Below are 89,550 nucleotides of genomic sequence, written 5' to 3'. Positions count from 1 at the left end.
TATACGTCATCCTTGACCGCTTAACGAAAACATCCATGTTTTCGATACCCTCAGCCGCATCTACACAGGGTTATTTTATCTCTCCGATTTAGCCTTGTTCGTATCACTTGGCAATCAAAAGTTAAATCGTTTTTGGACAAAAGTGAGTTAGCAAACTCACCAAAGTAGTTATCGATGGGTTACTTCAAGTATGGGTAAACTTATCTAAAGCACAAAAAGAAAAGGTTGTCCTTCGGTAATCCCCCCGAAAAACCACGGTGTTCATAAGTAGAATTTTCTCGTAATCTGTAACTAGGAGATTCTCAATGAAAAAATCAAGATTTAGCGACAGCCAAATACTATCAATTCTTAAACAAGCTGATGCAGGCTCACCTGTTCCAGAGCTTTGCCGTGAGCACGGTATGAGCAGCGCCTCTTTTTACAAATGGCGCTCCAAATATGGCGGTATGGACGCCTCGTTAATGGGACGACTTAAAGAGCTAGAAGATGAAAACCGTCGCCTTAAAAAGATGTATGCAGAAGAGCGACTCAAAGCCGAGCTGATCCAGGAAGCCATGGCAAAAAAGTGGTAAAGCCGTCTCTGCGGTGCGAGATGGCAAGGAACGCCGTAAGCTCTAGGGAAGTGAGTATCCGTTTGGCCTGTAGCACCTTCCACGTCAGCGAAAGTTGCTATCGCTACCAGCCTAAAAACTCAGACGAAAACGCTGTCATAGCTGACTGGCTAATTCGATTGACGAACAACCAACGTAACTGGGGTTTTGGCCTGTGCTTTCTTCATCTACGTAACGTCAAAGGCTTTGGTTGGAACCATAAACGTGTTTATCGAATTTATCGTGAGCTTGAGTTAAACCTTCGTATCAAACCTAAGAAGCGATTGGTTCGTGAAAAACCACAGCCACTAGCGGTACCTGAAAAAGCCAACGAATGTTGGTCAATGGACTTTATGCATGATCAACTTGCAGACGGCCGTTCAGTCAGATTATTTAATGTGATCGATGACTTTAATCGAGAAGGGTTAGCTATCGAAGTGGATTTTTCTTTGCCAGCAATCCGTGTGCAAAGAACACTTGAGCAGATCATTGAGTGGCGTGGAAAACCGAAGTCTATACGGTGTGATAATGGGCCTGAGTATATCAGCAGTTTACTTGTAGCTTGGGCTGAGAGGCATCAAATAGCGCTTTGCTATATCCAACCAGGCAACCCTCAGCAAAACGCCTATATCGAACGCTACAATAGAACTGTACGTTATGATTGGCTATCTCATTACCTGTTTGACTCTGTGACCGAGCTACAAAACTTTGCAACTGAATGGCTTTGGGTTTATAACAATGAACGACCAAACATGGCATTGGGAGGAATAACCCCCATGCAGCGTTTAGCCCAAATTAACAAGTCTACTTCTGAACTCCATTAAAAATGGGGGGATTACCCTTCCCATCCGCTTTTCAGGCTTTACCATGCATAAATCTAGACTTTAAAATACTTATCCTCTTGAGATAGCTCTAGAACAATATAGTCTTTGTATTTCTGATAATCGCCTTTTTCGAGTTGGCTCACCAACATCGATACGACGTGCTGACCAGACAATTGTATGGATTCATCAAATAATTGGCGTATATGCTTAATATCTACTTCGTCGATTGAGTCATGTACCACAAACGTAGGTCTTAATAGGTTTAGTGAATCCACTGACTTAATATACGACAAGTCAAATGTGATTGCTTCAAGACGCTTCAAACCCCCATCGTTATTTGACTGGATGTCATCTACAGAAGGTTGGCAATCACCGTTAGTAGTATCTAAGTTCAGATTAAAATTATATTCGATCCCGTAGAAGATCTTGGTATATGCTTTGAAGTTTTTCTTAAACTCTGTTTCGAAAGTGAGAACATTTTGAAGTTCACCAGACAGCTTTTCTGATAACTCTTCTAAATTTTTTGTTTCTTGTTCCAGTCTGGTTTCAATGCTGTCTTTTTTCTCGACTATAGCATTCAACTCGATCAGAGTTTTATTTAGCTTACCAATTCTTATAACCGAATCAGATATTTCATCGATTTTCTTCTTGGACTTCAGTTCAAGATAAAGCGATGACTTTTTCTTTTCTAATAACTTTAGGTTATCAGTAGCTTTATGTAGTTTTAATTGAAGTTTTTCTAAACCATCAGTAATGAACTCACTCTTTGTGTCAAGTAAATGGTTATGAAAGCGCAGTACGCTATCATAATCTCTAATGACTGAATCCATCTTAATAGCCGCATAGCCGTATATGGCTTCTAACTCACTCAGCAGTTGGTGGTTCTGGTTGGTCTCAAATAGTCTCTGAGTCTTGGTGATATTATTAACTTTAAGCTCTAATGACAAAATCTGATCTGATAGGTTATTTTGCTCATTATCAATGCTGTTGATTTCATCGATGATTGCTAGCTTATCAGTATTGTTCTCACTTAATAATAGAGATTTTTCTAACTTACCGAGTTCTTTTTTGATGCTCTCGATGGTACCAATAATTTTGTCATCTTTAATGATACCGTTAAATGAGGTCAATTTCTTTTTATAGTTATCGAGTAAGGTTTTAAACTTCTGAATTTTACTCAGAATTTCAGTGTCTTCGACGTTAAACAGGTACAAAAATAGTGTATTACGGTCTGCTTGAGAAATAGGGAACTTATCATCATTGAACTTGACTGTTTTTGTCATTCTATTCGTATCTGTTCTCAAAAACTTAGGGGCTAACTTTCTGAGAGTAGGCTTAGTAGAATGTACATTGAACATCGTCTTCAATATGTGGGTGTTGTATTCTTTCTTAGTTTTAACTTCACTATCGACGTAATAGCAAATGTCAGACGCTTCTATAGCTAGGGTTCGTTTGATTTCAGTGATGTTACTATCTAACCCAATGTATGAAAGGGATGAGGTGACGTTATGCTCTTCAAATAATTGCTGAATACTTGGTTCAGCAGTACCGAATTCTTCATCTACGTATATAGGGTTGATCGAGCCATCTAACAAGAAGTCTATAATACGGCCAGGAACAGATTTACCTATCTGGTTACCCGATAAATTCGAATCTCTTTTGTTAGTAATGATGTTTAGAGTATCCTTAAACTCGATCTCTCTAATTACATTTCCATCAACTTTTGTTATTAGTTTTAGTAGCTTCATTGATGAAAACCTCATCATTTTTATGTGTGATAGCGGAAATAGTGAATAGCCAGTCTAACGTTAGGATCATGTGGTCTATAGAAATAAACAGTTCTCTTTCCCCCAATTTCATCAGGCGAGCGACTTTCATCTTTCGGTTTTTTGTTTCATGAAGACATTTCAAAACAAAAGCGCCAATATAGACAATATTGATTTCTGGATTAGAACCTTTAATCGGTATCATTAGGGTTCTCCAGTACGTAGCATTCAACAAAAGCATGGGCAATCACAACGTTGATCCCAACAGACATCTGTTCTTTGGTGAAAGTGATATTAGAAGACTTGTAAAGGAAATTGTTTAGTTGCTTCTTAACATCGTCGATAATTTCATCGGCATGTTTTTTGACCTCATCCATGTTGGGTTCCCAAGCATCAATGTTGAACTTGCTCAATGCGGAACCGTACATGTCATTCAATATCAACATTGTCGTTTGTTTTCCATTGACGACGTTCTTTTCAATGATGTTGTACGCCGATTCAATGTGGGAAGAATAACTCTTGTACTGAAGAACTATTTTTCTATTTTTTTTGAGTTGGTTGTGTTCGATTTTGTCTGAAACTTTAGGTGGGAATGAGCGATCCCTGATGTCTATAGTGACGCCAACCTGAGATATCTTACTAATGATGTCATTGATGATAGAGTCAACCTTAGACTCCGGTGGCTCCGCACTATTGAAGTCGCCTTTCACCTCACCGATATTGACTAACGTTCCAGTCATACTCTTACTTTACCTATCTCATTGATTGAGATTGAAGTCACCATTTAATACACCTGTATTGATGTTGGTTTTACCTTCTTGCTTGACGTCTTGTTGATTGCCGTGGGTGCTGTTGTTTTGGATGCTGATGACCTTCTGCTCTAGCTTATAGTTGTTGGTTTCGAGCTTTTCGCACTTAATCTTGAACTTGTTCTTTGCGCTTTGCTGTACCAGCGCATAGATAAAACCAACGACAGAGCAAACCCAAGCAATTGCTACCCCAAGAGGGCTAGAAAACCAAGCTATAAACTCATTCATATAATTTAACACCATTAAATGGAATGAGTTTATAGAATTTTTAGTAGGTTTACTACAGATTAATTATAACCTTATGTTTTAAATCAAGCTTTTTTGTATTGAGTTTATAGGAAAGATGGGAGTAATTGCTCATAATCACTAACTCCCTCAGGCTATTTGCAATCATTAGCAAAAGTATAGATAAACGAAGTTCTACTAACCATATACAGCTAAAGCTCTAAGTGATTTTGGGGCAAAACCTTCTTAGATTTTAATTCTCAAGTCACACCAAATACCGTCAAATCGAAGAGAGAAAATAACCCAGTGTAAGCGCGGTTTTGGCCCTTGGTGGCAGGGATGCCACCGTGGAGCGTATAGGGACATATTCACAGCGTGCCAAAAGAGTGCTTGCACACAAGCTCACCGCAGGTGATTGATTGCTATGAAGGTACGATCTTCAAGCTCACTTAACCAATTCCCACCCAGCCAAACGCTACTTAAGCTAAATGAAAAAATGCCAGACCTTCACTCCAAGGCCAACCCATTTTGGGGCAAAATCAAGCCAGTTTTTTATTCCCCCTTCCGACATCCGCCAAATCGAAGAGACGTTGAGATACCGAGTGTAGATACGCCGGTGAGCTTCCGAAACAGGGATGTTTCGGCAGAGCCTAAAGGGACTTATTCACGGCGTGTCACAGGCGTATCTGCACATCCCTCGCCGGGCAGGCGTTAGATGGCGATAAAGGTATGACCTTCAGGCACACACCCCAATAACAATGAACCAAAAGAGAAAATGTAACCAGCCTTCATTCGAAGGCTAACAAGTTTTGGGACAAAAGCACGTTAGCTTTCTACTCGCCACTCACACCAAATGAAGCTAAATCGAAGAGATAAAATAACCTAGTGTAGATGCAGCTGCGGACGTTGATGGCAGGGATGCCATCGTCGAGCCTCCAAGGATGGATTCACGGCGTGGAGCAGAAGTATCTGCACATACCCTCGCAGGGAAGCGATAGATAACAATAAAGGAATAACCTTCATACAAACTAACCAATACCAACTCAGCCAGAAGCTAAACCAAAAAATGTAATCGGCCTTCATTCCAAGGCCAACCCTCTTTGGGACAAAAGCACGTTAGCTTTCTACTCGCCACTCACACCAAATGAAGCTAAATCGAAGAGAGAAAATAACCTAGTGTAAGCACGGTTTTGGCCTTCGAAATCATGGCCGAAAATGTTCCAGACATTTTTCTGCATTCCCAAGATCTCTGTAGATCAGATGATTTCGCAGAGCCCACATGGAAGTGCTCACAACAATATCCCTATCTAAAAGCCAGTTCGGCATCCCTGCCTCTCGTTCGTTAGCATGAAGCGATGCTTCACTCACCGTGCCAAAAGAGTGCTTGCACACAAGCTCACCGCAGGTGATTGATTACTATGAAGGTTCGACCTTCAGCTCACTTAACCCATTCCCACCCTGCCAAACGCTACATAAGCTAATCCAAAAAATGCCATCCCTTCATTCCAAGCCATATTAATAGCAATCTCAAGTGAAATTTTATCCGAGTTCCATCCTGATAGTGGCGGGGATCCGTACGAAAAGACAGATAAGTCATATTGCCATCGTTGTAATTGGCTAAACTTTGTTTATGTAGCTGCTTGATCATCTACTCATAACCTTTTTGCTAGCTTGTATTCCTTTATCTAGACTTAAGCTACTACCCTGAATTGAGGAGAAGGTTTGAAAATCATTATATGTCACTGTTATTTATTGCTCGCTTTATTACTTAGTCCCGTCTTTGCCGCAGATGCGCCGTTGCAGCCTAACTATCGATTTGCATCGATAGAGTACTTGCTTGAACAAGAGTTAGCACGAGAAGTGATACCACTGATTTATCGCGGCCTTGGATTTAGTGTCGAAGTATTGCCTTTGCCTGGTAATCGGGCTCAGTATGCCGCAGTGTCAGGGAAGCTGGACGGTGAAGTGATGCGTATATGGCGCTATGGTGAAGAACATCCTACTATGTTGCGCGTCCCAACGCCGTACTATTATCTTAAGACTATGCCTTTTGTTCGCGCTGACAGTGGCATTGTTATCCGCAAGCCTAAGGATCTGCAACCGTATAGGGTCGTGAAAGTAAGGGGCGTCAAACATACCAATAATATCACTGAGGGGTTGCCAAGAGTGCTAGATGTTGACAGTACAAAGATGATGTTTGAGTTACTGCGCAGTAATAAGGCTGACGTGGCGCTAACCAATCACCTGGATGGTCAGATTAATATCAAGCGCTACCATTTCGGTAATATTTCTGAGATGCCTGCTCATTTGGGGCACCGTGTGCTTTACCACTATTTACATCCTAAACATGCTAGTTTGCTACCAGTCATTGATGCCGAGTTTAAGCGCCTTGAAGACGCTGGCGAGCTCAGTGATATCATCGAGGCGGCTGAGACTCGAGTGATTGCACACCAGCTTTTACAGTAATAGGGGCTGCCCCACTGTATCAATATACATAGTGGTATCGTTTTTGGCCGAGTAGGGCAGCGTTATCGAGTTCAGTAAAATCACTTAACATCCCTAGCTCAAAAAGTGTTGTGCCCAATACGCCCGTTTTGCCATGAACGTTTTGCTAAGCGTGGCATTTATAATCTAGATAGTAGTATTGCTCTGCTTGTTATTTGCTAAGCTTTGTTTATGTCGTTGTAAGAGCATTGGCTTACAAGCCTTTGCTAGGTTGCACTGTTTTCTCTAAATTGAATCTTGGCCTTAAAGTAAGGGAAACGTTTGAAAATTATATTTGCTTGCTGCGCTTTATTGCTGGTGCTGATAACTCAGGCTGCCTGCGCTGCTGATAGTCCGCTACAGACAAGCTACCGGTTTGCGTCTATTGAGTATTTGATAGAGCAAGAAGTGGCGCATGAAGTGATCCCTCAGATTTATCGAGGCTTAGACATTAAGGTCGATATATTACCTTTGCCTGGCAATCGTGCTCAATACGCTGCAGTGTCGGGAAAAATGGATGGCGAAGTCATGCGAATATGGAGCTATGGGGAAGACAACCCCAGCATGTTACGCGTGCCAACCCCCTATTATTATCTTGAAACCATGCCTTTTGTGCGTGCTGATAGTGGTATTTTGATCCGTGAACCCAAGGATCTGCAACCATATCGCGTGGTGAAAGTGAGGGGGGTTAAGCATACCAATAATATTACTGAAGGCCTGCCATATGTGAGAGACGTTGACAGTACCAAGATGATGTTTGAGTTATTGCAGAATCATCAGGCTGATGTTGCATTGACGAATAATCTAGATGGGCAGATCATGATACAGCGCTACCATTTTGACGATATTGCCGTTATGCCAAATCATCTGGGTCGCCTTGCGCTTTACCATTATTTGCATCCTAAGCATGCTAGCTTGCTACCTGTGATTGATGCAGAGCTGAAACGTCTTAAAGCGTTGCCAACCCTTAATAATATCATTAAGGCGGCTGAGATCCGTGTTATAGAACGACAACTTTTATTTGAATAACCTTCCTTTGTGGATGCCAAGCCATCTCGTGAGTCAGATGCCCGAATAACGACTTTGGGGTCAATCAGTATTCATCGCCCTAACCTAACTCTTTTCTGCTGCCTCACTCTGATATAGCGCCACTATTAAGGTAATTTCGCAGCTAGGAAATCGACCATTAATCGTACTTTTGGTGATAAATGACGATTATGAGGGTAGAGCGCCCATACGCCTTCGTTGGGTTCTTGGTATGAATTTAACACAGGCACCAGTGCGCCAGTTTCAAGATCATGACTTATGTAGTAATTGGGCAACTGTGCTAAGCCTAATCCTTTCAACGCAGCATCTCGTAAGCCGTGACCAGTGTTGCATTGTAGTGTACCCGCCACTTTAATCTGCCGTTCACTCCCTTGGTCAATGAATCGCCAATAGTCATGATTACCCATTAAACAGTTGTGTTGACTCAGCTCTGATAGCGTATGAGGTTCGCCAAAACGTTTAAGGTAGGCTGGGGAGGCGCACACAAAGTTTATTCGCTGGCTAATGCGTTTTGCCATTAGGGTCGAATCTGCCAATTTTCCAATTCTAATAGCAAGGTCGATACCCGCATCAATCAAATTAACTTGCCGGTTTGTCAGCTCCACATTGATATCCACACTGGGGTAATTTAGCATGAAGTCATTGACGATAGGCAGTATATACTTTTCCCCGTAAGCCACTGGCGCGGTTATTTTTAGTAACCCTTGAGGCGTACCTTTTAAGCTGCTTAGGGCTCGTTCTGCTTCATCTAAGCCGTCGAGCACCTGCCGACAATGACGGTAGTATAGGGAACCTTCTTCGGTTAGCGATACTTTTCGTGTCGTGCGATACAAGAGCTTGGTATCTAGCCTGCGCTCCAATGCGCCGACTTGGCGGCTAACTTGCGCAGTGGAGATCCCAAGCCGTTTAGCCGCAGCAGTAAAGCTATCTGTTTCTGCGACCGCAACGAATTCACATACTCCTTCCCAACTTTGCATTATTACTGTCTCGTAAAAATCATTTGCAGATTGACTAGATTATCATTCATATAGAAACAAATACAATAGGTGTCATCGTAAGGCCAGAAATACTCAGTCAATTGCCACACCGGTTGCTCACAAAGCGACTAAATTGTAGGTGGCGCATCTGCATCATCGAGGGAGTTAGAACCATGTCAGATAAATTTATTAAGTCAAAAGCCGCTATTGCTTGGGGCCCAGGTCAGCCGCTATCGGTAGAAGAGGTGGATGTAATGTTGCCTCGTGCCGGTGAAGTGTTGGTGAAGATTGTGGCAACAGGTGTTTGTCATACCGATGCATTTACCCTCTCAGGTGATGATCCCGAAGGCGTTTTTCCTGCTATTTTAGGTCATGAGGGTGGTGGTATCGTTGAGATGGTGGGTGAAGGTGTCACTAGCGTAAAAGTGGGGGATCACGTCATTCCGCTTTACACCCCAGAATGTGGTGAGTGTAAGTTCTGTAAATCGGGTAAGACTAACCTGTGTCAGAAAATCCGTGAAACTCAAGGTAAGGGACTAATGCCCGATGGCACCACACGTTTCTATAAAGATGGTGAGCCTATTTTCCATTACATGGGCTGCTCTACGTTCTCTGAATACACGGTTTTACCTGAGATCTCATTGGCAAAAGTGAACCCTGAAGCCCCGCTTGAGGAGGTGTGTTTGCTAGGTTGTGGTGTAACAACCGGCATGGGGGCTGTACTGAATACTGCCAAGGTTGAGCCGGGTGCGAGCGTGGCGATATTTGGTATTGGCGGTATTGGTCTGTCTGCCATCATTGGAGCCACCATGGCAGGTGCTACGCGCATTATTGCCGTTGATATTAATGACAGTAAGTTTGAACTGGCACGCCAACTTGGTGCCACAGATTGCATCAACCCAAAAGACTATGACAAAGCTATTCAAGAGGTGATTGTTGAGTTAACCGATGGTGGCGTTGATTACTCTTTTGAATGTATTGGTAATGTCGATGTTATGCGCAGCGCGTTAGAGTGTTGTCATAAAGGCTGGGGCGAGTCGGTTGTTATTGGTGTGGCCGGTGCAGGGCAAGAGATCTCAACGCGTCCATTCCAGTTAGTGACAGGCCGCGTGTGGCGTGGTAGTGCCTTTGGTGGCGTAAAAGGGCGCTCAGAGCTGCCTGAGATTGTTGAAAAATACTTGCGTGGCGATTTCAAGTTGAGCGATTTCATTACCCACACTATGCCGCTTGAAGAGATTAACAGCGCTTTTGATCTGATGCATGAAGGCAAGAGTATTCGCTCTGTGGTGCACTTTGATAAATAACCGTTAAGCGTTAATCCCGAGCGCGACCGGTGAAATGTTGGTCGCGCAAGGTTAGGGACAGAAAATGACGATAGAAAATATTAGTAGTACTAAGAGTTTTGCCGGGTGGCATAAACAATATCATCACCAGTCGGGTGTGCTTAATTGTCAGATGCGCTTTGCGATTTACTTGCCACCTCAGGCGAGTGAGCGCAAGGTGCCTGTGCTGTATTGGTTATCAGGCTTAACCTGCACCGATGAGAACTTTATGCAAAAAGCTGGGGCTATGCGCATTGCCGCAGAGCTTGGCATCGCCATTGTGGCGCCAGATACCAGTCCGCGCGGACAAGGTGTTGCCGATGACCCTTCTGAGAGTTATGACTTGGGCTTAGGCGCAGGTTTTTACCTGAATGCCACACAAGCACCATGGCGTGAGCATTATCAGATGTATGACTATGTTGTGCAGGAGTTACCTGAACTAATTGAACAACATTTTCCTGTCAGTAATGTCAGAGCCATTGCTGGGCATTCGATGGGCGGCCATGGCGCGTTAGTTGCTGGTTTACGTAACCCTGAGCGTTATCAGTCGATATCGGCATTTAGCCCGATAGTTAATCCGATAAACTGTCCATGGGGTCACAAAGCGTTTTTAAACTACTTAGGTAAAAACCGCGATAGTTGGATGCAGTACGATGCTTGTGAGTTGATGAAAGCGTCAAGCAGCGATATACCAGTGTTGGTGGATCAGGGAACAAGTGACAATTTTCTTGAAGAACAGCTTAAGCCCCATGCGTTAATCGAGGCGGCAGCGATAAATGAATACCCGTTAATCTTGCGTATGCAGGAGGGCTATGATCATAGCTACTACTTTATCGCGAGTTTTATTGAAGAGCATTTACGCTTTCATGCTAAGCACATGGGATAAGGGTTATCTGGTCATTAAAAAGCCGAACTTTAGTTCGGCTTTTTTGTATCGGGTACACGATAAACGATAGGTTTTAGCGGTTAAATTTCCACTCTGTCCATCTCAAGTTGTTGTAGTGCTATCACAGCTTGGGTGCGGTTGCGTACGCCAAGCTTTCTAAAAATTGCCGTAGCATGGGCCTTAATGGTGGCTTCAGAGACGCCTAAATCGTAGGCTATCTGTTTGTTTAGCAGCCCTTCGGCAAACATCTGCAACACTTTATATTGCTGAGGCGTTAGGTCGGCAAGTTTGGCTGCCATCTGATCGGTGGCGTCTTCATCTATCTGCTGCAGTTCCACATTGGCAGGTAACCAGATATCTCCGTATAACACGGCCGTGAGTGCATCGGCCAAGGTTTCCATAGATGATGATTTGGGAATAAACCCAGCACTGCCGTAATGCACCGCTCGACTGATTGTCATGGCATCTTCATGGGCTGAAATGACCACTACGGGTAACTCAGGAAAATGTGTGCGCAGATGAATGAGGGTCGAGTAGCCGTGAGACCCTGGCATCTGCAGATCCAATAACACTAGATCGTATGGGGCGTCAGTTTGCTCTAACAAGGTTTGCAGTGCGTCAGCACTATCTGCTTCAAACCAGTTGGTTTGCGCAAATGATCCACTTAATGCTTGCCGCAGGGCGTTTCTAAAAAGTGGATGATCATCGGCGATGATGATATTTAAATTTTCTAGCTTCATTGCTTTTTGATTATCTTTGTTGCACGTGAAGGTGAACACAATGTAACAGATAACAGGCTTAATATTCTACGGATTTTGATTGCGCTGAGGATAAATTTTAAAACAACATCTCAACCATTAGACTTAAGTCTAATGGTTGAGATGTTAAATGGGGAGTGGTTTTGCTAAGAGTCGGTCACCGCGTGATTAGCTGGATGCTAATGTGTTTAAGCACCCGTCCAGACTTTAGTCGGTTTACGCTCCTCATCGACGGCAACAAAGGTAAATACACCGCGAATAGCGTGTTCACGCAAGTCTTGATACATATCTTCGACAAAAATATTAACTTCGACTTTTAGTGAGGTGTTACCCACATGGATAACTTTGGCGATGATCTCTGCTAAGGTGCCCGCAGGAATCGCCTTATTAAAATCAATTCGGTCAGAACTTACTGTGACTAGAGGTTTGCGGCAAAATCGAGTGGCAGCAATAAACGCCGTTTCATCCATCCAAGCTAAGGCTTCACCGCCAAATAAGGTGTTGTGGTGGTTAGTGATTGAGGGAAATATCGCTTTAATAACGCGAGCTTCTGATTGCTCAATACGAGCGCTAACCGCGTCAGAAAATTGAGGCGGTGTTTGAGTTAGGGGCATACGGCAACCTATAGGTTATGCATTAAATACAGTTCAAGGTTTAGACACTAAACACTTGCTGGGTATACAAGGACAAAAGGCTTCGATTAAGAAGCCTTATATTGGGATCACTAAGATTAAGCGAGCTTATTGATACGATGACGAGAGGCTTTGGCGAGTTTGCGCAGCAAAGTTTCAGACTCGCTCCAGTTTAAGCATGCATCAGTGATGCTTTTTCCATAAACCAGTGGTTCGCCTGCTACCACTTTTTGATTACCCTCTTCGATGAAGCTCTCAGCCATGATACCGGCAATGGCTGTTGAGCCATTTTCCATTTGGCGAATAATCTCATCAGCGACAACCAGTTGTTGTTGGTGCTGCTTTTGACTGTTGCCGTGGCTAAAGTCAACCACCATACGGTGAGAAACACCTACAGCGGTAAGCTGATCTGCAGCGGCTTCAATGTCGGCTTCATGGTAATTGGGTTGCTTGCCACCACGTAAAATAATGTGGCCATAGGGGTTACCACTGGTGCGGTACACTGCCATGGCACCATCTTTATCTGGCGAGTAGAAGATATGTGGCTCTTTAGCGGCGCGTACAGCATCGATAGCAATATTGATATTACCGTCAGTACCGTTTTTAAAGCCTACAGGGCAAGACAGCGCTGACGCCATCTCTCGGTGAATTTGGCTTTCAGTGGTGCGTGCACCCACTGCACCCCAAGTGATCAAGTCGGCTATATACTGGCCGTTTACCATGTCTAAGAATTCAGTCGCAATAGGCAGCTTAAGCTCGGTGATCTGCTGCAGCAGATGACGTGCTAGACGCAGACCCTTGTTGGCGTTAAAGCTGCCATCAAGATCAGGGTCGGATATCAAGCCTTTCCAACCGACTGTGGTGCGTGGCTTCTCAAAGTAGACGCGCATCAAGATACATAAATCATCTTTGAGCTCGTTATGTAGCACAGCTAAACGTTGAGCGTAATCAATCGCGGCATCAGTATCATGGATAGAGCAGGGGCCAATGATCACTAGAAGGCGCTTATCGTCGCCCGTAAGAATTGCTTCAACTTCTCGTCGTTGTTGTACTAAGTAGTCGGCGGCGTCTTGAGTAAGCGGGTATTCAGATGCGAGTTTTGCAGGTGAAATGGCCTTACATAGTAATGTGGTGCGTAGTTCGTCTGTTTTAATGGTCATTCAGTATACCGAGCATGTGTCTTGGCATTTCGCCTTATTGCCTCGGATTATAACCAATAGTTTGATGCTGCACAGTGCCTAAAACATGAAAATTACCAGTATTTGTAGACAACTGTGCAGTTGGGCGAAGATTTTTAGCTAATTTGGCTACCAAATTTGATGCCAATTTAAAACATGTGACGAGCCAACCCGGTTTTGTCGAGGATCTTGGTAGCGATCTCTTCAACTGAGTGATTGGTCGTATTAACAAAGGGAATTCGTTCCCGTTTGTACATCATTTCGACCTCTTTGACCTCAATACGACATTGGCGCAATGACGAGTAGCGGCTGTTTTCCATGCGGCTTTGACGGATCTCATGCAAGCGGACTGGATCGATCGTTAGACCAAATAGTTTGTGTTTATTCTTTTTTAACGCCTCTGGCAGTTTTAAGTTGTCCATATCATCTTCGATAAAAGGATAGTTTGCGGCTTTTATCCCAAACTGCATTGACAGATAGAGGCTACTTGGGGTCTTACCACAGCGTGAAACGCCCAATAACACTAGGTCTGCCTTGTCTATATGTTTGAGTGTTTGGCCATCATCATTTTCCATAGCGAAATTAATCGCATCGATACGAGCCTCATAACTATGATTGCCTTTACCGTGGGTACGATGCACCACAGGCGAGGCTTTGACACCGAGTTGATCCTCTAATGGGGCGACGAAAGTGTTCAAAAAATCATAATCTATGCATTCGCTACTATAGATGATGTCTCTGATCTCCGCTTTTACAATAGAATGGAATACAAGTGGTCGTTCACCTGTTGTAATAAAACAATCATTTATTTGGGCCTTCACGGATTCAGCTTTCTTAACTGTCTCTACAAATGGAATGGTAAGCGCTTCAAATTCAACTGGAAATTGAGATAGAACGGCGTGACCAAAAACCTCTGCTGTGATCGCCGTCCCATCTGAGATATAAAAGACTTTACGTAACATTCTGACCTCTTGTAGTAATAAAATTACAAATAAAATTATACATTTACGCGTGTTGTTAGGGAGTGTAAAATGCCGCTGCCCTCGTGTGAAGGGCCACACTGAAATAAACTTGCGGAGATAGAACTGTGCAGCAATATGTACTCTGGTATCAAGAATTAGGCATGGGTGACGTCAACAAGGTCGGCGGTAAAAACGCTTCTCTTGGGGAGATGATCAGCAATCTAGCTAATGCAGGTGTTCAAGTGCCTGGTGGCTTTGCGACCACCTCTTTTGCGTTCAATGAATTTCTTGAACAAAGCGGACTTAACCAGAAGATATACGACATTCTAGACGCTCTAGATGTAGATGACGTGAATGCACTCGCTACAGCCGGTGCACAGATCAGACAGTGGGTTATCGATACCCCATTCCATAGTGAATTCGAGCAGGTTGTACGTGAGTCGTATGACAAGCTTTCTTCAGAAACTCAAGATGCATCTTTCGCCGTGCGTTCATCAGCAACCGCTGAAGATATGCCAGATGCTTCTTTTGCCGGTCAACAAGAAACATTCCTGAACGTGAAAGGTTATGATTCTGTACTGGTCGCAATTAAACACGTATTTGCATCGTTATTTAATGACCGAGCGATCTCATACCGTGTACACCAAGGCTATGACCATAAAGGCGTAGCACTTTCTGCAGGTGTACAGCGTATGGTTCGCTCAGATACCGCAGCATCGGGTGTAATGTTTACCATGGATACTGAGTCGGGTAACAACGATGTGGTATTTATTACATCATCATTTGGCCTAGGTGAAATGGTAGTGCAGGGTGCGGTTAACCCTGATGAGTTTTATGTACACAAGCCAAGTCTAACTGCTGGTCACATGTCAGTGGTTCGTCGTAACATCGGTAGCAAGCTGATTCAGATGGTTTACTCAGATGACTTAAGTCATGGTAAGCAAGTTAAGATTGAAGATGTTGCTGCTGAAAAGCGTCGCCAATTCTCCATCAATGATGAAGAAGTCATGGAGCTTGCTAAACAAGCGATGGTCATCGAAAAGCACTACGGTCGTCCAATGGATATCGAGTGGGCAAAAGATGGCAATGACGGCAAACTTTATATCGTTCAGGCTCGCCCTGAAACTGTCCGTTCTCGCGAAGATGTGCAACTCATTGAACGCTACCACCTTAAAACTAAAGGTGATGTGATTGGTGAAGGTCGCTCAATTGGTCATAAAATTGGTAACGGTACTGCTAAGGTACTGGCTTCTATTGAAGATATGGACCAAATCCAAGAAGGCGATGTACTGGTTACCGACATGACTGACCCAGATTGGGAGCCAATCATGAAGCGTGCTAGTGCGATTGTCACGAATCGTGGCGGCCGTACTTGTCATGCCGCGATTATCGCGCGTGAACTAGGTGTACCTGCAGTTGTGGGTTGTGGCGACATCACTGACAAGATTAAACATGGTCAAGAAGTCACGGTATCTTGTGCTGAAGGCGACACTGGTTTTATCTACGAAGGTATTCAAGATTTCGAAGTGATGTCATCACGTGTCGATTCAATGCCTGAATTGCCAATGAAAATCATGATGAACGTGGGTAACCCTGACCGAGCGTTTGACTTTGCTCGTCTGCCTAATGAAGGTGTTGGTCTGGCGCGTCTTGAATTCATCATCAACCGTATGATCGGTATTCATCCGAAAGCCTTGCTAGAGTTCAACGACCAAACTGCTGAGCTACAACAAGAGATCCACGAGATGATCGCAGGTTATGAATCGCCTGTTGAATACTACGTAGCGCGTCTGGTTGAAGGTATTGCGACTATCGCATCGGCTTTCCATCCGAAGAAAGTGATTGTACGTATGTCAGACTTTAAGTCTAACGAGTACGCTAACTTAGTCGGTGGTGACCGTTACGAGCCAGAAGAAGAGAACCCAATGTTGGGCTTCCGCGGTGCGAGCCGTTATATCTCTGAGTCGTTCCGTGACTGTTTTGCTCTTGAGTGTGAAGCGATTAAGCGTGTACGTGGTGAGATGGGTCTGACGAACGTTGAGATCATGATCCCATTCGTACGTACCCTTGAAGAAGCGGCGCAAGTGATTGAGCTACTTAAAGAGGAAGGCCTTGAGCGTGGTAAAGATGGCCTACGCGTCATCATGATGTGTGAACTACCGTCAAACGCCTTGCTTGCTGATCAGTTCCTTGAGTATTTCGATGGTTTCTCTATCGGTTCTAACGATTTAACTCAGTTGACCCTTGGTCTTGACCGTGACTCAGGCATCATCAGCCACCTGTTTGATGAGCGTAACCCAGCGGTGAAAGCCCTATTAGCGATGGCAATTAAGTCGGCTAAAGCGAAAGGTGCTTATGTTGGGATCTGTGGTCAAGGGCCTTCAGATCACGCTGACTTTGCAGCATGGCTAGTTGAACAAGGTATCGATACTGTATCACTAAACCCTGATACCGTTATCGACACTTGGTTATACCTAGGTGAAGCTCACGGATAATTATTCTTGAAATAGAATAAGCTAATTCGATAAAAGCCGCTTTTTAGCGGCTTTTTTTTGTTTATAATGGCTGCACTATTTTAATAACGATAAAGACAGAAACCACCATGCTACCTAAGTTATCTCATCAACAAACGCTTGAGCCTGTGTATTTTGATTTTCTCGACGCATTGGCCGAGAGTGGCTTTACGGGCGATATCGATAAACGCTATAGCGCGCGTCTTGCTCAGGCAACGGATAACTCTGTCTATCAATTTTTACCTCAAGCGGTACTCTATCCAAGAAATCAAACCGATATACGCATAGCACTCAAGCTGGCGGCCTCTGCTGAATTTGAAAAAGTGGTCTTCAGTGCGCGTGGTGGCGGCACGGGAACCAATGGCCAGTCATTGACTCATGGGTTGATCTTGGACTTGTCGCGATACATGAACCGCGTGCTTGAAGTGAATGCCGATGAGGGCTGGGTGAGGGTAGAAGCGGGCGTCATTAAAGATGCGCTCAATGATGCGCTGCGTCCACACGGTTTTTTCTTTAGCCCTGACTTGTCGACCTCAAACCGCGCAACCTTGGGGGGCATGATCAATACCGATGCATCTGGGGCAGGTTCACTGGTATATGGTAAAACCTCGGATCATGTATTGGCGCTTTCAAGCGTGCTTTATGATGGCAGTGTATTGGAAACCGGACCGTTGAACCATGAGGGGTTACAACTGCTCGAGCAAAATGCCTCGCCATCGCTGGGTCAGCGTTTGCAAAGGGATATTGCTAACTTGACGCTGCAACATCGTGATGAAGTTGCGGCGCGATTTCCTAAGCTTAACCGTTTTTTAACCGGTTACGATTTAAAAAATGTGTGGAATGAGTCATATGATGAGTTCAATCTTTCACGCATTTTGACGGGGTCAGAAGGGACCCTTGCGGTGATCACCGAAGCTAGGTTAGATATCACGCCGCTGCCAACAACGCGCATGATGGTGAATATTAAGTATGACTCGTTTCAATCGGCGTTGCGCCATGCTCCCGATCTGGTGAAAGCCAAAGCGACCGTGGTTGAAACGGTTGACTCAAAAGTGCTTAATCTCGCCAAGCAAGACATTATTTGGCATTCAGTTTCGTCATTGATAGAAGAGGTGCCAGGCAAGTCTATCGACGGTTTAAACATGGTCGAATTTGCGGGGGAGACTCAAGAGGTCGAAGATAAGGTCAAGCGCTTGTGTGAGCGGCTTGATACACAGATTGAAGCCCAAACTACGGGGTTGCTGGGTTATCAGATCACCGCCGATAAAGGCTCTATCAATACTATTTATGCCATGCGTAAAAAGGCGGTAGGCTTGCTGGGCGCTACCAAAGGCAGCCGCAAGCCAATAGCTTTTGCAGAAGATACAGCGGTACCACCAGAAAAACTGGCAGATTTTATCATGGAGTTTAGGGCCCTGCTCGATAGCCACAACTTACAATATGGCATGTTCGGTCACGTCGATGCCGGTGTGTTGCATGTACGTCCCGCATTAGACATGTGTGATCCCGCTGATGAGCGGTTGCTTAAAACGGTATCGGATCAAGTGGCGGCCTTAACCCTTAAATACGGCGGCTTAATGTGGGGCGAGCATGGTAAAGGCGTTCGCGGTGAATACGGCCCTGCCGTGTTTGGTGACACGTTGTTTGGTGTGCTCGAAGAGGTCAAGGGCCTGTTCGATCCGCTCAATAAACTTAATCCTGGTAAGTTAGTTGCACCCAAAGAGAGTGGCGCACTGTATTACAACGTAGACAGCGCTAAGCGTGGTGCTTTTGATCGACAAATTCCAGTTAATACTCGCGAAGCCTTTCCTGATGTGATGAACTGTAATGGCAATGGATTGTGTTTTAATTACAGCGTCTACTCGCCTATGTGTCCTTCGTTTAAAGTCACTGGAGATCGAGTGCAATCGCCTAAAGGGCGTGCAGGGTTAATGCGCGAGTGGTTGCGCTTATTAGAGTCAGAAGGCGTGGATGTTGAGGCGTTGGCAAAAGCTAAGCCATTAGGCTGGCTACAACGCACTCAAAACACGTTAAAGATGGACAGAGAGTATGATTACTCTCATGAGGTGATGGAGTCATTAAAAGGTTGTTTAGCCTGTAAGGCTTGCTCTTCTCAGTGTCCCGTTAAGGTCGATGTACCAAAGTTCAGAGCGCAGTTCTTTAATATTTATTATCAGCGTTACCTGCGTCCAGCGAAAGATTACCTTGTTGCGGGGATTGAGGACTCTTTGCCTTTGATGGCGATGATGCCAAAGATCACCAATGCCGTGTCGCAAAATCCGCTTAGCCAATGGGTCATTAAAAAGTCTTTAGGCTATGTTGATGCACCTGCTTTATCAGTACCAACACTGAAACAGAAACTTGAAAACCATTCTTGTCGTGGTTATGACCTCGCGGCACTTAATCAGATCCCAAGCGGTGAGCGGGATAAATATGTGCTGGTGGTTCAAGATCCATTTAATAGCTTCTATGAAGCTGAGACGGTTTATCACTTTATTAAACTGATAGAGAAACTGGGCTATAACCCTGTGCTGTTGCCGTTTAAACCCAATGGTAAACCAATACATATCAAAGGGTTTTTATCAAAATTTGCCAAGACCGCCCAGTCGAGTGCCGATTTTCTTAATCAGGTGTTTTCTCTTGGTATGCCAATGGTTGGTGTCGATCCTGCGATGGTGCTTTGCTATCGCGACGAGTACCAAGAGGTGCTGGGTGATCACCGAGGAGAGTTCAATGTGCTACTGGCCAATGAGTGGTTACTTAAGGTGGTTAATGAGCGACCAAAGAGTAAGGAGATAACACGTAACTTTACCTGGTTCAGCCATTGTACTGAGTCCACTGCAAAACCCAATACTGGTAATGAGTGGAAAGTTATCTTTGAAAACTTGGGCGCAACACTTAGTACGGTCAATCTTGGTTGTTGCGGTATGGCGGGTACCTATGGCCATGAGAGTGATAACCAGACACGTTCTAAAGCATTGTTTGATATGTCCTGGGATAGCGCCATAAAACAGCTTCCGAGGGAGCAAATCTTGGTATCGGGCTATTCATGTCGTAGCCAAGTGAAACGGTTTGGTGGCTTTAAACCTCAGCATCCAGTACAGGCGCTCTTAGCACTACTAAATGATGAATGATAACAATTCGGCTCAGCATCAGTTGCAAACACTGATGTCGAGCCAAAACTTATGTCATGAGCAAGCGCTGTTTGAGATTGATGCACAAGGCAACTGCTTCTATCAGCAAGGCCCACTGCCTGACAAGTTCAGTCGGCTATTTTACTCTATTTTACACGGTATCGATGGGCAGTTTTTATTGATCACGCCAGTTGAGCGGGTAAGGGTAGAGGTGGCGGCATTTCCATTACTGATTGTCGATTACAATGTGGCTCAAGACGGGCGACTGTGTTTGACAACATCTATTGGCACTGAGTTTATCGTCGAAAATCATCATGCCTTTGAGATCCAAGCGCAAGATATCTTCGTATCATTACCAAGAGGATTGTCGGCAAAGCTTGGCCGTGCTTGTTACTATCGATTTGTAGATGAGTACCTGCTCGATAGCGATTAGCGCGACTGTTGACAATATTTATCTTGATTTAAGGTTAGGTAAGTTGCTCTTTGATAAGACTAATGGATTTCGTTACCAAATTTGTTGCCATCTTACCTAGTTTCTTGATCATCAAGTGGTAATATTAAATGAAATCTATGGATTTTAGGTGGGAGGTGCTGATTGAAACATTATGAAAGTTTGGGGTACTTAGTGTCTCACCTCAATATCGAGCTTCAAAAAGCGTTGGATGAGCGACTTAAGCGCTATGAATTAGACATCAAGTTATGGCCTGTGCTGTTTGCCCTATGGCAAGAGGAGGGGATAACGCAAACTGAACTGTCTAAGCGTTGTGATGTGGCAAACTACACAATGACGCGACTCTTGGATCAATTACAGGTGCAGGGGTTAGTGACACGTCATCAAGAAGCAGACAATCGTCGTGCTTTTCAAATTTTCCTGACAGACAGCGGTAAAGCATTAGAGCAAGATTTAGTCCGTGAAGCTGAACGCGTCAATGAGCTGTTTTTAGCCAATTTAACCTCAGAAGAGTCTGTCGATTTTATTCGTTTATTGAACAAGGTGAATCGACTTAAGGCTGATGACACTCAATAGTCTCTATGACGATTGAGTAAATGCAAGAGCGTTATGTATGCCGCTTTAATTGTTTTTGTCCTGTAGAAATGACAGAGTAGACAGTCATTTTTGATTGTACTAAAAGGAATGTTTGAGATGATGAAATGCTTTGGTGTGGCGCTACTGGCAGTATCTTTGTGTGGTTGCTCAGTGAATATTAATAAACCTGCTAAGCAAAAGTCCAGCAGTGAAGTCGTGCAAGCTGACACTGGTTACAGCCAAGCGCTGACGTTGGCCAATGGTTACAGCTTAGTGGTGTCAGAAGGCGCTCTTGAGCCACGCTCTATAGGTAGTGTTACTGTGGCGCTCTATCGAGATTTAAGTGTGGGTGACTTTGTGTCTGCGGTCTCCTTTATGCGAGATGGCAGTGTATTGAAATCAAGTTTGGTTGAAAATGGTTCAGATAGACAAAAGATTACAGTCACCATGGCGACTGCTGGCAGCGGAAATTATCAAAATAGCCAAAGTGTTTGTGTGGTGAATCAAGCGTTGTCGCTTTGCTAATGATATGGATGCTTGTCTGCGAGCAGGGTTAAGCTATTCGACTTTGCTTGCTTTTGCTGTTTAGCTGATGTCGTCTAGCTTAAGAGCAGAAATCCTAAGCTCGAAATTGCGCAAAACATAACCGCACCTTGAAGTAACTGCCTGCTTTGCAATAAACTCTCTTTTCCTTGCTTGATGCTGGCGATTAAATGATTTCGCTTATAGATGCGGCAGATCATCTGGTCACTGCTTGGGTCAATAAGTAATTGAAATTTACATGGGTTTCCATCGTGTAGCTGAACTTGGTGTTCACTATTTTGACCGAAATTAAGTTTACTAGACACGCGTTTTCCGTTGACATAGACCTGCTCTAATCCACTCCAGTTGCTGGCCTGTAATTCGACCAAATCTTGGTTGAAATCATATTTGAAACTGACCATTAGCGTTCCTTGGCGATGATGTCGAGCCTCTAAGTTAAGCAGAGGAATATGACATTTACCAGTACGGTTTTATGAAAAAAATGTGTCCAAAGTTTATCCCTTTGGCAGCAATAGGAAATATGCCGTTATCATTTTTTTACCCTTTTTTGGCATTACTTATTCCTTGTGGATTCAAAATAAACAGGTTTAATTGGGAGATGAAAGACTTATATCAATCAGTATGAGCTCTGATTGTTTAGCGAGAGTTTAGCGGGTTTGAAGCAAGGTCCTTAATGGCTCCTCGGATCTAGCATCCTCGGTAATCACTCCATGCGTTACCCTACCTTCTAAATCCTAAATCCTAAATCCCTTTAGTGGTGCTTCGCCCTATTACCTATATCCATATAGTCGTGTTTTAAAGGTATTTAGCAACGAGTGAGAAGATGGCATCGGGTGGGCTAAAATTTACCTTTTAGACGTATTTAGGGCTATCTATTTCTGCGTTGAATAGGCTCACAAGGGAGTAACCTGTCTATCATCAGTCGTTGCCACAAACACACACTGAGTCGATCACATTCTTGTTCTGATTGGTATTAGGTTGACTCGTCTCATTTTAAGCTTGGCTATCGCGTTATTAGAGATGAAAAAAGCCACAGCAATGATCGCTGTGGCTTCTACTGTTTTGTCCCAGCGGCTAATAGCTTAGCGTGTTAGCCGTTAATAATTGCTCGTGCAAGTTCATCTGCAACATCTGCAGTGGTGCGGTTCTGCGCATCAGACATTTCAAAAACTTTGAGCAGTGTGTTGTAGATCTCTTCCACTTTTTTAGTCGATTTCTGCTCGTCGTAGTCTTTTTCAAATGACACATTGATAATGCCACCAGCGTTGATCACATAATCTGGCGCATACAGAATACCAAGTTCTTTAAGTTTCTCACCGTGACGGCTTTCAGCTAGTTGATTATTGGCACAGCCAGCAACGATTTTAGCCTTAAGCAGCGGGATGGTGGTGTCATTAATGGTGGCACCTAATGCACAAGGCGCATAAATATCGACATCTTGATGGTAGATATCTTGTGGCGCAACAACTGTGGCCCCAAACTCGGTAGCAACCTTGTCTAGTGAAGACTGGTGAATGTCAGTCACGATTAACTCAGCGCCCTCTTCATGGAGATGACGGCAGAGGTAGTATCCAACATGACCTACGCCTTGTATCGCGATTTTTAGCCCTTTTAGACTATCGATACCACGTTGATGCTTAACAGCTGCTTTAATACCTAGATACGTACCTAGTGCAGTAAATGGAGATGGATCGCCACTCTTGCCTTCAAGACCCGCCATGTAAGGTGTTTCTTGGTGCGCAATCATAATGTCACTGGTGGAAACGCCAACATCTTCTGCTGAATAATATTTGCCGCCAAGTGTATGAATACAACGACCGAATGCACGGAAAAGGGCTTCTCTATTTTCGACTTTAGGATCGGCGATAATCACAGACTTGCCACCGCCCATCGCCAAGCCAGCCAAGGCATTTTTATAGGTCATGCCACGAGATAGGCGCAATACATCCGTCAATGCTTCGTCATCTGATTCGTAATTCCACATTCTACACCCGCCAACGGCTGGGCCTAGGTTGGTATTGTGGATAGCAATGATAGCGCGCAAGCCGCTTTCTTTGTCATGACAAAATACGACCTGTTCATGATCGTCAAATGAGATATGGTTGAATACTGCCACTGAGTGTTCTCCGCTTGGGAATTAAAACGCCGAGCAGCAAAAAATGCCTGTTCGACGGCTTGTTATATTTATTGCAGAACGATAGCATTTAGCGATACTCTCACAAAGTAAAGATTTGGATTAATTGTGATCTGCGTGGCAATTTAGGTTTCCACCTTACGTTAACGTAAAGTCGGTGGTTGTTTTCGTCTGAAAACTACTATAGCCATAGTCTCGATAGCCAGTTCACAACATAACTATAAAAACAGGAAGCAGTATGACGGAACAAGCAGTCGATCAAACTCAACCTTTGAGTGAAGAACAAAGAGAAGCCCTGACTCAGCAGTGGATTAAAGAGCATTTTCAAAAAGCGAATCGCTTTCTGGCTGAGCAAGGTGTGATCCCAAGCAAGGTGATTGCTGAAGATAGCCGTTATCTTGCGCCACTGCTTGCGGTGTGGAAGATGGAGTCTAAGCAACCTAAAGCACAGACGTTTTGGGTGATGTCTGGCGATTTACCTTCTGATTATGTGGATGTGAAAGTTGCCGCTACAGCCCGTGACGCGATTCGTCACTTTTCGATGATGTGGCAATTGAAAGCGGAAAATTTGACGAATTCTGGTGCGATTAAAGATAAAACTCAAGCACAGTTTGCACAACTGTTAGTGTCTCGTGCTGAAAGCTTGTACCAGATCCACAATGACGAAAAACTGTGGAAAGAATCTTAAGTTATAGGTTCTGTTTTAAACAGGGATTGACAGGTTTTAGTTGTTAGAATGAAAATGGAAAGGCCGCCGTCTAGTCGTTAGATGGCGGCCTTTTTTATTGATTGATATAACTATGCCAGATAGGCGTAACCTTGATTGACTAGCCATAAAAAGTAGTCGGTTAACGTTTTATTGCTGCATAACGCCAATGCTTGTTGATGATCAAAGCTAAATTGATTTGCCAGTGTATCAAGCATCTCGTCAGTGAGGCCTTCAAGCGGGTATATCTCGCCGTTAATAAACAGACGTTGAACACTATCACCTTCAAGGCGAATGACTTTCAGGCCACCAATCCGTTGTAACAGCGCCCCTTCTTCGAAGGCTTCTAGCAGCTCATCTTGGCTGTATGGACCCTCTTGTTCACAGATATCTAATTCAAAGCGGTTTTGGCTTAATAGCTGTCCTAGCACCTGTTGATAGTGTTGAGGTTGGCTAAGTAACTCACTTAATAAGTTAACCATGCCCGATTGCTGCGCTTGAGTGAGCAAGCCTGCAGTGCTTGGCTCTGACAGAGAGGTAAAACGTTTCAGCCCAGTATTATTGTCGATTAAGTGATCGGCAATGCTGCTCATGAGTTCTTGCTGACTAGGCGCTCGAAAGCCAATGGAGTAACTTAGTGCAGTTTCGATGGTTTCACCACGATGAGGGAAGCCTGGCGGGATATAGAGCATATCGCCTGGCTCAAGAACCACATCGATCATTGGCTCAAAATCATCGATAAGTGCAGTATGTGTGTCTCCTCCACGCGGCGAATATTGCCCCAAAGGACCCACTTTCCAACGACGTTGGCCTTCACCTTGTAGTAGAAACACATCATAGTTGTCGATATGAGGGCCGACTCCGCCGCCAGGGGTGGCAAAAGAGACCATCAAATCATCAAAGCGCCAGTCTGGAATAAAGCGAAAAGCCTCAACTAATGGGGCGCTATCTGGAAACCAATGGTTAACAGCTTGCACTAGCAGTTGCCAGTTATTTTCACCAAATGGTGTGTAGTCTTCGATAGGGCCTTGAATGATCTCCCAGTTATTGCCTTTGGTTAAGATGATCCGTGAGCTGATCTCCTCTTCACATGCTAGACCGGCCAGCTCTTCGGCTGTAATAGGATCGCTAAAGTTAGGAAACGCATTTTTGATCACTACAGGTTGCTTTTGCCAGTAGTGTTCAAGGAAGTCTGCATGGTCGAGATTGAGTGTGTACATGGTGTTTTTGGCTCACAGTAATAAGAGTGCACTGAGGGTAGTAGAGTATAAAACAATAAAGGCGGTAAGCATGTGCTCACCGCCTTTATTAACAAACGCCCAAAGGGTTTACTTTAACTCGTCGACAAACGCTTCAGCGCGGCCGATGTAGTTAGCTGGGGTCATTTTTTTCAGTTCAGCTTTAACCGCTTCAGGTAGTTCTAGGTTATCAATAAACTGGGCTAGTTGCTCACCATCGATACGTTTACCACGCGTAAGCTCTTTGAGCTTCTCATATGGCTTTTCTATGCCGTAGCGACGCATAACCGTTTGTACTGGCTCTGCTAAGACTTCCCAATTTTGATCAAGCTCATTGCGAAGTTGAGTTTCGTTCACTTCCAGCTTGCTGATCCCTTTAAGAGTGGCTTGGTAGGCGATAAGTGCATGAGCCATACCGACACCTAAGTTACGCAGAACGGTAGAATCGGTAAGGTCACGTTGCCATCTTGACACTGGTAGTTTGGCGGCAAGGTGCTGCATTAATGCGTTAGCAATGCCGAGGTTACCTTCAGAGTTTTCAAAGTCGATTGGGTTCACTTTATGCGGCATGGTTGAAGAACCAATTTCGCCAGCAATGGTTTTTTGCTTAAAGTGGCCAAGAGCAATATAACCCCAGATATCACGGTCAAAATCGATAAGCACTGTATTAAAGCGCGCGACAGCATCAAATAACTCGGCAATATAGTCATGAGGCTCGATTTGGGTCGTGTAGGGATTCCAGTTTAGACCTAGGCTGGTGACAAAACGCTGTGATAGCGCATGCCAATCGACTTCAGGGTAGGCTGAAAGGTGTGCGTTGTAGTTACCGACGGCACCGTTAATTTTACCCATTACTTCAACAGCTTGGATTTGCTTAAGTTGACGCTCTAAACGCACGGCTACGTTAGCCATCTCTTTACCTAACGTAGAAGGAGAGGCTGGCTGACCATGGGTACGAGACATGAGAGGGACTGAGCGGTACTCAGTTGCTAGATTTTTAATGGCATCAACAATCTGCTGGCAATATGGCACTAATACTTGCTCGCGCGCTTCAGACAACATTAAACCATGAGATAGGTTATTAATATCTTCTGAGGTGCAGGCAAAGTGGACGAATTCGTCAATGGCAACAAGTTCTGCATTGCCAGCAATTTTCTCTTTGATAAAGTACTCAACCGCTTTAACGTCATGGTTGGTCGTGGCTTCGATGGCTTTAACGCGCAGTGCGTCTTGCTCACTAAAGTTATCTTTGATTTGATCGAGAAGGGCTAATGCTGCTTCGCTAAATGGTGGAACTTCTTCAATTTCTGGGCAGCTAGAAAGCAGCTTTAACCAGTTGATTTCGACTTGAACACGGTATTTGGTCAGGCCGTACTCGCTGAAAATCCCTCGTAATGAGGCGGTTTTACTACCATAACGACCGTCTACCGGAGAGATAGCAGTTAGTGCGGAAAGTTCCATTAGAAGCTCCTTTAATGAACTTGACTTATTATTTATAGGGTGAGGCTTTTATTAGCTATGTCGACTATTGTTTTTCTTGAGAAGACAAGGTGTCTACGCTTGCCTCCTAATTGGCGCCATAATACGGCACTGCGCATGGCAGCAAGTAATAGAGCGCGTATTTTTTGTTGTACTAGCGGTTGTTTAAGAAATTCAGGGTTACCTGCTATCTGTATTTTGGGGCCCAAATTACTAATGATATCGCTGTATATTCCAGCAAAATTACCGACAACCTGATCATCAGTAATGGCAAAGTGATGCAGCTGACGATGTACCTGATTGATGCGCTCGCTGAGCATACCCATAGAGTTTGAAGCTCTAGATAGTTTACGCTCTAGGGCTAAAATGCCGATTAAATAGCGAGTGATCTCAACATCTTTTTGCTTATCATCACCAAGTTGATTAATGATTAGCTGATAGCCCTGCTTCAGTGACACCTTATCGGCATAAACATCGCTAGTATTGTCTGGGTTAGTGACTAATATGGTATTTAAACAGGCGGCGAGGGCTTCGCCATCGGCTTGACCGTGACGGGCAACGCGCTGCACCTGCGAGATGGCTTGCAGGATACCCGCAAAAGCCATGGTTCTGTCGAAAATTGGCTCGCTCACGTTTTACTCTCTTATCAACGAATCGATAATACTGCCACCAAGGCAGACTTCACCATCATAAAAGACCGCTGATTGGCCAGGTGTAACCGCGGCAACAGGCTCATCGAAAATGACTTTTATTCTATCATCGCTTTCATAGGTCAATGTGCAGGCAACATCTTGCTGACGGTAGCGGGTTTTAACGGTGATTTTAGCGCCATCAGCTGGCCCTTTTCTGTCGACCCAGTGCAGTTGGTCGGCATAAAAGCCGATCGACATTAGGCGCGGGTGTTGACCACCTTGCCCGACAACTAAGACATTACGCTGTAAATCTTTGTCGACGACATACCAAGGATCGTCGTTACTGTTCTTCATGCCACCAATGCCCAGACCTTTGCGTTGGCCTAAGGTGTGGTACATCAGTCCTTGGTGTTCGCCAATGACTTCACCTTCTGCGGTTTCGATTTTACCCGGTTGGGCTGGCAGGAAGGTTTGCAGAAAATCGGTAAATTTGCGCTCACCGATAAAACAGATGCCGGTACTGTCTTTCTTGTCGTGAGTGATAAGCCCCATCTCTTTGGCGATGTCGCGAACTTCACTTTTTTGCAACTCGCCGACAGGAAACAGCGAACGAGCGACTTGCTCATGGCTGAGTGTGTAAAGAAAATAACTTTGGTCTTTATTGCTATCAACCCCACGCAGCATCTGGCTTTGACCCGATGCGTCGCTACGTCGTACATAGTGCCCCATAGCGATATAATCGGCATCTAAGATTTCGTCAGCGAACTCAAGAAACGCTTTAAATTTGATCTCTTTGTTGCACATGATATCGGGATTAGGAGTACGTCCAGCTTTATATTCAGCTAAAAAGTACTCAAAAACATTGTCCCAATATTCGGCTGCAAAGTTAACGGTATGCAGGGTGATCCCCAATTTGTCACAGACAGCCTGAGCATCTTTTAAATCGTCAGCGGCAGCACAATACTCATCGGTATCGTCCTCTTCCCAGTTTTTCATAAACAGGCCTTCCACTTGGTAGCCCTGTTTCATCAGCAAATATGCTGAAACAGATGAATCAACACCACCAGACATGCCGACGATGACTTTTTTTCCGTTTGGATTGGGTTCGATTAATGCCATAGATCCTAAAAACCGTTTAAAAATAATGTTGCTACGGCACCCTTAGTAAGTGACTAACACTTACATTAAATGGCTAATCTCCTCGACTCAATTGTCTTGGATTTTAGCGACCTAAATTGCCGTAATATGCGGGGGCGTATTCTATCATGCATTATGCGTTGGAGCTAACTACAGAAACTGACAATTAACAATTTCTGCAGAAAATTGTTTTCCAGATAAGTGGTCATCGATGCAATGCAGTACCAATGGACTCCGTAGCTGTAGCGCTAAGACTTTTATTTCTGCATAACTTAACCATAGGGCCTGGTTAATCGCCTTGTCTTGTGGTTTAGGTATGGGGCAACTTTCAAGCTCACAAAAATAGGTGAATCTCAAAAATGCCTGTTCGCTAGATGCCTGAAACTGATAGATGCCTAGCAGGCTCTGCGGTGTCAGTTCAATGCCGGTTTCTTCCAGTACTTCGCGTTGACATGCATCAATCAGCGATTCGTTTGGCTCTAAATGACCGGCGGGTTGATTGTATTGCAGTTGGTCATCAATCAACTCTTCGACCATTAAATATTTATCCTGTGATTTAATCACACAGGCTACAGTAACGTTGGGTTTATAACGTTCCATTTAATCCCCTTTAAATCGGTCAGCAATCATTTGCGCTGAGCTAAGGCTCAATGACGCGATATTCGCCGTTGGCGATATCGTCTAGGCTCCATTGACCTATTTTATAACGAATCAATCTTAATGTTGGGTAGCCTACATGAGCGGTCATGCGTCGTACTTGTCGGTTACGCCCCTCACAAATCTCTATGGCTAGCCAAGTAGTTGGGATGTTGGCACGCTCTCGGATAGGGGGGTGTCTTGGCCAAACCGCGGGGGCATTCATAACATTGACCTTCGCAGGTAGGGTAGGCCCATCTTTAAGTTTGATACCTTGGCGTAAGGCGTTAAGCGCCTCAAGTGTCGGCTCACCTTCAACTTGTACCCAATAGGTTTTAAAGGTCTTCTTTTTAGGCTCAGTAATCCGCGACTGAAGCTGACCGTCGTTAGTTAACAGCAGTAATCCTTCGCTGTCTCGGTCTAATCTTCCGGCGGCGTAAACCTCTTTAATAGGGATAAAATCTTTTAATGTTTGGCGCCCTTGTTCATCGGTAAATTGGCACAGCACATCAAATGGTTTGTTAAACAGAACGATCAGCGGCTTTTCTGCACGCGGCTTTTGTGGATTTCTGCCACCCTTATGCCGTAAGGCTTGGCTGGCGGAAGACTTGGGCTTCTGCCTAGCGATAGGAGAAGCATGAGTAGACTTGGCTCGATGGGATGAATTCACGAATAAAACTTCTGGCTTAGTGTATTCCAATCATGACATTGTACGTGGCATTCGCCCTTAGTGGAATTTGAATATTACTGCGAATGATTTATGATGTCGGCCATCAAATGTGATCGATAGCAAAACCTTTGTGGGTTTTGAGATGTAAAACGCAGGTGCCGCAATGCAGTAAATTGGCGGTAATGCCATAAGGCAAGCCCTGCTACAAAGCTTGATGGCTTATGCCATTAGCGACAAAACTATTATAACAATTAAAATAATCTTTCGATTTATTAACGCTTTATTTTACAATTACGTAGGACACAAAATGAACGACAATCCAACGATTATCTATACCGAAACGGATGAAGCTCCGGCCCTAGCAACGCTCTCTTTACTGCCAATTATCGAAAGTTTTACTGCGGCAGCAGGCGTGGGTGTTGAAACTCGCGATATCTCTTTATCTGGTCGTGTAATCGCTAATTTCCCTGACTACCTAACGCCAGAGCAACAGCTCTCTGATGCATTAAGTGAGTTAGGTGAATTAGCAACAACGCCTGAAGCTAACATCATTAAGCTACCTAATATCAGTGCCTCAATTCCACAGCTAAAAGCGTGTATTAAAGAGTTACAAGCTAAAGGCTACGCACTACCTAATTATCCTGATGAACCACAGAATGACACAGAGCGTGATGTACAAGCACGTTACGACAAGATCAAAGGTAGTGCGGTAAACCCTGTATTACGTGAAGGTAACTCAGATCGTCGTGCCCCGGGTTCAGTTAAAAATTATGCCAAGAAAAATCCCCATTCAATGGGCGCGTGGGCAAGTGACTCTAAGTCACACGTTGCGCACATGGATGCAGATGACTTTTATGGTAGCGAGCAGTCGGTAACGCTAGAGAAAGCGACCTCTGTCGATATCATACTCGAAACTAGCACTGGTGAAACGCAGAGACTTAAAACAGGTTTAGCGCTGCAAGCGGGCGAAGTGATTGATGCGTCAACCATGAGCCAAAAAGCGTTAGTGGCTTACATGGAAAAAGAGATCCAAGCAGCTAAAGCCGAAGATGTTCTGCTCTCTTTGCACCTTAAAGCCACTATGATGAAGGTCTCAGATCCAATCTTGTTTGGTCATGCCGTAAAAGTCTACTATAAAGACCTTTTCGCCAAGTATGGCGAGTTGTTTGCTGAATTAGGTGTGGATGTTAACAATGGTTTTGGTGATGTTTATGCCAAAATCGCAACACTTCCAGCAACAAAGCAAGCCGAAATTGAAGCGGACATTGCAACTATTTATGCTGAGCGTCCTGCATTAGCTATGGTTGACTCAGACCGCGGTATTACCAACTTACATGTACCAAGTGATGTGATCATTGATGCCTCTATGCCAGCTGCGATTCGCTCTTCTGGTCAGATGTGGGGACCTGATGGCAAGCTGAAAGATACCAAGGCGCTGATTCCAGATCGCTGCTATGCCGGCGTTTATCAAGAAACCATTCAGTTCTGCAAAGAGCACGGTGCGTTCAACCCAACAACAATGGGCAGCGTGCCTAACGTTGGTTTGATGGCGCAAAAAGCTGAAGAGTACGGTAGTCACGACAAGACTTTTGAAATCGCTACAGATGGTGTTGTTTCTGTTAAAGACAGCGATGGCAACGTTTTGCTATCTCATGCGGTTGCTGCAGGTGATATTTGGAGAATGTGTCAGGTTAAAGACGCACCCATTCGCGACTGGGTTAAACTGGCCGTTAATCGTTCACGCCTTTCATCAACACCAGCTGTGTTCTGGTTAGACGCTGCACGTGCACACGATGCGCAACTTATTACCAAAGTGAATCAGTACTTGCTTGAGCATGACACTGATGGACTTGAACTGCATATCATGTCTCCAGTTGAAGCAACGCGTTTCACATTAAAACGTACCAAAGAGGGGCTAGATACCATCTCTGTGACGGGTAACGTTTTGCGTGATTATCTCACCGATCTGTTTCCAATTTTAGAGTTGGGCACCAGTGCTAAAATGCTGTCTATTGTACCGCTAATGAATGGTGGTGGATTATTTGAAACTGGTGCGGGTGGTAGTGCGCCAAAGCATGTGCAACAAGTCGAGAAAGAGGGGCACCTTCGTTGGGATTCACTCGGTGAGTTTTTAGCATTAGGGGCTTCGTTAGAGCATCTAAGCCAAAACTACAATAACCCTAAAGCACAGGTGTTGGCTGATACGCTAGACCTTGCTATTGGTCAGTTCCTTGATGAGAACCGTTCTCCATCACGCCGTGTGGGTGAACTGGATAATCGTGGCAGCCATTTCTATCTTGCTATGTTCTGGGCACAAGCACTTGCAGCGCAAGACAGTGATGCAGCATTAAAAGGACACTTCGCTCCAGTAGCAAAAGCTTTGAGCGACAATGAAGTACAAATTGTTGCAGAGCTTAATGATGCACAAGGTGAAGCAGTCGATTTAGGTGGCTATTACCGTTTAGATGCAGCTAAAGCCGTTGCAGCAATGCGTCCAAGCGCGACGCTTAATGCAATATTTTGCTAATTAGCGCTAATGTTTAAAAAGGAGCCTAGTGCTCCTTTTTTGTTGCTAAAATTTGCTGGTAAAGTCGCTGTATGACGATAGGTAACTTATAGGTACTCAGAGCCGATGGCTAAAAGGCCTAATATCTGATTGGTATAGTGATTTTCGGTTCTGAATTTATTGGCGTTAGAACAATAAAAAAGGCAGGGATAACCCTGCCTTTTTTTAACTTTCACCAACTATTTTGTTGGCGAAATCGCTGACGCGTGCATACCTTTTGGCCCCTGTTCGACCTCGAATTGGACTGGTTGGCCTGCTTTTAGAGTTCGATAGCCTTCCATTTCGATGGTAGAATAGTGTGCGAAAACGTCTTCACCACCAGCTTCAGGGCAGATAAACCCGAATCCTTTGGCGTTGTTGAACCATTTAACAGTTCCGTTTGCCATACTTCCACTTCCTTCTGTTGTTTACTGACCAGTAAGATAGTAAAACTAATGATGCGGGGATAATTCACCGCTCGACAAACAGAATGAAACCAGTGAAAGCGTATGTCAAGAGTAATTTAACAAAGAGGCAACATTTGGCTAAAAAACTAAGAACAATTGGTTTTATTGGTCCGATGACTGTTATGTTTAGTTGTAGTGAAGATCAACATTTGGTAGAAGCCAAAACTAGAGGCTAATATTTAAAGATGGGTAAAGCAGGAAATATTGAACATATTGAAGAACGCGTTGAATCAGAAATTGCTCCGCCTTCAATGTATAAAGTGATTCTCAACAATGATGATTATACCCCGATGGATTTTGTTATTGAGGTATTACAACTCTTTTTTAAAAAGAATGAGCAAGAAGCAACAGACATCATGTTGGCAATACATCATCAAGGTAAGGGAATATGCGGTGTTTTTCCTTTTGGTATTGCCGAGACTAAGGTGGCTCAGGTAAATCAGTTTGCAAGACAAAACCAACATCCGTTACTGTGTTCATTAGAGAAAGCCTGAATCTCGAAGTTGTGTGATTAATTTAGGGGGTGCTTATGCTAAATAAAGATCTTGAGGTCACTTTGAATCTGGCATTTCAACAAGCCAGAGACGCGCGCCATGAGTACATGACTGTAGAGCATCTGCTACTGGCTTTGATTGATAATCCCGCTGCACAAGAGGCGCTGGTCGCCTGTGGAGCGAATCTTGATAAACTTAGGGAAGAGGTTGCTAATTTTATTGAGCAAACCACGCCTATCATTGCAGATCCTGAAGATGAGCGAGAAACTCAGCCCACGTTAGGTTTCCAACGCGTTCTGCAGCGCGCTGTATTCCATGTTCAGTCATCGGGGCGGAATGAAGTAACTGGTGCAAATGTGCTGGTGGCAATCTTCAGTGAACAAGAGTCTCAAGCGGTTTACTTGCTGAGAAATGGTGAGATAACACGTTTAGATGTGGTTAATTTTATCTCGCACGGTGTGGGCAGAGATGAGATTGATAATCCTCAAGAGCAGGAGCAAATTGAGGATCAGAGTGAAACTGAAGAGCGCAGCAAATTATCTCAGTTCACCGCTAATTTGAACGAAGAAGCGCGCAAGGGGAATATCGATCCGCTGATCGGTCGCAGCGATGAAATTGAACGTTCTATTCAAATCTTGTGTCGCCGTCGCAAGAATAACCCATTACTTGTCGGTGAAGCTGGTGTTGGTAAGACAGCGATAGCGGAAGGTTTAGCCTATCGCATCGTAAATGAAGAAGTACCTGAAGTGATGCTGGCCGCGACGGTCTATTCTTTAGACTTGGGTGCATTATTGGCTGGTACCAAATATCGTGGTGATTTCGAAAAACGTTTTAAGAGCTTATTGCGTGAACTTGCCCAAGATGAACATGCCATTTTATTTATCGATGAAATCCACACCATTATTGGTGCAGGGGCTGCATCGGGGGGGGTCATGGATGCCTCTAATCTCCTGAAGCCACTATTATCGAGTGGTAACTTACGCTGCATGGGTTCTACCACATTCCAAGAGTATCAAAGTATTTTTGAAAAGGATCGTGCGTTAGCTCGTCGTTTCCAAAAGGTCGATATCAATGAGCCATCGGTGGCTGAAACCACCAAGATTCTTCAAGGGCTCAAGTCCAAGTATGAAGAGCATCATGGAGTGCGGTATACCTTGGCAGCACTGAGCGTCGCGGCACGTTTATCGGATAAACATATTAATGATAGACACTTACCCGATAAAGCCATTGATGTTATTGATGAAGCGGGGGCACGCATGGCGATGCAACCTGCAAGTAAGCGTAAGAAAACTATCGGTCAGGGTGAAATAGAAGCCATTATCGCTAAAATGGCTCGCATTCCTGAGAAATCCGTATCTGCTACTGATAAAGATATGCTTAAGAATTTAGAGCGTAATCTGAAGATGGTCGTCTTTGGTCAAGATAAAGCCATTGAAGCCTTGAGCTCGGCGATACGGCTATCTCGTAGTGGATTGAGCGGTGAAGGTAAGCCAGTGGGGAGTTTCTTATTTGCCGGACCTACTGGTGTTGGTAAAACAGAAGTGACTAGTCAGCTTGCCGTGTGCTTAGGGCTTAATTTGGTGCGCTTTGATATGTCTGAATACATGGAAAGCCATACGGTGTCACGTTTGATTGGCGCACCGCCAGGTTATGTGGGTTACGATCAAGGTGGATTGTTAACTGATGCAGTGATTAAGAATCCTCATTGTGTCGTGCTCCTCGATGAAATTGAGAAAGCGCATCCCGATGTCTATAACTTGCTGTTGCAGGTGATGGATCACGGTACCTTGACCGATAACAATGGCCGCAAAGCTGATTTCAGGCATGTGACCTTGGTGATGACGACCAATGCTGGCGTGCAGGAAACCGTGCGGAAATCAATTGGCTTTAAACAACAAGATCATAGCCAAGATGCGTTGTCTGAAATTAACCGTGTCTTCTCACCAGAATTCAGAAATCGCCTGGATGAGATTATCTGGTTTAATCACTTAGATATGACTGTTATTGCTAAGGTCGTAGATAAGTTCTTGGTTGAGTTACAGGCACAGCTTGATGACAAAGCCGTTGTATTAGAAGTCAGTGACGAAGCTAGAACTTTATTAGCAGAAAAAGGCTATGACAAGGCGATGGGGGCACGACCAATGTCTAGAGTGGTCACTGAATTAATTAAGCGACCATTGGCAGATGAGATATTGTTTGGCCGATTAGAGAAAGGTGGGGTGGCTCATGTCGATATCGATGGCCAAGAGATTGTCATCAATATTGAACAACCTGAAAAAGTCACTTAACCGGTTTTAAGTTGATAAAAAAGGCTGCAATTGCAGCCTTTTTTTATGGCAAATCTCATCTGTTCTTATCTTAAGCCTTGGATGATTTCACTTCATCACGCAAGACTTTAAGGCACTAGGTTTAGCCAATAAAAAAAACCGGCAATGCCGGTTTTTTATAATATCGTTAGCTAACTTTAGCGTGAACGGAAGACGATGCGCCCTTTGCTCAAATCATAAGGGGTCAGCTGAACTGTGACCTTGTCACCCGTAAGAATACGGATGTAGTTTTTACGCATTTTGCCTGAGATATGGGCGATTACTACATGTCCATTCTCTAGCTCTACTCGAAACATTGTATTTGGCAAGGTCTCAAGAATAGTGCCTTGCATCTCAATGTTGTCTTCTTTCGCCATTAATCAGTTATCCTGTTAGCCTTCAAATATTAAATCGGGCGTATCATGCCGTAAATTACGCCCGCTGTAAAGGGGAGCTTAGTTTTCCTCTTAAATAATTCCATGTGGATCATCGCTTTTACAATACACTTAGTTGCCATCCTTTGCTGGTAAGGATCTCATTGGGCTGGTACGACTTTTTGTAATTCATTTTCCGTGAATCATCAATTTGATAGCCCAAATAGAGATAGTTTTTTCCCATCAGCTTAGCTAAACGACATTGCAGTAGAATCATTAACGACCCTAAAGAGCGTTTGTCTTCACTGGGGGCAAAAAAACTGTAGATGGCCGAGAGACTGTTAGGCAGTTGATCTGTTACTGCAACGCCTATAAGCCGTCCTTGTACACGTAACTCAATTAAAAGCGGCTGATGCCAACTGCATTGAATAAATTGCTCGTACTGCTCTTTGGATGCGGGATACATAGGGCCATCATAGTGTCGCTCATTGATGTACTGTTCATACAATTGATATTGCTCTGGAGTGCTCTGAGCAACAATGGCGAAGGAGATATCTCGGTTATTCTTCAAATTACGCTTTTGTCTACGTGATGGTTGGAACTGTTTAACCGGAACACGTATTGGCAAGCACGCCTGACACGCAGGGCAGTGAGGTTTATATATCATCTGCCCGCTACGACGAAATCCCAGTGCTAATAAGCGCTCGAATAGATCTACGTCTAGAGTTTCTTCCTGTAAAACTAGTAACTGTTCCTGTTGGTTTGCAAGATAACTACAAGGGAAGGCATTGGTCATCCCGACTTGGATAGTGTCTGAATTAGAGCTCAAGATAAACCTCAGTGGGATGCCAAGTATCGCTAGCGACTTCAATATCTCTAAAGCGCTTTAATAGATTAATGAAGTCTGATCGTTTGAGCGACTTAGCACCTAAAGATGCGAGGTGGGGATTCATTACCTGGGCATCAATTAATCGAAAATTATGGGCCAGTAGGTGTTGATGTAGCATTACCATGGCCGCTTTTGATGCATTGGTTTGCCGGTGAAACATAGATTCACCACAAAAAACTTGGCCAATAGCAATGCCATATAACCCACCAATAAGCCGGTTTTGATCCCAGACCTCTATTGAATGGGCTCTTTTCTGTCGGTGCAGTACCTTGTAAGCTTGCTGAATTTCGCTTGTTATCCAAGTGCCTTCCTGTCCGTCTCGAGTGGTTGCACAGTGCTCTATGACACGATCGAAGGCCTGGTTAACACTAAAACGCCAATTTACTTTTTTTAGATGACGTTTCAGACTCCTGCTTATGTTCATTGAGCCCGGCACGAATACCGCACGAGGGTCTGGTGACCACCAAAGGATGGGGTCATTTTCATTGAACCATGGAAAAATGCCATCATAATAGGCGCTGAGTAAGCGTTTAGGGTGAAGGTCACCACCGATAGCCAATAAACCATTTGGATCGGTCAGTGCAAATTCTGGCGATGGAAACTGAGCCAGCTCATGATTTAAATAGGACAGTGAGTTCACAATTGAGTAAAATTAGTAAATGGCCTCTTTATAAGTTAGCGGAAAATGCCCCATGTTGAAACCTAGATTGTCTTTCTTTAGCTATGTTCGCTTAGTTTTTATCAGTTTCTTCTTAGCGGGGAGTAGCAACGTGTCATCGGCACCCTATGAGCGTGATCAGGCGGTACCCGTCGAAAAGGTTGTATATGGTCATGTTGTGTCTGTGCGCAACATCACACAGCAGCAGTTGGTAGAGGACCGTAATCGGGGGTGGAAGACATTTGGTGGAGCCCTCGTGGGTGGGGTGATTGGTCATCAGTTTGGTGGTGGTACAGGCCAAGATGTCGCAACAGTGCTGGGGGCACTGCTTGGTGCTGGTGCTGCTAACCGCTACAGCAGTGATTACTATGAGCAGCTCCTCTTAGTCGAGATGATGATTAAGTTCGAAGATGGCGAACAAGTGATGGTTATCCAAGATCGCGATCCTGGGATGATATTTAATGTTGATGATGAGGTGAGGGTGGTTTACCTGCCAGGAAGAGTCAGGGTCGACATCGCTATGTAATAAAAAAGGCGCTTTAAGCGCCTTTTTTATTTGAACTGTCATGCTTATTTAAAAACCGCGAGGTAACTGATCTTTACCTGCTAGCTTAGCACGCCATAGTTCTTTGGGTGTCATACCATTGCCTGATGAGGCGGTTGTTGCCTCCTTCTTATCAGCCTTTGGCTTTGCAGCTTTTTTAGGTGCAGCTTTAGGTTGCTCTGATTTGGCTGTTGCTGCTGGGGCGTCGCCACCTAATTCAGCAAGCATAGTTTCTAGATCGCTAAAACGAAGCGACTTACCACCATCGATTTTATACCAGCTTCCTTTCTGCTCGATCGTCACGCTTTTGCCTTGTGCCTGACTCAGGGCAGACTCTAGCGCGTTGATCACCTCTTCTTTGGTCAACTTAGACATAGTATTAACCTATTTCTTTTAATGTGTAATTGAAGGTTTCGGCTAATTTTATAGGTTAAACTGTCAAAAAGTCCAATTTTCACAGAAATTCAACGTATTTCTATGAACTGGAACCCATATATGGCTAGACTAAACACGTATATTTACTGTTAATATTGATAAAAATATTCTCATTTAGCCCGTTAATTGCCAATTTATAAGTGATTGGGACTAGGTGAATTTGGTTAGGAGCACCAATGACACGTTCAGAATTAACCCAATATCTAACGCAATTTTTACATCTTTCAGATTACAAAGACTATGCGCCGAATGGCTTACAGGTTGAGGGATGCAACGAGATTGCCACCATAGTGACAGGGGTAACAGCATGCCAAGCGTTAATCGATCGTGCGGTAGCGCTGAATGCCGATGCGTTATTGGTACATCACGGCTTTTTTTGGAAAGGTGAAAGTGAAGTGATCACTGGCATGAAGCATCGGCGAATCAAGGCGCTCATTAATCATGATATCAATTTGTATGGTTATCATTTGCCGCTCGATGGGCACCCTATGCTGGGCAATAATGCTGAGCTTGCCAGAGAGTTGGCTATTATTGATGCAGAGTCTGTCGAGGGCGTTGCGCAAGGTTTAGTGTGGCAAGGGCGTTTGGATGTGCCAATGTCCGTCACGGCTTTTCAAACTAAATTAAATCATGTGCTTGGGCGTGAAGCGTTACATCTGGGTGACACTAATAAGCCGATTCAGCATTTAGCTTGGTGTAGCGGCGGTGCGCAGGATTATATCGATATTGCAGTGGATCTCGGTGTCGATGCCTTTATCAGCGGTGAAGTGTCAGAAAGAACCTTCCACAGTGCAGTCGAGCAAGATATTCACTATTTTGCTGCGGGGCATCATGCGACAGAGCGGTTTGGTATTAAGGCGTTGGGAGAGCATTTGGCGCAGAAATTTGAGCTAACCCATCACTTTGTGGATATTGATAATCCAGTTTAAGCGGTGCATGGCTCAATATGAAAACATGAACCAACATTAAGTGCTGTTTATCGCCTTACTGTGGTCACAATTACGCCGTGTGAATATAAGTTAGTAATAAAAAAGGCCGCTAAGCGGCCTTTTTATGGGTTGCAGTTAATTGATGTTACTTAACACGCATACCTGGCTGAGCGCCTTCATGGGGCTCTAGAATCCACAAATCTTTCTTTCCGGGGCCAGCGGCAAGCACCATCCCTTCAGATAGGCCAAAACGCATCTTGCGTGGCGCAAGGTTAGCAACCATAACAGTGAGCTTACCTTCTAGATCTTCAGGTGCATAGGCTGACTTAATGCCAGCAAAGACCTGTTTGGTTTCGCCACCTAAATCCAGCTGAAGTTTAAGGAGCTTGTTGGCTTCTGGTACATGCTCAGCTTTAGCAATTCTTGCAATACGTAGATCAAGCTTCGCGAAATCATCGAAACTTATCTCTTCGCTGATTGGGTCAAGATCCAGTTGGCTTTTTGGTGCTTCTGTGACTTGTAAGTTTTCGGTTGAAGCGTCGATAATTGCTTCAATACTCTTCATTTCAACACGTTGCATCAAGGCCTTGAAGGTGGCTATTTCATGTCCTGCGAGGTCGCGACCTAAGTCTTCCCAAGTCAACGATAGCTGCAAGAAGGTTTCCACATCTTTGGCAAGCTGAGGTAGTACAGGCTTAAGGTAGGTCATCAGGATACGGAACAGGTTAATTGCATTGCTGCATACCTGATGGGCTTCACCTTGCTTGTCGTCTTGCTTAATTAGTTGCCATGGTGCTGCATCGGCAACATAAGCGTTGGCCAGATCGGCTAAGGCCATGATTTCACGCATCGCCTTACCAAACTCTCGAGTCTCATAAAATTCGGCAATCGCCGCTTCTTTAGCCAAGAAGGTGTCAGTCAGAGATGTATCTTCAATTTTGGCTAGCTTGCCGTCAAAACGCTTACCGATGAAACCTGCCGTGCGTGAGGCTAAATTAACCAGTTTACCCACAAGATCTGAATTAACACGTTGAGCAAAATCTTCAAGGTTAAGGTCAAGGTCATCAATGCGGCTGCTAAGTTTAGCGGCATAGTAATAACGCAGGTACTCAGGGTTTAAATTATCTAAGTAGGTGCGAGCCTTAATAAAGGTACCTTTAGACTTAGACATTTTCGCACCATTAACGGTGACATAACCGTGGGCATACACGCTATTGGGTTTACGGAATCCCGCACCTTCTAGCATCGCTGGCCAGAATAGGCTGTGGAAGTAGACGATATCTTTACCGATGAAGTGATACACCTCTGCGGTAGAGTCTTTTGCCCAGAAATCGTCGAAATTGAGATCGTCACGTCGGTCACAAAGGTTTTTAAATGACCCCATGTAGCCGATAGGTGCGTCTAGCCATACATAGAAGAACTTACCGGGAGCATCGGGGATCTCAAACCCAAAATAGGGGGCATCACGTGTTATGTCCCACTGCTGCAAGCCCTGTTCAAACCACTCACCAAGTTTGTTGGCCATCTCTTGCTGCAATGAACCGGAACGGGTCCACGCTTTAAGCATCTCTTCAAAGGCCGGAAGGTCAAAGAAAAAGTGCTCAGTGTCTTTCATGACCGGTGTCGCGCCAGATACCGCTGACTTAGGGTCGATAAGCTCCGTAGGGCTGTAGGTTGCACCACAGCTATCGCAGTTATCACCATATTGGTCGACAGATTTACACTTAGGGCAGGTGCCTTTGACAAAACGATCGGGCAGGAACATCGACTTTTCTGGATCGAAAAGCTGAGAGATCGTCTTTGATTTTATGTAGCCACCGTCACGTAATTTTAGGTAAATTTCGCTAGCTAACACACGGTTTTCTTCGCTGTGTGTGCTGTGAAAGTTATCAAACTCAATGTTAAAGTCGGCGAAATCCTGTTGATGCTCTTTTTGCACCTGAGCAATCATCTCTTCTGGCTCAATACCAAGTTGCTGTGCCTTCAACATGATTGGAGTGCCGTGGGCATCATCGGCACAGATATAGTGACATTCGTGGCCACGAAGCTTTTGGAAGCGAGCCCAAATATCAGTTTGAATATACTCTAGCATGTGACCTAAATGGATCGGTCCATTTGCGTATGGAAGTGCGCTGGTCACGAGAATTTTACGTTGTGAAGTTGCCATCTTGTCTCAAAATCAGTAAGTGCCCAAAAAGAATGGCATAGATACTAACCGATCATAGTGAAAGTTTCATCAAAAGCTGCGTTAACTGGACTAAAACTACCCGAATATTATGAGATTTTCTGATACACTTAGCCAAATTATTTATAGGGGGTAGTCGTTTTGTCTTCAGCTTCTTCGCAATATCATCTCAGTGATGAACTTCTTCAGCCAGTTTTGGCTATTTTGGATGCGTATCAAGATCCATATTTATTACAAGGTTTAGTGACCGCGGGTTGTGTCACTAAGCTCGATATTGAAGGCAAGCGCCTGCAACTCGGTCTGTGTTATCCCTACCCCTGCCAGAGCCTTTATCGCGACACAGTTATGGCTATTACCAATAAGCTGGCCGTTCTTGATGCTATTGATGAAGTTGAGTGTGAAATTGATTTTCAGCCTGCGGTGATCTCCGCAGGTGCCGTCGACCCCCTCCCAAATGTAAAGCAAGTGATAGCGGTTGCCTCGGGCAAAGGTGGCGTGGGTAAATCGACCACCTCGGTTAACCTTGCGTTAGCCCTTGCCGCAGAAGGTGCCAAAGTGGGTATTTTAGATGCTGACATATACGGCCCATCGATGCCGATTATGTTGGGTGTCCCCGATTTCAATCCAGTGTCGCCAGATGGCAAAATGATGACCGCTGCGACGGCTCATGGTATTGCGGCTCAATCAATAGGATTTATGTTGGGTGGCGATGAAGCGGCCGTATGGCGTGGCCCGATGGCAGCTGGGGCATTGGCTCAGCTGCTTAATGAAACCCTTTGGCCTGAACTCGATTACTTGGTGATTGATATGCCACCAGGAACCGGTGATATTCAGTTAACCTTGTCGCAAAAAGTGCCAGTCAGTGGCGCAGTGATTGTGACCACGCCTCAAGATATCGCATTGGCCGATGCGAAAAAAGGGGTAAGCATGTTCCAGAAAGTTAATATTCCGGTACTGGGAATTGTTGAGAACATGAGCTTCCATCTTTGCAGTGAATGCGGTCATAAAGAACATCTTTTTGGTGAAGATGGCGGCGTAAAAATGGCACAACGATATGGCGTACCGCTGCTTGGTCAGTTGCCGTTAAAGCTAAATATTCGTGAGGATGTAGATAAAGGTATTCCAACAGTCGTTGCCGACAGTGAAGGCGATGTGGCCAATATCTATAAAGAGATCGCTAGACGGGTTGGTGCGCAGCTAGCACTGACTCAGACACAGAGTGTCGTTTCAATTTCAATTTCAGATGATGAGTAAGGTTTAATCGATGAATTCACAATGTGTCATTATTGCCATTGCTGGTGCGTCAGCGTCAGGTAAAAGCTTAATAGCGAAAACTATTTTTGAAGAACTGTGTCGTGATTTAGGAACAGATCAAATTGGCGTTATCGCTGAAGATGCTTACTACAAGGATCAGAGCCATCTTTCGATGGATGAACGTGTACTGACGAATTACGATCACCCTAAAGCACTTGATCACCTTTTATTGAGCCAGCACCTTGAAGCGCTTAAAAATGGTGAGGCGGTCGATATTCCACAATACAGTTATACCGAGCACACCCGTATGGCTGAAACTGTCACAATGACACCGAAGAAAGTGATCATCCTAGAAGGGATTTTGTTGCTGACAGATCCGGTACTGAGAGAGAAGATGGATGCAAGCGTATTTATGGATACGCCATTGGATATCTGCTTTATGCGCCGATTGACGCGAGATGTTGCAGAGCGAGGTAGAACCATGGAGTCAGTGATGCAACAGTATACGCAAACGGTACGACCTATGTTTCTGCAATTTATTGATCCATCGAAGCAATATGCCGATATTATCGTTCCTCGCGGCGGTAAAAATCGTATTGCTACCGATATCCTCAAGGCCAGAATTCAACACCTGTTAGCAAAATAATAGGGCTGGGAGTTCAAAAGGGATGCGTTTGACTGAAGTTGAGGTGAAATCCAGTGTACATGGCACAATGGTTATAGAGCCGTGTTTTGATGCTGATGCCATTAACTGTGTCGGTGTAGATATCATATCAGGCGAACAATTCCCCGTATCTCAATACAATACCGTTTCTTCAGTCGATTTCAGTGGTCTGATTGAAGCGGTACATATGGCACTTGAGTATGTGATGAGTGATAAAATGGTTATCTCTGAACGCGATGCGTTATGTTGGTGTCCCGCTGAGGTGGCGTTAACTATACCCAATGCAAACGCCATCTTGTCACCTGATACCACATGTTTTGCTAGGACAAGTCATGTCTGATATGTGGATTAATGGCATTCGCCAGAATCTTATCAGTGGCAGTGATAGAGGCCTTGCTTATGGCGATGGGCTTTTTGCGACAATGCGTTGCGGCGAAACGGGGATCAAATTTCGGCAATTGCACCTTGAGCGTTTGTCCCAAAGTGCACAACGCCTTGGTTTTGTGTGGCAAGCATCGCCAGCACTGCTATTGCAACTTGATGAGATAAGCTCGCACAGTTTTGTCCAGTTTGGTCAAGACTTCTGCATCAAATTGCTGATATCACGCGGTTCAGGTGGGCGGGGATATCAAGCGCCACAGCAGCCAGATATCAGTGAAATCGTATCGGTCCACGCAATTCCCGCGCACTACAGCACTTTGCAACAGCAAGGTGTTGCACTGCAAACGAGTCCGATAAGGCTGGCCAAGCAACCTCGTTTAGCGGGCATGAAACACCTAAATCGTTTAGAACAGGTGTTAATAAAATCTCAAATGTTGGCCGCAGGCTTTGATGATTGGTTGGTACTCGACAGTGATGAAAAGGTCATAGAGTCCTCGATGGCTAATCTATTTTGCATCAAAGATGAACAAGTCGTTACCCCTGCGTTATCGGCGTCAGGTGTTGCTGGAGTGATGCGTGAGCAGCTTATCTATTGGTTGAACGACGCTGGTTACTGTGTGCAGATGCGAACTGTCGATGTCGCAGAACTTGAACAGTTTGATCATCTATTTATTAGTAATAGCCTGTTTGGCGTGATAAGCGTTAATCAGGTTAATCAGTTTCATTTTACGTCGAGTCCGATAGTGAGTCGAGCAAGGGAAGCGTTGTCATTATCACTATGAGAAAATTATTAATAGGGGCTTCGGCCTCACTGTTTACGTTATTAACGATTGCAGCTATCGGCTTGTATTGGGGCTATCAAAGTGTCGTGAGTTTCAGTCAGGCACCACTCAATATTGATGCCGAGCAAGAACTGGAGATTAAACGTGGTAGCTCATTCCATCAGGTTTCCGCCACACTAGTTGAACGTGGTGCGATCAACGATTTGTGGAAATTAAAGTTACTGGTTAAGTTACGTCCAGAACTGAGCCACATTCGCAGTGGCCTATATCAGATAGAGACCACCGATACGGTGTCGAGTTTACTTGATAAGTTAACCCAAGGTCGAGTGATGGTCTTTAATGCTACGCTGATTGAAGGTAAGACGATTAAAGAGTGGCAGGCCGAGCTAAAGCAGCTACCAAGAATAAACTGGCAAGATGATGTTTTTAACATAGTACTTAAAGCGAATGGCGACGACTCAGGACTGCCAGAAGGAAAATTCTTCCCAGATACTTATCACTACTCAGCGGGCGATGAACTGAGCGTGATTGTTGAGCAAAGCTATCAAAAAATGCAGCAGCAATTAAAGGTAGCATGGGAAGGGCGAGATAAAGATATCCCACTAGCGTCACCCTATGAGTTATTGATCATGGCGTCAATTATCGAAAAGGAGACGGGTAAGGCGAGCGAGCGCCCGTGGATATCGGCAGTATTTACTAATCGATTGCGTAAAGGGATGCGATTGCAGACAGATCCGACTGTTATTTACGGCATGGGCGACCGGTTTGACGGTAATATTCGTCGAAAAGATCTGCGTGAAATGACCCCTTTTAATACCTACCGCATCAATGGCTTGACTCCAACACCGATAGCCGCACCCAGTGGGGCATCATTGCTGGCCGCCGCGCATCCTGCCGACGTGGATTACCTTTATTTCGTATCAAAAAATGACGGCAGTCATATATTTTCTAAATCACTGGCTGAGCACAATCGCGCAGTCAACCAGTATCAGAGAAATCGATGAATAGACCTAATAACGCTAAATTTGTCGTCATTGAAGGGTTAGAGGGCGCAGGAAAATCCAGCGCTATCGCTTTAGTGAGAGACTTCATAGAAAAACATACCGCGCAAGCACCAGTATGTACGCGTGAGCCTGGTGGCACCCCACTGGCAGAGAAAATGCGTGATTTGGTGAAGATTGCCGACGACACAGACCCTTTATGTGACGAGTCTGAATGCTTACTGATTTATGCTGCACGTGCTCAATTAGTCGCCAACGTGATCAAGCCAGCCTTGAATCAAGGTCAATGGGTATTAGGGGATCGTCATAATCTATCTTCGCTCGCTTATCAAGGTGGTGGACGGGGGTTAATGTCATTGGTTGAGGCGGTCAGTGATGCAACACTAAAGGGGTTTAAACCTGACTTAACCATCTATTTGGATATCGAACCAGGCTTAGGCCTACAACGCGCTGCAGATCGTGGTGCACTTGACCGTATTGAGCAGCAGGCGCTTAGCTTTTTTGAGCGAGCTCGTACGACCTATTTAGCGCTTGCTGAAAGCGATGACACCATTGCGGTGATCGATGCAAGTCAAAGCATGGCGGACGTGCACAAAGATATCATCTCTTTGTTGCAAGCCCAGCGGTGGTAGGATGAGCGACATTCCTTGGTTGTCACCCGTTATCGATCAGTTTACGCAACAGGTTATGGCGGGGGCGAATGGTCATGCTTATTTAATCGGCATGCATCAAGGTTATGGCGCATGGTCGCTAACACTTGCACTGGCAAAAATAGCCTTATGTCTATCACCAACGCCTGACGGCGCATGTGGTCATTGTAAGGCATGCTTGTTGGTGGCCGCAGATAGCCACCCAGATCTTTACAGTGTTGAGGCCGATGGTAACCAGATTAAAGTCGATCAAATCCGAACACTGTGCAGCAGTTTGACCTCGACAGCACAACAGGGTGGCCGACGCGTAGCTATCATCAAAAGCAGCGAAAAGCTAAATACTGCAGCGGCAAATGCACTGCTTAAAACACTCGAAGAACCCGGCCGTGACACACTGATTTTTTTGCAAACGGACACACCCAGCAGGCTAATGGCAACAATTAGCAGCCGCTGTCAGCGGTTACATTTTCAATTGCCTTCGCCTGATACGCTTAGGCATTGGATCGCTGCACAAATAACGTGTGATCACGACGTAACTTGGTGTTTACCCGCGATGGGTGGACCCATTGAGTTACTTAGTGCTTTGCAGAGCGAACGTTACCAGCAGCTGCTTATGTATCGAAAAGGTTGGATACAAAGTTTGTCGTCTGGGCACCTGTGTGCTAGTTTAACTAATATAGATGAAAAGCAAGTTTCTGATGCGCTTAAGGTTTTATATCTGGTTTTACGATATAAATTGGTTAAACAGAAAAATGCTGATGCCCTAGTTAACGTGAAGTTAGTGACATTTGCAGGCCAAGTGATGGAGACCTATCATCGTCTTAACACTATGCCAAACGTGAATGTGATGGCGGTTTTTCAAGCGTTTATATTAGAGTATGAGTCGCTAACAACAAGATAAATTAATATGGTCGATCTCGTGATTAATTTTGATACCTTACATCAGCTTTATCGAGCCTACATGCCGTTTATTCAGCCTGCGGGCTTGTTTGTGGCGACGACTGAAAGTCACTATTTAGGCCAAGAGATTTCAATTGCCTATCAGCTACCGGGCTCAACAGTACGCCATGAGTTTCAAGGCGTGGTTGTGTGGATTAACCCGCTGGGCGCATCTGGTGGACGACCTGCTGGTATTGGGGTTAAGATCATCACTGACGCTCCCACCCATAAGCATCACATTGAGAACCTCCTTTCAAGAGAGCTTTCCTCTAGCGATTTGACCTGCACTATGTAGCTCTGTATTCTTTGCCTCCTTTTTACCGTTAACTTGGATACTCGCAGTGCTCATCGATTCACATTGCCACCTCGATAGGCTAAAAGCCGCGCCCGATCAACTCAGTTTACGTCAGCTCATTGAACAAGCTAAATCTCGCGGCGTCGATTACTTTTTATGTGTCAATGTTCGTCAGCAAGGGTTTCGCGCCATGCAGGCGAAAATGGCCGAGTTCGAGCAGATTTTTTTATCGGCAGGTGTTCATCCGTTGGATGTCCAAGATGGCTTAGATACCACGAAAATTCACGACTACCTTAACGATCCCAAAGTGGTCGCAATTGGTGAGACTGGGCTTGATTACTTCTATGCTAACGAAACTAAAGCACTGCAACAGCAATGTTTTGAGCAACAGATCGCCTTAGCCGTAGAGGTAAATAAGCCGCTTATTGTGCATACTCGTGATGCAAGAGAAGATACCATCGCTTTTTTAAAACAAGGGCATGCTGATAAAGTAGGCGGTGTACTGCACTGTTTTACTGAAAACTGGGAGATGGCCAAAGCCGCCATTGATCTCGGTTTCTATATTTCGGTTTCTGGTATCGTGACGTTTAAAAATGCCGGTGATTTACGCACCGTTATCCGCAAGGTGCCAAAAGATAGGTTGTTAGTTGAAACCGATGCGCCTTATTTGGCGCCCGTTCCCCATCGTGGGCAAGAGAATCAACCTGCATATGTTCGCGATGTGGCTGAATTTGTTGCGCAGCTACGTGGTGAGTCTTATGAAGAGCTAGCCGATTACACGTCTAGTAACTTTTTTAGTCTGTTTAAAGATGCGGCGAAGTTAGTCGGTCGATAAATACAGGCAAGAAAAGACACGCAAAAAAAGACCCAAAACTATTCCAATTGTTCTGGGTCTAGGGGAATGGCTCTTTTCAGAGCCGTGCGCTACTGTTTGAGATGTTACCTCGAATGACTCTCAGAACTTTAGTGTAGTCAAGGCAGGCAGTAGCGCATGAACTGTTTGGATTTTAATTACTTTCATTTGTAACAAGATGTTTCATTTGTTGGCGTCGTGTCTCTGCTGGCAAATTTACACGATGTTTGGCATCGAAGAACTTATCTTATCTTTAACGAGATCTCTGGGTAAGCTGTTTTTCAGCTTATTGCCCAAGTGTTTCACCACGCCTATTGGGACGTTGTGATAACAGACAATGGTTTCACCTTGCGGCGTAACTTTTTCGTCTAACATGATGTCTCGTCCCATCAGAAACTGTGTTGCTTGTTTTTCTGTTAATGGATAACCCAAATCAGCTCGTCCAAGTGCGACAATGGCTTCGTGGCGTACTTTAAATCCTTTTTTAATAGCATCAGCCAGCTTTAAACCAATCCGTTGAAAACGCATTTTGCCGATAAGTGATTCAACATTATATGGAAACAACCAATATTCATCGTCGCGACTCATGATGAGTCCCATACCATCGAGTTCAATATTAAAACTCTGTTTAAAGTATGCATGAATGGCGGCTAACTGCTTGGTGCTAGTCTGGTTAAATGGAAAATTTTTCTGTGGCTTAGGGGCAGGTTTGGCACGCTCGATATCCATCGTTTTTCGAATTTTGGCGATAAAGAAACCTTCACTGTCATAGATTTGTGGCCAAACATGTAAAAAGCCTTCTGAAGTCAATGCTTTATTTGCACCCGGAAACAAATCGGCTAATGATTCAAACTCAACAGCATCACCGTAGCGTTGTTTGAGATAGTTACAAACAGCTTGATTTTCGGTGGTGTTAAGTGTGCAGGTTGAGTAAACCAAGCTGCCACCCGTTTTGAGTGCTAAAAAGGCTGAGTCAATTAGATCACGTTGAGTGGCTGCAATCGCTTCAATTTCAGCATAGTCCCAATGTTTTAACGCATCAGGGTCTTTGCGTATAGTGCCTTCACCGCTACAAGGGGCATCTAGCAGCACGGCGTCAAAGGTATCATACAAGTACTCACCGAATACGCGGGCATCAAAATGGGTGAGGGCACAGTTTTTACTGCCCATTCGCAATACGTTGGCATGCAGCACTTTTACCCGGCTGGATGAGTATTCATTAGCAACTAACAGGCCGTTGTTGGTCATCATTGCCGAGAGTTGAGTCGTCTTTGAACCTGGTGCTGAAGCCATGTCTAGCACTGTTAACTGACTCGCATCGTCAATGGTTTTTGGAAATAACGCGTGGGGAGGCAGCATTGAGCTCGCCTCTTGGATATAAAACAGCCCTTGAATGTGCTCAATGGTATTGCCTAACTGGATTTGACTATCCGTTGTGATCCAAAATCCATCGTCGCTCCAAGGGATGGGTTCAAATTGCCACCCTTTGGCGGTCATCAGCGCAGTAAAATCTGCTGAGGATATTTTAAGGGTATTGACCCTTATAGAGGGTCGAAGTGGCAATGCACTGAATGCGATAAAATCTTCCATCGTAAGATGAGGTGGAAGATCTTTAGCGATACTGTCGATAAAATTTTGATTTAATTGGACCATAAGAATGAAAAACAAGATATTGTTATGGTGCAGTATATCACAATCGGTGATCGGCCTTTGATTAAAGGTTAAGTGAAGGAGTTTGCGTGTTAAATCGGATATGGGTGGCATTTTTTGTCACTGCATTAGCGGCCATTATGGTGCAGCTTTTCATGGGACATTGGTCTGTTTTAGCTGATGCTGTCAATGCACTATTTTCCAGCGCTAAGCTTGCCGCAGAGATTGCACTGGGTTTAATCGGGGTGTTGGCGTTGTGGATGGGCCTTATGCGAGTGGGTGAGAAAGCTGGGGTCGTCAGTGTATTTGCTAGGCTGTTTGAACCCTTGCTCAGCAGGCTAATGCCTGAAGTTCCTCGAGGCCACCGAGCTTACGGTAGTGTTACCATGAACCTTACTGCAAATGTACTGGGGCTCGACAATGCTGCTACACCATTAGGACTCAAGGCTATGCAAGATCTGCAGCAGCTTAACCCTAATAAGTCTGTTGCCACTAATGCACAAATTCTATTTTTAGTCCTCAATACGTCCTCAGTAACCTTAGTGCCCGTGACCGTTTTTTTGTACCGGGCACAGCAGGGCGCGGCGGCACCAGCAGATATCTTTCTGCCAATTTTGTTAGCGACAACCGCTTCTACATTAGTTGGCATACTTGTGGTCGCCTTGTTTCAGCGCATCTCGCTACTTAATAGCGTCATACTTGCATACGGTGGTCTATTTTTTGCGGGGATTTCTGCTTTAGTTTTTTATTTAGGCACACTATCGGTAGCCGCGATTGGTGAGCTATCTACGGCGCTCGGCAACGGCATACTCTTGTTGTTGGTATTTAGTTTTATTCTTGTGGCTGGGCTTCGTAAGGTCGCTGTTTACGATGAGTTTGTGGCAGGAGCCAAAGAGGGATTTGAACAAGCAATTAAGTTGATCCCCTATCTATTGGCCATGTTATTAGCCATTGCGCTCTTACGTGCCTCTGGTGCGTTAGATTATCTGTTGAGTGTTATCGCTGCACTAGTTCAGTTACTTGGTGGTGACACGCGTTTTATTGACGCTCTGCCGACAGCCATTATGAAACCTTTTAGCGGCTCTGGCGCACGAGCGATGATGTTAGAGACTATGCAGCATCATGGTGTTGACTCCTTTGCTGGTCGCTTGGCTGCAATTGTTCAAGGCAGTACCGAAACTACATTCTATGTATTAGCTGTCTATTTTGGAGCCGTAGGTATACGAAACGGACGTCATGCCCTTGCGTGTGGACTAACTGCTGATATTGCGGGGATTTGTGCCGCTATCTTTGTTTGCTATCAATTCTATGGCTAAAAATCTATTAGCATGAATTGTTGCCTAATGTCGGGGGCGAGTGATATGAGAGGGGATGATTGAGCTCTGTTGAGTGATGGAGAGTGCTACAGTCGATGGTTAAGTCATGGCGAGTGTGCCATAGCGTTTTATGGCACACCCAGGTTAATCATTAACAGACGTTAGAATTGATAGCTCACTGATAACATTGGGCCAATAAAGCTGTAGTAGAGATTATAATCGGCGATTTTTGTATCGATGCGATCAGCATTATGATGAAAATCTACATCAACTTTGTAGTAGTTAAAGGCGGCTGTCATATGCCAGTTTTCAGTTATCTCCGCCTCTACCCCCGCTCTTATATCGACAAGGCTGCCTTTAACGTCATCAAGCTCAATGTAAAAGTACTGTGCATGAGCATTAAAGACAAAACCAGGTACAAACTCATAGTTACCAAACAAGCCGATATCAGGTAGCGGTGCAGTGACCTCTTCTTCGACAAATTTAGGGGTTGAAGTTGAACCACATTGCTCAATATTCTCCCCTTCGATACATACACCTATGTCACCGTCAAAAGCGGTTTTGATGAACATGGTATGCAAGCCAATGCTCACGCCTAAGTCGTAATTGTTGCCCTGATAGAAGCGATAGTTGTATCCCAGGCGAGCGATATCGATATTTAAGGTAGTGTCTAAACGCGCTCCAGCTTGAATGTCATAAACTTTGTCATTGAGAGATACTTGAAAAGGGACGGTGAGCTTTTTTACTTCGGCACTACGATGTAACTGCTTCCAGTCTAGATAAACAGAGTGCTTGCTATTGAAGTGGTGAATAACCTCAAAGAAAGGTAAAAACTGTGACTCTTCTAATTTCAAATCTTTTTCAAAATCGATTTTGAAGTCTTCACCTCGTAATGGATCTGTAACATCCATGCTGGAATTTGAGTTGGAGTAGAAGCCACCAACGCGAATAATCGTTTTACTGGTGTCGGTGGTGTTTTGAATGACGGGTGCATTATCGCTTTCTGCTGCGGTGGCGGAAAAACTGAGTAATGCCAATGCGACTAATGTAAAATATTTGGCTGCCAAAGAGGACCTCATCAAACTTTAATTATTATAACTATCTGATTTTTATCTAAATGAATATTTAAGCGTTAATCATTCTATCAGGATATTTCTAATTGTGAATGATTTGTATCAATAAATGTCAATAAAGGCTGGGAATTTTGTAAAAGCAGGAGGGAGATCGCGGTAATTGGTGCGCAGTTAGGTTTACCCACTACGCACCGATAGAACGCTTAGAAGTAATGAGTAAAGAGAATGACAGCCCAAGTAACTCCGCATAACGCAAGGCTCATAAACACCGCAGCAGAAGCGATATCCTTAGCTTGACCACTTAGTGGGTGAATTTCATCGCCAATTCTATCTACCACAGCTTCGATGGCTGAGTTGAGTAGCTCGACAATGAGTACGATAAATAGCGTCATGATAAGCAGTAGGCGTTCAACGGTAGGAACATCGACTAAGAGTGCAATAGGTAGCATTACCGCTGCAAGCATTAACTCTTGTCTAAAGGCTGCCTCAAATTGCCAAGCTTGTTTTAACCCTTGCATAGAAAAACCAGTGGCTCTGAAAATGCGTTTAATTCCGTGGTTATTTTCCGGTTTCATAGTATTCCAGTGAAAAATGGCTAACAGTTTAGTAGCGCAAAAAGTGATTTTGGCAAAAGTATAACATCACTATAACGACCATGACATTGACCTTTAACCAATTGGTCTAAACTTACTTAGTTCATGTCAATGTTGCTCATGGAGGAGCCAATGAAAATCCTATCATCTATCTTTGTTGTTTTACTGACAAGCTGTTTAATGTTTTCGGCGAAAACCTTTTCTGAGTCACCAAGCGTTAAAAAGCCTTCACTTCAGCATGCTGCGGCATCTTCTCCTCAACTGCCAGTGTCACAATACTTAGCGAGCGAAAAACTCGATGGTGTTCGCGGGCGCTGGACTGGACGTCGTATGTTGACGCGAAGTGGGCGAGAGGTCGCCTTACCAAAGTGGTTTACCCAGGAGTTTCCCTCCAGTGCACTTGATGGTGAGCTATGGATAGCGCGAGGTAAGTTTGATGCTGTATCGGCATTAGTGCGTCATCACTCTCCTGACCAAGAGCGCTGGCGAGCCGTTAAATTCATGGTCTTTGATTTACCTCATTCGGCATTGCCCTTTGAAAGGCGCTATCAACTGTTGTTGCAAAAATATGCCAATCTATCGCCCTATTTGAAAATAGTTGAGCAACGAAGTTATGACTCGATGGCGCTACTTGACGAACAGCTTAGCGCTTTGGTCAAGCAAGGTGCAGAGGGGATGATGTTACATCGTAAAACAGCATACTATAGCGTGGGGCGAACCATGGATTTGGTTAAGTTAAAGCCCTATGAAGATGCTGAAGCCATTGTCGTTGCCCACCTGCCGGGAAAGGGAAAGTATTTTGGTATGTTAGGTGCATTACAGGTCAAAACCGATGACGGACGCATATTTAAACTTGGCAGTGGTTTGAGCGATGAGCAACGACTGCATCCACCCGAAATTGGCTCAACCGTGACCTACAAATACTATGGTTTGACTAAAACAGGCTTACCTAGGTTTGCTACGTTTCTTAGGGTAAGGTTAACGCAGTAAATACAATGGTAGATAGGGAATATGACTAGAATTACATCGGTACTTTTTATTTGTATGGGAAACATCTGCCGCTCGCCCAGTGCTGAAGCGGTATTTAGGACAAAGGCGCGGGAGCAGGGGGTAGAGATAAGCAGTGATTCAGCCGGCACGATCGCTTATCATCAAGGTGAAAGCCCTGATACCCGTGCTAGAGCTGCAGGTGAGCGCCGTGGATTTGATTTCAGTGGCATCACAGCAAGAGCTGTAACCAATGATGATTTTGAACAATTTGACCTTATTTTAGCGGCTGACGAAGCAAATTTAGCCGATTTGAAACAGCGATGCCCGGCGCATCTGCAATATAAACTTCGCTTGATCTTGTCTTATATTGATGGTGGCTATACAGAAGTGCCCGATCCCTATTATGGGGGAGATAAGGGGTTTGAATTGGTTTTGGATCTCTTGGAGCAGAGCTGTGATGCGCTGATAGCCAGCCTAAAATGAGACTGCGGGTACTTGGCCCCGCAGTCTCACATTAAATAGCTTAATCGTTATTGTTGTGACGCACGCCAGAGCGTTTTAGCCTTTCGGCTTCGAGCTTAGCCTGTTTAATGGCCTCTTTCTCTGTCAATATTCTCGCCACTTCAGCTTTTTCAATCTCAGCCATTTCGGGGGTCTCTAATGATAGTAACCCGATTTTCCCTGAGCGATATTCATGCAACAAAAGCTCAGAAGCTTTGTGCAGGTCGATGCGCCCACCTGGTCTTAACGCACCACGTTTACGGCCAATAGCTTCCAGTAGCCCAATGTCGTCTTTAGGTAACGCTTTAAGCTTGTAACGTTCAAGCATTGCATCTGGATAAGCCTTAAGGAAATATTCGGCGGCAAACATGGCTACGTCTTCATATTCCATCGCGGTATCTTTGATTGCGCCAGTTACTGCTAAGCGGTAGCTACTAGACTCATTGTCTACTTTTGGCCATAGAATTCCGGGTGTATCAGAGAGAACGATACCGTTTTTTAAGTTTATTCGCTGTTGTCTTTTGGTCACGGCGGGCTCGTTACCTGTTTTAGCGATAACGCGTCCTGCAAGGGTGTTGATGATGGTGGATTTCCCCACGTTGGGGATACCCATGATCATGGTGCGGATATCTTTTTCTGTTGTATCTCTACTCGGTACTAATTTACGGCATAAATCGGGGATTTTGCGCACTTGGCTTGCTTGTAAGGTGGTAATTGCCATCGCTTTTACACCTTGTTCAAGCTCCAAATATTCAACCCATTTTTGCGTGGTGACAGGATCGGCTAAATCTGATTTATTTAATAGCTTGATACAAGGCTTATCACCGCGAAGTGTTTTGACCATTGGGTTTTCACTGCTAAAGGGAATACGGGCATCGAGCACCTCAATCACGAGATCGATTTGAGGCATAACCTCTTCAATCTCTTTACGCGCTTTGTGCATGTGACCGGGATACCACTGAATAGCCATGTTATTACTCTACCTTTAGCTGAAGTTGGCGGGATTTTACCTTGATATGTCAGAAAAATCACAAATAAAAAGCGCCAAATGGCGCTTTTTATTAAGAGACTTAAGGCTAGATGACCCCAAGTTCTCTTAAACGTTCCATCAAGTAACTGTCTGCAGTATAGCGCTCAGACAGCACAACTTCTGGCTTTGGGTGTAAAAACAGCGGTAGCGAGATACGTGAGCGACTTGTATCTGTGCCTTTAGGGTTAACTACTCGATGGGTTGTAGAAGGGAAGTAGCCACCCGAAGCCTCTTGTAACATATCACCGATATTGATGATGATATTGCCAAAATCACTGGGTACGTCTAACCATTCACCAGATTTAGTTTTGACTTGTAAGCCAGGTTCATTGGCTGCTGGGAGTACGGTTAATAAGTTAATATCTTCATGTGCGGCAGCACGGATAGCACCCAATTCTTCGTCACCCGTCATTGGTGGATAGTGAAGGATGCGCAGTAGCGTCTTATTGCTGTCTTCAATCATTTTGGGTAGGGCGATGGAGTAATTGACTGCAACATCGGCTGGCGTATGGGCTTCGACCCAAGAGAGCAGTTCTGCGGCGAGCGCGTTGGCTTCTTGGTAATACTTGAGGATATTACTGCGTAAACTGTCAGGAATACGACCCCATGGGTAAACGTGATAGTACTCTTTAATATCTTTAACGCTATGGCCTTTGGCTGTTTCTGAAATTTCAGCAGGGAAAAAACCATCTTGAGTCTCTGGTTTAAACAGAAAATCGTGCTTATCTTCACCGTTGAAAAAAGCCTGCCATTCTTGGTAGATACTTTCTACTAGCTCTTTGTTAATTGGGTGGTTAGACAGTACACCAAACCCAGTTTCTCTTAGTGACTCCACGAAGCGCTGAGCACTATCGCTTGATTGGTAATCAATTGTTTCTAATTTCATTTTTTTAATTTCTTGTTATTAAACCCCAGAGCAAGTTTACCTATGGACTTAACCTAGAGCAAATAAGTGTGAGGTAAATCACGCTACGATTGTTTGTGTTAAAGATTGATGGTTAGGTCTGGGGGGGTTAATCATTGCTTATTCAATCATTAGCGTAAAAACAGGGGGTTAAAAATTAGTGATTTGAAATATCAGAGTTAATTACTCGGTCTTTAATCTGGTATCTTTAATCGTAATAGGTTGGCATGAATGTGGGCTTAGTCGTAAATCGTAACGTACTAGGTCAATAGAAAGTTCGCTGTAGAGGTTGAGAAATAATGCGTGAGTTAACTGAATTTGAACAATATGTCATTGAAGACAAGGGCACCGAACGCCCATTTAGTGGCGAATATGACAAACATGATGCTCAAGGTGTATATCACTGTAAGCGTTGTGACGCACCACTATATCGTTCGGAGCACAAGTTTAATGCTCATTGTGGCTGGCCAGCGTTTGATGATGAAATAGCGGGCGCCGTCACGCGACGGGCTGACGCTGATGGTCGACGTGTGGAGATTGTCTGTAGCCAGTGTCAGGGACATTTAGGCCATGTGTTTGAGGGCGAATACCTCACCGACAAAAATATTCGTCACTGTGTTAACTCAGTGTCCATGGTATTTAAAGGCATTGAAGCGAACACCGCGTCGACAAATGGTTTCGCGACATTAGGTGGTGGTTGTTTTTGGTGTTTAGAAGCCATTTTTTCACAACTAAAAGGCGTGATTGCGGTGCGGTCTGGTTATAGCGGTGGTGATGAAACGACTGCTAATTACAAAGCGGTTTGCAGTGGACAAACCCATCATGCCGAAGTGGTGCATATAGAGTTTGATGAAGCGGTGATTGGCTTTAAAGAGCTACTGGAAGTCTTTTGGCAGAGCCATGATCCCACCACATTGAATCGTCAAGGAAATGATGTCGGTCCACAGTATCGTTCGGTGATTTTTGCCCATAATGCCGAGCAGATTGATATTGCCAGTGAGATGATCGCCAGACTGACTGAGTCCAAGGTTTGGGATGCGCCCATTGTGACCGAGTTGGTGGCCTATAAAATCTTCTACCCGGCAGAAACCTATCATGATGATTATTATGCAAACAATGGCCAACAGCCCTATTGTCAGATGGTTGTACGCCCCAAAGTCGATAAGGTGAAAGCACTGTTTAAGGACAAGCTAAAGAGTGAGGGGGCTTAACAAAAAAAGGCGCTTAAAGCGCCTTTTTACTGGGTCATGACCCCTTGTTAATGGTTACGAATCTAATTTGTCGTCTGCCACTTTATAATGTGGATCTTCGATTAGGTTCACTTCAACCAGATCACCAGCCTTATGCAGAAGCTGTTTACAGTCATGACTCAAGTGACGTAGGTGCAGTTTTTTCCCCGCACTGACATAACGCTCGGCTAAGGTGTCGATAGCATCTAATGCAGAATGGTCACAAACTCTTGAGTTCTGGAAGTCTACAATCACATCTTCAGGATCAGTTTTAGCATGAAACAGCTCAAGGAAGTCTGCTACTGAACCAAAGAATAGTGGGCCATTAAGTTTATAGACTTTCCAGCCATTGTTATCTTCACTAATTTCAACATTAATGTGTTTAGCGTGTTCCCATGCAAACACCAGTGCCGATACAATTACACCAACGAAGACAGCAAAAGCAAGATCGGTAAATACGGTGACAACCGTGACTAATACGATGACAAATGCATCATGCTTAGGCACTTTTCTCATCACATTGAAACTAGCCCATTCAAATGTACCGAGTACGACCATAAACATTACGCCGACTAACGCTGCAAGGGGGATCATCTCAATAAAGGATGAGCCAAAGAGAATGAATGCAAGTAGGGCGAGCGCGGCAGTAATACCCGATAAACGGCCTCGTCCACCTGAGTTGATGTTGATCATGGACTGACCTATCATCGCACAACCACCCATAGCGCCAAAGAAACCACTCGTGATGTTACCGATACCTTGGCCAACACACTCTTTGTTGCCTTTACCACGAGTGCCCGTCATTTCATCAATAACCGTTAAAGTCAGTAGTGATTCAATAAGGCCTACAGCCGCTAGGATAAAAGAGTAAGGCAAAATGATGTAAAGTGTTTCTAGGTTAAAGGCGACCGATGGAATTGAGAACGTCGGCAAAGAACCAGCAATCGTGGCGTTGTCATCACCACTCATTGATTTAAGAAAGTCCAATACAGTACGGGTGTCTAAATCCAGCAACACAACAATTGCTGTAACCGTTAATATTGCTGCCAAAGAGGAAGGAAATGCGGTGGTCAGTTTAGGCAAGAAGTGAATGATTGCCATGGTTAATGCAACTAGTCCAAGCATTAGCATAAGCTGGTCTTGTGGTAACCAACTTAATATCCCATTTGCATCCGGAGCCTTAAACTGCCCAAGTTGTGCCAGGAAGATAACGATCGCTAGACCATTAACGAAACCTATCATCACAGGGTAGGGAACGATACGAATGAATTTACCTAGTTTGAGGAGTCCAAAGCTGACCTGGATCAGTCCAGCAAGGACAACAGCAGCGAAAAGGTACTGCACGCCATGTTCAGCGACCAAGGCTACCATGACGACAGCCATCGCACCTGTCGCACCAGAAATCATACCAGGGCGCCCGCCAATCAGTGCGGTAACTAATCCCATAATAAATGCGGCATATAGACCAACCATCGGCTCTACACCTGCGACAAATGCAAATGCAACTGCTTCAGGAACAAGTGCCAAGGCTACAGTTAACCCTGAAAGTAAATCAGCTCGGTGGCTGGCGGTTTTGTGACGAATAAGATCGAACATTTAGCCTCTGTTGTATATTTGTTATTTGATTGGTGTGCGGCCGCGCATACTAGCAAAATTTTGACCGCAATAAAATAAAAAGCCATGCATTAGAGCATGGCTTTTAGGGTTTATAACGCTAATTATAAACTAGGGACGAGCCATTTCCGAATCGGCACTATTGCCGCGAGTCGCAGAGGTTTTCACTTCTTTCGACTCTGTTTCATATTGGCGTCCAGCAGGGACTTCAACGTGTTCTCTGCTCTCAACTGTAGGCTTGGTCGTGGTCGATGTCACCATAGAACCAAAGCGACTGGTGGCAACCTTAGGGGTTGCAACGGTTTCAGGTGCTACCGCTACCTGAGCTACCACATTAGCCGTAACAGGAATCGCTGCCACAGGCTTGGCAATGGCCGCAGGTTTGGCCATCGGTGCAGATGCTGAGGTCGCTTCAGCTACGTCGACTGATTTTGCCTTGGTCTTGACCTCTGGCTGAGCTTTAGTGTCGACCGTCTCAGTGATAACCGCTGTTTCGGCAGGAGCGTTCACTTTAGCTTCAACAACTGGCGCAGGTTCAATCTCTTTGGCTGTGACCTCAACGATATCAGCATCAGCTTCAACAACTTCAACCTTTTCAGGTTTAGCTGCTGCAACGTCGGCAACGATTTCTGTTACTGGTTCAGCCGCAGGCGCTTCTACCGCGAGAGTTTCAACTTCAGCGACAGGTTGGTCAGCGACTTCGCTGCTTTGCGCTTTAGCGGGAGCGCTAGCAGTGGAAGCGGCAGAAGAGGAAGACGACACACGGCGCTTAGCTTTTGCTGGTGCTTGTGGCTTCTCTTCAACCTTAACCTCAACCTCGACGCTAGCATCGACGCTTACCGGCACTGCAGTGGTTTGCGTCTCTGCAACCGTTGTTGTGTCGACTGCGGCCGCATCGGCTGATGCTTGTTCAAAATCTTGATCAAGTACTGGTGCAGTTTCTACGTCATTGGGGATAAAAGCAGGTTGCGTTGGTTCACCGTTCGTTTCACCATTAGGCTCTTCGTCACGACGTCTACGTTGTCCAGCGGCTCTTAAGTGACGCGGACTACGACGGCTACGACGTTGGCCATCTCTAGGCTCGCGTTTACCTTCGCTATCTTGCTCGTCAGCCTCTGTTGCAACGGCATCAACAGTTTGCTCTGCAACGGCTTCAGTTTCAACCGTACTGGCTTTTGCTTCCGTATGAATAACGGGTTTTGGTTCGGTCGATTCAGTCGCTTCTGCTTCAACACTAACATCGGTGCTTTGCGTGTCAGACTCTGCAACTTTCTCCTGTTTTGGCTTTGCTTTACGTGGCTGACGGCGAGTGCGGGTAGATTTGCCTTCACTCTTAGGTGCAGACTCTTCAGCCGCTGTATCGGCAGGAGCGACTACTTCAGCTGTTTGCGCCTCTAGTGCTAGCTTTGCTTCTTCAGCTGCTTGCTGTTCAGTTTGAACTCGTACTTTTCTACGCATATTTCTGCGTTGACGACGTTCGCGTGCAGCTTCTTGCTTAGGTTGCAACTCTTGCGAATCATCCTGCGACTTTTGCGCTGGACGTGACTTTGCATCATCACGCTTAGGCCTTTTAGTCTCATTACGGCCCTTAGAGGCGTTGGTGTCATTCGCTTCATTTCTAGGGTTGCGAGTGCGCTTGTTGTCGTTTGACTTAGACTCATTGTCCTCACGCCCTTTACGGTTGTCATTGCGACTGTCGTTGCGGCGAGTGTTACGACGACCATTTCGGTTTTGTGTATTACGACGTGGTTGTTCTTGTGTCTTTTTCTCTTCTTGTTTTGGTTCGTCAGAACTGAAGAGTTTGCCGATAGCTGACAGCAGTTTGGAAACTAAACCAGGTTCAGCGGTTTTTGTTTCTGCTTTTGGTGCCGTTTTAGGCGCTGGTGTCGGCGTTGAATCTGCTTCTGTTTTAACTGGTGCTGCAAAACCTTTCAATGCTGGTTCTGGCGACGCTGCACGTTCTAGCTTACGTGGTTCGTAAAGTTTGCTTTCTGGCTGTTCGAGTAGTTTATAGCTCGATTCGCTGATCTGGTCATCTTTACGATGACGCGTCACACGGTAGTCTGGCGTGGTCATGTTTGGATCTGGGATCACATAGACCTCAACATCGTGACGCTGCTCGGTAATACGAATGGCTTTACGTTTTTCGTTAAGCAAGAAGGCTGCGACATCAACAGGTACTACCGCTTCGATTTGAGAAGTGTTCTCTTTAATCGCTTCCTCTTCCATTAGGCGAAGAATCGACAGTGCTAATGATTCAGTGCCGCGGATAGTGCCTTGGCCATGGCAGCGAGGACATAAGTGTGCAGCAGACTCTTCAAGCGAAGGACGTAGGCGCTGACGAGACATCTCCATTAGGCCAAAGCGTGAAATGCGTCCAAGTTGAACGCGTGCTCTGTCGTGATGTACTGCGTCACGCATTCTGTTCTCAACTTCACGTTGATGTCTGACTGGCGTCATATCGATGAAATCGATAACCACAAGACCACCTAAATCACGTAGGCGTAATTGACGCGCAATCTCGTCTGCGGCTTCTAAGTTGGTATTGAGTGCCGTTTCTTCGATATCGCCGCCTTTTGTCGCTCGGGCTGAGTTGATATCAATTGACGTTAACGCTTCTGTTGGATCGATAACAATTGAGCCACCAGATGGAAGTCGCACTTCGCGTTGGAAGGCCGATTCAATTTGAGTTTCGATTTGGAAATGAGTGAATAGTGGAACTTCGGCTTCATAACGCTTAATACGGTCGACAAAGTCTGGACGAACTAATGCAACATGTTGCTTAGCTTGCTCATAAATGCGCTCATGATCGATAAGAACTTCACCCACGTCGCGACGTAAATAGTCACGAATCGCACGCACTATGACGTTGCTTTCTTGGTGAATAAGAAAAGGAGCTGGACGGGTCTGTGCTGCTTCTTCAATAGCAGCCCAATGGTGCTGAAGTACCTTCAAATCCCACTTTAGTTCAGCCGCATCTTTACCTACACCAGCAGTACGCACGATGAGCCCCATTCCTTGAGGAACATCAAGCTCAGACATAGCCGCTTTAAGTTCAGTGCGCTCATCGCCTTCGATTCGACGAGAAATACCGCCTGCACGAGGGTTGTTTGGCATTAAGACAAGGTATGAACCTGCTAGGCTGATAAACGTAGTGAGTGCCGCGCCTTTGTTGCCGCGCTCCTCTTTATCAATCTGCACGATAACTTCTTGGCCTTCTTTGATCACCTCTTTGATGTTGGGGCGACCTTGGAAAGAATAACCTTTAGGGAAGTATTCGCGAGCAATCTCTTTTAATGGCAGGAAACCATGGCGTTCAGCGCCATAATCCACAAACGCTGCTTCAAGTGAAGGCTCTACTCGGGTGATTTTACCTTTGTAGATATTGGCTTTTTTCTGTTCGTGACCAGGACTTTCGATATCTAGATCATACAGTTGTTGCCCATCAACTAGGGCTACGCGCAACTCTTCAGATTGAGTCGCATTAATTAACATCCGTTTCATGATGACGTATTTCTTCTTAAAATAGGGTCATCAAACCAAGCTATTTCGTTGCATTACGGGCTCAGAGTTAGTCATTAAAGCCTCACGGCTTTAAGTCTGAGCAAGGTGCGCAATTTATGTAAGACGCATTCGCTGCGTGTCGCATCCTATTTATGGCTTATTTTTTAATGTTCTAAAAACAAGGAATTCGTTGTAAAACGTCAACCAACCCCATAAATTCTAATGTACTTTCCGGTAATGCCAAAATCGATAAGCGTTCGTCTGACGACAAGTTAAAATTAAACTTCGAATTTGGGGCGCTATTCTTGGAGAAACCACGTTGAAATGTGGCATTAATACTGTGTTTAGTTGTTCAAACTCGTTTTCTCGGTTTATTTTAATGCAACAACTTGCAAATCAATGGTTTGCTACTCAGTAAAAATGTCTTTTAGTCTCCGCTCTTCACGCATGCTGTGGGGGTTTTATGAACACTTTATTCATCTTTTATCCCCAATCGCGTGGCAAATATAGCAACAATCCATAAATTCAGCAAATGGAAAGGCACAAAAGTTATTAGATGTTGTACAATACGCAGCTTGAATGACACAAGGCGCAGTATGAATAATCCACAAACTCCTAGTAAGGTTGAACTGGTCACCATTGATGAAGACCATTTAGGCCAACGAATCGATAATTTTCTCGTGACGAAGCTAAAAGGCGTTCCTAAAAGCATGATTTATAGAATCGTGCGTAAGGGAGAAGTGCGGGTCAATAAAAAGCGAATTAAGCCAGAATATAAACTTCAGGACGGTGATGTTGTTCGCATTCCACCTGTTAGAGTTTCTGCCGGCGATGATAAGCCTGCGCCAAGTGCAAAGCTTACCAAGGTGTCACAACTAGAAGAACGTATCGTATTTGAAGACAATGCGTTAATTGTGCTGAACAAGCCGTCTGGTATTGCTGTACATGGTGGCAGTGGTGTGGATTTTGGTGTGATTGAAGCGATGCGCTCACTGCGTCCTCAGCAGAAGTTCTTAGAGCTTGTGCACCGCTTAGACAAAGAAACATCCGGTGTGTTGTTGATTGCTAAAAAACGCAGTGCGTTAAAACACTTGCATGACCAACTGCGTTATAAAAAGATGCAGAAGGATTATTTTGCACTAGTAAGAGGTGATTGGCAGTCTCATGACAAAGTTGTCAATGCGCCGTTACTTAAGCTCACGTTGAAATCTGGCGAACGTATAGTGCGGGTTAATCAAGAAGGTAAGCAGTCGGAAACGCGCTTTAAGATTAAACAGCGCTACAAAGGGGCCACGTTGGTGCAGGCAAGCCCTGTTACTGGAAGAACCCATCAAATTCGTGTGCATTGCCAATATACTGGCCATCCTATCGCTTGCGATGATAAATACAGTGAGCAGAAGTTTGATGATTCAATGCGGGCGCTTGGGCTTAATCGACTTTTCTTGCATGCGGCGCAACTTAAATTTACCCATCCTATTACCGAAGAGGTGATGCAGGTAAAAGCACCACTAGATAAGGCGTTAGAAAACCTGTTATTGAAATTGGAAAGAGTATGAATCGTTACGACTTAGTCATTTTTGATTGGGATGGCACCTTGATGGATTCGGTTGGAAAGATAGTTGCGTGTATGCAGCAGACCGCCAACCTACTTGATATGGCTATCCCTAGCGAAGCATCTATTCGAGATATCATAGGCCTATCAATGAACGAGGCGCTCAATGTGCTTCATCCTGCGGCGTGTGAGGTTACGCGTCAGCAGATGATAGATGTGTATAGAGAGCAGTATTTACAGCTTAATCAAACACCAAGCCCTCTGTTTGATGGTACAGAGCAGTTACTGCTGACATTAAAGAAGTCAGGCCATCACCTTGCGGTAGCAACTGGCAAGGCACGAGCGGGGTTAGATCGTGTGCTGAATGAAACTGGCTTTAGACAACATTTTAATGCCAGCCGCTGTGCAGACGAAGCACAAAGTAAGCCGCATCCACAGATGTTGTCTCAGCTACTTGATGAGTTAAAGGTAGCCCCTAATCGAGCGGTCATGATTGGAGATTCGATTCACGATCTCAATATGGCCAATAATGCGGGCATCGACGCGATTGGCGTAAGTTACGGGGCTCATAGTGCTGTAAAGCTAGCTGAGGCGTCACCCGTAGCTATTGTGACCAGTCCAATCGCATTACTTGACGTGATTTTGCCGGCTAAATAGACTTTGCGTAGACTCATTTAGCTGCTTTTTACGTTTGTTGCTGTACATGGATTTATCTGCCTGGCAAATGAGTGCTGAGATATCACGCTCATCAGGCGGTATCCAGTAGTAGCCCATACTGGCCGTTAAACGCAGCGAACTGCCATTTAGGCTAACTTGTTCATTTAGTTGGTGGTTCAGAGTGTCGCAAAACTGCACTAGCTCTTGGTCGCGTGACTCAATATCCTGATGAGCGAAGTTGTGTACGATGATAAACTCATCCCCGCCGATCCGCGCCACAATCTCACTAGTATCACACATTCGATTAAGCACATTAGCGACTTGCTGCAACACCTCATCGCCTGCCAAATGGTCATAACTATCATTGATTTCTTTAAAGTTATCTAAATCAAGATAGATGATGGCTAATGCTTTTGTTGTTTGCGGGGTATTGATAAGGCTTGAGATCCGCTGAAACAGTGCTAACCGGTTAGGTAATGATGTGAGCGCATCGTGAAAGGCAAGGTATTCGGTTTGTTGCTTTGCTTTTTGAATCTCGGTGATGTTGTGCGCCGATACGATACTGCCTAATACTAACCCTTGTTCATCAATATAGGGGTTGTGGTGGACATTTAAATGCAATGGCTCATCTAAGTGAGGAGGGTGGATGAGTGTTTGGGTGTGCACAGATTGCCCTGATAAGCTGGCATCTAATAAAGGTTTTAGATGGTGGGTAAAGACCTCTTCTCCATGAAGCTCTCGTACGTGTTTTCCTATGATGTCGTTAGCGGAGCAGTCAAAGAGCGTTTCATAGCCCTTTGAGACGACTTGATAGCGGTAGTTGCTATCAACGAAGGACATCAATTGTCGTGTTGAAGCGATCATTTGTTTATGTACGGCCAGCTCTCTAGCGATGAGTAAGCGCTTATATTCAATCCCAATTCGTTGGGCGAGTAACCTAAAAAACTCGCGAGATTTAGTGCTCTCACTTTGGGGCAGCGGATCCATGACAAGTATATGGCCAATGGGAAATCCATCGTTGTCGAGAATCAGTTCAGCCTGATAACTGACCGCGCCAAGATCCTTAATGAGCTGAAAGTTGGGAAATCGCTGTTGTAAATCATTCGGGTAGATAAGGTGCGTGTCAGGATAGCGCATCTGGTAGATGATTTCGCACGGAGAGCCTTCTAGATTGAACTCAAAACCTGGGATACTCTGCTTTAAGTCACAAAAGGCAATTACCTCAGCCATCCCTTCATTCGCTGAAGGGCGTCCGAATGCCGCCCAACGACACTGGGTGACCAGCGCTAGGGCTTTGAGGGCGCGTTGGAAAAATCGCTCATCGGTACAGGGGGCTGCCAGCAATGCTAAGGCTTCTTCTAAATCCGTCATCTAGATACTCATTGTTGTTTTCTATAGACCTCCATGTCATTACTGTTCTGTTTTCACCTCATCAAGGTACAGCAATTCTTTGTTAACGCGAGCCTGATAGCTGCTGTTTTACTCATAATGCGGTGGTTGTCAGCCGCCGTGACCCGTGCTCACTCATTTTTAGCGCTTGACTCTGCGAGTACGTCAACACCGAAGCTGGATAGCATCTCTACTAAGGTGATGAGTGGCAAGCCAATCAAGGTGTTTGGGTCGCGCCCTTCTAGTTGGGTAAATAGGCTGATACCCAAGCCCTCACATTTAAAGCTTCCTGCACAATAGAGGGGTTGTTCCTGTTTAATATAGTAGGTTATTTGCTCAAGGGTTAGTTCTCTAAAGTGGACCACAAAGGGTTCATAACGACTGTTCATCTGCTGGGTAGCAATATCATACAGGGCGATACCAGTATAAAAGGTCACCGTTTTTCCCGATACGCTTTGTAGCTGGGCGATAGCATTTTCTGTCGTTAATGGTTTGCCTACGATTAGGCCATCAACAACTGCAACTTGATCAGAACCAATAATCAAACCCGTTTGCCAATTCGCTGCACATGCCATGGCTTTTTGTTCGGCTAACCTTACGACTAATTGTGCTGCACTTTCATCGGAGAATGGCGTTTCATCGATATTTGGCGAGCAGGTTTCAAACGGGAGACAGAGCTTTTCTAATAATGCTTTTCGAAAAGGGGAGGTTGAAGCCAAGATAAGCGGTTTATTCATTTTAAAACCTTTTATGGAATGGAAGTTAAGTAGGCGTTTTGTGACTCAATAGGACCAGCCTAGTTGGTATTATTGTACCTTTCTCCCATAATGAGTACACAGGTGTTGGGTTCTATCGCAATTAGTCAGCCAATACTTGCATGAATGCTTCTATTTTAATCGTTGGGGGCTTGAGTATCCATCTGTGCTTGGGTAGAATTTTGCCTCCGACAAATTTTGATATTTCGATGAGTTTTTAGGGAATCGTTACCTTGATCGTGAAAGGGACTCATTTTTCCTTTGACTCGGAGTAATTCAAACTATAATATGCGCGCCTTATGCAAACAGTAAAGATACCGGTTTCAATTGATCCTAACCGCGCGGCGGCAAGTAAGCTTTCTTATGAAGGTTTAATTCCTGGTGTGCAGTTAAAACGATTAAATGAGTTATGTGCCGGCGACTGTTCCAATGTGGCAGTGTCGCTTGAATGTGGCGAAGATATACAGGGGATAGTCTACCTGAAAGGGAAGGCTGTGACGGAGCTCACTCTGAATTGTCAACGTTGTATGACACTATTTACCACTGAGGTTACGGTCGACTTTTGTTTTAGCCCTTGCGGGTCTGAGGCAGAAATCGATGAGCTCCCGGATGCGTATGACCCTATTGAGTGCGATGAAATAGGTGAAGTTCGTCTGCATCAATTGATTGAAGATGAATTAATTGTCGCTATGCCTTTGATTCCGATGCATACAGAAGAAAGTTGTAGCAAAGGCGATCAAGATATAGTTGTAGGCGAGATTGAACCCGCTCAAGAGGAGCGTCCAAATCCGTTTGCAGTGTTAGAAAAACTGAAGAGCAAGTAATCTAGGAGACAGGTCAAATGGCTGTACAACAGAATAAAAAATCTCGTTCAAAGCGCGGAATGCGTCGTTCACATGATTCATTGAGCACTGCTCAATTATCAGTGGATGCAACGAGTGGTGAGTTACACCGTCGTCACAACGTGACAGCAGACGGTTTCTACCGTGGTCAAAAGGTTATCAACAAGTAATTTGTTGGTATCCCTATGACTAATCTGACGCTTGCGTTAGATGCGATGGGGGGCGATTTTGGCCCCCGCATCACAGTGCCTGCAACCCTGCAGGCACTTCGCTTATACCCCTTTCTAAAAGTCATTATGGTTGGTGATCGCTCTGATATTGAGCCGTTGCTAAATCAATGCGAACCGAGTGTTCTTTCCCGAATAGAACTGCTTCACACCACTGAAGTAGTAAAAATGTCTGATAGGCCTGTACACGCGCTGCGTAATTGTAAGCAAAGCTCAATGCGCTTAGCGGTAGAGTTGGTGAGAGACAATAGGGCACAGGCTTGCTTAAGTGCCGGTAATACAGGCGCATTAATGGCAATCTCTAAGGTATTGCTTAAAACCCTGCCTGGAATCGATAGACCCGCATTGGTCAGTTGCCTGCCAGCGGTCAATCATAAACCGGTTTATTTACTCGATCTTGGCGCCAATGTCTCCTGCTGCAGTGAAACTCTGTTTCAGTTTGCCGTAATGGGGTCAGTGTTGTGTGAAGCCGTCGACAAGAATCCAGCTCCAAAGGTTGCGCTGCTGAATGTCGGTATCGAAGAGATTAAAGGTAACGATCAGGTACAGCAGGCCGGGCAATTACTGCAACAATCGCCACAACTCAATTATACTGGATTCATTGAAGGCGATGATATCTATTCTGGTAATGTTGATGTGATCGTTTGTGACGGTTTTGTCGGCAACATCACGCTTAAAACTTCAGAGGGCATCGCAAGGCTCCTCGTCCATCAGTTAAAGAAAGGATTAACTCAAGGCTTTTTTGTACGATTAATGGCCAAGTTAATCGCGCCGCGCATTAATAGTGTTTTAAATCAGATGAACCCCGACCACTATAACGGAGCAAGTCTGATAGGATTGCGCGGAATTGTAGTAAAAAGTCATGGAAGTGCTGATGAATCTGCCTATTTACAAGCAATTAGTTTGGCAGTGACCGAAGCGCAACGTCGACTCCCCAAGATGATCGAAGAGCGTCTTGAGTCGATTCTTTTAGACATAAAATAACTGATATCTCCTTATGCATACAAAAATTCTCGGAACTGGTAGTTATTTGCCAGCGCAAGTCCGTAGCAATCTCGATCTGGAAAAAATGGTGGAAACCAGTGACCAGTGGATTGTTGAACGCACCGGTATCTCAGAGCGCAGAATAGCGGCAAAAGACGAATCTGTGTCAACCATGGGTTATCAAGCCGCGTTGAAAGCGCTTGAGATGGCTGGGATCGACGCAAGTGAACTGGATATGATTGTTTGTGGTACCACTAGTGCCAGTAACGCATTTCCCGCTGCAGCCTGTGAAATCCAAGCGTTACTGGGTGTACATACTATTCCAGCCTTTGACATCGCAGCAGCTTGTTCAGGCTTCGTTTATGCATTGTCTGTCGCCGATCAGTTTGTGAAAACCGGTGCGGCCAAAAAGGTGTTGGTTATTGGGGCGGATGTGCTTTCACGTTTATGTGAGCCTGAAGATCGTTCAACCATTATTCTCTTTGGTGATGGTGCCGGTGCGGCCGTCATTGGCGTATCTGACACCCCCGGTATTCTATCGACGCATATTTATGCCGATGGTCGTCAGGGCGATCTGCTTAAGTGTTCTTTCCCACCCAGAGCGGGTGAAACCTCTGAGGCCGTTGGCTATATGACCATGAAAGGCAATGATGTGTTTAAAGTTGCCGTGACACAGCTTTCTCATGTCGTAACAGAGACATTGCGTATCAATCAGATTGATAAATCTGAAATTGATTGGTTAGTGCCACATCAAGCTAATTTCCGCATTATCAAAGCAACGGCTAAGAAGTTAGACATGAGCTTAGATAAGGTTGTTTTGACGTTAGCTAAGCATGGCAATACATCGGCCGCATCAGTGCCTATTGCACTGGATGAAGCGGTTCGTGATGGTCGCATCCAACGCGGTCAGCTCTTATTATTAGAAGCCTTTGGCGCAGGGTTTGCCTGGGGCAGTGCATTGGTTCGTTTTTAGTGTTGTTAATATAACAGCACAGTGATTTAGCAAAGGTATTAAAAATGGAAAAAGTCGCTTATGTTTTTCCTGGCCAAGGTTCTCAGGCCGTAGGAATGTTGGCCGATTTGGCTAACGATAATGAGATTGTGGCGCAAACATTTGCACAGGCAAGTGATGCCCTTGGATATGACTTGTGGGCGTTAGTGTCACAAGGACCGGCAGAGCAACTCAATCAGACTGATAAAACTCAACCTGCGTTGTTAACCGCAAGTGTCGCGATTTGGCGAGCGATTGAACAAACTGGCGCTGTAAAACCAACTATTTTGGCGGGTCATAGCTTAGGCGAGTATTCTGCATTGGTTTGTGCTGGTGTGATTGAGTTTGCCGATGCGGTTAAGCTAGTTGAACTACGAGGTCAACTGATGCAAGAGGCAGTACCGGCGGGTACCGGTGCAATGTACGCTATTATTGGCCTTGATAACGATGGGATTCAAAAAGCGTGCGATGATTCGGCGCAAGGGGCGGTAGTTAGCCCTGTTAACTACAATAGCCCTGGTCAAGTCGTTATTGCTGGTGAGAAAGAGGCGGTAGAGCGCGCAGCGCAGGCGTGTAAAGATGCAGGAGCCAAAATGGCTGTAGCCTTGCCTGTGAGTGTGCCATCACACTGTCAGTTAATGAAACCTGCTGCCGACAGATTGGCGGAAGCGTTAGCGACTATCGAGTTCTCGACACCAGCGATTAAGGTTATTAATAATGTTGACGTCGCATGTCCTGACAGTGCCGAGGCGATCAAAGACGCATTAGTGCGCCAACTTTATTGTCCGGTACGCTGGTCTGAAACCGTCGAGGCGATTGCGGCAGAGGGGATCACCCAGTTAGTTGAAGTCGGGCCAGGTAAAGTATTAACCGGACTTGCTAAAAGAATTAATCGATCGCTCAGTGCTAAAGTGGCAAATGATTCAGCCACTGTTGCAGCTTTGAGCGAATAAAGGAGTTATTGATGAGTTTCAATATTGATTTAACAGGTAAAGTTGCCTTAGTCACTGGTGCTAGCCGTGGTATTGGCCGTTCTGTAGCCGAAACGCTAGTTGCTGCTGGTGCGACGGTCATTGGTACTGCAACAAGTGAACGTGGTGCTGAGGCGATACAGGCTTATCTAGGTGATAAGGGACACGGTTTAGTGCTCAATGTCACAGATGCTGATTCTATTGCAGAATTATTTGCCTCGATCAAAGAAAAAGCTGGCGATGTTGATATTCTAGTCAACAATGCAGGTATCACCCGTGATAATCTGCTGATGCGCATGAAAGAAGATGAATGGGTTGATATCATCGATACTAACCTAACATCTCTTTATCGTACCTCAAAGCAGGTGATGCGCTCGATGATGAAGAAACGTAACGGTCGTATCATTAACATCGGCTCAGTTGTAGGTACAATGGGCAATGCAGGTCAAACAAACTACTGCGCGGCAAAGGCTGGTTTGATCGGATTTACAAAATCTCTTGCAAGAGAGGTTGCATCTCGTCAAATAACAGTGAATGCTATTGCTCCTGGATTTATCCAGACTGATATGACAGATGAGCTGACTGAAGAGCAGCAAAAAGGTATTATGTCTCAAGTTCCGATGGAACGATTAGGGCAGCCGCAAGAAATTGCGAATGCTGTACTATTTTTGGCCTCGGATTCAGCTGCTTACATTACAGGGGAAACTCTACATGTAAACGGCGGCATGTACATGGTTTAATCGTTAGTTAAAATAACTGACTGATTTTGATTGAATTTGGGCGTAAATTTACGTAGGTTTTGTGGTTAGACCACAAAAGTTAAGCTTGCATTGTGTGCCAAATTGAATAAACTACTCGCAATCTTACGCAAGTGCGTAATTTGAATAGGAAAGAAAACTAATGAGCAACATCGAAGAACGTGTAAAGAAAATCATTATCGAGCAACTGGGCGTTAAAGAAGAAGACGTAAAACCAGCAGCATCTTTCGTTGACGACCTAGGTGCAGATTCTCTGGACACCGTTGAGTTGGTAATGGCTCTAGAAGAAGAGTTTGACACTGAGATCCCTGATGAAGAAGCTGAAAAGATCACTACTGTTCAAGCAGCGATCGATTACGTTTCTAAGAATCAGTAATACTGAATTCTAGAAAACAGGCAGCATTTATGCTGCCTGTTTTTGTTTGTGGCTTAAGCTTTTGTTGTAACGTCTAGTGCGCATAGGCGACAGTTATCCTCTCCTCTGTGCTATAAATAATTTAAGCCTACCAATTTCTCATCTCATCACGAGATGCAACGTCAAAATAAACAGTCAAAAGGTGAAAACGTGTCTAAACGTCGTGTAGTCGTAACAGGTCTTGGTCTCGTCACTCCTGTAGGCAATACCGTCGATGCGTCCTGGAATGCTTTAGTTTCAGGACAGAGCGGTATTGCCCCTATAACAAAATTTGATGCTACTGAGTTTTCTACTCGCTTTAGTGGTTCAGTTAAAGACTTTGATGTAGAGCAGTACCTGCCGAAGAAAGAAGCGCGCAAGATGGATCTTTTTATTCAGTACGGTATGGCCGCAGGTATTCAAGCAATTGAAGACGCAGGTCTTAACATGGAGCTGGAAGATCCCTCACGTGTTGGTACCGCTATTGGTGCTGGAATGGGAGGCATGCCTCTTATCGAAGCGGCACACTCAGCATTGCTAAAAGGCGGCCCACGTAAAATCTCGCCATTTTTTGTACCAAGCACCATTATCAATATGATAGCGGGTCATTTATCGATTAAGTATGGCATGACCGGACCTAACTTTGCTGTCACGACCGCCTGTACTACTGGTGTGCATAACATTGGTTTTGCTGCTCGTACTATCGCCTATGGCGATGCAGATGTGATGGTCGCTGGTGGTGCAGAAGACGTTACTTGTCCACTCGCTGTCGGCGGTTTTGGTTCTGCAAAAGCGCTTTCTACTCGCAATGATGATCCCACTGCTGCCAGTCGTCCTTGGGACAAAGACAGAGATGGATTCGTTATCGGTGACGGCGCTGGTGTGATGGTGATGGAAGAGTACGAGCATGCGAAAGCGCGTGGAGCAACCATTTACGGAGAGCTCGTTGGTTTTGGGATGAGCGGTGATGCGTTCCATATGACTTCACCCCCAGCAGATGGCAGCGGTGCCGCGGCGGCGATGGAAAATGCGATTAAAGATGCTGGCATTGAGAAAACAGCGATTGGTTATATCAATGCACACGGTACATCGACTCCTGCAGGTGATAGAGCCGAAGCGGCAGCGGTTAAGTCAGTATTCGACAAACATGCCTATGACTTGCTTGTGAGCTCCACAAAATCAATGACAGGTCACCTTCTTGGTGCGGCGGGGTCAGTTGAAGCGATCTTTACTATTTTGGCGTTACGTGACCAAATAGTGCCGCCAACACTGAATCTCGATAATCCTGATGAAGGGTGCGATTTAGATTTTGTTCCCCATACAGCGCGTAAGCATCAATTTGACTATGCACTGTGCAACTCATTTGGGTTTGGCGGTACAAACGGCTCGTTGCTGTTCAAGCGCGGTGAGTAATATCGCCTGCATAGACGCAATGGTTATGTTGGCTGCCAACAGGGTTAATTGACATAATCAGGATAAGCGACAAATTATGAATAAAAAGCGCCTAACGGCGCTTTTTTTGTCCCAACAATTTTATGTTTTAAGACGAGAACTATGGAGGATGCAATATTTCAACCTGTTAGCTTATAAGCTGCAACATCTGTGCAGCAAGGTTTACTGCATAGATGGTGAATATATTAAGCTTGGTTAATGGTTGTGTTTTCTGCTTGGTTAACGACTTATGTAGGCGCGATAATAGCGCGAAGCTTTCATTAAGTTACCTTTGCATTATCTGAGGATTCGATATGTTAAACCTTGCAGTGTTACCATTTATGCCCATTGTTGGTGCAATGACGGCCAACCTTAGTCAGTTGATTAGGGGAGAGAATACTCGAAAAATCAGTGTGGGTTTAAAAACATTCATTACCGCATGTGCCGCATTTGCATCAGTCTGGTTTCTATTGCTGGTTACTGCCATCTACACTGGCGGGGATACCAATACCGCAGCAGGCGTTGAAGTGCTTGCGCTATTTGTCGCTGGTCTAGCCGTGTTTTCAATATTTAAATTGGACCGTTTTATTGGCGAACGCACCCAAGTGTGGTTATTCCGTCTTGCGTTACCCATTATGGTCATCTCCTGTTTGACAGTGAGCCTATTTGGCTAGCACTTTTTATAGAAGTAGTACTTTGAAGATGATTTAATGCGTTCCTTTAAGGTAGATATGATTGCAGTGTAAGCTTTTTACTTAATCAGCTAAGTCATCCTCTTCAGCATTAGACTAAATAGATTGAATTTGAGTAAATAATCAAGCTCATAAGGTCAACAGGCCGTAATCTTAGATACTCGCCTTCTTAAAATTGGAGTACACTTTAGCTATCTATCTTTATAGGGTGAGTACCGATGGCTGGAAAGGAAAGAGCGATCACGTTACGTTTTTTGGCAGAGCCTGCCGATGTGAACTTTGGTGGTAAGGTCCATGGTGGAGCGGTAATGAAATGGATCGATCTCGCGGCTTATGCTTGCTCTGCAGCGTGGAGTGGTAAGTATTGCATTACCGCCTATGCAGGGGGGATACGTTTTGTTAAGCCTATTCATGTAGGCAACATCGTAGAGGTCAGCGCTAAAGTCATTTATACCGGCCGATCCTCAATGCATTTAGGGATTGATGTTAAAGCTGGTGACCCTAAAAATCCCGAACGTCATTTAACTACCCATTGTATTGTGATTATGGTTGCTGTGGATGACTCTGGACAGCCGACAGAAGTCCCTGAATGGGTGCCTGAGTCGGAAAATGACATTCAGATGCGCGAATCGGCAATCCGCCTCATGGAAATGCGTAAGAAGATTGGTGCTGAGATGGAAGCCCATCTAAAACCCTAATACTGTAAAAAGGCGCATTTATGCGCCTTTTTTATTTAGTTGGCTGGACTGAGCAAGACTCATATCGATGACTGACAATCCCTACTTTTTAGCACTGGATTACGGCACTCAAAGCGTACGCGCGTTAGTGTTTGATCTGCATGGCTCTTTAATCGCTAAGGCACAAATAATCGTTGACCCCTATATTGACGATGAGGTAGGGGCGGCGATTCAGGAACCTGACTACTGTTATCGCCAATTGGTTGATGTGGTCGTGGATCTGTTTGCAAACAGTCAAGTAACACCCAATCAAATCAAGGCGGTGGCATTAACGACACAGCGAGCTTGCACCGTACTTTTTGATGATGCGGGTAACGCGAACTCCCCCATCTATATGTGGTCAGACAGAAGGCTCGCGTCGAGACCTTTACCTAAAATGTCGTGGTATTTTCGACTGGGTTTCGCCGTTAGCGGGCTTTCAAGGCGTATCAATTATCTTCGTAGCGCGGCGAAAGTTAACTTTATCCATCAAGTTGAGCCACAGAAGCTTACCCACGCCGCTAAAGTTGGTATGTTTAGTGGTTATTTACTGCAAAGAATGACCGGACACCTCATCGATAGCCGTGCAAGTCAGGTTGGATATTTGCCTTTTGACTATAAACGCCAAGCGTGGGCGTCGACACGCAGTTGGCGTTGGCAGGCATTGGCAGTTAGACCTAATCAAATGGTGTCATTAATCTCGCCCGCTGAGTGCGTAGGTGATGTCGCTGAGCACTTTGCGCAAGATTCAGGTTTACCGACTCATCTACCAATTTTTGCTGCCGGGGGAGACAAAGCGTGTGAGATGTTTGCCACCGGCTGCGGTGAGGCTGGCGTTGTGACAGTCAGCTTGGGAAGTGCAGCTGTGATCGCGTTAGGAACAAATCAATACCGCGAAGCGTATCGCTATTTGCCGGCATTTCCCTCCTTAAAACCACAAGCATTTATGACCGAGTTGCAATTGGAGCGTGGTTTTTGGTTACTAAGTTGGCTAATCAAAGAGTTTGGTCAAGCTGAGGTGATAGAATCTCAACGATTAGGCATCAGTGCAGAGCAATTAATTTCTCGTTTAATTGACGACGTACCTATTGGTGCTAAAGGCTTGATGTTGAGCCCAACTTGGGCGCAAGGGGTTATTTACCCAGGCCCCGAAGCACGAGGTAGCATTGTTGGTTTTACGCCAGAGCATAATAGGCTGTGTTTATATCGCGCTGCGATTGAGGGCATACTCTTGACCTTGAAATCAGCTCTAATACGCTTAAGCAAAATAAGCCAAGCGCCGATCAACTTGATTAGAGTCAGTGGCGGCGGCGCACAAAGTGATATCATCATGCAGATGTGCGCCGATGTGTTCGACTTGCCGGTTGAACGATTACATATTTATGAGGCATCGGGACTAGGGGCTGCGATGTGCTGTGCGGTGGGCGCTGGCTATTATGGCGATGTTGAAGCCGCTCGTCGTGAGATGACCCATATTGGCCAGCGGTTTGAGCCGATCGCCACCCATGTTGTGCAATATCAGCACATATTTAAGATTTATAAAACGCTGTACCCACAAATAAAGCCTTTTTATAAGGCACAATCATAAAATTTGGTTAATAAACAAATATAGGATTTGAGATGGCGAAAGTAGCATTTATTGGCTTAGGCGTGATGGGATACCCGATGGCGGGACATCTCGCTAAACATGGACATGAAGTCACTGTTTATAATCGTACCACTGAGAAAGCGGCTAAGTGGGCCCAAGAGTTTGGTGGACGTTACTGCGAAACGCCTTTCGAAGCGGCAAAAGCGCAACAATTTGTGTTTGTCTGCGTTGGTAATGATGATGATCTACGCTCTGTCGTTGTGGGTGAAAAAGGAGCGTTGGCGGCAATGAGCCAAGGTGCGGTGCTGGTTGACCATACAACCGCCTCCGCTGATGTGGCGCGTGAAATAGGGGCTGCTGCTATGGCTAAGGGCGTAGGTTTTCTTGATGCGCCAGTTTCCGGTGGTCAAGCAGGTGCTGAGAACGGTGTGTTAACCGTCATGCTTGGTGGTGAAATGTCGGTTTTTGAATCGGTTAAGCCTGTGATACAAGCTTATGCTCGTTGCGCTGAGTTACTCGGCCCAATAGGCAGTGGACAGCTGACAAAAATGGTTAATCAGATCTGTATTGCTGGCGTTGTTCAGGGCTTAGCGGAAGGGTTGCATTTTGCGCGTAGTGCAGGGCTTGACGGTGAGAAGGTTGTCGAAGTCATCAGCAAAGGCGCCGCACAATCTTGGCAGATGGAAAACCGCTATCAAACAATGTGGCAAGGCGAGTATAACCTAGGCTTTGCGGTGGATTGGATGCGTAAAGACTTAGGCATTGCCTTAGATGAAGCTCGTCGCAATGGCTCACAATTACCGCTCACAGCCCTTGTGGATCAATTCTACGCCGATGTACAACAGCAGGGCGGAAATCGCTGGGATACTTCCAGTTTACTGGCGAGATTAGAAAAAAATAGAAAATAGTGAGATATAAAAAGGACTGGTTACCAGTCCTTTTTATTAGCTGTGGTGCTTAAGCGGATTATCGTGAACCCATGTTAACAACACTTACACGGGATCGACGACGATATGTTCCAGTTCGACAACCGCAACGGCATGCAGTGCATCCATAGTGGCACCGACTAATGAAATTTTACCTTTACCAGACTCAATAAGCACAGCGCGATTGATTTCACTGAAATCGCGATTATGACGTGACATTGTCGACAGTGCCATTTGCATCGGTAGCATCGACGGGTTAAATGCTGCATTTTCGGCGTAACGCCCGCAGAAGGTTTGGCCATCTTTGGTTTCTAGTACGACAGCGGCATAACTACCGGTATACGGCGCATAACTCAAACTCGCTTGGTCGAGTGCTTCAATCACCATAGGGTCAGCACTTTCTAGTGCAAACTCCTGTTGCTGCTTAGACAGCAGTGGCGCAGTGATATCGAGATCACTTGGGCCAAACGCATACGGCAAGTAATGAGACAGTGGTTGTATCGCCTGATCGGGGAGATGGATCTTAATGCTCTGACCTGAGACCAACTCATTCATAAATTGACGGCAGTGTCCGCATGGTGAGAAGTTAACGATGACATCTTCGATAACTGTTTCACCACTTAACCAGGCATGACTAATAGCACTTTGCTCTGCATGAACACTGTGAAAGAGTGCTTCGCCATTGAGTTCCATATTGGCACCCATGTAGATATCACCGCTTTGACCTTTAGCGATAGCGCCGACATAAAACTCACTGATTGGTGGTTTTGCGAGTGCCGCGGCCACTGGCAACATGGCAAGCAAAAGCTGATCCGTGGTCATATTGGTGGCAGCACAGAGATCGGCAACTTGCTGGGCATCGATGTGGCCACAAAAATCTTGGTGTAATAGTGGTACCAAGTTATCTGCAAGTGCTTGAGGCAATTGAGCTATGCAGTTAACAAATCTATCTTGCATGAGCTTGATCCTTAATTGTTAAGCTATTGGAAAATCATTCTAGTAATTTAGTTACAATCTAAATGAGATCTCGCTCCCATTTTTTGGCGCTAAACCCCTAGAGATTGCGAAGATAATGACATAAAGCCGCTAATAACTTCTGCTTTTCTTCATCTGCAGCAGTATCGTTAAGCAGATTTTCAAGTTTGAGCATGTAATCGGGATCACTGAGTCTTGTTTGGCAAAACTCTCTCCAGCGATACTGTTCAGCGTCATCTAATGTTTGTGGATAGTTACGTGCTCGATAGCGAAACAGCATCTCTTTCAATCTAGGATCGTCAAAATGCAGGTCCAATGCAGCTAAGTTATGAGGTTGAGTATGACGGATAATTTCCATCTTATTTTTATCTGCACTGCTAAAGAAGCCGCCGCTATAGAGCTGCAAATCGGGATCGCTGATCTCATTACTGTGCTCAACATCAAACACTGCAACCAGTTTTTCTCGTAATTCTGGGTGTTGACGTAGGCGTTTGTATTGCTGACGGGCAAACGCTTTATCGATTGATAAACGCTCAGCATTTTCATCAGTTAAGGTTTTTGCCGGTGAGATAAAAGGACACTTGTTAATATGGATCTGCTTGAGGCCAATTGGCGGTTCATCGGGGGCCAGGTCCGAGCGAGGCGTATACATGCGGGTGCGAATTTGCTCTATGTCGAGTTCAATTAACGGCGAGATATCCATGGCCAAATTTACACAGATAATGGCGTTTTTATTAGTGCTGTGATGTGCCACTGGTGCAATAATCGTAGTGCAACCGTTGAGTGCACTAATTTTGGAGCTCACATGCACTAGCGGCTGCATGTTAAGCACATCTATCTGTTTGTTGACCTCATTTTTCTGGCGCAGGCTAAAGTAGTACTCGAAGAGTTTTGGCTGCACTGACTTTATCAATTTTGCCATTGCAATGGTTGCATAGACATCAGACATCGCGTCATGGGCTTTCTCATGGGCCAGCCCATTGGCTTGACTAAGGTGTTCCAATTTAAAGCTCGGGCTACCATCTTCCTTTGTCGGCCAATTAATGCCATCTGGGCGCAGTGCATAACAAGCTCTGACTAAGTCTATGATGTCCCAGCGTGAGTTTCCCTGTTGCCATTCGCGTGCGTAAGGGTCATAGAAGTTACGATAAAAACCGTAACGACTGACTTCATCATCAAAACGGATAGAGTTGTAACCCGCGACACAGGTGTGGGGCTGAGAAAACAGTTCATGGATTTTGCCCATAAACTCTGCTTCTGGAACCCCTTTAAGGTTAGCGAGTTGCGGTGTGATGCCAGTGATCAGTATCGCTTCTGGTGAGGGCAAATAGTCGTTTGCTACTTTACAATAAAAGGTCACTGGCTCAGAAATAATGTTGAGATCTAAATCGGTTCTTATCCCCGCAAATTGAGACGGTCTATCTTTGGCCGGATTGGCACCAAAGGTCTCATAATCGTGCCAGAAGATAGTAGCTTGTCTATTTGTGTTCATTAGTGTGCTCAGTTGTTCGTTTTTTAACAGTGTTACAGTGGTTTAGCATTTTAAAGTGTCCAGCAATGTTTGTTTCAAACTGATTATGATTGTTAATGTTCAGTGTTGTTGTGTACGCTTCTGCGTACAGAAAACTTATGGGTGTGTACATAATATATGGGATTAACAAGTTCACAATTACAAAAGCTTTTAAATAAAATACACGATAAGCCTTTTGAGCTTTCAGATAGAGACTCTTTAGGCGTAAGAGTTTCAGCTAAAGGCAAGGTTGCTTGGCAGTATCGGTTTAGAATTAATAAGAAATCAGATCGGGTAACCTTAGGCTATTACCCAGATATTACTATTGCTGATGCAAGATTGAAAGTACCACTGCTAAGGGGAAGTGTGCGACAGATAATGGCGGAAAATTAAGCCTCGGCACAGCAGGAGCTATCGTAGGTGCATCATTAGGTGGCGTAGGCATTGCTATGATGGGTACTGCATTTGGTGCACCTTTAGCTGCAATTCTTGGTCTAGGTGGAATAATTTCAGGAAGTTATCTGGATTCATTTAATCTACTTTCAACCGATAAATCACTTAAAACTAAAGTATCAAAAGAGCTGCATGAAAAAATAAAACATGATGCAGAGTATCTAGGAGTGGATGTTGAGCAATTGCTACTCATAATGATTCATAGTTTCTATGAGCGGGATAATACCAAAGTAACTCCAGTTACTATTAAAGCTTAACTTAATAACAACTTTGTGTATGGCCAAGCCCAATATCTTGTTGATGTTTGTTCTTAATCATTGATACGATTTCACTTTATGTACATACTTGCATTTTTTATAGTTCAAACAATAGCAGACCTGCCTGTCACTCATAGGGCTAACTATTGGCGTCATTAGAGCTTTCATAAATTTTAGTAAAGAGAACACTATGAGTAACTTGTCTTCAGCTGTTTTGAAAGCCTTAGAAGAAACCCCTAACCAGACTGCAAAAGGTTTAGCACAGAAGTTTGATACCAATAAAAAATCAATAAATCAGTGTTTATATTTCGACCTGAAAGACAAAGTGCAAATAAATGCGTACTATCAATGGTCTCTGATTAAAAGTAACAACAATACCCCAGAGAGAGACCCGTTAGAAGCAAATGACAAGGAACGTGACGCTACTATGGAAAATCAAGCCTCCGAAACCACAAATGACAACTTTGCCTTTGATTCATTACAGGCCATTAGAAATAGATTACTGGATCTTACAGGCAGAAACAGACTACTTAACTTTCGTCATGGTAAAAGTGGTTTTATTCGTGTTATCGACGAGATGCCAAACCAACTTGCAACTGAGCTTCTAGATAACCACCAATTCAAATTTACACCTGTTGATGAGCCAAAAAGAGAGGAGCTCATTGAACATGGTTACATTGCCATTGACGATAAGGGTCAAGAGATCCAAATCAAGTCTGATCCCACCGCAAAGGAGTGGGCTAAAATAAAAGGACTTAATACCAGCTATGAACTGCCAGTAAGCACTAAGTCAAAAGACAGTAAGCACAAAGATTCAAACATACAGTCAATCCTGTATCCAAGGGAGTTGGAGGCTCAGCTTCGAAATATTAGATCAAAAGCGAACACCGCCATAGAAGAAACGGGCGCAAATATTTTGTATCTTGCCTTTGGTTTTCTTGAGTGGTTTGAAGATGAAAATTCAGATGTCGCTAGGCAAGCTCCCTTATATTTGATTCCAGTAAAAGTCGATAGAGCCTCATTGGATAAAAAGATAGGAACCTATACCTATACCGTTGAGTATACGAGTGAAGATATCATTCCAAATCTCTCCTTAAGTCAGAAGCTTAAGCATGACTTTCACATACACCTGCCTGAAATTGAAGATGATCTTCTACCAGAAGAGTATTTTGATCTTGTGGAGCAAACTGTCTTACGCCAAAAGCCACAGTGGACATTGAAAAGATTTTCAACATTGGCGATGTTCGATTTTGGTAAGTTGCTCATGTATCTTGACCTTGATCCCGAGCGTTGGCCACAAGGTGAAAATAACATTCAAAACCATAGTATTTTGCAAAAATTCTTTGCTAAAGAGGGGATGGAGAATGGTGACTCTGGTTCAAGTTTTGGCAATGAGTACGCAATTGATCAACTTGCGGATGTGCATGAACGTTATCCTCTAATTGATGATGCCGATAGCTCGCAGCATAGCGCTCTGGTTGATTCTATTGAAGGTAAAAATGTTGTTATTGAGGGGCCTCCAGGATCAGGAAAATCACAAACGATCACCAACCTGATTGCAGCAGCAATATCACAGGGTAAAAAGGTCCTTTTTGTTGCTGAGAAGATGGCAGCACTTCAAGTCGTGAAAACACGGCTACAAAGAGCTGGACTCGGTGATTTTTGTTTAGAGTTACACAGTCATAAAACCCAAAAGAAACAGGTTTACGAGAACATTTCTCAAAGAATACATAAGCAAGGTGAATATCGGTACCCATCCTCGATAGACATCGATATTCAAATGTACGAAGAGAAAAAACAGTCGCTGAGTGACTATGCCGAACTTATCAATAGTCCATGGAAAAATACCGGACGAACCATTCATCAGGTATTCGCTACAGCAACACGCTACCGTGAAGAGTTTGCTTCTGTAAAAATAGAAGAGATCAAACCCTCTCATATTAACGGTGGCAGTTTCGATGAAGTGTCGCTAATCAGAACAACTGATGAGTTGAAGCGGTATGCTGACGTATATAATGAAGTTAAAACGCAACTTGGCTCCAATGCCGAATTGTCAGATCACCCCTGGTTTGGGGTTTATAATAAATCGATTCAGCTATTCGATTGTGATGATATCTGCGCGTTATTGATACCCGCCAATGATAGCCTAACGGCATTAGCACACGCTTCCATATCGCTATCAGAGCAAGTTGGGGGGGATGCTTTAGACAGCATTGACTCATTAGAAAAAATATTCAGTGACGAAGAGATATTACCTGAGCTTTCAGGGCGGGAAGACTTCACTGCTTTAACATCTATTTTTAAAGATGAAACTGTTAAAAAGCAATTGCTTGTTTACCTAAAAGAGTACAAATTAGCGAGAGATATACTCCTCCAGATAACCGCTGAATTTGAATCCAATGTATTAACCGATGCTAGTGCGTTAGATAGTATTGCCGCATCAAGTAAAATACTGAAAAGTTTATTTATTGAAGACAATAGTAAGCTGTCCGCTATTTTCAACACCGCACAGAAAACTAGCACTCTTCACCAATTATATCTCTCGTTGATGCAGGATGTGAGCACGCTAAAAGAGCAGCTTCCAAATTTATCTGAGTCATTAAAAAGTGATTTCAATAGCTTTGTAGAGCTGTATAAATATTTGTCCTATTTTTCTAAGCTAGAAAATACATACATTTCACGCAGGGATGAACTGTTCGACAATGATCTGCTCGATCAACACCTGCCAAAGTTACTACAGATCATTACTGAGCTAAAGGTCCTACGTGAGCGGCTTGAAGTGTATTTTGACTTAAACCAGCTCCCTACAGTTGCAGAACTGAAATCCGTCAAAGAGACCTTTGCCGAGGCAGGCTATTTTTGCTGGTTCGATAGTTCATGGCGCGATGCAAGGGGGACATTGCTAAGAATTTCTAATAACAAAAAGCAAAAAACGAAAAAGCTAGTAAAACATCTAAGCAACCTCATTAGTTATAGAAAGCTATTGGATCAATTAAATAGCGAGCCACTTTACCGCACATTGCTGCAAGGTGAGTACCAAGGAATCGATACTCCAATTGAGGAGATTGCCGAGATTAGAGGTTGGTATGCAGAGGTCAGAGCATCTTTTGGCATTGGCTTTGGCCGCAAAGTACAATATGCCGACTCATTGTTAGCATCAAATGATCAGCTGTTTAAAGGCATTAAGCATCTAGCAACGTCTAAAACGATACAAGAGTTGGCGGATTTTTCCCAGCTTCACCAAGATATTAGCGAATCGATAACACACGCCATATTCAACGATCATGACCTCGATTTTGGTGATGAGCTACACGGCATTGCTTCACTGTATGCAAAGCTCAATTCTTCAGTAAAATCATTACAAACAGCTTGCGCCAATGATCTAACATTAACGCAATTATCATTATGCTTAGAGCAGGCTGAGCAGTTAAAGCAACTAGATCTAAAATTAGCTGAAAGGCAGAGTTGCTGCGACATTTTTGTAGAGCTTGATCCATTGTCGGCATTAAAAAACTGTGATTCAAGTGTTGAAATAATTAACGATACTTTAGTGCTCAATGAAGCCATTCAAAAGCTACAATCCAGTCAATTACAAGGTTACTTCTTAACGCCAGTGACTAAAGACAATGTACAAGCACTGCGAGATACTATTAATGCTGTTAAGCAACAGTATCATCATTACATATCATCGTTTAGACACTTTGAAGAAAGGACCGAACTTGATGAGATGGCTTGGTATGATGTCGATGATTCTACCATTGCCTCAATGATCACACGCAACCAAACAGCGATAGATCAACCCCGATGGCTCAGCACCTGGATAGATTTTGTGCGTATAAGAACGTCACTGTCTGAAAAAGGGTTAGAAAACCTCCTTCGTTATACCGAAAAAGGCGAGCTTGAACTTAATGAGATTCAGCAGATCTATACCTATTCAGTGTTTGATATCCTTGCAAGAGAGATCATAACCGAGCGCCAAGCATTGGCACATTTCTCCGGTGCAGATCAAAACGCTATCCGTAAACAGTTTAGTGAGTATGACAATAAGCTTAAAAAACTACAGCAGGAGAAGATAGCTTTTCAGGTTGCAAGCCATGGCTTTAATAAAACTCAACCGGGTATTACTGGTGGTCGTGTAAGTTCCTACACAGAGATGGGCCTAATCAATCACCAAGTAAACCTAAAAACACGTCATGCCCCAGTTCGGCAGCTAGTAAATAGAGCAAGCCAGTCGCTTGTCGCCCTCAAACCTTGTTTTATGATGGGGCCTCACTCTGTTGCCCAGTATTTAACGCCTGGTTTGATAGAGTTCGATATTATCGTGATGGATGAAGCGTCGCAGATAAAACCCGAAGATGCCTTAGGCACTATTGCACGTGGTAAACAGCTAGTTGTAGTGGGCGATCCTAAACAGTTACCACCCACGAGCTTCTTTGATAAAGCCATTGAAGTCGAAGATGAAGATATTACCGCGATTGAGCAGTCAGAAAGTATACTCGATGTATCACTGCCAATGTTCAATGCTAGACGTTTGCGTTGGCACTATCGCTCACGCCATGAAAGCTTGATCGCATTTTCTAACCAAACATTTTATGACAGTAACCTTGTGGTGTTTCCTTCACCATCAAGTAAAAGTGATGAATTTGGTATCAAGTTTACCCATGTAAAGCATGGCCGTTTTGTCAATCAGCATAATATTGAAGAAGCAAAAGTCATAGCCGAAGCAGTTCGGAAGCATCTGCTTCATCGACCTGACGAATCACTCGGCGTGGTATCAATGAGTGCTAAGCAGCGTGAACAGATTGAGCGTTGTGTTGAAGAGCTTTCAAAAGACGATACTCAATTTAGAGATGCATTAGCAAGTAACGCCAATACCGACGAACCGCTGTTTCTTAAAAACCTTGAAAACGTACAGGGTGACGAGCGAGATGTTATCTATATCTCCTGCACCTATGGTCCACAAGATGCGGGGGCTGCGCAGATGCCCCAGCGTTTTGGCCCAATAAACTCAGCAGCGGGCGGTCGCCGCTTAAATGTACTCTTTACTCGCTCTAAAAAGCGTATGCATGTCTTTAGTTCAATGACCGAAGGTCATATCTTGGCTTCAGACACCTCAAGCCCAGGCGTTCACGCGCTTAAAAGCTTCTTAGCTTATGCCCAAACGGGTAAACTTGCACAGCAAACACATACAGGAAAACAGCCCGATAGTGACTTTGAGATTGCAGTAATGAATGCGCTGAAGCTTGAAGGGTTTAACTGTGTACCGCAAGTGGGTGTCGCAGGTTACTTTATCGACTTAGCGGTACAAGATCCTGGCCAGCCTGGGCGTTACTTAATGGGCGTTGAGTGCGATGGTGCCACCTACCACTCAGCCAAATCAGCGAGAGACCGTGACAGATTACGTCAATCGGTGCTAGAGGGCTTAGGCTGGAACATAAAACGTATCTGGTCTACTGACTGGTTTAAAAACCCACAAGCACAACTTAAGCCGATCATAGAGTTATTACATCAGCTGAAAACGGAGCCTACACAGCATACAGTAGATGAGGCAGAATTTGCTGAATCTGAGGTTAATGATATAGAGCAAGTTGTTGAGCAAGAGGAACTACAGCTTAAATCTGTAGAAAGCTTCTGTAAAAATGACGATTCTCTCGCCTCAAAACTTGAAAAGTTTGATCAGGCTGTAATTTCTCCTTCAAGTAATAACGTACCATTAGCGAATCGATTACTACGACCAGCAATGATCGCGGCATTGTGTGAATTTAAACCTATCTCAAAGAGTGAGTTTCTTGAAATGATTCCGGCATATTTAAGAAATGCGACGGGATCAGAGCAAGGTGAATACCTTGAGCAGGTACTTAATATTATTGCTGAAAGCGAACTAGAGATGGATGAATCTTGATATAATCGACATCAAACTAGAGGGCCGCTTGCAACACCCGTTAAAGTGGTTCGCTATGAACAAAACGGAAACGGGAAAATAAAAGAACAGGGATGTCGCAGTGAAAATTCCGCAAGTTAATAAGGCCGAACCAGATGTACTTAGAGTTACGGCTTATGTGCTGCAAAGAGGCGAGGCTAAAGAATCATATAGTGTCTGTGAAGCGGCAAAATCAGCGGAGCTTAATGGTATCAGCGACCATCGAATTGCTGAAATATTAAAAGAGATCTGCCTTGAGCCTGATGGACCAGAAAGTATGGCGAGTTACACCAAGGTGGATGGCAATAACTCACATAATAATCCAGGTCGGTGGCAGCTTAATTCGCAAACTTATTTTAGTTATCTTTCCTATTTATCATTATTACGTTCAGAAGAGTCTATCGAGCTTGCCAAATGCTCGCTTATAGCAGCTGAACAATCGAATACAACATCTAAAACTTCAATGTGGATCGCTACATTATCAATGGTGATAGCAGTAATCGCATTGTTATATGAAATTTTACCAAGAATTTATGCAGGAATGATCAATGGTTAAGCCAGTAGAAAAAAATAAAGCAGCTAAAAAGACAGCTAAAGCTAAAAAAGAGCTCGGCTTTGAAGAAGCCCTATGGGACAGCGCAAATAAACTGCGTGGCAGTGTAGAGTCAGCTGAGTACAAGCACATTGTACTCAGTCTTATCTTCCTTAAATTTATCAGTGATAAGTTTGAAGTACGCAAAGCGGCGATTGCAACTGAGTACGGCAACGAATATCTCGATATGGTCGACTTCTATACCATGGAAAACGTCTTCTATCTTCCAGAAGAAGCGCGATGGTCGTACATTCAAATTAACGCCAAACAAGATGACATTGCCGTTAAAATAGATACCGCTCTGCACAGTGTCGAAAAGAACAATAAATCCCTTACAGGCGCGCTACCTGATAATGTAGTGGTACGGTGAATTTGGCCACCTAGTTAGAGGTGATATCATCACCTCATAAGTTAACAGGTGACACTATGAAAAAACGTACAAGAAGACTTTTTAGCGCAGAGTTCAAACTTGAATCAGCTCAATTAGTGCTAGATCAAAATTACTCAATTGTTGAAGCTGCTCAAGCCATGAGTGTAGGCAAATCAACCATGGATAAATGGGTTCGACAATTAAGAGAAGAGCGACAAGGTAAGCAACCTAAAGCATCACCTATATCACCAGAACAAATTGAAATTCGAGAGTTAAAAAAGCAACTCGCTCGCCTCCAAGAGCACAACGAAATATTAAAAAAGGCCACAGCTCTGTTGATGTCGGACTCACTGAACAATTCTTAATAATTGAGAAACTCAGGCAGAGCTACAGCATAAAAACATTATGCGAAGTGTTCAGTATTCATCGTAGTAGTTACAAATATTGGAAAAAGCGGCCAACAACCATTAATGCCGATAAAGTTAAACTTCGGAGCCTAGTTAGCGAAGTACACACTGCAAGTAATGGGTCGGCTGGTGCTAGAACCATTGCAGATATGGTTAGCCAGCAAGGTGTCTTGCTAAGCCGCTATCGTGCCACTAAGTTGATGAAAGAGCTTGGTATAGTTAGCTGTCAGGTTCCTAAGCACAAATACCGAAAAGGCACGCTAGAACATATTGAAACCCCTAATCACCTAGGTCGACAATTCGCAGTTACAGCTCCGAATGAAGTCTGGGTTGGTGATGTCACCTACGTGTGGGCTGGTAACCGCTGGATGTACTTAGCTGTTGTGATTGATCTATTCGCCCGTAAAGTGATTGGCTGGGCTATGTCATTATCACCTGATAGCCGTTTAACTGGCAAAGCGCTTACGATGGCCTATGAAGGTCGTGGTAAACCTAAAGATGTTATGTTCCATAGCGATCAAGGGACTCACTATACAAGCAGAAAATATCGACAACTTTTATGGCGATACCAGCTCAAACAAAGTTTATCTCGACGTGGGAATTGTTGGGATAATAGTCCAATGGAACGCTTTTTTAGGAGCCTTAAGACAGAATGGATACCAACAACAGGGTATCGTAATTTTACAGAAGCTCAGAACGAAATTACACGATACATAATTGGATATTACTGCCAGCTTCGTCCACATCAATATAACGGCGGACTGACGCCCAATGAATCGGAACGATTGTTCTGGTTAAACTCTAAGATCGTGGCCAATATTAGTTGACCACTACA

At 44.6% G+C, this 89,550-nt stretch carries 83 protein-coding genes; 49 read left to right on the top strand and 34 right to left on the bottom strand.

The features are described 5' to 3' along the window. The first annotated feature begins 305 nt into the window (after positions 1–305). Positions 306–1,414, top strand: a protein-coding gene (locus tag BEL05_RS02555; RefSeq protein WP_139151799.1) for an IS3 family transposase whose coding sequence is annotated in 2 segments (ribosomal slippage) — positions 306–558 and positions 558–1,414 — 1,110 coding nt in all. Because the reading frame shifts where the segments join, the coding sequence is not laid out codon by codon here. A gap of 53 nt (positions 1,415–1,467) precedes the next feature. On the opposite strand, the gene BEL05_RS02550 is transcribed toward BEL05_RS02555, so the two are convergent. From BEL05_RS02550 to BEL05_RS02535, 4 genes are read right to left on the bottom strand one after another with little or no spacing between them, the layout of a single operon-like run. Further along, positions 1,468–3,162, bottom strand: a complete 1,695-nt coding sequence (locus BEL05_RS02550) for a DUF2326 domain-containing protein (RefSeq protein WP_069670167.1) — start codon at positions 3,160–3,162, stop codon at positions 1,468–1,470. Next, complete coding sequence (locus BEL05_RS02545) at positions 3,131–3,385, bottom strand: ABC-three component system middle component 6 (RefSeq protein WP_069670166.1); 255 nt, start codon at positions 3,383–3,385, stop codon at positions 3,131–3,133. Before BEL05_RS02545 ends, BEL05_RS02550 begins: the two co-directional genes overlap by 32 nt. Continuing rightward, positions 3,372–3,920 carry a hypothetical protein gene (locus BEL05_RS02540; protein ID WP_069670165.1) on the bottom strand — a complete coding sequence of 183 codons (549 nt, stop codon included), beginning with the start codon at positions 3,918–3,920 and terminating at the stop codon, positions 3,372–3,374. Before BEL05_RS02540 ends, BEL05_RS02545 begins: the two co-directional genes overlap by 14 nt. An 18-nt stretch (positions 3,921–3,938) precedes the next feature. Further along, positions 3,939–4,217, bottom strand: a complete 279-nt coding sequence (locus BEL05_RS02535; RefSeq protein WP_069670164.1) for a hypothetical protein — start codon at positions 4,215–4,217, stop codon at positions 3,939–3,941. Between the two features lie 1,719 nt (positions 4,218–5,936). On the opposite strand from BEL05_RS02535, the gene BEL05_RS02530 reads away from it, so the two are divergent. Next, positions 5,937–6,680 carry a substrate-binding periplasmic protein gene (locus BEL05_RS02530; protein WP_069670163.1) on the top strand — a complete coding sequence of 248 codons (744 nt, stop codon included), beginning with the start codon at positions 5,937–5,939 and terminating at the stop codon, positions 6,678–6,680. Positions 6,681–6,980: 300 nt separating this feature from the next. Continuing rightward, positions 6,981–7,727 carry a substrate-binding periplasmic protein gene (locus tag BEL05_RS02525; protein WP_245686923.1) on the top strand — a complete coding sequence of 249 codons (747 nt, stop codon included), beginning with the start codon at positions 6,981–6,983 and terminating at the stop codon, positions 7,725–7,727. Positions 7,728–7,852: 125 nt separating this feature from the next. On the opposite strand, the gene BEL05_RS02520 is transcribed toward BEL05_RS02525, so the two are convergent. After that, positions 7,853–8,722 carry a LysR family transcriptional regulator gene (locus BEL05_RS02520; protein ID WP_028764782.1) on the bottom strand — a complete coding sequence of 290 codons (870 nt, stop codon included), beginning with the start codon at positions 8,720–8,722 and terminating at the stop codon, positions 7,853–7,855. Positions 8,723–8,895: 173 nt separating this feature from the next. Between BEL05_RS02520 and BEL05_RS02515 the strand changes: the two genes are divergently transcribed. After that, a complete protein-coding gene (locus BEL05_RS02515; protein WP_028764783.1) occupies positions 8,896–10,026 on the top strand; it encodes an S-(hydroxymethyl)glutathione dehydrogenase/class III alcohol dehydrogenase in 1,131 nt (376 codons plus the stop codon). Between the two features lie 64 nt (positions 10,027–10,090). After that, a complete protein-coding gene (fghA, locus tag BEL05_RS02510; protein WP_028764784.1) occupies positions 10,091–10,930 on the top strand; it encodes an S-formylglutathione hydrolase in 840 nt (279 codons plus the stop codon). A gap of 80 nt (positions 10,931–11,010) precedes the next feature. On the opposite strand, the gene BEL05_RS02505 is transcribed toward fghA, so the two are convergent. From BEL05_RS02505 to ppsR, 4 genes are all read right to left on the bottom strand, one after another. Further along, positions 11,011–11,670, bottom strand: coding sequence for a response regulator transcription factor (locus BEL05_RS02505; RefSeq protein ID WP_028764785.1), 660 nt, complete (start codon positions 11,668–11,670; stop codon positions 11,011–11,013). A gap of 206 nt (positions 11,671–11,876) precedes the next feature. Next, entirely contained in the window at positions 11,877–12,302 is a 426-nt protein-coding gene (locus BEL05_RS02500; RefSeq protein WP_028764786.1) for an acyl-CoA thioesterase, read from the bottom strand. Positions 12,303–12,418: 116 nt separating this feature from the next. Beyond that, a complete protein-coding gene (locus BEL05_RS02495; RefSeq protein ID WP_028764787.1) occupies positions 12,419–13,480 on the bottom strand; it encodes a 3-deoxy-7-phosphoheptulonate synthase in 1,062 nt (353 codons plus the stop codon). A gap of 167 nt (positions 13,481–13,647) precedes the next feature. Further along, positions 13,648–14,460 carry a posphoenolpyruvate synthetase regulatory kinase/phosphorylase PpsR gene (gene ppsR / locus BEL05_RS02490; RefSeq protein ID WP_028764788.1) on the bottom strand — a complete coding sequence of 271 codons (813 nt, stop codon included), beginning with the start codon at positions 14,458–14,460 and terminating at the stop codon, positions 13,648–13,650. Positions 14,461–14,585: 125 nt separating this feature from the next. Between ppsR and ppsA the strand changes: the two genes are divergently transcribed. From ppsA to BEL05_RS02465, 5 genes are all read left to right on the top strand, one after another. Beyond that, positions 14,586–16,955, top strand: coding sequence for a phosphoenolpyruvate synthase (ppsA, locus tag BEL05_RS02485; RefSeq protein ID WP_069670162.1), 2,370 nt, complete (start codon positions 14,586–14,588; stop codon positions 16,953–16,955). A gap of 107 nt (positions 16,956–17,062) precedes the next feature. After that, a complete protein-coding gene (ydiJ, locus tag BEL05_RS02480; RefSeq protein ID WP_069670161.1) occupies positions 17,063–20,107 on the top strand; it encodes a D-2-hydroxyglutarate dehydrogenase YdiJ in 3,045 nt (1,014 codons plus the stop codon). Beyond that, positions 20,097–20,540: a DUF1285 domain-containing protein gene (locus BEL05_RS02475; RefSeq protein WP_139151802.1), complete on the top strand. Its 444-nt coding sequence runs from the start codon at positions 20,097–20,099 to the stop codon at positions 20,538–20,540. Before ydiJ ends, BEL05_RS02475 begins: the two co-directional genes overlap by 11 nt. A 162-nt stretch (positions 20,541–20,702) precedes the next feature. Beyond that, positions 20,703–21,134: a MarR family winged helix-turn-helix transcriptional regulator gene (locus BEL05_RS02470; protein WP_069670160.1), complete on the top strand. Its 432-nt coding sequence runs from the start codon at positions 20,703–20,705 to the stop codon at positions 21,132–21,134. A gap of 117 nt (positions 21,135–21,251) precedes the next feature. After that, a complete protein-coding gene (locus BEL05_RS02465; protein WP_245686922.1) occupies positions 21,252–21,659 on the top strand; it encodes a PliI family lysozyme inhibitor of I-type lysozyme in 408 nt (135 codons plus the stop codon). A 74-nt stretch (positions 21,660–21,733) separates the two neighbouring features. Here the strand turns inward: BEL05_RS02465 and BEL05_RS02460 are convergent, their stop codons facing one another. Next, entirely contained in the window at positions 21,734–22,078 is a 345-nt protein-coding gene (locus BEL05_RS02460; protein WP_069670159.1) for a hypothetical protein, read from the bottom strand. 689 nt (positions 22,079–22,767) lie between these two features. Then, on the bottom strand, positions 22,768–23,793 hold the full coding sequence (locus BEL05_RS02455) for a Glu/Leu/Phe/Val dehydrogenase dimerization domain-containing protein (RefSeq protein WP_069670158.1): 1,026 nt from the start codon (positions 23,791–23,793) through the stop codon (positions 22,768–22,770). A gap of 256 nt (positions 23,794–24,049) precedes the next feature. On the opposite strand from BEL05_RS02455, the gene BEL05_RS02450 reads away from it, so the two are divergent. Continuing rightward, entirely contained in the window at positions 24,050–24,499 is a 450-nt protein-coding gene (locus tag BEL05_RS02450) for a DUF4826 family protein (protein WP_069670157.1), read from the top strand. A 110-nt stretch (positions 24,500–24,609) separates the two neighbouring features. On the opposite strand, the gene BEL05_RS02445 is transcribed toward BEL05_RS02450, so the two are convergent. The 6 genes from BEL05_RS02445 to BEL05_RS02420 all read right to left on the bottom strand — a co-directional run bounded on the left by BEL05_RS02445 (position 24,610) and on the right by BEL05_RS02420 (position 30,309). Beyond that, on the bottom strand, positions 24,610–25,737 hold the full coding sequence (locus tag BEL05_RS02445) for a ribosomal protein uL16 3-hydroxylase (protein WP_069670156.1): 1,128 nt from the start codon (positions 25,735–25,737) through the stop codon (positions 24,610–24,612). A 108-nt stretch (positions 25,738–25,845) separates the two neighbouring features. After that, a complete protein-coding gene (gene purB / locus BEL05_RS02440) occupies positions 25,846–27,216 on the bottom strand; it encodes an adenylosuccinate lyase (RefSeq protein WP_069670155.1) in 1,371 nt (456 codons plus the stop codon). A gap of 32 nt (positions 27,217–27,248) precedes the next feature. Then, positions 27,249–27,866, bottom strand: coding sequence for a high frequency lysogenization protein HflD (gene hflD / locus BEL05_RS02435; RefSeq protein WP_028764799.1), 618 nt, complete (start codon positions 27,864–27,866; stop codon positions 27,249–27,251). Between the two features lie 3 nt (positions 27,867–27,869). Further along, on the bottom strand, positions 27,870–28,985 hold the full coding sequence (gene mnmA, locus BEL05_RS02430) for a tRNA 2-thiouridine(34) synthase MnmA (protein WP_028764800.1): 1,116 nt from the start codon (positions 28,983–28,985) through the stop codon (positions 27,870–27,872). 168 nt (positions 28,986–29,153) lie between these two features. Next, on the bottom strand, positions 29,154–29,603 hold the full coding sequence (locus BEL05_RS02425; RefSeq protein ID WP_069670154.1) for an NUDIX hydrolase: 450 nt from the start codon (positions 29,601–29,603) through the stop codon (positions 29,154–29,156). A gap of 40 nt (positions 29,604–29,643) precedes the next feature. After that, positions 29,644–30,309: a pseudouridine synthase gene (locus BEL05_RS02420; protein WP_245686921.1), complete on the bottom strand. Its 666-nt coding sequence runs from the start codon at positions 30,307–30,309 to the stop codon at positions 29,644–29,646. Between the two features lie 307 nt (positions 30,310–30,616). Here BEL05_RS02420 and BEL05_RS02415 point away from each other — a divergent pair, with 307 nt between their 5' ends. Continuing rightward, a complete protein-coding gene (locus tag BEL05_RS02415; protein ID WP_069670152.1) occupies positions 30,617–32,836 on the top strand; it encodes an NADP-dependent isocitrate dehydrogenase in 2,220 nt (739 codons plus the stop codon). A gap of 218 nt (positions 32,837–33,054) precedes the next feature. On the opposite strand, the gene cspD is transcribed toward BEL05_RS02415, so the two are convergent. After that, positions 33,055–33,261 carry a cold shock domain-containing protein CspD gene (cspD, locus tag BEL05_RS02410; RefSeq protein ID WP_028764803.1) on the bottom strand — a complete coding sequence of 69 codons (207 nt, stop codon included), beginning with the start codon at positions 33,259–33,261 and terminating at the stop codon, positions 33,055–33,057. Positions 33,262–33,506: 245 nt separating this feature from the next. On the opposite strand from cspD, the gene clpS reads away from it, so the two are divergent. Together clpS and clpA are read left to right on the top strand one after the other, a co-directional pair. Then, a complete protein-coding gene (gene clpS, locus BEL05_RS02405) occupies positions 33,507–33,815 on the top strand; it encodes an ATP-dependent Clp protease adapter ClpS (RefSeq protein WP_028764804.1) in 309 nt (102 codons plus the stop codon). Between the two features lie 35 nt (positions 33,816–33,850). Further along, positions 33,851–36,103 (top strand): ATP-dependent Clp protease ATP-binding subunit ClpA, encoded by a 2,253-nt coding sequence (clpA, locus tag BEL05_RS02400; RefSeq protein WP_028764805.1) that lies wholly within the window; start codon positions 33,851–33,853, stop codon positions 36,101–36,103. A gap of 176 nt (positions 36,104–36,279) precedes the next feature. Here the strand turns inward: clpA and infA are convergent, their stop codons facing one another. The 3 genes from infA to aat form a co-directional block, all read right to left on the bottom strand. Further along, complete coding sequence (gene infA / locus BEL05_RS02395; protein WP_011865366.1) at positions 36,280–36,498, bottom strand: translation initiation factor IF-1; 219 nt, start codon at positions 36,496–36,498, stop codon at positions 36,280–36,282. A 118-nt stretch (positions 36,499–36,616) separates the two neighbouring features. Next, positions 36,617–37,324, bottom strand: a complete 708-nt coding sequence (locus tag BEL05_RS02390) for an arginyltransferase (RefSeq protein WP_069670151.1) — start codon at positions 37,322–37,324, stop codon at positions 36,617–36,619. Then, a complete protein-coding gene (aat, locus tag BEL05_RS02385; RefSeq protein WP_028764807.1) occupies positions 37,314–38,024 on the bottom strand; it encodes a leucyl/phenylalanyl-tRNA--protein transferase in 711 nt (236 codons plus the stop codon). Before aat ends, BEL05_RS02390 begins: the two co-directional genes overlap by 11 nt. A gap of 52 nt (positions 38,025–38,076) precedes the next feature. Between aat and BEL05_RS02380 the strand changes: the two genes are divergently transcribed. Beyond that, positions 38,077–38,568, top strand: a complete 492-nt coding sequence (locus tag BEL05_RS02380) for an outer membrane lipoprotein (RefSeq protein ID WP_028764808.1) — start codon at positions 38,077–38,079, stop codon at positions 38,566–38,568. A gap of 48 nt (positions 38,569–38,616) precedes the next feature. Here BEL05_RS02380 and BEL05_RS02375 read toward each other — a convergent pair whose 3' ends face one another. Then, positions 38,617–38,961 (bottom strand): hypothetical protein, encoded by a 345-nt coding sequence (locus BEL05_RS02375; protein ID WP_028764809.1) that lies wholly within the window; start codon positions 38,959–38,961, stop codon positions 38,617–38,619. Between the two features lie 236 nt (positions 38,962–39,197). Between BEL05_RS02375 and BEL05_RS02370 the strand changes: the two genes are divergently transcribed. Beyond that, positions 39,198–39,950, top strand: coding sequence for a Nif3-like dinuclear metal center hexameric protein (locus BEL05_RS02370; protein ID WP_069670150.1), 753 nt, complete (start codon positions 39,198–39,200; stop codon positions 39,948–39,950). 145 nt (positions 39,951–40,095) lie between these two features. On the opposite strand, the gene metG is transcribed toward BEL05_RS02370, so the two are convergent. Next, entirely contained in the window at positions 40,096–42,117 is a 2,022-nt protein-coding gene (metG, locus tag BEL05_RS02365; protein ID WP_069670149.1) for a methionine--tRNA ligase, read from the bottom strand. A 159-nt stretch (positions 42,118–42,276) separates the two neighbouring features. Between metG and apbC the strand changes: the two genes are divergently transcribed. From apbC to BEL05_RS02320, 9 genes are read left to right on the top strand one after another with little or no spacing between them, the layout of a single operon-like run. Further along, a complete protein-coding gene (apbC, locus tag BEL05_RS02360) occupies positions 42,277–43,389 on the top strand; it encodes an iron-sulfur cluster carrier protein ApbC (protein WP_028764812.1) in 1,113 nt (370 codons plus the stop codon). A 10-nt stretch (positions 43,390–43,399) separates the two neighbouring features. Then, complete coding sequence (udk, locus tag BEL05_RS02355) at positions 43,400–44,035, top strand: uridine kinase (protein ID WP_028764813.1); 636 nt, start codon at positions 43,400–43,402, stop codon at positions 44,033–44,035. Positions 44,036–44,057: 22 nt separating this feature from the next. Then, positions 44,058–44,393, top strand: coding sequence for a hypothetical protein (locus BEL05_RS02350; protein ID WP_069670148.1), 336 nt, complete (start codon positions 44,058–44,060; stop codon positions 44,391–44,393). Beyond that, complete coding sequence (pabC, locus tag BEL05_RS02345; RefSeq protein ID WP_069670147.1) at positions 44,386–45,216, top strand: aminodeoxychorismate lyase; 831 nt, start codon at positions 44,386–44,388, stop codon at positions 45,214–45,216. Before BEL05_RS02350 ends, pabC begins: the two co-directional genes overlap by 8 nt. Beyond that, positions 45,213–46,220, top strand: coding sequence for an endolytic transglycosylase MltG (gene mltG, locus BEL05_RS02340; RefSeq protein WP_069670146.1), 1,008 nt, complete (start codon positions 45,213–45,215; stop codon positions 46,218–46,220). Before pabC ends, mltG begins: the two co-directional genes overlap by 4 nt. Next, a complete protein-coding gene (tmk, locus tag BEL05_RS02335) occupies positions 46,217–46,849 on the top strand; it encodes a dTMP kinase (protein ID WP_028764816.1) in 633 nt (210 codons plus the stop codon). Before mltG ends, tmk begins: the two co-directional genes overlap by 4 nt. 1 nt (position 46,850) lies before the next feature. Beyond that, complete coding sequence (holB, locus tag BEL05_RS02330) at positions 46,851–47,768, top strand: DNA polymerase III subunit delta' (RefSeq protein WP_069670145.1); 918 nt, start codon at positions 46,851–46,853, stop codon at positions 47,766–47,768. Between the two features lie 6 nt (positions 47,769–47,774). Beyond that, on the top strand, positions 47,775–48,101 hold the full coding sequence (locus BEL05_RS02325) for a PilZ domain-containing protein (protein ID WP_028764818.1): 327 nt from the start codon (positions 47,775–47,777) through the stop codon (positions 48,099–48,101). A 46-nt stretch (positions 48,102–48,147) separates the two neighbouring features. Then, a complete protein-coding gene (locus tag BEL05_RS02320; RefSeq protein ID WP_028764819.1) occupies positions 48,148–48,936 on the top strand; it encodes a TatD family hydrolase in 789 nt (262 codons plus the stop codon). Positions 48,937–49,170: 234 nt separating this feature from the next. Here the strand turns inward: BEL05_RS02320 and rsmF are convergent, their stop codons facing one another. Further along, positions 49,171–50,607, bottom strand: coding sequence for a 16S rRNA (cytosine(1407)-C(5))-methyltransferase RsmF (gene rsmF / locus BEL05_RS02315; RefSeq protein ID WP_069670144.1), 1,437 nt, complete (start codon positions 50,605–50,607; stop codon positions 49,171–49,173). Between the two features lie 86 nt (positions 50,608–50,693). Here rsmF and BEL05_RS02310 point away from each other — a divergent pair, with 86 nt between their 5' ends. After that, a complete protein-coding gene (locus BEL05_RS02310) occupies positions 50,694–51,920 on the top strand; it encodes a nucleoside recognition domain-containing protein (protein ID WP_028764821.1) in 1,227 nt (408 codons plus the stop codon). A gap of 161 nt (positions 51,921–52,081) precedes the next feature. Here BEL05_RS02310 and BEL05_RS02305 read toward each other — a convergent pair whose 3' ends face one another. Then, the gene (locus tag BEL05_RS02305) at positions 52,082–52,903 is read right to left on the bottom strand and encodes a hypothetical protein (protein ID WP_245686924.1); all 822 of its coding nucleotides are present in this window, start codon (positions 52,901–52,903) and stop codon (positions 52,082–52,084) included. A gap of 293 nt (positions 52,904–53,196) precedes the next feature. Then, on the bottom strand, positions 53,197–53,568 hold the full coding sequence (locus BEL05_RS02300) for a diacylglycerol kinase (protein WP_028764823.1): 372 nt from the start codon (positions 53,566–53,568) through the stop codon (positions 53,197–53,199). 150 nt (positions 53,569–53,718) lie between these two features. On the opposite strand from BEL05_RS02300, the gene BEL05_RS02295 reads away from it, so the two are divergent. Both BEL05_RS02295 and BEL05_RS02290 read left to right on the top strand, forming a co-directional pair. Then, on the top strand, positions 53,719–54,576 hold the full coding sequence (locus tag BEL05_RS02295; RefSeq protein WP_081730734.1) for a DNA ligase: 858 nt from the start codon (positions 53,719–53,721) through the stop codon (positions 54,574–54,576). 21 nt (positions 54,577–54,597) lie between these two features. Beyond that, positions 54,598–55,059: a low molecular weight protein-tyrosine-phosphatase gene (locus BEL05_RS02290; RefSeq protein WP_028764825.1), complete on the top strand. Its 462-nt coding sequence runs from the start codon at positions 54,598–54,600 to the stop codon at positions 55,057–55,059. A gap of 40 nt (positions 55,060–55,099) precedes the next feature. On the opposite strand, the gene ylqF is transcribed toward BEL05_RS02290, so the two are convergent. Continuing rightward, positions 55,100–56,047 carry a ribosome biogenesis GTPase YlqF gene (gene ylqF / locus BEL05_RS02285; RefSeq protein ID WP_069670143.1) on the bottom strand — a complete coding sequence of 316 codons (948 nt, stop codon included), beginning with the start codon at positions 56,045–56,047 and terminating at the stop codon, positions 55,100–55,102. A 106-nt stretch (positions 56,048–56,153) separates the two neighbouring features. Beyond that, positions 56,154–56,993, bottom strand: a complete 840-nt coding sequence (locus BEL05_RS02280) for an isopenicillin N synthase family dioxygenase (protein WP_028764827.1) — start codon at positions 56,991–56,993, stop codon at positions 56,154–56,156. Positions 56,994–57,310: 317 nt separating this feature from the next. On the opposite strand from BEL05_RS02280, the gene BEL05_RS02275 reads away from it, so the two are divergent. Next, positions 57,311–58,222, top strand: a complete 912-nt coding sequence (locus BEL05_RS02275) for a bifunctional methionine sulfoxide reductase B/A protein (protein ID WP_069670142.1) — start codon at positions 57,311–57,313, stop codon at positions 58,220–58,222. Positions 58,223–58,276: 54 nt separating this feature from the next. Here BEL05_RS02275 and BEL05_RS02270 read toward each other — a convergent pair whose 3' ends face one another. Next, positions 58,277–59,836: a SulP family inorganic anion transporter gene (locus BEL05_RS02270; protein WP_028764829.1), complete on the bottom strand. Its 1,560-nt coding sequence runs from the start codon at positions 59,834–59,836 to the stop codon at positions 58,277–58,279. Positions 59,837–59,965: 129 nt separating this feature from the next. Then, the gene (gene rne / locus BEL05_RS02265) at positions 59,966–63,358 is read right to left on the bottom strand and encodes a ribonuclease E (protein WP_069670141.1); all 3,393 of its coding nucleotides are present in this window, start codon (positions 63,356–63,358) and stop codon (positions 59,966–59,968) included. Positions 63,359–63,954: 596 nt separating this feature from the next. Here rne and rluC point away from each other — a divergent pair. After that, positions 63,955–64,914 carry a 23S rRNA pseudouridine(955/2504/2580) synthase RluC gene (gene rluC / locus BEL05_RS02260; RefSeq protein WP_028764831.1) on the top strand — a complete coding sequence of 320 codons (960 nt, stop codon included), beginning with the start codon at positions 63,955–63,957 and terminating at the stop codon, positions 64,912–64,914. Next, on the top strand, positions 64,911–65,567 hold the full coding sequence (locus tag BEL05_RS02255; RefSeq protein ID WP_069670140.1) for an HAD family hydrolase: 657 nt from the start codon (positions 64,911–64,913) through the stop codon (positions 65,565–65,567). Before rluC ends, BEL05_RS02255 begins: the two co-directional genes overlap by 4 nt. Here the strand turns inward: BEL05_RS02255 and BEL05_RS02250 are convergent. Beyond that, on the bottom strand, positions 65,538–66,938 hold the full coding sequence (locus BEL05_RS02250; protein WP_069670139.1) for a sensor domain-containing diguanylate cyclase: 1,401 nt from the start codon (positions 66,936–66,938) through the stop codon (positions 65,538–65,540). The genes BEL05_RS02255 and BEL05_RS02250 overlap by 30 nt on opposite strands. 149 nt (positions 66,939–67,087) lie before the next feature. Further along, entirely contained in the window at positions 67,088–67,693 is a 606-nt protein-coding gene (locus BEL05_RS02245; protein ID WP_069670138.1) for a Maf family protein, read from the bottom strand. Positions 67,694–68,010: 317 nt separating this feature from the next. Between BEL05_RS02245 and yceD the strand changes: the two genes are divergently transcribed. The 12 genes from yceD to BEL05_RS02185 all read left to right on the top strand — a co-directional run bounded on the left by yceD (position 68,011) and on the right by BEL05_RS02185 (position 78,213). After that, a complete protein-coding gene (yceD, locus tag BEL05_RS02240) occupies positions 68,011–68,535 on the top strand; it encodes a 23S rRNA accumulation protein YceD (protein ID WP_028764835.1) in 525 nt (174 codons plus the stop codon). A 17-nt stretch (positions 68,536–68,552) separates the two neighbouring features. After that, on the top strand, positions 68,553–68,723 hold the full coding sequence (rpmF, locus tag BEL05_RS02235; RefSeq protein ID WP_020913118.1) for a 50S ribosomal protein L32: 171 nt from the start codon (positions 68,553–68,555) through the stop codon (positions 68,721–68,723). Positions 68,724–68,738: 15 nt separating this feature from the next. After that, the gene (gene plsX, locus BEL05_RS02230; protein ID WP_069670137.1) at positions 68,739–69,764 is read left to right on the top strand and encodes a phosphate acyltransferase PlsX; all 1,026 of its coding nucleotides are present in this window, start codon (positions 68,739–68,741) and stop codon (positions 69,762–69,764) included. A gap of 13 nt (positions 69,765–69,777) precedes the next feature. After that, positions 69,778–70,737: a beta-ketoacyl-ACP synthase III gene (locus BEL05_RS02225; protein ID WP_028764837.1), complete on the top strand. Its 960-nt coding sequence runs from the start codon at positions 69,778–69,780 to the stop codon at positions 70,735–70,737. 44 nt (positions 70,738–70,781) lie between these two features. Next, the gene (gene fabD, locus BEL05_RS02220; protein ID WP_069670136.1) at positions 70,782–71,708 is read left to right on the top strand and encodes an ACP S-malonyltransferase; all 927 of its coding nucleotides are present in this window, start codon (positions 70,782–70,784) and stop codon (positions 71,706–71,708) included. 11 nt (positions 71,709–71,719) lie between these two features. Continuing rightward, positions 71,720–72,466: a 3-oxoacyl-ACP reductase FabG gene (gene fabG / locus BEL05_RS02215; RefSeq protein WP_069670135.1), complete on the top strand. Its 747-nt coding sequence runs from the start codon at positions 71,720–71,722 to the stop codon at positions 72,464–72,466. 160 nt (positions 72,467–72,626) lie between these two features. Next, complete coding sequence (acpP, locus tag BEL05_RS02210) at positions 72,627–72,860, top strand: acyl carrier protein (RefSeq protein ID WP_011865403.1); 234 nt, start codon at positions 72,627–72,629, stop codon at positions 72,858–72,860. A gap of 189 nt (positions 72,861–73,049) precedes the next feature. Continuing rightward, positions 73,050–74,291 (top strand): beta-ketoacyl-ACP synthase II, encoded by a 1,242-nt coding sequence (fabF, locus tag BEL05_RS02205; RefSeq protein WP_069670168.1) that lies wholly within the window; start codon positions 73,050–73,052, stop codon positions 74,289–74,291. A gap of 332 nt (positions 74,292–74,623) precedes the next feature. Further along, the gene (locus BEL05_RS02200; protein WP_069670134.1) at positions 74,624–74,983 is read left to right on the top strand and encodes a hypothetical protein; all 360 of its coding nucleotides are present in this window, start codon (positions 74,624–74,626) and stop codon (positions 74,981–74,983) included. Between the two features lie 236 nt (positions 74,984–75,219). After that, positions 75,220–75,699, top strand: a complete 480-nt coding sequence (locus tag BEL05_RS02195) for an acyl-CoA thioesterase (RefSeq protein WP_028764842.1) — start codon at positions 75,220–75,222, stop codon at positions 75,697–75,699. 67 nt (positions 75,700–75,766) lie between these two features. Then, the gene (locus tag BEL05_RS02190; RefSeq protein ID WP_069670133.1) at positions 75,767–77,305 is read left to right on the top strand and encodes an FGGY-family carbohydrate kinase; all 1,539 of its coding nucleotides are present in this window, start codon (positions 75,767–75,769) and stop codon (positions 77,303–77,305) included. Between the two features lie 32 nt (positions 77,306–77,337). Further along, the gene (locus BEL05_RS02185; RefSeq protein ID WP_069670132.1) at positions 77,338–78,213 is read left to right on the top strand and encodes an NAD(P)-dependent oxidoreductase; all 876 of its coding nucleotides are present in this window, start codon (positions 77,338–77,340) and stop codon (positions 78,211–78,213) included. 84 nt (positions 78,214–78,297) lie between these two features. Here BEL05_RS02185 and cdd read toward each other — a convergent pair whose 3' ends face one another. After that, on the bottom strand, positions 78,298–79,188 hold the full coding sequence (gene cdd, locus BEL05_RS02180) for a cytidine deaminase (protein WP_028764845.1): 891 nt from the start codon (positions 79,186–79,188) through the stop codon (positions 78,298–78,300). A 97-nt stretch (positions 79,189–79,285) separates the two neighbouring features. Further along, entirely contained in the window at positions 79,286–80,698 is a 1,413-nt protein-coding gene (gene sbcB, locus BEL05_RS02175) for an exodeoxyribonuclease I (protein ID WP_069670131.1), read from the bottom strand. 156 nt (positions 80,699–80,854) lie between these two features. Here sbcB and BEL05_RS02170 point away from each other — a divergent pair, with 156 nt between their 5' ends. The 6 genes from BEL05_RS02170 (at position 80,855) to BEL05_RS02140 (ending at position 89,542) form a co-directional block, all read left to right on the top strand. After that, positions 80,855–81,109: an Arm DNA-binding domain-containing protein gene (locus BEL05_RS02170; RefSeq protein WP_069670130.1), complete on the top strand. Its 255-nt coding sequence runs from the start codon at positions 80,855–80,857 to the stop codon at positions 81,107–81,109. A gap of 56 nt (positions 81,110–81,165) precedes the next feature. After that, positions 81,166–81,426: a hypothetical protein gene (locus tag BEL05_RS02165; RefSeq protein WP_069670129.1), complete on the top strand. Its 261-nt coding sequence runs from the start codon at positions 81,166–81,168 to the stop codon at positions 81,424–81,426. A gap of 190 nt (positions 81,427–81,616) precedes the next feature. Beyond that, positions 81,617–87,328, top strand: a complete 5,712-nt coding sequence (hhe, locus tag BEL05_RS02160; RefSeq protein WP_069670128.1) for a DUF4011 domain-containing anti-phage protein Hhe — start codon at positions 81,617–81,619, stop codon at positions 87,326–87,328. A 100-nt stretch (positions 87,329–87,428) separates the two neighbouring features. Further along, positions 87,429–87,902, top strand: coding sequence for a hypothetical protein (locus BEL05_RS02155; protein WP_069670127.1), 474 nt, complete (start codon positions 87,429–87,431; stop codon positions 87,900–87,902). Further along, positions 87,895–88,308 (top strand): type I restriction-modification system subunit M N-terminal domain-containing protein, encoded by a 414-nt coding sequence (locus BEL05_RS02150; protein ID WP_069670126.1) that lies wholly within the window; start codon positions 87,895–87,897, stop codon positions 88,306–88,308. Before BEL05_RS02155 ends, BEL05_RS02150 begins: the two co-directional genes overlap by 8 nt. 56 nt (positions 88,309–88,364) lie before the next feature. After that, positions 88,365–89,542 (top strand): IS3 family transposase gene (locus BEL05_RS02140; protein WP_139151798.1). Its coding sequence is split into 2 segments (ribosomal slippage): positions 88,365–88,632 and positions 88,632–89,542, totalling 1,179 coding nucleotides; the frame shifts between segments, so codons are not numbered across the junction. The last annotated feature ends 8 nt before the right edge of the window (positions 89,543–89,550 follow it).

Source organism: Shewanella colwelliana, assembly GCF_001735525.1.
Lineage (GTDB): Bacteria > Pseudomonadota > Gammaproteobacteria > Enterobacterales > Shewanellaceae > Shewanella > Shewanella colwelliana.
The sequence above is the reverse complement of the archived record's forward strand: the minus strand, read 5'-3'. Positions and strand labels throughout refer to the sequence as shown.

Excerpts from the sequence above, each read along its gene's own strand:
- BEL05_RS02550 (WP_069670167.1), bottom strand. The coding sequence starts at position 3,162 with ATGAAGCTACTAAAACTAATAACAAAAGTTGATGGAAATGTAATTAGA.
- BEL05_RS02545 (WP_069670166.1), bottom strand. The coding sequence starts at position 3,385 with ATGATACCGATTAAAGGTTCTAATCCAGAAATCAATATTGTCTATATT.
- BEL05_RS02540 (WP_069670165.1), bottom strand. The coding sequence starts at position 3,920 with ATGACTGGAACGTTAGTCAATATCGGTGAGGTGAAAGGCGACTTCAAT.
- BEL05_RS02535 (WP_069670164.1), bottom strand. The coding sequence starts at position 4,217 with ATGAATGAGTTTATAGCTTGGTTTTCTAGCCCTCTTGGGGTAGCAATT.
- BEL05_RS02520 (WP_028764782.1), bottom strand. The coding sequence starts at position 8,722 with ATGCAAAGTTGGGAAGGAGTATGTGAATTCGTTGCGGTCGCAGAAACA.
- BEL05_RS02515 (WP_028764783.1), top strand. The coding sequence starts at position 8,896 with ATGTCAGATAAATTTATTAAGTCAAAAGCCGCTATTGCTTGGGGCCCA.
- fghA (WP_028764784.1), top strand. The coding sequence starts at position 10,091 with ATGACGATAGAAAATATTAGTAGTACTAAGAGTTTTGCCGGGTGGCAT.
- BEL05_RS02505 (WP_028764785.1), bottom strand. The coding sequence starts at position 11,670 with ATGAAGCTAGAAAATTTAAATATCATCATCGCCGATGATCATCCACTT.
- BEL05_RS02500 (WP_028764786.1), bottom strand. The coding sequence starts at position 12,302 with ATGCCCCTAACTCAAACACCGCCTCAATTTTCTGACGCGGTTAGCGCT.
- BEL05_RS02495 (WP_028764787.1), bottom strand. The coding sequence starts at position 13,480 with ATGACCATTAAAACAGACGAACTACGCACCACATTACTATGTAAGGCC.
- ppsR (WP_028764788.1), bottom strand. The coding sequence starts at position 14,460 with ATGTTACGTAAAGTCTTTTATATCTCAGATGGGACGGCGATCACAGCA.
- ydiJ (WP_069670161.1), top strand. The coding sequence starts at position 17,063 with ATGCTACCTAAGTTATCTCATCAACAAACGCTTGAGCCTGTGTATTTT.
- BEL05_RS02475 (WP_139151802.1), top strand. The coding sequence starts at position 20,097 with ATGATGAATGATAACAATTCGGCTCAGCATCAGTTGCAAACACTGATG.
- BEL05_RS02465 (WP_245686922.1), top strand. The coding sequence starts at position 21,252 with ATGATGAAATGCTTTGGTGTGGCGCTACTGGCAGTATCTTTGTGTGGT.
- BEL05_RS02460 (WP_069670159.1), bottom strand. The coding sequence starts at position 22,078 with ATGGTCAGTTTCAAATATGATTTCAACCAAGATTTGGTCGAATTACAG.
- BEL05_RS02450 (WP_069670157.1), top strand. The coding sequence starts at position 24,050 with ATGACGGAACAAGCAGTCGATCAAACTCAACCTTTGAGTGAAGAACAA.
- BEL05_RS02445 (WP_069670156.1), bottom strand. The coding sequence starts at position 25,737 with ATGTACACACTCAATCTCGACCATGCAGACTTCCTTGAACACTACTGG.
- purB (WP_069670155.1), bottom strand. The coding sequence starts at position 27,216 with ATGGAACTTTCCGCACTAACTGCTATCTCTCCGGTAGACGGTCGTTAT.
- mnmA (WP_028764800.1), bottom strand. The coding sequence starts at position 28,985 with ATGGCATTAATCGAACCCAATCCAAACGGAAAAAAAGTCATCGTCGGC.
- BEL05_RS02425 (WP_069670154.1), bottom strand. The coding sequence starts at position 29,603 with ATGGAACGTTATAAACCCAACGTTACTGTAGCCTGTGTGATTAAATCA.
- BEL05_RS02415 (WP_069670152.1), top strand. The coding sequence starts at position 30,617 with ATGAACGACAATCCAACGATTATCTATACCGAAACGGATGAAGCTCCG.
- cspD (WP_028764803.1), bottom strand. The coding sequence starts at position 33,261 with ATGGCAAACGGAACTGTTAAATGGTTCAACAACGCCAAAGGATTCGGG.
- clpS (WP_028764804.1), top strand. The coding sequence starts at position 33,507 with ATGGGTAAAGCAGGAAATATTGAACATATTGAAGAACGCGTTGAATCA.
- clpA (WP_028764805.1), top strand. The coding sequence starts at position 33,851 with ATGCTAAATAAAGATCTTGAGGTCACTTTGAATCTGGCATTTCAACAA.
- infA (WP_011865366.1), bottom strand. The coding sequence starts at position 36,498 with ATGGCGAAAGAAGACAACATTGAGATGCAAGGCACTATTCTTGAGACC.
- BEL05_RS02380 (WP_028764808.1), top strand. The coding sequence starts at position 38,077 with ATGTTGAAACCTAGATTGTCTTTCTTTAGCTATGTTCGCTTAGTTTTT.
- BEL05_RS02375 (WP_028764809.1), bottom strand. The coding sequence starts at position 38,961 with ATGTCTAAGTTGACCAAAGAAGAGGTGATCAACGCGCTAGAGTCTGCC.
- BEL05_RS02370 (WP_069670150.1), top strand. The coding sequence starts at position 39,198 with ATGACACGTTCAGAATTAACCCAATATCTAACGCAATTTTTACATCTT.
- metG (WP_069670149.1), bottom strand. The coding sequence starts at position 42,117 with ATGGCAACTTCACAACGTAAAATTCTCGTGACCAGCGCACTTCCATAC.
- udk (WP_028764813.1), top strand. The coding sequence starts at position 43,400 with ATGAATTCACAATGTGTCATTATTGCCATTGCTGGTGCGTCAGCGTCA.
- BEL05_RS02350 (WP_069670148.1), top strand. The coding sequence starts at position 44,058 with ATGCGTTTGACTGAAGTTGAGGTGAAATCCAGTGTACATGGCACAATG.
- pabC (WP_069670147.1), top strand. The coding sequence starts at position 44,386 with ATGTCTGATATGTGGATTAATGGCATTCGCCAGAATCTTATCAGTGGC.
- mltG (WP_069670146.1), top strand. The coding sequence starts at position 45,213 with ATGAGAAAATTATTAATAGGGGCTTCGGCCTCACTGTTTACGTTATTA.
- tmk (WP_028764816.1), top strand. The coding sequence starts at position 46,217 with ATGAATAGACCTAATAACGCTAAATTTGTCGTCATTGAAGGGTTAGAG.
- holB (WP_069670145.1), top strand. The coding sequence starts at position 46,851 with ATGAGCGACATTCCTTGGTTGTCACCCGTTATCGATCAGTTTACGCAA.
- BEL05_RS02325 (WP_028764818.1), top strand. The coding sequence starts at position 47,775 with ATGGTCGATCTCGTGATTAATTTTGATACCTTACATCAGCTTTATCGA.
- rsmF (WP_069670144.1), bottom strand. The coding sequence starts at position 50,607 with ATGGTCCAATTAAATCAAAATTTTATCGACAGTATCGCTAAAGATCTT.
- BEL05_RS02300 (WP_028764823.1), bottom strand. The coding sequence starts at position 53,568 with ATGAAACCGGAAAATAACCACGGAATTAAACGCATTTTCAGAGCCACT.
- BEL05_RS02295 (WP_081730734.1), top strand. The coding sequence starts at position 53,719 with ATGAAAATCCTATCATCTATCTTTGTTGTTTTACTGACAAGCTGTTTA.
- BEL05_RS02290 (WP_028764825.1), top strand. The coding sequence starts at position 54,598 with ATGACTAGAATTACATCGGTACTTTTTATTTGTATGGGAAACATCTGC.
- ylqF (WP_069670143.1), bottom strand. The coding sequence starts at position 56,047 with ATGGCTATTCAGTGGTATCCCGGTCACATGCACAAAGCGCGTAAAGAG.
- BEL05_RS02280 (WP_028764827.1), bottom strand. The coding sequence starts at position 56,993 with ATGAAATTAGAAACAATTGATTACCAATCAAGCGATAGTGCTCAGCGC.
- BEL05_RS02275 (WP_069670142.1), top strand. The coding sequence starts at position 57,311 with ATGCGTGAGTTAACTGAATTTGAACAATATGTCATTGAAGACAAGGGC.
- BEL05_RS02270 (WP_028764829.1), bottom strand. The coding sequence starts at position 59,836 with ATGTTCGATCTTATTCGTCACAAAACCGCCAGCCACCGAGCTGATTTA.
- rne (WP_069670141.1), bottom strand. The coding sequence starts at position 63,358 with ATGAAACGGATGTTAATTAATGCGACTCAATCTGAAGAGTTGCGCGTA.
- rluC (WP_028764831.1), top strand. The coding sequence starts at position 63,955 with ATGAATAATCCACAAACTCCTAGTAAGGTTGAACTGGTCACCATTGAT.
- BEL05_RS02255 (WP_069670140.1), top strand. The coding sequence starts at position 64,911 with ATGAATCGTTACGACTTAGTCATTTTTGATTGGGATGGCACCTTGATG.
- BEL05_RS02250 (WP_069670139.1), bottom strand. The coding sequence starts at position 66,938 with ATGACGGATTTAGAAGAAGCCTTAGCATTGCTGGCAGCCCCCTGTACC.
- BEL05_RS02245 (WP_069670138.1), bottom strand. The coding sequence starts at position 67,693 with ATGAATAAACCGCTTATCTTGGCTTCAACCTCCCCTTTTCGAAAAGCA.
- yceD (WP_028764835.1), top strand. The coding sequence starts at position 68,011 with ATGCAAACAGTAAAGATACCGGTTTCAATTGATCCTAACCGCGCGGCG.
- rpmF (WP_020913118.1), top strand. The coding sequence starts at position 68,553 with ATGGCTGTACAACAGAATAAAAAATCTCGTTCAAAGCGCGGAATGCGT.
- plsX (WP_069670137.1), top strand. The coding sequence starts at position 68,739 with ATGACTAATCTGACGCTTGCGTTAGATGCGATGGGGGGCGATTTTGGC.
- BEL05_RS02225 (WP_028764837.1), top strand. The coding sequence starts at position 69,778 with ATGCATACAAAAATTCTCGGAACTGGTAGTTATTTGCCAGCGCAAGTC.
- fabD (WP_069670136.1), top strand. The coding sequence starts at position 70,782 with ATGGAAAAAGTCGCTTATGTTTTTCCTGGCCAAGGTTCTCAGGCCGTA.
- fabG (WP_069670135.1), top strand. The coding sequence starts at position 71,720 with ATGAGTTTCAATATTGATTTAACAGGTAAAGTTGCCTTAGTCACTGGT.
- acpP (WP_011865403.1), top strand. The coding sequence starts at position 72,627 with ATGAGCAACATCGAAGAACGTGTAAAGAAAATCATTATCGAGCAACTG.
- BEL05_RS02200 (WP_069670134.1), top strand. The coding sequence starts at position 74,624 with ATGTTAAACCTTGCAGTGTTACCATTTATGCCCATTGTTGGTGCAATG.
- BEL05_RS02195 (WP_028764842.1), top strand. The coding sequence starts at position 75,220 with ATGGCTGGAAAGGAAAGAGCGATCACGTTACGTTTTTTGGCAGAGCCT.
- BEL05_RS02190 (WP_069670133.1), top strand. The coding sequence starts at position 75,767 with ATGACTGACAATCCCTACTTTTTAGCACTGGATTACGGCACTCAAAGC.
- BEL05_RS02185 (WP_069670132.1), top strand. The coding sequence starts at position 77,338 with ATGGCGAAAGTAGCATTTATTGGCTTAGGCGTGATGGGATACCCGATG.
- cdd (WP_028764845.1), bottom strand. The coding sequence starts at position 79,188 with ATGCAAGATAGATTTGTTAACTGCATAGCTCAATTGCCTCAAGCACTT.
- sbcB (WP_069670131.1), bottom strand. The coding sequence starts at position 80,698 with ATGAACACAAATAGACAAGCTACTATCTTCTGGCACGATTATGAGACC.
- BEL05_RS02170 (WP_069670130.1), top strand. The coding sequence starts at position 80,855 with ATGGGATTAACAAGTTCACAATTACAAAAGCTTTTAAATAAAATACAC.
- BEL05_RS02165 (WP_069670129.1), top strand. The coding sequence starts at position 81,166 with ATGATGGGTACTGCATTTGGTGCACCTTTAGCTGCAATTCTTGGTCTA.
- hhe (WP_069670128.1), top strand. The coding sequence starts at position 81,617 with ATGAGTAACTTGTCTTCAGCTGTTTTGAAAGCCTTAGAAGAAACCCCT.
- BEL05_RS02150 (WP_069670126.1), top strand. The coding sequence starts at position 87,895 with ATGGTTAAGCCAGTAGAAAAAAATAAAGCAGCTAAAAAGACAGCTAAA.